General features: G+C 68.3%; 108 protein-coding genes and 2 tRNA genes (2 of these 110 cut by a window edge). 60 read left to right on the forward strand and 50 right to left on the reverse strand.

The annotated features are described in order from the left end of the window. On the reverse strand, window positions 1-186 hold the 5' portion of the coding sequence (locus BLT64_RS06410; protein WP_011750133.1) for a DUF1285 domain-containing protein. 360 nt of this gene lie to the left of the window's left edge; 186 of the gene's 546 nt are visible here — the first part of the coding sequence; it begins with the start codon at window positions 184-186; its stop codon lies off the left edge, out of view. A 61-nt stretch (window positions 187-247) separates the two neighbouring features. On the opposite strand from BLT64_RS06410, the gene BLT64_RS06415 reads away from it, so the two are divergent. The 9 genes from BLT64_RS06415 (at window position 248) to lpxB (ending at window position 10,426) form a co-directional block, all read left to right on the forward strand. Continuing rightward, complete coding sequence (locus tag BLT64_RS06415; RefSeq protein WP_011750134.1) at window positions 248-1,249, forward strand: AAA family ATPase; 1,002 nt, start codon at window positions 248-250, stop codon at window positions 1,247-1,249. After that, window positions 1,246-2,115 carry a DUF58 domain-containing protein gene (locus BLT64_RS06420; protein ID WP_011750135.1) on the forward strand — a complete coding sequence of 290 codons (870 nt, stop codon included), beginning with the start codon at window positions 1,246-1,248 and terminating at the stop codon, window positions 2,113-2,115. Before BLT64_RS06415 ends, BLT64_RS06420 begins: the two co-directional genes overlap by 4 nt. After that, on the forward strand, window positions 2,115-4,034 hold the full coding sequence (locus BLT64_RS06425) for a BatA domain-containing protein (RefSeq protein WP_011750136.1): 1,920 nt from the start codon (window positions 2,115-2,117) through the stop codon (window positions 4,032-4,034). Before BLT64_RS06420 ends, BLT64_RS06425 begins: the two co-directional genes overlap by 1 nt. After that, a complete protein-coding gene (locus tag BLT64_RS27725; protein WP_011750137.1) occupies window positions 4,031-4,870 on the forward strand; it encodes a DUF4159 domain-containing protein in 840 nt (279 codons plus the stop codon). The genes BLT64_RS06425 and BLT64_RS27725 overlap by 4 nt, the downstream gene beginning before the upstream one ends. Further along, window positions 4,867-6,969, forward strand: a complete 2,103-nt coding sequence (locus BLT64_RS06430) for a membrane protein (protein ID WP_011750138.1) — start codon at window positions 4,867-4,869, stop codon at window positions 6,967-6,969. Before BLT64_RS27725 ends, BLT64_RS06430 begins: the two co-directional genes overlap by 4 nt. A 65-nt stretch (window positions 6,970-7,034) precedes the next feature. After that, a complete protein-coding gene (gene fabZ, locus BLT64_RS06435; RefSeq protein WP_049792409.1) occupies window positions 7,035-7,526 on the forward strand; it encodes a 3-hydroxyacyl-ACP dehydratase FabZ in 492 nt (163 codons plus the stop codon). Further along, window positions 7,519-8,304, forward strand: coding sequence for an acyl-ACP--UDP-N-acetylglucosamine O-acyltransferase (gene lpxA / locus BLT64_RS06440; RefSeq protein ID WP_011750140.1), 786 nt, complete (start codon window positions 7,519-7,521; stop codon window positions 8,302-8,304). Before fabZ ends, lpxA begins: the two co-directional genes overlap by 8 nt. Next, on the forward strand, window positions 8,301-9,098 hold the full coding sequence (locus BLT64_RS06445; RefSeq protein ID WP_011750141.1) for an LpxI family protein: 798 nt from the start codon (window positions 8,301-8,303) through the stop codon (window positions 9,096-9,098). The genes lpxA and BLT64_RS06445 overlap by 4 nt, the downstream gene beginning before the upstream one ends. A gap of 164 nt (window positions 9,099-9,262) precedes the next feature. Further along, window positions 9,263-10,426, forward strand: coding sequence for a lipid-A-disaccharide synthase (lpxB, locus tag BLT64_RS06450; RefSeq protein WP_011750142.1), 1,164 nt, complete (start codon window positions 9,263-9,265; stop codon window positions 10,424-10,426). Here lpxB and BLT64_RS06455 read toward each other — a convergent pair. Beyond that, window positions 10,401-10,751, reverse strand: coding sequence for a RidA family protein (locus BLT64_RS06455; protein WP_011750143.1), 351 nt, complete (start codon window positions 10,749-10,751; stop codon window positions 10,401-10,403). The genes lpxB and BLT64_RS06455 overlap by 26 nt on opposite strands. 27 nt (window positions 10,752-10,778) lie before the next feature. Next, the gene (locus BLT64_RS06460; RefSeq protein ID WP_011750144.1) at window positions 10,779-11,525 is read right to left on the reverse strand and encodes a sulfite exporter TauE/SafE family protein; all 747 of its coding nucleotides are present in this window, start codon (window positions 11,523-11,525) and stop codon (window positions 10,779-10,781) included. Between the two features lie 383 nt (window positions 11,526-11,908). Here BLT64_RS06460 and BLT64_RS26255 point away from each other — a divergent pair, with 383 nt between their 5' ends. Next, complete coding sequence (locus BLT64_RS26255; RefSeq protein ID WP_041530429.1) at window positions 11,909-12,208, forward strand: hypothetical protein; 300 nt, start codon at window positions 11,909-11,911, stop codon at window positions 12,206-12,208. Between the two features lie 160 nt (window positions 12,209-12,368). Here the strand turns inward: BLT64_RS26255 and BLT64_RS06470 are convergent, their stop codons facing one another. The 9 genes from BLT64_RS06470 to bhcA form a co-directional block, all read right to left on the reverse strand. After that, complete coding sequence (locus tag BLT64_RS06470) at window positions 12,369-13,067, reverse strand: class I SAM-dependent methyltransferase (RefSeq protein WP_011750146.1); 699 nt, start codon at window positions 13,065-13,067, stop codon at window positions 12,369-12,371. A 63-nt stretch (window positions 13,068-13,130) separates the two neighbouring features. Next, window positions 13,131-14,378 carry a urate hydroxylase PuuD gene (locus tag BLT64_RS06475; RefSeq protein WP_011750147.1) on the reverse strand — a complete coding sequence of 416 codons (1,248 nt, stop codon included), beginning with the start codon at window positions 14,376-14,378 and terminating at the stop codon, window positions 13,131-13,133. 201 nt (window positions 14,379-14,579) lie between these two features. After that, window positions 14,580-14,930, reverse strand: coding sequence for a hydroxyisourate hydrolase (uraH, locus tag BLT64_RS06480; RefSeq protein WP_011750148.1), 351 nt, complete (start codon window positions 14,928-14,930; stop codon window positions 14,580-14,582). 16 nt (window positions 14,931-14,946) lie between these two features. Beyond that, window positions 14,947-16,290, reverse strand: a complete 1,344-nt coding sequence (locus BLT64_RS06485; protein WP_011750149.1) for an 8-oxoguanine deaminase — start codon at window positions 16,288-16,290, stop codon at window positions 14,947-14,949. Next, complete coding sequence (locus BLT64_RS06490) at window positions 16,290-17,771, reverse strand: nucleobase:cation symporter-2 family protein (RefSeq protein WP_011750150.1); 1,482 nt, start codon at window positions 17,769-17,771, stop codon at window positions 16,290-16,292. Before BLT64_RS06490 ends, BLT64_RS06485 begins: the two co-directional genes overlap by 1 nt. A 41-nt stretch (window positions 17,772-17,812) precedes the next feature. Then, entirely contained in the window at window positions 17,813-18,775 is a 963-nt protein-coding gene (bhcD, locus tag BLT64_RS06495) for an iminosuccinate reductase BhcD (protein ID WP_011750151.1), read from the reverse strand. Continuing rightward, the gene (gene bhcC, locus BLT64_RS06500; protein WP_011750152.1) at window positions 18,775-19,938 is read right to left on the reverse strand and encodes a 3-hydroxy-D-aspartate aldolase BhcC; all 1,164 of its coding nucleotides are present in this window, start codon (window positions 19,936-19,938) and stop codon (window positions 18,775-18,777) included. The genes bhcD and bhcC overlap by 1 nt, the downstream gene beginning before the upstream one ends. A gap of 21 nt (window positions 19,939-19,959) precedes the next feature. After that, window positions 19,960-20,919, reverse strand: a complete 960-nt coding sequence (gene bhcB / locus BLT64_RS06505; RefSeq protein WP_041530430.1) for a beta-hydroxyaspartate dehydratase BhcB — start codon at window positions 20,917-20,919, stop codon at window positions 19,960-19,962. A 2-nt stretch (window positions 20,920-20,921) separates the two neighbouring features. Then, a complete protein-coding gene (gene bhcA / locus BLT64_RS06510; RefSeq protein WP_011750154.1) occupies window positions 20,922-22,112 on the reverse strand; it encodes an L-aspartate--glyoxylate aminotransferase BhcA in 1,191 nt (396 codons plus the stop codon). Window positions 22,113-22,296: 184 nt separating this feature from the next. On the opposite strand from bhcA, the gene bhcR reads away from it, so the two are divergent. The 3 genes from bhcR to BLT64_RS06525 all read left to right on the forward strand — a co-directional run bounded on the left by bhcR (window position 22,297) and on the right by BLT64_RS06525 (window position 25,823). Continuing rightward, entirely contained in the window at window positions 22,297-23,136 is an 840-nt protein-coding gene (bhcR, locus tag BLT64_RS06515; protein ID WP_011750155.1) for an HTH-type transcriptional regulator BhcR, read from the forward strand. Between the two features lie 190 nt (window positions 23,137-23,326). Continuing rightward, window positions 23,327-25,018, forward strand: coding sequence for a DUF6345 domain-containing protein (locus BLT64_RS06520; protein WP_128493061.1), 1,692 nt, complete (start codon window positions 23,327-23,329; stop codon window positions 25,016-25,018). 88 nt (window positions 25,019-25,106) lie between these two features. Then, window positions 25,107-25,823 (forward strand): pentapeptide repeat-containing protein, encoded by a 717-nt coding sequence (locus BLT64_RS06525; RefSeq protein ID WP_011750157.1) that lies wholly within the window; start codon window positions 25,107-25,109, stop codon window positions 25,821-25,823. A 12-nt stretch (window positions 25,824-25,835) separates the two neighbouring features. On the opposite strand, the gene BLT64_RS06530 is transcribed toward BLT64_RS06525, so the two are convergent. Continuing rightward, on the reverse strand, window positions 25,836-27,401 hold the full coding sequence (locus tag BLT64_RS06530; RefSeq protein WP_241663490.1) for an SARP family transcriptional regulator: 1,566 nt from the start codon (window positions 27,399-27,401) through the stop codon (window positions 25,836-25,838). A gap of 208 nt (window positions 27,402-27,609) precedes the next feature. On the opposite strand from BLT64_RS06530, the gene purM reads away from it, so the two are divergent. After that, a complete protein-coding gene (purM, locus tag BLT64_RS06535; RefSeq protein ID WP_011750159.1) occupies window positions 27,610-28,656 on the forward strand; it encodes a phosphoribosylformylglycinamidine cyclo-ligase in 1,047 nt (348 codons plus the stop codon). Further along, window positions 28,653-29,249, forward strand: a complete 597-nt coding sequence (gene purN / locus BLT64_RS06540; protein WP_011750160.1) for a phosphoribosylglycinamide formyltransferase — start codon at window positions 28,653-28,655, stop codon at window positions 29,247-29,249. The genes purM and purN overlap by 4 nt, the downstream gene beginning before the upstream one ends. Before the next feature lie 81 nt (window positions 29,250-29,330). On the opposite strand, the gene BLT64_RS06545 is transcribed toward purN, so the two are convergent. From BLT64_RS06545 to BLT64_RS06570, 6 genes are all read right to left on the reverse strand, one after another. After that, entirely contained in the window at window positions 29,331-30,671 is a 1,341-nt protein-coding gene (locus BLT64_RS06545) for a branched-chain amino acid ABC transporter permease (RefSeq protein ID WP_011750161.1), read from the reverse strand. Window positions 30,672-30,686: 15 nt separating this feature from the next. After that, window positions 30,687-31,688: a branched-chain amino acid ABC transporter permease gene (locus tag BLT64_RS06550; RefSeq protein ID WP_011750162.1), complete on the reverse strand. Its 1,002-nt coding sequence runs from the start codon at window positions 31,686-31,688 to the stop codon at window positions 30,687-30,689. A 2-nt stretch (window positions 31,689-31,690) separates the two neighbouring features. Continuing rightward, on the reverse strand, window positions 31,691-32,401 hold the full coding sequence (locus BLT64_RS06555; protein WP_011750163.1) for an ABC transporter ATP-binding protein: 711 nt from the start codon (window positions 32,399-32,401) through the stop codon (window positions 31,691-31,693). Next, the gene (locus tag BLT64_RS06560; protein WP_041530431.1) at window positions 32,401-33,279 is read right to left on the reverse strand and encodes an ABC transporter ATP-binding protein; all 879 of its coding nucleotides are present in this window, start codon (window positions 33,277-33,279) and stop codon (window positions 32,401-32,403) included. The genes BLT64_RS06555 and BLT64_RS06560 overlap by 1 nt, the downstream gene beginning before the upstream one ends. A 105-nt stretch (window positions 33,280-33,384) precedes the next feature. Continuing rightward, a complete protein-coding gene (locus tag BLT64_RS06565) occupies window positions 33,385-34,569 on the reverse strand; it encodes an ABC transporter substrate-binding protein (RefSeq protein WP_011750165.1) in 1,185 nt (394 codons plus the stop codon). A 123-nt stretch (window positions 34,570-34,692) separates the two neighbouring features. Then, window positions 34,693-35,706, reverse strand: coding sequence for a GlxA family transcriptional regulator (locus BLT64_RS06570; RefSeq protein WP_011750166.1), 1,014 nt, complete (start codon window positions 35,704-35,706; stop codon window positions 34,693-34,695). A gap of 118 nt (window positions 35,707-35,824) precedes the next feature. On the opposite strand from BLT64_RS06570, the gene BLT64_RS06575 reads away from it, so the two are divergent. Then, entirely contained in the window at window positions 35,825-37,234 is a 1,410-nt protein-coding gene (locus BLT64_RS06575) for a class II 3-deoxy-7-phosphoheptulonate synthase (RefSeq protein WP_041530635.1), read from the forward strand. 109 nt (window positions 37,235-37,343) lie between these two features. On the opposite strand, the gene BLT64_RS06580 is transcribed toward BLT64_RS06575, so the two are convergent. After that, entirely contained in the window at window positions 37,344-37,997 is a 654-nt protein-coding gene (locus BLT64_RS06580; protein ID WP_232290542.1) for a PAS domain-containing protein, read from the reverse strand. Between the two features lie 293 nt (window positions 37,998-38,290). Here BLT64_RS06580 and gmk point away from each other — a divergent pair, with 293 nt between their 5' ends. The 3 genes from gmk to BLT64_RS06595 are packed head-to-tail and all read left to right on the forward strand — an operon-like array spanning window position 38,291 to window position 40,496. Further along, entirely contained in the window at window positions 38,291-38,923 is a 633-nt protein-coding gene (gene gmk / locus BLT64_RS06585; RefSeq protein ID WP_041530636.1) for a guanylate kinase, read from the forward strand. After that, window positions 38,920-39,447, forward strand: a complete 528-nt coding sequence (locus BLT64_RS06590) for a gamma carbonic anhydrase family protein (protein WP_011750170.1) — start codon at window positions 38,920-38,922, stop codon at window positions 39,445-39,447. The genes gmk and BLT64_RS06590 overlap by 4 nt, the downstream gene beginning before the upstream one ends. Further along, window positions 39,444-40,496 (forward strand): ATP-binding protein, encoded by a 1,053-nt coding sequence (locus tag BLT64_RS06595; protein WP_011750171.1) that lies wholly within the window; start codon window positions 39,444-39,446, stop codon window positions 40,494-40,496. Before BLT64_RS06590 ends, BLT64_RS06595 begins: the two co-directional genes overlap by 4 nt. Window positions 40,497-40,586: 90 nt before the next feature. Here BLT64_RS06595 and purF read toward each other — a convergent pair whose 3' ends face one another. The 6 genes from purF to BLT64_RS06625 form a co-directional block, all read right to left on the reverse strand. Beyond that, complete coding sequence (gene purF / locus BLT64_RS06600) at window positions 40,587-42,083, reverse strand: amidophosphoribosyltransferase (protein WP_086000175.1); 1,497 nt, start codon at window positions 42,081-42,083, stop codon at window positions 40,587-40,589. A 133-nt stretch (window positions 42,084-42,216) separates the two neighbouring features. Then, on the reverse strand, window positions 42,217-42,828 hold the full coding sequence (locus tag BLT64_RS06605) for a CvpA family protein (protein ID WP_011750173.1): 612 nt from the start codon (window positions 42,826-42,828) through the stop codon (window positions 42,217-42,219). Window positions 42,829-42,871: 43 nt separating this feature from the next. Then, window positions 42,872-44,236 carry a DNA repair protein RadA gene (radA, locus tag BLT64_RS06610; RefSeq protein ID WP_011750174.1) on the reverse strand — a complete coding sequence of 455 codons (1,365 nt, stop codon included), beginning with the start codon at window positions 44,234-44,236 and terminating at the stop codon, window positions 42,872-42,874. Between the two features lie 148 nt (window positions 44,237-44,384). Further along, window positions 44,385-45,575, reverse strand: a complete 1,191-nt coding sequence (locus tag BLT64_RS06615) for a UbiH/UbiF family hydroxylase (RefSeq protein ID WP_011750175.1) — start codon at window positions 45,573-45,575, stop codon at window positions 44,385-44,387. A gap of 17 nt (window positions 45,576-45,592) precedes the next feature. Next, window positions 45,593-45,790: a hypothetical protein gene (locus tag BLT64_RS06620; RefSeq protein ID WP_041530432.1), complete on the reverse strand. Its 198-nt coding sequence runs from the start codon at window positions 45,788-45,790 to the stop codon at window positions 45,593-45,595. Between the two features lie 38 nt (window positions 45,791-45,828). Next, window positions 45,829-46,515 (reverse strand): pyrimidine 5'-nucleotidase, encoded by a 687-nt coding sequence (locus tag BLT64_RS06625; protein ID WP_011750176.1) that lies wholly within the window; start codon window positions 46,513-46,515, stop codon window positions 45,829-45,831. Between the two features lie 65 nt (window positions 46,516-46,580). Between BLT64_RS06625 and BLT64_RS06630 the strand changes: the two genes are divergently transcribed. From BLT64_RS06630 to BLT64_RS06640, 3 genes are read left to right on the forward strand one after another with little or no spacing between them, the layout of a single operon-like run. Beyond that, entirely contained in the window at window positions 46,581-47,216 is a 636-nt protein-coding gene (locus tag BLT64_RS06630; protein WP_011750177.1) for a GntR family transcriptional regulator, read from the forward strand. Continuing rightward, window positions 47,216-47,839, forward strand: a complete 624-nt coding sequence (locus BLT64_RS06635) for a DNA-3-methyladenine glycosylase family protein (RefSeq protein WP_011750178.1) — start codon at window positions 47,216-47,218, stop codon at window positions 47,837-47,839. Before BLT64_RS06630 ends, BLT64_RS06635 begins: the two co-directional genes overlap by 1 nt. 10 nt (window positions 47,840-47,849) lie before the next feature. Next, window positions 47,850-48,509, forward strand: a complete 660-nt coding sequence (locus BLT64_RS06640; protein ID WP_011750179.1) for an alpha/beta hydrolase — start codon at window positions 47,850-47,852, stop codon at window positions 48,507-48,509. Between the two features lie 202 nt (window positions 48,510-48,711). On the opposite strand, the gene BLT64_RS06645 is transcribed toward BLT64_RS06640, so the two are convergent. Further along, entirely contained in the window at window positions 48,712-49,131 is a 420-nt protein-coding gene (locus BLT64_RS06645; RefSeq protein WP_041530433.1) for a VOC family protein, read from the reverse strand. A gap of 96 nt (window positions 49,132-49,227) precedes the next feature. Between BLT64_RS06645 and BLT64_RS06650 the strand changes: the two genes are divergently transcribed. The 3 genes from BLT64_RS06650 to BLT64_RS27300 all read left to right on the forward strand — a co-directional run bounded on the left by BLT64_RS06650 (window position 49,228) and on the right by BLT64_RS27300 (window position 50,779). After that, window positions 49,228-49,548: a DMT family transporter gene (locus tag BLT64_RS06650; protein WP_011750181.1), complete on the forward strand. Its 321-nt coding sequence runs from the start codon at window positions 49,228-49,230 to the stop codon at window positions 49,546-49,548. Between the two features lie 135 nt (window positions 49,549-49,683). Further along, a complete protein-coding gene (locus tag BLT64_RS06655) occupies window positions 49,684-50,280 on the forward strand; it encodes an HNH endonuclease (RefSeq protein ID WP_011750182.1) in 597 nt (198 codons plus the stop codon). A 130-nt stretch (window positions 50,281-50,410) separates the two neighbouring features. Continuing rightward, a complete protein-coding gene (locus BLT64_RS27300; protein WP_011750183.1) occupies window positions 50,411-50,779 on the forward strand; it encodes a hypothetical protein in 369 nt (122 codons plus the stop codon). Between the two features lie 93 nt (window positions 50,780-50,872). Here the strand turns inward: BLT64_RS27300 and BLT64_RS26765 are convergent, their stop codons facing one another. Further along, window positions 50,873-51,037, reverse strand: coding sequence for a hypothetical protein (locus BLT64_RS26765; RefSeq protein WP_164901622.1), 165 nt, complete (start codon window positions 51,035-51,037; stop codon window positions 50,873-50,875). 133 nt (window positions 51,038-51,170) lie between these two features. Here BLT64_RS26765 and BLT64_RS06665 point away from each other — a divergent pair, with 133 nt between their 5' ends. After that, complete coding sequence (locus tag BLT64_RS06665; RefSeq protein ID WP_011750184.1) at window positions 51,171-52,253, forward strand: PA0069 family radical SAM protein; 1,083 nt, start codon at window positions 51,171-51,173, stop codon at window positions 52,251-52,253. On the opposite strand, the gene bmt is transcribed toward BLT64_RS06665, so the two are convergent. Beyond that, the gene (gene bmt, locus BLT64_RS06670) at window positions 52,254-53,213 is read right to left on the reverse strand and encodes a betaine--homocysteine S-methyltransferase (protein ID WP_011750185.1); all 960 of its coding nucleotides are present in this window, start codon (window positions 53,211-53,213) and stop codon (window positions 52,254-52,256) included. It lies immediately after the preceding gene. Window positions 53,214-53,301: 88 nt separating this feature from the next. Further along, complete coding sequence (gene trpS, locus BLT64_RS06675; RefSeq protein ID WP_011750186.1) at window positions 53,302-54,321, reverse strand: tryptophan--tRNA ligase; 1,020 nt, start codon at window positions 54,319-54,321, stop codon at window positions 53,302-53,304. Between the two features lie 110 nt (window positions 54,322-54,431). Between trpS and BLT64_RS06680 the strand changes: the two genes are divergently transcribed. Continuing rightward, complete coding sequence (locus BLT64_RS06680; RefSeq protein WP_011750187.1) at window positions 54,432-55,145, forward strand: rhomboid family intramembrane serine protease; 714 nt, start codon at window positions 54,432-54,434, stop codon at window positions 55,143-55,145. Here BLT64_RS06680 and murJ read toward each other — a convergent pair. Genes murJ through BLT64_RS06695 form a run of 3 tightly spaced genes read right to left on the reverse strand, consistent with a single transcriptional unit; the run spans window position 55,136 to window position 60,706 of the window. Then, a complete protein-coding gene (gene murJ, locus BLT64_RS06685; protein WP_011750188.1) occupies window positions 55,136-56,680 on the reverse strand; it encodes a murein biosynthesis integral membrane protein MurJ in 1,545 nt (514 codons plus the stop codon). The genes BLT64_RS06680 and murJ overlap by 10 nt on opposite strands. 10 nt (window positions 56,681-56,690) lie before the next feature. Continuing rightward, a complete protein-coding gene (locus tag BLT64_RS06690) occupies window positions 56,691-59,501 on the reverse strand; it encodes a [protein-PII] uridylyltransferase (protein WP_011750189.1) in 2,811 nt (936 codons plus the stop codon). A gap of 2 nt (window positions 59,502-59,503) precedes the next feature. After that, the gene (locus BLT64_RS06695) at window positions 59,504-60,706 is read right to left on the reverse strand and encodes a penicillin-binding protein activator (protein ID WP_011750190.1); all 1,203 of its coding nucleotides are present in this window, start codon (window positions 60,704-60,706) and stop codon (window positions 59,504-59,506) included. A 104-nt stretch (window positions 60,707-60,810) separates the two neighbouring features. On the opposite strand from BLT64_RS06695, the gene rsmI reads away from it, so the two are divergent. The 3 genes from rsmI (at window position 60,811) to gshB (ending at window position 63,268) form a co-directional block, all read left to right on the forward strand. After that, entirely contained in the window at window positions 60,811-61,719 is a 909-nt protein-coding gene (rsmI, locus tag BLT64_RS06700; RefSeq protein WP_011750191.1) for a 16S rRNA (cytidine(1402)-2'-O)-methyltransferase, read from the forward strand. Next, on the forward strand, window positions 61,716-62,129 hold the full coding sequence (locus tag BLT64_RS06705; RefSeq protein WP_011750192.1) for a YraN family protein: 414 nt from the start codon (window positions 61,716-61,718) through the stop codon (window positions 62,127-62,129). The genes rsmI and BLT64_RS06705 overlap by 4 nt, the downstream gene beginning before the upstream one ends. Window positions 62,130-62,317: 188 nt before the next feature. Beyond that, window positions 62,318-63,268, forward strand: coding sequence for a glutathione synthase (gshB, locus tag BLT64_RS06710; RefSeq protein ID WP_011750193.1), 951 nt, complete (start codon window positions 62,318-62,320; stop codon window positions 63,266-63,268). A 124-nt stretch (window positions 63,269-63,392) separates the two neighbouring features. Here gshB and BLT64_RS06715 read toward each other — a convergent pair whose 3' ends face one another. After that, window positions 63,393-64,907, reverse strand: coding sequence for a YifB family Mg chelatase-like AAA ATPase (locus BLT64_RS06715; protein ID WP_041530639.1), 1,515 nt, complete (start codon window positions 64,905-64,907; stop codon window positions 63,393-63,395). A 133-nt stretch (window positions 64,908-65,040) separates the two neighbouring features. On the opposite strand from BLT64_RS06715, the gene coaBC reads away from it, so the two are divergent. From coaBC to BLT64_RS06765, 10 genes are all read left to right on the forward strand, one after another. After that, on the forward strand, window positions 65,041-66,315 hold the full coding sequence (coaBC, locus tag BLT64_RS06720; RefSeq protein WP_041530435.1) for a bifunctional phosphopantothenoylcysteine decarboxylase/phosphopantothenate--cysteine ligase CoaBC: 1,275 nt from the start codon (window positions 65,041-65,043) through the stop codon (window positions 66,313-66,315). Beyond that, window positions 66,312-67,379, forward strand: a complete 1,068-nt coding sequence (locus tag BLT64_RS06725; protein ID WP_011750197.1) for a cysteine desulfurase family protein — start codon at window positions 66,312-66,314, stop codon at window positions 67,377-67,379. Before coaBC ends, BLT64_RS06725 begins: the two co-directional genes overlap by 4 nt. A gap of 1 nt (window position 67,380) precedes the next feature. Next, window positions 67,381-68,907, forward strand: coding sequence for a Fe-S cluster assembly protein SufB (sufB, locus tag BLT64_RS06730; protein WP_074810396.1), 1,527 nt, complete (start codon window positions 67,381-67,383; stop codon window positions 68,905-68,907). Beyond that, window positions 68,904-69,215: a heavy metal-binding domain-containing protein gene (locus tag BLT64_RS06735; protein ID WP_011750199.1), complete on the forward strand. Its 312-nt coding sequence runs from the start codon at window positions 68,904-68,906 to the stop codon at window positions 69,213-69,215. Before sufB ends, BLT64_RS06735 begins: the two co-directional genes overlap by 4 nt. 9 nt (window positions 69,216-69,224) lie before the next feature. Beyond that, window positions 69,225-69,980, forward strand: coding sequence for a Fe-S cluster assembly ATPase SufC (gene sufC / locus BLT64_RS06740; protein WP_074810400.1), 756 nt, complete (start codon window positions 69,225-69,227; stop codon window positions 69,978-69,980). After that, a complete protein-coding gene (locus BLT64_RS06745) occupies window positions 69,980-71,326 on the forward strand; it encodes a SufB/SufD family protein (protein WP_011750201.1) in 1,347 nt (448 codons plus the stop codon). Before sufC ends, BLT64_RS06745 begins: the two co-directional genes overlap by 1 nt. Then, on the forward strand, window positions 71,323-71,811 hold the full coding sequence (locus BLT64_RS06750) for a hypothetical protein (protein ID WP_011750202.1): 489 nt from the start codon (window positions 71,323-71,325) through the stop codon (window positions 71,809-71,811). Before BLT64_RS06745 ends, BLT64_RS06750 begins: the two co-directional genes overlap by 4 nt. Beyond that, window positions 71,808-72,395 (forward strand): YIP1 family protein, encoded by a 588-nt coding sequence (locus tag BLT64_RS06755; RefSeq protein WP_011750203.1) that lies wholly within the window; start codon window positions 71,808-71,810, stop codon window positions 72,393-72,395. Before BLT64_RS06750 ends, BLT64_RS06755 begins: the two co-directional genes overlap by 4 nt. Next, entirely contained in the window at window positions 72,392-73,603 is a 1,212-nt protein-coding gene (locus BLT64_RS06760) for a cysteine desulfurase (RefSeq protein WP_011750204.1), read from the forward strand. Before BLT64_RS06755 ends, BLT64_RS06760 begins: the two co-directional genes overlap by 4 nt. Before the next feature lie 46 nt (window positions 73,604-73,649). Continuing rightward, window positions 73,650-73,726: transfer RNA gene (locus BLT64_RS06765), tRNA-Arg, on the forward strand. 302 nt (window positions 73,727-74,028) lie between these two features. Here BLT64_RS06765 and purL read toward each other — a convergent pair. Both purL and BLT64_RS06775 read right to left on the reverse strand, forming a co-directional pair. After that, window positions 74,029-76,200: a phosphoribosylformylglycinamidine synthase subunit PurL gene (gene purL, locus BLT64_RS06770; RefSeq protein WP_011750205.1), complete on the reverse strand. Its 2,172-nt coding sequence runs from the start codon at window positions 76,198-76,200 to the stop codon at window positions 74,029-74,031. 305 nt (window positions 76,201-76,505) lie between these two features. Further along, on the reverse strand, window positions 76,506-77,426 hold the full coding sequence (locus BLT64_RS06775) for a LysR family transcriptional regulator (protein ID WP_041530436.1): 921 nt from the start codon (window positions 77,424-77,426) through the stop codon (window positions 76,506-76,508). Window positions 77,427-77,930: 504 nt separating this feature from the next. On the opposite strand from BLT64_RS06775, the gene BLT64_RS06780 reads away from it, so the two are divergent. The 7 genes from BLT64_RS06780 (at window position 77,931) to BLT64_RS06810 (ending at window position 83,759) form a co-directional block, all read left to right on the forward strand. Further along, window positions 77,931-78,743 (forward strand): glutamate racemase, encoded by an 813-nt coding sequence (locus BLT64_RS06780; protein WP_011750207.1) that lies wholly within the window; start codon window positions 77,931-77,933, stop codon window positions 78,741-78,743. Window positions 78,744-78,761: 18 nt separating this feature from the next. Next, on the forward strand, window positions 78,762-79,205 hold the full coding sequence (ccmE, locus tag BLT64_RS06785; RefSeq protein WP_011750208.1) for a cytochrome c maturation protein CcmE: 444 nt from the start codon (window positions 78,762-78,764) through the stop codon (window positions 79,203-79,205). Window positions 79,206-79,280: 75 nt separating this feature from the next. Further along, window positions 79,281-79,892: a holin-associated N-acetylmuramidase gene (locus tag BLT64_RS06790; RefSeq protein WP_011750209.1), complete on the forward strand. Its 612-nt coding sequence runs from the start codon at window positions 79,281-79,283 to the stop codon at window positions 79,890-79,892. After that, a complete protein-coding gene (locus BLT64_RS06795) occupies window positions 79,883-80,413 on the forward strand; it encodes a holin family protein (RefSeq protein WP_011750210.1) in 531 nt (176 codons plus the stop codon). Before BLT64_RS06790 ends, BLT64_RS06795 begins: the two co-directional genes overlap by 10 nt. 88 nt (window positions 80,414-80,501) lie before the next feature. Next, the gene (locus BLT64_RS06800; protein WP_011750211.1) at window positions 80,502-82,463 is read left to right on the forward strand and encodes a heme lyase CcmF/NrfE family subunit; all 1,962 of its coding nucleotides are present in this window, start codon (window positions 80,502-80,504) and stop codon (window positions 82,461-82,463) included. A 3-nt stretch (window positions 82,464-82,466) separates the two neighbouring features. Continuing rightward, window positions 82,467-82,919: a cytochrome c-type biogenesis protein gene (locus BLT64_RS06805; protein ID WP_011750212.1), complete on the forward strand. Its 453-nt coding sequence runs from the start codon at window positions 82,467-82,469 to the stop codon at window positions 82,917-82,919. Window positions 82,920-82,988: 69 nt separating this feature from the next. Next, window positions 82,989-83,759, forward strand: coding sequence for an enoyl-CoA hydratase-related protein (locus BLT64_RS06810; protein WP_011750213.1), 771 nt, complete (start codon window positions 82,989-82,991; stop codon window positions 83,757-83,759). Between the two features lie 34 nt (window positions 83,760-83,793). Here BLT64_RS06810 and BLT64_RS06815 read toward each other — a convergent pair whose 3' ends face one another. The 3 genes from BLT64_RS06815 to BLT64_RS06825 form a co-directional block, all read right to left on the reverse strand. Beyond that, window positions 83,794-84,513, reverse strand: a complete 720-nt coding sequence (locus tag BLT64_RS06815) for an NUDIX hydrolase (RefSeq protein ID WP_011750214.1) — start codon at window positions 84,511-84,513, stop codon at window positions 83,794-83,796. A 2-nt stretch (window positions 84,514-84,515) separates the two neighbouring features. Then, window positions 84,516-84,935: a DUF983 domain-containing protein gene (locus BLT64_RS06820; protein ID WP_011750215.1), complete on the reverse strand. Its 420-nt coding sequence runs from the start codon at window positions 84,933-84,935 to the stop codon at window positions 84,516-84,518. A 104-nt stretch (window positions 84,936-85,039) separates the two neighbouring features. After that, complete coding sequence (locus BLT64_RS06825) at window positions 85,040-86,428, reverse strand: diguanylate cyclase domain-containing protein (protein ID WP_041530437.1); 1,389 nt, start codon at window positions 86,426-86,428, stop codon at window positions 85,040-85,042. A 114-nt stretch (window positions 86,429-86,542) separates the two neighbouring features. Between BLT64_RS06825 and BLT64_RS06830 the strand changes: the two genes are divergently transcribed. Next, the gene (locus tag BLT64_RS06830; RefSeq protein WP_011750217.1) at window positions 86,543-86,812 is read left to right on the forward strand and encodes a DUF3572 domain-containing protein; all 270 of its coding nucleotides are present in this window, start codon (window positions 86,543-86,545) and stop codon (window positions 86,810-86,812) included. An 18-nt stretch (window positions 86,813-86,830) separates the two neighbouring features. On the opposite strand, the gene BLT64_RS06835 is transcribed toward BLT64_RS06830, so the two are convergent. From BLT64_RS06835 to BLT64_RS26770, 6 genes are all read right to left on the reverse strand, one after another. After that, entirely contained in the window at window positions 86,831-88,192 is a 1,362-nt protein-coding gene (locus BLT64_RS06835) for an aminotransferase (RefSeq protein ID WP_011750218.1), read from the reverse strand. 237 nt (window positions 88,193-88,429) lie between these two features. Then, window positions 88,430-89,779, reverse strand: coding sequence for a cytochrome P450 (locus BLT64_RS06840; RefSeq protein ID WP_011750219.1), 1,350 nt, complete (start codon window positions 89,777-89,779; stop codon window positions 88,430-88,432). Beyond that, window positions 89,776-90,975, reverse strand: coding sequence for a hypothetical protein (locus tag BLT64_RS06845; protein WP_011750220.1), 1,200 nt, complete (start codon window positions 90,973-90,975; stop codon window positions 89,776-89,778). The genes BLT64_RS06840 and BLT64_RS06845 overlap by 4 nt, the downstream gene beginning before the upstream one ends. Window positions 90,976-91,028: 53 nt before the next feature. Further along, window positions 91,029-91,715, reverse strand: coding sequence for a M48 family metallopeptidase (locus BLT64_RS06850; protein ID WP_011750221.1), 687 nt, complete (start codon window positions 91,713-91,715; stop codon window positions 91,029-91,031). A 27-nt stretch (window positions 91,716-91,742) separates the two neighbouring features. Beyond that, the gene (locus BLT64_RS06855) at window positions 91,743-92,924 is read right to left on the reverse strand and encodes a vWA domain-containing protein (RefSeq protein ID WP_011750222.1); all 1,182 of its coding nucleotides are present in this window, start codon (window positions 92,922-92,924) and stop codon (window positions 91,743-91,745) included. Beyond that, entirely contained in the window at window positions 92,924-93,100 is a 177-nt protein-coding gene (locus BLT64_RS26770) for a hypothetical protein (RefSeq protein ID WP_157137457.1), read from the reverse strand. Before BLT64_RS26770 ends, BLT64_RS06855 begins: the two co-directional genes overlap by 1 nt. Window positions 93,101-93,208: 108 nt before the next feature. On the opposite strand from BLT64_RS26770, the gene BLT64_RS06860 reads away from it, so the two are divergent. Beyond that, window positions 93,209-94,333, forward strand: coding sequence for a Ppx/GppA phosphatase family protein (locus tag BLT64_RS06860; RefSeq protein ID WP_011750223.1), 1,125 nt, complete (start codon window positions 93,209-93,211; stop codon window positions 94,331-94,333). 1 nt (window position 94,334) lies between these two features. Next, window positions 94,335-95,105, forward strand: a complete 771-nt coding sequence (locus BLT64_RS06865) for an RlmE family RNA methyltransferase (protein WP_011750224.1) — start codon at window positions 94,335-94,337, stop codon at window positions 95,103-95,105. Window positions 95,106-95,241: 136 nt separating this feature from the next. Here BLT64_RS06865 and BLT64_RS06870 read toward each other — a convergent pair whose 3' ends face one another. After that, window positions 95,242-96,348: a helix-turn-helix transcriptional regulator gene (locus tag BLT64_RS06870; RefSeq protein WP_011750225.1), complete on the reverse strand. Its 1,107-nt coding sequence runs from the start codon at window positions 96,346-96,348 to the stop codon at window positions 95,242-95,244. Window positions 96,349-96,475: 127 nt separating this feature from the next. Continuing rightward, the gene (gene miaA / locus BLT64_RS06875) at window positions 96,476-97,384 is read right to left on the reverse strand and encodes a tRNA (adenosine(37)-N6)-dimethylallyltransferase MiaA (protein ID WP_011750226.1); all 909 of its coding nucleotides are present in this window, start codon (window positions 97,382-97,384) and stop codon (window positions 96,476-96,478) included. A gap of 85 nt (window positions 97,385-97,469) precedes the next feature. Between miaA and pyrH the strand changes: the two genes are divergently transcribed. From pyrH to BLT64_RS06915, 8 genes are all read left to right on the forward strand, one after another. Beyond that, on the forward strand, window positions 97,470-98,204 hold the full coding sequence (gene pyrH, locus BLT64_RS06880; RefSeq protein ID WP_011750227.1) for a UMP kinase: 735 nt from the start codon (window positions 97,470-97,472) through the stop codon (window positions 98,202-98,204). A gap of 80 nt (window positions 98,205-98,284) precedes the next feature. Next, a complete protein-coding gene (gene frr, locus BLT64_RS06885; protein WP_011750228.1) occupies window positions 98,285-98,848 on the forward strand; it encodes a ribosome recycling factor in 564 nt (187 codons plus the stop codon). Between the two features lie 3 nt (window positions 98,849-98,851). Beyond that, a complete protein-coding gene (uppS, locus tag BLT64_RS06890) occupies window positions 98,852-99,586 on the forward strand; it encodes a polyprenyl diphosphate synthase (RefSeq protein WP_011750229.1) in 735 nt (244 codons plus the stop codon). Beyond that, on the forward strand, window positions 99,583-100,437 hold the full coding sequence (locus BLT64_RS06895) for a phosphatidate cytidylyltransferase (RefSeq protein ID WP_011750230.1): 855 nt from the start codon (window positions 99,583-99,585) through the stop codon (window positions 100,435-100,437). The genes uppS and BLT64_RS06895 overlap by 4 nt, the downstream gene beginning before the upstream one ends. Before the next feature lie 4 nt (window positions 100,438-100,441). Continuing rightward, window positions 100,442-101,614 carry a 1-deoxy-D-xylulose-5-phosphate reductoisomerase gene (gene dxr, locus BLT64_RS06900; RefSeq protein WP_011750231.1) on the forward strand — a complete coding sequence of 391 codons (1,173 nt, stop codon included), beginning with the start codon at window positions 100,442-100,444 and terminating at the stop codon, window positions 101,612-101,614. Then, entirely contained in the window at window positions 101,611-102,936 is a 1,326-nt protein-coding gene (rseP, locus tag BLT64_RS06905) for an RIP metalloprotease RseP (protein ID WP_011750232.1), read from the forward strand. Before dxr ends, rseP begins: the two co-directional genes overlap by 4 nt. Before the next feature lie 103 nt (window positions 102,937-103,039). Next, entirely contained in the window at window positions 103,040-105,388 is a 2,349-nt protein-coding gene (bamA, locus tag BLT64_RS06910) for an outer membrane protein assembly factor BamA (protein WP_011750233.1), read from the forward strand. Beyond that, window positions 105,388-106,167: an OmpH/Skp family outer membrane protein gene (locus tag BLT64_RS06915; protein WP_011750234.1), complete on the forward strand. Its 780-nt coding sequence runs from the start codon at window positions 105,388-105,390 to the stop codon at window positions 106,165-106,167. Before bamA ends, BLT64_RS06915 begins: the two co-directional genes overlap by 1 nt. Window positions 106,168-106,188: 21 nt before the next feature. Here BLT64_RS06915 and BLT64_RS06920 read toward each other — a convergent pair whose 3' ends face one another. Both BLT64_RS06920 and BLT64_RS06925 read right to left on the reverse strand, forming a co-directional pair. Continuing rightward, on the reverse strand, window positions 106,189-107,136 hold the full coding sequence (locus tag BLT64_RS06920) for a nucleoside hydrolase (protein ID WP_011750235.1): 948 nt from the start codon (window positions 107,134-107,136) through the stop codon (window positions 106,189-106,191). Between the two features lie 60 nt (window positions 107,137-107,196). Next, complete coding sequence (locus BLT64_RS06925; protein ID WP_011750236.1) at window positions 107,197-109,653, reverse strand: penicillin acylase family protein; 2,457 nt, start codon at window positions 109,651-109,653, stop codon at window positions 107,197-107,199. 129 nt (window positions 109,654-109,782) lie between these two features. On the opposite strand from BLT64_RS06925, the gene BLT64_RS06930 reads away from it, so the two are divergent. Both BLT64_RS06930 and BLT64_RS06935 read left to right on the forward strand, forming a co-directional pair. Further along, window positions 109,783-110,649: an NAD(P)-dependent oxidoreductase gene (locus tag BLT64_RS06930; protein WP_011750237.1), complete on the forward strand. Its 867-nt coding sequence runs from the start codon at window positions 109,783-109,785 to the stop codon at window positions 110,647-110,649. Between the two features lie 47 nt (window positions 110,650-110,696). Then, a tRNA-Val gene (locus tag BLT64_RS06935) sits at window positions 110,697-110,771 on the forward strand. Between the two features lie 183 nt (window positions 110,772-110,954). Here the strand turns inward: BLT64_RS06935 and BLT64_RS06940 are convergent. Beyond that, window positions 110,955-111,095 carry the 3' end of a DUF488 domain-containing protein gene (locus BLT64_RS06940; RefSeq protein ID WP_011750238.1) on the reverse strand. 408 nt of this gene lie beyond the right edge of the window, so 141 of the gene's 549 nt are visible here — the last part of the coding sequence; the start codon falls outside the window, past its right edge — the gene reads right to left on this strand; the stop codon is at window positions 110,955-110,957.

Raw genomic sequence — 111,095 nt, forward strand, 5'->3', positions numbered from 1 at the left:
CTCGGGCCGGCCGATGGGCGTGCCGTTGTAGAACCAACTGCCGTCGGCGCGGATCTCCATGTCCAGGTCGCCGCAAAAGGGCGGGTTCCACAGATGCACAGGCGGCGGCCCCTTCTTCGAGGCGCGGCTGGCGGCAGCGGCGATTCCGGCCGCATCGCTCACGGCATTGTCAGTCTTTTCCTCCATTCCCTGTGGACCCCGTCACACCTGCCTTTATGTTGTCCTAGAACAGAAACGGGGCATTGTCATGGCTGAGAATGAGAAACTGGTTTCCGAAGTCTTGACGCTGACCGATCGCCTTGCGCAGGCCCGCGCCAGCGTCGAGCACCGCTTCGTCGGCCAGCATGCCGTGGTCGAGCAGGTGCTGGCCGCGATCCTGTCGGGCGGGCATGCGCTGCTGGTCGGCCAGCCGGGGCTGGGCAAGACCATGCTGGTCGATACGCTGGCCACCGTGCTGGGCCTCGACACCGCGCGCATCCAGTTCACCCCCGACCTGATGCCGGCCGACATCCTGGGCTCCGAGGTGCTGGACATCCGGCCCGACGGCACCCGCGCCTTTCGCTTCATCGAGGGGCCGGTCTTTACCCAGCTCCTGATGGCCGACGAGATCAACCGGGCCAGCCCGCGCACGCAATCCGCGCTGCTCCAGGCCATGCAGGAGGGCGAGGTCACTATCGGCGGCGAGCATCGGCCGCTGGGCCGGCCCTTCCACGTCCTCGCCACCCAGAACCCGATCGAGCAGGAGGGCACCTATCCCTTGCCCGAGGCGCAGCTCGACCGTTTCCTTTTGCAGGTCGACGTGGACTATCCCGACCGCGACACCGAACGCGCCATCCTGCTGGCCACCACCGGGGTCGAGGAGGGCCGGGCGCATGCGGTCTTCGACGCGGCCGGGCTGGTTGCGGCGCAGGCGCTGATCCGGCGCATGCCGGTGGGCGAGACGGTGCTGAATGCAATTCTCGATCTGGTGCGCGCGGCCCGTCCCGGCGCGCCCGAGGCGCCGGGCTGGATGGCCGATACGCTGGTCTGGGGGCCGGGGCCGCGTGCCGCGCAGGCGCTGACGCTGGTCACGCGCGCCCGTGCGGCGCTGAACGGCCGCTTTGCGCCGACGCTCGACGATGTCGAGGCCATGGCGGCCCCGGTGCTGCGCCATCGCATGGCGTTGAGCTTTGCCGCCCGTGCCCGCGGCGAGACCATCGAGGGCGTGATCGCGCGCCTGCTCGACGACCGGATGCGGGCGGCGGCGTGAGACCCTCGGCCGATCAGCTTCGCGCCCGGGCCGAGGCCGCCTCGGCGGCGTTGCCGGCGCTGATGCTGTCGGCCGAGCGGCTGGCGGCGGCGCTGGTGCCGGGCGCGCATGGCCAGCGCCGCGCCGGCATGGGCGAGGATTTCTGGCAATACCGTCCCGCCACCACGGGCGACACGGCGCGCAGCATCGACTGGCGCCGCTCGGCCCGCTCGGATGCGCAATTCGTCCGCGACCGCGAGGCGCAGGTGGCGCAATCGGCGGCGATCTGGGTCTCGGCCGCGGCGGGCATGGACTATACCGGCGGCACGGACCGGCCCGGCAAGCGCGACCGTGCCGACCTGCTGGCGCTGGCGTTGGCCATGGCGCTGCTGGCCGGGGGCGAGCGCGTGGCGCTGGCCGGCCAGCCGCCGCGCCCTGGCCGCCTGCAGGCCGAGCGCATGGCCCAGGCGCTGGTCGCCCGCCCGGCGCTGGACCGCGACGAGGATGCGCCGCCGGCCGAGGCCTTGCGTCCCGGCCAGCGGGTGATCCTGTTCGACGATTTCCTGGGCGATCCGCAGCCGGTGCTGGACTACCTTTCCCGCGCCGCCGGCCTGGGCGTGCAGGGCGTGCTGATGCAGGTCCTGGACCCGGACGAGGACGGCTTTCCCTGGCGGGGCGCGGTGTTGTTCCGCTCGGCCTCGGGCGCTCTGCGCCACGACACGCGCGACGCGGCCGGGCTGCGCACGGCCTATCTGGCGCGGCTGGCCGAGCGGCGCGAGGTGCTGTCGCGCGCCGCCGCGACCGCGGGCTGGCATTTCGGCATGCATGACACCGGGGCGCCGCCGTCGCAGGCGCTGCTCTGGCTCTGGTCGGTGCTGGAGGGCTGATGCTGCTCATTGGTCCCCTCGGCTTCCTGACGCCCTGGATCCTCGCGGCGCTGGCCGCGCTGCCGGTGCTGTGGCTGATCCTGCGCGCCATGCCGCCTTCGCCAAAGCTGGTGCGCTTTCCCGGCACGCGGTTGCTGCTGGGGCTCAGGGACCCGCATCCGGTGGCGCGTCACACGCCCTGGTGGCTGCTGCTCTTGCGGGTGCTGGCGATCGCGGCCTTGATCCTGGGCTTTGCCGGGCCGGTCTGGAAGCCGGCGCCGGATCAGGTCGGGCAGGGGCCTTTGCTGATCGTGATGGATGCCGGCTGGGCCGCGGCGCCCGACTGGCCGCAGCGTCAGGCCCGCGCCCTGCGCGCTCTGGATCGCGCGGCGGCGGCGGGACAGCCGGCGGCGCTGCTGGTCGCCGACGGCCGGGCCGAGGGCGTGCTGCCCTTCCTGCCCGCGACCGAGCTTGCCGCGCAGTTGCGGGCCCTGCGCCCCGCGGCATGGGAGACGCGCTATCCCCCCGATCCCCAGGCGGTGCTGGCCGAGGCGCCGGCGGGTCTTTCGGTGCTGTGGCTCAGCGATGGGCTGGACCATCCGGGGCGGGCGGAATGGCTGGCTGCGCTTTCGGGGCGCGGCAACGTGACCGTGGTGCCGCCGGAAGGCCCGCGCCAAGCGCTGGAACTGGTGCCGGGCGACCAGCCGGCGCTGCGAATGCGCTCGACCGGGACCGCGGTCGCCGAGGTGCTGGCCATCGGCCTCGACCCGCAGGGCACGCCGCGAGAGCTGGCGCGGCTGAAGCCCGGCGAGGGTTCTGCCGATGCGGGCGTGACCAGTTGGCCGGTTCCCATCGACCTGCCCTCCGAATTGCGCAACCGCATCACGCGCTTCGAGATCGAGGGCCATGCCTCGGCCGGCGCGGTGATGCTGGCCGATGACAGCCTGCGCCGGCGCAAGGTCGCGCTGGTCGGCGACGACCGCGCCAGCGAGGGCCAGCGGCTGCTCTCGCCGCTGCATTACCTGCGCCGGGCGCTGGCGCCTTCGACCGACCTGATCGAGGGGGGGTTGGGCGATGTGCTGCAAGCCTCGCCCGACGTGGTCGTGCTGGCCGACCAGTTCGGACTGGCCGATGAGCCGGCCCTGCGCGAATGGGTCGAGGGCGGCGGGCTGCTGATCCGCTTTGCCGGGCCGCGCATGGCCGCGTCGGAGCGGCTGGCCGAGGAGCCGCTCTTGCCCGTGCGGCTGCGCGCCGGCGGGCGCGACATCGGCGGGGCGCTTGCCTGGGGCGAGCCGCGCGGCATCTCGGCCTTTGCCCCCGACGGGCCCTTCGCGGGGCTCTTGGTACCGGACGATACGACCGTGCGCGCGCAACTCCTGGCCGAGCCGGCGCCGGACCTGGCCGACCGCAGCATCGCCCGGCTTTCGGACGGCACGCCGCTGGTGACGCGCGCGGCCCTGGGGCAGGGGCAACTGGTGCTGTTTCACACCACGGCCAACGCGGAATGGTCGAACCTGGCGATCTCGGGCCTGTTCGTCGAGATGCTGGACCGGCTGGTGCGCAGCGCCCGGGTCGGCGCCGGGGCGCCCGAGGCGGATCGCGCCGAACAGCCCTTCTGGCTGCCCGAACTGGTGCTGGACGGCTTTGGCCGCACCACCGAGCCTCAGGACACCGCCCCGGTCGCCGCCGCCGATTTCGCGCGCGGCCCGGCCCCGGGCGCTCCGGCCGGGCTTTATCGCGGCGGCGAGCGGGTGGCGGCCCTGAATGCGGGCGGGCCGATCGCGACGGCCGATTGGCCCGGCGCCCATATTGAGCGCGGGGCGCAGGCGCCGGGCTTCGACCTGCGCGGCTGGTTGATTGCGCTGGCCGCAGCGCTTCTGGCGCTGGACGCGCTCGGCAGCGCCTGGCTGGCTCGCGGCAGGCAGAGGGCGATGGCATGATGAGAAGATGGCTTGCCCCCCTTGCCCTGCTGTTCTGGGCCACGGCCCTTTCGGCGCAGGACGAGCCCGACCCCCGGCTGGTGCGCGCGGCCGACGAGGTGGCGCTGGCCTATGTCGTCACCGGCGATTCCGAGGTCGATGCCGCCTCGGAAGCCGGGCTGCGCGGCCTGTCCCAGGTCCTGACCGCCCGCACCACCGTCGAGCCGGGCGAGCCCATCGGCATCGACCCCGAACAGGACGACCTGTCGCTGCTGGCCTTCCTTTACTGGCCGGTGACCGAGGCGCAGGCGCCGCCCTCGCCGCAAGCCTATGTCCGGCTGAACCATTTCCTGCGCTCGGGCGGGATGATCCTTTTCGATACCCGCGACGGCGATATCGCCGGTCTGGGCGGGCCGGATGGCGCGGCGGCGCTGCAGGCGCTGGCCGCGCCGCTGGACATCCCGCCGCTGGCGCCGGTCCCGGCCGACCATGTGCTGACCCGCAGCTTCTACCTGCTCAGGGATTTCCCCGGCCGCTACCAGGGCCGCGAGATCTGGGCCGAGGCGCCCCCGGCCGATGCCCAGGCGGCCGAGGGCGTGCCGTTTCGCAATCTCAACGACGGCGTCTCTCCGGTCATCATCGGCGGCAATGCCTGGGCCGAGGCCTGGGCGGTGGATGAGAACGGCCTGCCCATGTTCAGCATCGGCTCGGGCTTCGAGGGCGAGCGCCAGCGCGAGATGACCTATCGTTTCGGCGTCAACCTGATCATGTATGTGCTGACCGGGAACTACAAATCCGACCAGGTGCATGTGCCGGCCCTGCTGGAGCGGCTGCGGCAGGAGGAGGTCGTGCAATGAGCGGCCTGACCTTCGATCCGCTGCTGTCCTGGCCGCTGGTCGGCGCCCTGGCCTTGCTCGGCGTGCTGGTGGCGCTGTGGTCGCTGTGGCGCGGCTTGCGCGGCTGGGCTTGGCGCGGCATCGCCGGGCTGGCCGCGGCGGCGGCCCTTGCCGGGCCTGCGCTGGAATCGGGCATCCGCCACAAGCTGTCGGATATCGTGATCCTGCTCGACGACCGCAGCGCCAGCCAGTCCCTGCCGGGGCGGGCGGAGCAAACCGATGCCGCGGTCGAGGAACTGACCCGCCAGCTCTCCGCATTGCCCGATACCGAGATTCGCCGCGTGACCGTTGCCGACGACCCGGACGGCACCCAGATCGGCACGGCGCTGACCCGGGCGCTGGCCGCCGAGCCGCAGGCCCGCGTCGCAGGCGTCATCGCCGTGACCGACGGGCTGGCCCATGATGCGCCGATGCTGCCCGCCTCGGCGCCCGCGCCGGTGCATGTGCTGCTGACCGGGCAGGCGCAGGACTGGGACCGCCGGCTGGTGATCGAGGAGGCCCCGGCCTATGGGCTGATCGGCAAGCCCGTCACCATCCGCCTGCGCGTCGAGGATCAGGGCGCCGTCCCCGCGCAGGTGGCGCAGACCCCCGCCCGGCTTCGCATCCTGCTGGACGGAGAGGAGATGCGCAGCCTGGACCTGCCGCCGGGGGTGACGCTGGACCTGCCGGTGGTGCCGGAACATGCCGGGCAGAACGTGGTCTCGATCGGGTTCGACGCGCCTCAGGCCGAGGTGCCGGAACTGACCGACCGCAACAACTCGGCCGCCGTGCAGATCCAGGGCGTGCGCGACCGGCTGCGGGTGCTGCTGGTCTCGGGCGCGCCGCACGCGGGCGAAAGAACCTGGCGCAACCTGTTGAAATCGGATGCAAACGTGGACCTGATCCACTTCACCATCCTGCGGCCGCCGGACAAGATGGATGCGGTTCCCGTCGATGAGATGTCGCTGATCGCCTTTCCGACCCAGGAACTGTTCATGGAGCGGATCCGGGATTTCGACCTGATCATCTTCGACCGCTACCGGGTGCGCGGCATCCTGCTGCCGCAATATTACGACAACATCCGGCGCTATGTCGAAGAGGGCGGCGCGATCCTGGTCTCGGCGGGGCCCGAGATGTCCACGGTGGAAAGCCTGAACCTGTCGCCCCTGGGGGCGATCCTGCCCGCGCGGCCCACCGGCCGGGTCTATGCCGAGCCCTTCCTGCCGCGCCTGACCGAGGACGGCGAGCGTCATCCGGTCACCGCAGGTCTGCCCGGCGCCCCGGCAGAGGATGCGGCAAGCCATTGGGGCCGCTGGCTGCGCATGTCGCAGGTGATCCCCGATCCCGATGCCCAGGTGGTGCTGAGCGGCGCGCGCGACGAGCCGCTTTTGCTGTTCAGCCGCGTGGGCGAGGGGCGGGTGGCGATGCTGACCTCGGACCAGGTCTGGCTCTGGGGTCGCGGCTTCGAGGGCGGCGGGCCGCAGCTGGAACTGCTGCGCCGCATCGCGCATTGGTCGATGCAGGAGCCCGAACTTGAGGAAGAGGCGCTGCTGGCCGATGTCAGCGGCGAACTGGCGGTCACGATCACCCGCCGCACGATGAAGGTGACCGCCGGCCCGGTGCGCATCACGCGCCCCGATGGCCAGACCGAGGAGGTCGCGCTGACCGAAGCCGGGCCGGGCCGCTTCACCGCACGCTGGACGGCGCCCGGGCCGGGGCTCTACCGGCTGGAAGAGGGCGATATCGGCCGCGTGCTGGCGCTCGGCCCCGCGGCGCCGCGCGAATTCGAGCAGACCGTCGCCTCGGGCGCCGTGCTGGGTCCGCTGGCCGAGGCAACGCAGGGCGCGGTGCTGCGGCTTTCCGAAGGCATGCCCGGCCTGCGCACCGTGCGCGAGGGACGGCCGGCGCATGGCCAGGGTGTCGGCGGGCCGTGGATCGCCATCACCCCGCGCGAGGCGGCCTCGGTCAGCGGCATGACGCATCGTCCGCTGCTGCCGGGTTGGGCCTGGCTCGCGCTGATCGCCGGGCTGGCGGTGGCGGGCTGGCTGGCCGAGGGCCGCGGTCGGCTGCGCAGCACCTGACACGGCGAAACTTGCCAAGTCCGCGCCCCGTTGCTAGGCAAATGAAAACATTCCAAGAGGACCGCATGGCCGCCGCCCCCAACGATGACCAGACCGCCTATATCCCGCCGACCGAAGTCGATCTGGCGATGATCAAGCGCATCCTGCCGCATCGCTATCCCTTCCTGCTGGTGGACCGCGTTCGCGACATCGTCCCGGCCGAAAGCTGCGTCGGCGTCAAGAACGTGACCTCGAACGAGCCGCATTTCGAAGGGCATTTCCCGCAGGAGCCGGTCATGCCCGGCGTGCTGATCATCGAGGCCATGGCGCAATCGGCGGCGGTGCTGGTCGGCGTCAGCCTGAATCTCGCCGACAAGGGCATGGGCACCTATTTCATGTCCATCGACAAATGCCGCTTCCGCCAGAAGGTGGTGCCGGGCGACGTGCTGGAGCTGCACATGAAGACCCTGCGCGGCGGCGGCAAGATCTGGAAGTTCGAGGGCCGCGCCATCGTCAACGGCCAGTTGGCCGCCGAGGCCGAGGTCATGGCCATGCTGAACCGTGGCGACAATGGCTGAAACCCGCATCCACCCCTCGGCCGTCGTGGACCCCGCCGCGCAGGTCGGCGAGGGATGCGAGATCGGCCCGTTCTGCGTGATCGGTCCCGAGGTCGGCCTCGGCCGGGGCGTGGTGCTGAAATCCCATGTCGTCGTGGCGGGCGAGACCCTGATCGGCGATGAGACCGTGGTCTTCCCCTTTGCCTCGCTGGGCGAGGTGCCGCAGGACCTGAAGTTCCGGGGCGAGCGCACGCGGCTGGAAATCGGCGCCCGCAACCGCATCCGCGAATATGTCACCATGAACCCGGGCACCGAGGGCGGCGGCGGCGTCACCCGGATCGGCGACGACGGCCTTTTCATGGCGGGCAGCCATGTCGCGCATGACTGCCAGATCGGCAACCGGGTGATCCTGGTCAACAACGCTTCGGTCGCCGGCCATTGCGTGCTCGAGGACGACGTGATCGTCGGCGGGCTGTCGGGCGTGCACCAGTTCGTGCGCATCGGCCGCGGCGCGATGATCGGGGCGGTGACCATGGTGACGGCGGATGTGATCCCCTTCGGCCTGGTGCAGGGGCCGCGCGGCCATCTGGACGGGCTGAACCTGGTGGGGCTGAAGCGCCGCGGCGCCTCGCGCGAGGAAATCCATGCGCTGCGCGACATGCTGGCGCAACTGGGCCAGGGCAGCTTTCGCGATACCGCCCGGCACCTGGCCGAGGCCGAGAATGGCCCGATGGTGCGCGAGGTGCTGGACTTCATCCTCGGTCCCTCGGACCGCAGCTTCCTGGCGCCCCATCCATGAGCCGCATCGCCCTGATCGCCGGCGAGGGCAGCCTTGCCCCCGCAATCGCCGCCGCGCTGGACCAGCCGCTGGTCTATGCGCTGGACAACCTGAAACCGCAGGTCGAGGCCAAGCCTTTCCGCCTGGAACGCCTGGTGCCCTTTCTGGACGAGTTGGCCGACCAGGGCGTGACGCAGGCGGTCTTTGCCGGTGCCATCCGCCGCCCGAAGATCGAGCCGGAACTTTTCGACGCGCGCACCCTGACCATCGTGCCGCGCATCCTGATGGGGATGCAGTCGGGCGACGACGCGGCGCTGCGCGCAGTTCTCGACGTTTTCGAGGAAGCCGGAATATCCATCTGTTCTGTCGATCAGATCCTGCCGGAACTGGTGCCCGGAGAAGGTGTGCTGTCGGGTGAGCCAAGCCAGCGCGACCAGAAGGACGCCGCCCGCGCCGCCGAGATCGTCGCCGGCCTTGGCGCGCTGGATATCGGCCAGGGCGCGGTGGTTGCGCAGGGGCTCTGCCTCGCCGTGGAAGCGCTGCCGGGCACCCAGGCCATGCTGGAATTCGCCAAGCTGCATGCGGGTCTGAAACCCGACCCCAAGGGAGCGGGCGGCGTGCTCTACAAGGCGCCGAAACCCGGCCAGGATCGCCGCATCGACCTGCCGACCATCGGCCCCGACACCGTGACCCAGGCTGCCGAGGCCGGGCTGGCCGGCATCGCCTGGGAGGCGGGCAGCGTCATCCTGCTGGACCGGGCCGAGGCGCTGCGCCGCGCCCAGGCGGCGGGGCTGTTTCTCTGGGCGCGCGGTTGAACGGGTATTTGGAAAACGGAAAAGAGGCTTGCTTCGCCGTTTCCCAAATACTCAAGTGACGGTGCCGCGAGAGTGGCAGCAGGGTATTTGACCGACGAAGAATGCCGGGGTGCTTCTCTGTTCTTCAAATACTCATGTCGGGGCATGGCAAGCGGAGCGGCGCGATGAAATTCTTCCTGATCGCGGGCGAGCCTTCGGGCGACAATCTGGGCGGCGCCCTGATGGCCGGCTTGAAGCAGCTTGATCCGGATGCCGCGTTCCTGGGTGTCGGCGGTCCGGCCATGGCGGCCCAGGGGCTGGAGAGCCGCTTTCCCATGGAAGAGCTGAGCCTGATGGGCATCTGGGAGGTGCTGCCGAAATACCGCGCGCTCAAGGCCCGGATCGCCGAGACTGCCCGCGCCGTCGCCGAGGCCCGACCCGATGCGCTGATCACCATCGACAGCCCGGATTTCTGCCTGCGCGTGGCGCGCCAGGCCCGGGCGTTGAACCCCGATTTGCGCACCATCCATTACGTCGCGCCCTCGGTCTGGGCCTGGCGGCCGGGGCGGGCCAGGAAGATGGCCGAGGTGATCGATCATGTGCTGGCGATCCTGCCCTTCGAGCCGCCGCTGATGCAGGCCGCCGGCATGAGTTGCGATTTCGTCGGCCATCCCATCGTCGCCGAGCCGGTGGCGGGCGAGGCCGAGGCAGCGGCGTTTCGTGCCGCGAACGGCATCGTGCCGGATGCGCCGCTGGTCTTGTGCCTGCCGGGTTCGCGCCGGACCGAGGTGGGCCGGCTCGGCCCGCGCTTCGACGAGGCGTTGATCCGGCTGCGCGACCGGGTGCCCGAGATTCGCGTGGTGATTCCGACCGTGCGGGGCGTTTCGGGGCTGGTGCGCGACATGGCTCGGCGCTGGCCCACCGCCCCGGTCGTGGTCGAGAGCCCCGAGGAAAGGCGCGCCGCCTTTGCCGCCGCCGACCTGGCGCTGGCGGCCTCGGGCACGGTCAGCCTGGATCTGGCCGCGAACGACGTGCCCATGGTCATCGGCTATGACGTGGCGCCGCTCAGCCGGCTGATCATCGGGTTGCTGCTCAGGACCGATACGGTGACGCTGGTCAACCTGGTCAGCGAGACCCGCGCCGTGCCGGAATATCTGGGCCGCAACTGCCAGCCCGGCCCCATGTCGCAGGCGCTTTACCGGCTGATCGAAAACGGCGAGGAACGGAGCGAGCAACTGGCCGCCATGGCGCTGACCATGCAGCGGCTGGGGCGCGGCGGCGAGCCTCCCGGCCTGCGCGCCGCGCGTTCGGTCATGGCGGCGATCAGTTCTGCGCCGCGACCACGATGATCTCGACCTTGTAGTCGGGAGTCGCCAGGGCCGATTCGCCGGTGGCGCGGGCCGGGGCGTGGCCGGGGGCGACCCAACCGTCCCAGACTGCGTTCATCTCGGCGAAATCGGCCATGTCGGCCAGCCAGACCTGCGCCGACAGGATGCGGGTCTTGTCCGAGCCGCATTCCGCCAGCAGCCGGTCGATCTGGGCCAGCACCTCGCGGGTTTGCTGGGTCACCGTTTCGCCGGGTTTGCCGACCTGGCCGGCCAGGTAGATGGTGCCGTTATGGACGACCGCCTGGCTCATGCGGGGGCCGGTCTCGATGCGCTTGATCTCGGACATGGAAAATCCTTTCGGGTTGGGCCGGCGTCAGAAAAGCCGCCAGAGGAACAGCGCCGTCATGCCAAAGCCGATGGCCGCGATCAATGCCCGCAACACCGGGATCGGGATTCGCCGCGCCACTGGCGCGCCCAGATAGCCGCCGAGGACAGTGCCCAGGCTCATTACCGCCGCGGGCCACCAGGCGACCTGCCCGCCCGCCGCGAAGATCGCGAAGGAGATCACCGACAGCGCGAAGGACAGCCAGTTCTTCAGCCCGTTCATCTGGTTCAGCTGCGTCATGCCCCAAAGCGCGAAGAGCGCCAGCAGCACGATCCCCAGCCCGCCGTTGAAATAGCCGCCGTAGATTGCCACCGGCACCATGGTCCCGGCGCCGAAGGGTGCCGCGGCGTTGCGATGCTGCGCCGCCCATTCCCGCACCTGCGCGCCCCAGATGAAGACCGAGGTCGCCGCCAGCAGCAGGAAGGGCACCAGCACCGCGAAGGCCTGGTTCGACGAGACCAGCAGCAGGCAGGAGCCGACGATGCCGCCGGCCAGCGTCCAGAAGGTCAGCCGCAGCACCAATGCACGCTCGATCTGCGCGATCTCGTGGCGAAACCCCAGCGCGGCGGACAGGTAGCCCGGCAGGGCGGCGACCGTGCTGGTGGCATTGGCCGAGACCACCGGCACGCCGCTGGCGACGAGGGCGGGGAAGGTGATGAAGGTGCCGCCCCCGGCGACGGCGTTCAGCATCCCGCCCAGGAATCCGGCGGCGAGCATCAGCAGGGTGTCGGTCATGCGGGGCGGCTCCGGATCGTGGCAGGGCGCCCATGCTTAGCCTTGCGGCTCGGGGGCGTCCAGCCTTGCATGGGCCGGACATGGATGCGCCCGGAGGCGGCCCCCGGGCGCATGGCTTGCAATCGAATTCCGGTCAGAAGATGCCGGTCAGATAAAGCAGGATGATCACGAAGATCGGAACGCCCAGGAGCCAGGCGACGATACCCTTCATCGTTGTTCTCTCCCTTTCTGGTCGTCAGCGGAACGCGACCCGGCCGGGTTGGTTCCCGTGCCGCCACCGCCCGCCTAGGATGGAGTTCCCGAAAATCGCAAATCGGCGGGAATAAACCGCGCGGCGTTCCGTAACCCCCTTGCAACCTTCTGGCGTTGCCTTGGATCAAAGGATGAAGCGCATGGCACCTTTTCGCATGATTCTGACGGCCGCGACCTTCTCGACGGCAATCCTTCCGGGTGCGGCCCTGGCCGATGACGACGATTTCCCCCGTTATTTCCATCGCGGCGGGATCGAGCGGCTGCTGCTGCCTGGCCTGGACGGCTGGACCTATCGCGGCTGGCGCGGGGATGACGACGACCGCCGGTCCGTCCGCTATCGCTCCTGGGGCGACGATGACGACGACCGCCCCCGGCGCCGCCGCCGTCGTGGTCGCGACGATGATGACGACGACGACGATGACGACGATTGACGGATTCAGCGATTAGGCAGGCGAGACCGGCCCCTGAACCGGGCCGGCTTCACCGGTGGGATTGCCGACCGGATGCGCAAGGGACGGATCGGGACGGCAAAGCCAGCCTCGCCGCGGGCGAGGCGCTTCGGAAAGCCGCCGTTCGGGGACGGAGGGGCCGTCAGCCCCGAACCCATTCCATGACATGCAGATAGGGCGCGCGGCGATAGCGCGCGGCCTGCCGGGGATCGCCGCCTTGCGGTGCCGGCTCGTCGAAATGCACCAGCCGCAGCCCATGTTCCAGCAGCGGCTGCATATAGGCGTGGAAGGGGCGGTGCCAGTTGCGGATCAGGATGCCGCGCCAGCTGACCCATTCCGCACGCTCGTCCAGGTAGTTGTCGATCAGGTAGCCCGAGCCGGGATCGCCCTTCCAGCCGCCCGCCGTGCTGAACGAGTTCAGGTTGGCGACGAGCAGGCTGCCGCCGGGACGCAGGACGCGCACCATCTCGGCGATGGCGGCCCGGATGTCGTCGATGTCGATGAGCGTCAGGTAGCTGACCACCAGGTCGAAACCGGCATCGGGCAGGGGCAGGGCCTCGGCGCGCGCCTGCACGTAGCTGCCCTTGTCGTCGCGGCTGCGGGCGGTTTCGATCAGCTTCTGTGTGGGATCGATGCCGGTCGCGGCGATGCCTTCGGCGGCAAGCATCCGGCAGAAGCGTCCCTCGCCGCAGCCCACGTCCAGCGCATTGCGGAAGCCGCGGCCGCGGATGCGGGCCAGCATCGGGGCGTCGAGCACATGGCGGCGCGAGAAATCGCCTTCCTCGCCCATGTCGGCGATCCAGGCCTCGGCGGAATCGTCCCAGCCATTCCCGCGATCCATGCTTGCCTCCCCCGATGGTGCCGGGCGGTTTGCTAGCCTATCCGGCGGGCGGGGGCAAATCGGTCAGTTCAGGGCAAAGGTCCTGGGCAGGCTGCGATACCAGTCGATGATCGCCTGCCGTTCCTGCGGCTCCATGAAGCTGACATTGGCGGGCGGCATGGCGTCGGTCACGCCGGCCTGGATATAGATTTCGCGCGCGGCGCGGGTGATGTCGTCGGGGGTCTCCAGCAGGACGCCCTTGGGCGCGGTGTGGATGCCCTCGTAAGAGGGCTCCCTGGCATGGCACATCGAGCAGCGGCCCATGACGGCGTTGTAGGCGTCGTCCCAGCCGGCCACGTCGACCATGGCCTGCTGCGTGGGCGTCAGGACGCGCGCCTCGGCCTCCTCCAGCGTCTGGCGGAACATCGGCGCGGTCGAGAGCCACATGACGATGACGAACAGGATGGTGGTCACGGCCCAGGTCCACCTGCGCATCCCGCCGCCGGCATGCATGGTGTTGAAGAAATGCCGGATGGTCACGCCCATCAGGAAGATCAGCCCGGCGATCACCCAGTTGTATTCCGTCGCGAAGGCCAGCGGATAGTGGTTCGACAGCATCAGGAACACGACCGGCAGGGTCAGGTAGTTGTTATGCGTCGAGCGCAGCTTGGCGATCTTGCCGTATTTCGGATCGGCGGGACGCCCGGCCTTGAGGTCGGCGACGACGATGCGCTGGTTCGGCATGATGACGAAGAACACGTTCGCCGTCATGATCGTAGCGGTGAAGGCGCCCAGGTGCAGCATGACCGCGCGGCCGGTGAAGACCTGGTTATAGGCCCAGCCCATGACCATCAGCAGCCCGAACAGGATCAGCATCAGCAGGGTCGGGGTCTCGCCCAGCTTCGACTTGCACAGGTTGGTATAGATCAGCCAGCCGATCGACAGCGAGCCGGCCGAGATCAGGATCGCCTGCCAAGGCGCCAGATCCATCTTGGCGGGGTCGATCAGGAACAGTTCGGAGCCGACCCAATAGGTGACCATCAGGAGCGCCGCCCCCGAGATCCAGGTCATGTAGCTTTCCCATTTGAACCAGATCAGGTGCTCGGGCATCCGCTCGGGCGCGACCAGGTATTTCTGGATATGGTAGAAGCCGCCGCCATGGACCTGCCATTCCTCGCCATGCGCGCCGGGGGGCAGGCCGGGCACCTTGCGCAACCCGAGGTCGAGGGCGACGAAATAGAAGGACGAACCGATCCAGCAGATGGCGGTGACGACATGCGTCCATCGGATGGCAAAGGCGAGCCAATCCCAGATGACGGCGAAATCGGACATACTTTGTCTCCTGTCTAGCTGGGGAAAGACTAGCCGCTTCGCGGGGTTGCGAGTATTCACGCATTTCCCCTTGCTGTCTTAACGATGCGTTGAAAATCTTTCGCCAAGCCTTGCAGGAATGAAAAAGAGGGGGCCTTGCCCCCTCAGGCCCCAGGGGCCTTTCACCCCCAGGGTATTTGGAAAACGGAAAAAAGCCGGGGCTCAGCTGCCGCGATAGGTCGAGAAGCCGTAGGGCGAGATCAGCAGCGGCACATGGTAATGGTCCTGTTCCGACATGCCGAAGCGCAAGGGCACCTGGTCGAGAAAGCGGGGCTTCGCGGCCTGGTGTCCCTGGGCGTCCAGCCATGCGCCGACATGGAAGACGAGCTCGTATTCGCCGGTCTGGAACGCGGCCTCGGGCAGGATGTGGCTGTCGGTGCGGCCGTCGTGGTTGGTGACGGTCTCGGCGATCAGCCGGCGTTCGGGGTCGAGGCGGTAGAGCTCGATCCGCATGCCCTGCGCGGGCGTGCCATTGGCGGTGTCGAGCACATGGGTGGTGAGATAACCGGGCATTTTCGTCCTTTCCTTGTCAATCCGCGAGCCGGGCGATGGCGGCGCGGGCCTGTTCGTTCAGGCGATTCGCATCGGCGGTCAGCAGGCGATGATCCTGCACCACGGCGCGGCCTTCCACATAGACTGCCCGCGGGCGGATCGGCGCGCAGAAGACCAGCGCCGCGACCGGGTCCCATTGGCCGGCAGCCGGCAGTTCCGAGACGTCCCAGAGCACCAGGTCGGCGCGTTTGCCGGGTTCCAGCGCGCCGATGTCGCTGCGGCCCAGCACGCGGGCGCCGCCGAGCGTGGCGATCTCCAGCGCTTCGCGGGCACCCATGGCGGCGGGGCCGTCCTTGAGGCGGGCGACCAGCATGGCCTGCCGCGCCTCGAGCCCCAGATGGCTGCAATCGTTGCTGGCCGAGCCGTCGACGCCCAGGCCGACCGGCACGCCCGCGTCGCGCATCCGGCGCACCGGGGCGATGCCCGAGGCGAGGCGCGCGTTCGAGCAGGGGCAATGCGCGACCCCGGTGCCGGTGCGGGCGAAGAGGTCGATCTCCTTGTCCGACAGCTTCACGCAATGCGCGTGCCAGACATCGTCCCCGGTCCAGCCCAGGCTTTCGGCGTAATCGCCGGGCAGCATGCCGAAGTTTTCCAGCGAATAGGCGATGTCCTCGTCGTTTTCCGCCAGGTGGGTGTGCAGCCGCACGCCCTTTTCGCGGGCGAGGATGGCGGCGTCGCGCATGAGTTCCCGGCTGACCGAGAAGGGCGAGCAGGGGGCGAGGCCGACCTGCACCATGGCGCCGGGGTTCGGGTCGTGGAAGGCCGCTACCAAGCGCTCGCTGTCCTTCAGGATCGCGGCCTCGTCCTCGACCAGCGCGTCGGGGGGCAGGCCGCCCTTGCTTTCGCCGATCGACATGGCGCCGCGGGTGGCGGTGAAGCGGATGCCGATTTCCGAGGCTGCCTCGATGCTGTCGTCAAGCCGGGCGCCGTTCGGGAACAGGTAGAGGTGATCCGAAGAGCAGGTGCAGCCCGACAGCGCCAGTTCGGCCAGGCCGATCTGCGTGGACAGCCGGATATCCTCGGGACCCATGCGGCCCCAGATCGGATAGAGGGTGCGCAGCCAGCCGAACAACGCCGCATCCTGCGCGGCAGGCACGGCGCGGGTGAGCGTCTGGAACAGGTGGTGGTGGGTGTTGACGAAGCCGGGGGTGACGACGCAGCCCCCGGCCTCGACGATCTCGGCGCCTTCGGCGGAAAGACCCGGACCGACGGCGGAGATGACCCCGCCGTCGATCAGGATGTCGCCGCCTGCGATCTCGCGCCGGGCGCCGTCCATGGTGACCACCACCTCGGCGCCCCTGATGAGCAGGCGTTTCGTCATCAATGCGCCTCGGCTGCGTGGGCTGCTGCGGCGATTTCCTCGTCGCTCGCATGCGGGGCGCCGTTGAAGAACCAGTTCAGCAGAACGGCGGCGACCGCGGCCAGCAGGATGCCCGAATGGATCAGCGTATGCAGCGAATGCGGCAGCCACTGGTTGAAGTCGGGCGCGATCATCGGGACCATGCCGAGGCCCAGCGAGACGGCGACGATGAACAGGTTGTGCTTGTTGCCCTTGAAGTCCACCGTCGAGAGGATGCGGATGCCCGTCGCGGCGACCATGCCGAACATCACCAGCCCCGCGCCGCCCAGCACCGTGGTCGGCAGCGATTCGACCAGCGCGCCCATCTTGGGGATCAGGCCGAGCACGATCATGATCGCGCCGCCCGCCACGCAGACGAAGCGCGAGCGCACGCCGGTCACACCCACCAGGCCGACGTTCTGGCTGAAGGACGTATAGGGGAAGGTGTTGAAGAGCCCGCCGATGGCAGTGCCCAGGCCGTCCACGCGCAACCCGGCGCTGAGCGCCTTGGGCGTCATCCTGCGGCCGCAGATGTCGCTGAGCGCCAGGAACATGCCGGTGGACTCGATCATGGTCACGAACATGACCAGCAGCATGGTCAGGATCATCACCGGGTCAAAGATCGGCATGCCGAAATGCAGGGGCTTGATCGGTGCGAACCAGGCAGCCTCGGCGATGCCGTCGAAATGCATCATGCCCATGACCGCGGCCAGCAGCCCGCCGATGACGATGCCCAGAAGCACCGCGATATTGGCGACGAAGCCCCTGGCATAGCGTGCGATCACCAGGATCGCCGCCAGCACGGTGATACCGATCAGGATGCGCGACAGCGAGGCATATTCGGGGTTGGCCACGGTGGGCATCAGCTTGACGCTCTCGGGGACGTCGCCGGTGGCGCGTGCAGCCTCCAGCCAGGCCTGGGCGGCGGGGTCGACCAGTTGCGGCGCCGTGGGGCCGACCGGCAGGCCGAAGATCCAGTTGATGCCCACTGGCATCAGGCTGACGCCGATCACCAGGATCACCGTGCCGGTGACCACGCTGGGGAAAAAGCGCAGGAGCCGGCTGACCAGCGGTGCGAAGAAGATCGAGATGATCCCCGCCGCCATGATGGCGCCGAACATCATCCGCGCGCCTTCCTGGCCGGGGTTCGACGAGGCGATGGCGACCATGGGGCCGACGGCGGCGAAGGTCACGCCCATCATGACCGGCAGCTTGATGCCGAACCATTGCGTGGCGCCGAAGGACTGGATGATGGTGACGATCCCGCAGACGAAAAGGTCGGCGGAAATCAAAAAGGCCACGTCTTGCGGCGAAAGCTGCAGGGCGCGGCCGACGATCAGCGGCACCGCGATGGCGCCGGCATACATGACCAGAACATGCTGGAAACCCAGGGCGAGCAGTCGAGGGGCGGCGATGCGCTCCTCGACCGGATCGAAGCCGGGGTTGGTATCTACTGCTTGCATACGTCCTTATCCTCCCTTGTTCAGGACGCGAGCGGCACGGGTCAGATCTCGACCTCTTGCGCCACCCCCTTGTGTTTGGCGAGTTCGACGACCGCTTGCGCGACCGCCAGGTCCTGCAACCCGACGCCGGTGCCGTCGAAGATCGTGACCTCGGCATCCCCGCGGCCCGGGTCGTCGCCCGCGACCACCGCGCCAAGCTCGCCGACCTGATCCTCGCGGATCAGACCCGCCGCGATGGCGTGCTGGCATTCGCCGATGCTGACCGACTGCGCGACCTCGTCGGTGAAGATCCGTGCGCGCGCGACCAGCGCCGGATCCAGCTCTTGCTTGCCCTTGGTGTCGGTGCCCATGGCCGCGATATGCGTCGGGCCCTTGACATGCTCGTTCATCAGCAGAGGCGAGAAGGACGAGGTGATCGAGACGATCACGTCGGCCTCGGCCCCAAGCCGGTCCAGTTCGACCGCCTCGAAGGGCAGGCCCAGCTCGGCCGCGGTATCGGCAAGGCGCGACAGCATCTCGGGATGCGGGTTCCAGCCGATGACCTTTTCGAACCGATGCACATTGGCCGCCGCCCGCATCTGGAACGCGGACTGGTGGCCGGCGCCGATCATGCCCAGCACCTTGGCGCCCTTGGGCGCCAGATACTTGATCGACACCGCCGAGGCCGCCGCGGTGCGCAGCGCCGTCAGCAGGTTGCCGCCTACCGCCGCCGAGACCCGGCCGGTATCCGGGTCGAACAGGAACACGGTGGACTGGTGGTTGATCAGGTTGTGCTTCTGGTTGTTGGGCCAGTAGCCGCCGGCCTTCAGCCCCAGCACCAGCGCCGAGGCGTCGAAGCCGCCCTTGAAGCCGTAGAGCGCGTCCTCATGGCCGATGGCCTCGCGCACCACGGGAAAATTGTATGCCTTGCGCCGGGCCATCGAGGCGAAGACCGCCTCGATGGCCTCGAAGGCCGCCTCGGGGGTCATCAGACCCGCGATTTCCTTTTCGGCGACGACGAGCATCAGTAGCCCTTTCCGCGCGCCGAGACCGGCCAGACCGTCTCGACCTTGCCGTTCCGCACGCCGACATACCAGTCGTGGACGTTGCAGGTCGGGTCGCAATGGCCCGGCACCAGCCGCAGCTTGTCGTTGACCTTGAGCACGCCGTCCTTGTCCTCGACCACGCCATGCTCGTCGCTGCACTTGATGTATTTCACATCGTCGCGGCCATAGACGAAGGGCAGGCCGCTATCGACCGACTGTGCCTTGAGGCCGGCATCGACCACCGCCAGGTGCGGCTTGGCATGCGACATGACCGAGGTCAGGATGAACAGCGCGTTTTCCCATTCGCCCTGGTCGATGCGCTTGCCCTCGGCATCGTGGATGCGGCCGTAATCGGCATCCATGAAGGCATAGGAGCCGCATTGCAATTCGTTGTAAATACCAGAATTGCTTTCGAAATAATAGGAACCCGTGCCGCCGCCCGAGACGAATTCGGGGGCCAGGCCCTCGGCCTCCAGCGCGTCCACGGCCTCTTTCACCTGGGCAATGGCGGCGTCCAGCTTGGCCTTGCGGTCCTCGAAGCTGTCCATGTGCTGCATCGCGCCCTGATAGGCCTGGATGCCCTTGAAGGTCAGGTTCGGGGCAGCCGCGGCGGCCTTGGCGATCTCGACCACGGCTTCCTTGGTGGTCACGCCGCAGCGGCCGGCGCCGCAATCGATCTCGACGAAGATGCCCAGCTCGGTGCCGTGCTTCTGCGCGGCGGCCGACAGGTCGGCGATGTTCTGCACGTCGTCGACGCAGACCGTCACCGTGGCGCCGGTCTTGGGCAGCCGGGCCAGGCGGTCGATCTTGGCCGGCTCGCGCACCTCGTTGGTGACCAGCACGTCCTTGATGCCGCCGCGGGCAAAGGCCTCGGCCTCGCTGACCTTCTGGCAGCAGACGCCGACCGAGCCGCCCAGCGACTCCTGCAGCTTCTGCACGTCGACCGACTTGTGCATCTTGCCGTGGCTGCGGTGGCGCATGCCGTGGGCCTTGGCGTAGTCGCCCATCTTCCTGATGTTGCGCTCCAGCGCGTCCAGGTCGAGGATCAGGCAAGGCGTCTGGATCTCGCTCTCGTCCATGCCGGGCAGGGCGGGGATGTCATAGCCGACCTCGTAGCCGGAGAAATCCGTTTTCGCGTTCATGGGGCTCTCCTCAATTCTGGTTCAGTTCCACGGCAGCTTGTCGAGATCGACATTGCCGCCGGTGACGATGACGCCGACGCGCTTGCCGGCAAAGGCTTCGGGGTTCTTCAGGATGGTGGCCAGCGGCACGGCGCTGGAGGGCTCCATCACGATGCGCAGATGCTTCCAGATCAGCTTCATCGCGTCCACGATCTCGGCGTCCGAGGCGGTGTAGATCTCGCTGACGTGGTTCTTGACGAAATGCCAGGTCAGATCCTTCAGCGGCACCAGCAGCCCGTCGGCGACGGTCTTGGGCGCGTCGTCGGCGATGATGTAGCCGGCCTTGAAGCTGCGATAGGCGTCGTCGGCCTGCTCGGGCTCGGCCGCGATCACCCTGGTCTCGGGCGCCAGCGTCGAGAGCGTCAGGCAGGTGCCCGAGATCATGCCGCCGCCGCCGATGGGGGCCACGACCGCGTCGAGCCCGTCCACCTGCTCGACCAGTTCCTTGGCGCAGGTGCCCTGGCCGGCGATCACGCGCGGGTCGTTATAGGGGTGGACGAAATCGCCGCCGGTCTCGGCCTGCACCTTGGCGAAGGTCTCTTCGCGCGAGCTGGTCGAGGGCTCGCATTCGGTGATGACACCGCCATAGCGGCGCACCGTGTCCTTCTTGGCCTGCGGCGCGGTGCGCGGCATGACCACGTTGCAGGGAATGCCGCGCAGCATGGCGGCGTAGCTGAGGCACGAGGCATGGTTGCCCGAGCTGTGCGTCGCGACGCCCTTGGCCGCCTGCGCATCGTCGAGGCCGAAGACCGCGTTGGTGGCGCCGCGGACCTTGAAGGCCCCCGGCTCCTGGAAGTTCTCGCATTTGAAGAACAGCTGCGCGCCGGTCAACTCGTTCAGATAGTCCGAGGTGCGGATCGGCGTGCGGCGGATATGCGGCTTGATCCGCTCATGCGCGGCCAGCATGTCCTCATAGGTCGGGATATACATGGCGTCCTTCATCCTCAGGCGGCTTTCTTCTGCGCGGCGGCAGTGGTCTGGCGGTAATGTTCCTGCGCGGCGGCGACGCCCGAGCCCAGCTGGATCGGCAGGCCCAGATCGGCCATCACCATCTCGGCGGTGGCGATGCCGGACAGCGCCATGGCGTCGGTCAGGCTGCCCAGGTGGCCGATGCGGAACACCTTGCCCGCGACCTGGCCCAGGCCGGTGCCGAAGGCCATGTCATAGGTCTCCAGCGCGTGGCTGACGATCAGGTTGGCGTCGAAGCCCTCGGGCACGCGGATGGCGCTGACGCTGTCCGAGTAAAGCTCGGGGCGGACGGCGCAGAGCTTCAGCCCCCAGGCATCGACCGCGGCGCGCACGCCGCTGGCGATGCGGTGGTGGCGGGCAAAGACATTCTCCAGCCCCTCGGCCAGGATGCGCTCGCAGCTGGCGTTCAGGCCGTTGATCAGCCCGACCGGCGGCGTATAGGGATAGCCGTTGCGGGCATAGCCGGTCGCCATGTCGCGGATGTCGAAGAAGGTGCGCGGCAGGCGCGCGGTCTCGACCGCCTCCATCGCCTTGGGCGAGAAGCCGACGATGGCCAGGCCCGGCGGCAACATGAAGCCCTTTTGCGACCCGGTGACGGCGATGTCGACGCCCCATTCGTCCATGCGGAAATCCATCGAACCGATGGAGGAGACCCCGTCCACGAACAGCAGCGCCGGGTGTTTCGCGGCGTCCAGCGCGCGGCGGACGGCGGCGATGTCCGATTTGACCCCGGTCGCGGTCTCGTTATGCGTGGCCAGGACGACGCGGATCTCGTGGCCCTTGTCGGCGGTCAGGATCTCTTCGAAGCGGTCGGCCGGGACGCCCTCGCCCCAGGGGGTCTCGACGAAGGTCACGTCAAGGCCGTGGCGCTGGCACATGTCGATCCAGCGATGGCTGAACATGCCGTTACGGGCTGCCAGCACCTTGTCGCCGGGCGACAGCGTGTTGGTGATCGCCGTTTCCCAGCCGCCGGTGCCGGTCGAGGGGAACAGGAAGACCTGCGCCTGCGTGGTCTTGAGGACTTTCTTCACGCCCTCGAGCGCCGGGTGCAGCATACGCCCGAACACCGGCGAGCGGTGGTCGATGGTGGGCATGTCGACGGCCTTGCGCATCTCCTCGGGGATGTTGGTCGGGCCGGGAATGAAGATCGGGTTCTGGCTGGTCATGGCAATTCCTCCTGCGCTTGTGGACCAAGCTACGTTTTGCTGTCCATTGATGCAATTTTTCTGAAAAATATTTCGCAATCGCGGAAAAATGACCTAAAGTGTCGTGGAATCAGATCGTTGCTCTTTTCCAAAGCCAAAGAGTGATTTTCAACAAACTCAGAAAGTTGTCGAAAGGAAAAATTGAATGTCGGTTCAAATCCGCAAAAGGGGCCGTCCGAGGGGACGTGCCGGCGGCCTTGGCGCCGAGGATTCGGGCGGCATCCGGGCGCTGGACCGGGCGCTGGACATCCTTGACCTGATCGCGGTCTCCAGCGGGTTGACCCTGACCGAGATCGCGCAGCGGCTGGACATGGCGCCTTCGACCGTGCACCGGGTGCTGGTGACGCTGGCGGCGCGCGGGGTGGCGGAAAGCGACAGCCAGACGCAGGCATGGCATGTCGGGCCGACGGCGTTCCGGCACGGCTCGGCCTTCATGCGCCGCTCGGGCCTGGTCGAGCGGGCGCGGCCGCTTCTGCGCCGGCTGATGGAGGTGACGGGCGAGACGGCGAACCTGGGCATCCTGAACGGCGATGCGGTCCTGTTCCTAAGCCAGGCCGAGACGCATGAGACGATCCGCGCCTTCTTTCCGCCCGGCACGCGCTCGGCGCTGCATGCCTCGGGGATCGGCAAGGCGTTGCTGGCCCATGCCCGGCCCCTGGACCTGAAGCGGATGCTGCGCGAGATGCGGCTGGAGCGGTTCACCGACATGACCCTGACCGATCCCGCAGCACTGGTCGAGGATCTCGTGCAGATCCGCGCCCGCGGCTATGCGCTGGACAACGAGGAGCGCACGCCCGGCATGCGCTGCATCGCCGCGCCGATCTTCGACCTTGCCGGCGAGGCGGCGGCGGGGATCTCGGTTTCGGGGCCGACATTGCGCATGTCGGATGCCCGGCTTTCCGCCATGTCCGATGCGGTGATCGAGGCCGCGCGGGAGCTGTCCTTCGGCATGGCGCCGCGCAAGGATGCCGGCGAAAGAGCCTGATTCGTCTAAACTTGACCAGGACATGCCCGGCTATTCAGGGGAGATTGCCGGGATTCGCGGGTGATTTGTATATTAACCGCAGATTCACGTTCAGTTCACGCGGCCCATCCTAGCTTCGGTGCAGCATATGACCGCATCCGCCTGCCTGGCCCCAGAAGGCCCGGCGCGTGTCCTGCAAGGAGCCGACGGCATGGAAGACTTCGTTCCCAGACTGGATCCCGGACTGGACGCGGCGCGGCAGGTCCGCGCCGGGCAGGCCCTGGAAACCGAAGCACCGCTGGACCCTGCCGAGGCGGTAATCGGCGACACGGCGGATGGCACCGGCCGGGGCCGCCGCATCTATGGCGCATGCAGCGTCGAGACCTATCGTGCCGCCGGGGCGCTGCATGCCGCCCATCGCGATGCCGGCGGTTTTCTGGATGCGGTGGATCGTTTCGCCACGCCGGATTTCTGGCGCCGGGACGGGGCGGTGAAATCCTGGATCTATGACCGGCAGGCGGTGGAGCATGCGCCGGGCCGGGACATGGATTCGGTGCGGGTGTTCTATCATGCCGGGCATGGCCGGATGGACGAGGACGGGATCTTCCACCTGCCGATGGGGGCGCTGTGGACCGGGGCGGATGCCTGCCTGACCTCCGACCGGATGCGGCTTGGCTCGGGTGCGCTGCGCTACCTGTTCTGGTCCACCAGCCAGTCGCTGCGGATCGGGCCCGGCTACAGCCCGCTGCACAGTTGGGTGCGGGCCAACCAGGGCTTGCGCATGCTGTTCGGCTTCGACTCGATCTGCTGGGATTCCGGCCGCTATGGCGCGAATTTCTGGCACCATTGGCAGATGGGCAAGCCCTTCGCGCAGGCATGGCTGGACGGGGCCTGGGACATCGCACCCGATCAGAGCCCGGTCGCCTGCGCCTGCGCGCCGGATCGCGACGTGGCGCTGGCCATGCTTTTTGGCGAACGGCAATTCCGGGCGCAGCGCGGTGCGGCGCAATATTGGGCCTGGCGCTGGCACGCGCCCGTGGCGCTTTACAGGCGCGAGGCGGCGCTGACCGAGCCGCCGGCCGAGTTCGCGGCGGTGCGGCTGGTCCCGGCGGCCGAGGATCGCGCGCTGGCCAGGGCGGTGCTGTCGCGCCTGGGACTGGACCCGGCCTTGGTTGCGGCCGATGCGCAGGGCGCGATCTCGGTCAGCCACGGCCCCGTCCGCTTCCAACGCCGGCCCGACGGGCGCATCCTGCTGGAGTTCGAGCCCGGTGCGCCGGGGCGGGGCCTGCGCGAGATGCCGCCGCGCCGCACGCTTGTCAGCCGGGCCCAGAATGCGTTGCGCAGCCATGGCTTCCTGCTGCCGGGGACCGAGTTGGTCTTCGACCGCGTCTCGCTGGCCATGTCCGCGACGGCCAGCCTGCGCCGGCTGGACGAGCCTCCTGCGGAAAGCCTGGACGAAATCATCGTGCAATTCCGCCAGTCCATCGACGGTATCCCGGTGCTGACCCCGGATGCCGGCAGCCTGCGGCTGGCGATGCGGCCGGACGGCAGCGTGCTGCGCATCGAATCGACCCTGCGCCGGGTGGCTGAGCGCATGCCGGCCCGCGCCCATCCCCATGGCATGCCCGACGATCCGCCGGCACCCCTGCGGCCCGAGGGCCCGCCCACGCCCGAGCCGCAGACGATCGCCCGCATCCTGGCGCAGCATTCGGCGCGGCTGATGCGCGATCTGGCGGCGCGCGGGGCGGCGCCGCTCAGCCTGCGCATCCTGCCGGGCACGACGGAAATCGGATACGGAATCCGCAGCAACACGGCGCGTCTCGTCGCCCGCCAGGGCATCGAGATCGAATGCGTGCGCGGCTTTCGCAAGCGTTACTGGATCCAGTCTGACCTGGGTGACTGACGATCCGGTAGCCCGGGGGCGGAGGCAGCCGCCTCCGGGCACTTGACTGGCGGCAAGGCCATGGGGAGGAATTCCCGAGAGGGGGAGCATGGCGAAATACACCCGCGCCGAAATCGTCCGGCGCATCGCGACGATGGGACGCCTGCACCTGGCCGGGTCCGACCTGGCCGGGCTGGATCTGTCCGGCATGACGCTGGTGGGGGCCGATCTGTCCTATGCCGACCTGACCGAGACCGACCTGACCGATGCGCAGCTTTCAGATGCCAGCCTCTGGTCGGCATGCGCGGCGCGGGCGCGGTTTCGCAACGCCAACCTGTCGCGGGCGAGCCTTGGGCTGGCCGACCTGTCGGATGCCGACCTGCGGGGCGCGGTGCTGGAGCGTGCCGACCTGACCGGCGCCCGGCTGGACCGTGCCGACCTGACGGCGGCGCTGCTGCGCGGGGCCTGGCTCGACAGCATGCAGCGGGCGATGGCGACCGGGGCACCGCCGCTACGTTATCCGGCACGGCACCGGCCCACCACCTGCATCCTGCACGAAGAACATGTCTCCGAACCCGTGGCCCTGCGCTGCGGCGACCGGCTGGAGATGCACCTGAACAGCCTGTCCGAAGCGGTCCCGCATCCGTCCGGGTTGGCCCGGCTCGTAGGCGCGCCGATCCTTTCCGGCCCCGAACGGCCGGCACAGGTCGCGGGTCCACCCTGCGTGCTGGTCTTTTGCGCCATCGCCCCGGGCCGTGCGCGGCTGGTGCTGGAGCCGGGCGAGGGCAGGGCGCCCGTCGTGCTGGAGGTGCTGGTTTCGCCGTGACGGCCGCCGGGCTTACAGCCCCGAGCGCGTGATCCCCATCAACCTGGCCATGCGCAGTGGCGCAACCGGATAATCCGGGTCGGCCATCAGCTCCAGCGAGAAATCTGGCTCGATCCGGCGCAGATGGCGCAGCGCATCGGCCGCCGCGGCCACATCGCCCCGATGATAGCGCAGCGCCGCCAGGAAACGCAGCGAGGGCCGGTTGTCCGGGGCGAAGGCAAAGGCCGCGGCGGCCGAGTTCTCGGCATCGCCCAGGCGACCCAGCCGCAACTGCACGACGGCGCGGCGCATCAGCCACGAGGCGGGACCAAGCTCGGCCAGGGCGCCACGCGCGCCGCGTTCGGTCGCCTCGAGCGCCTCGAGATCGCGACCGACATCGGTCAGCGCCTGCGACAGTGCATGGCAGGCCAGTTCGTTGTCGGGATCGTTGCGGCAGGCGGCCTGCGCCAGTTCCAGCGCCCCCACCGCATCCCGCCGCCACGAGGCCGAAAGCGAGGCCACCGCCAGCACCGCCGGATTGGCGGGCGCCAGGTCGCGGGCCAGCTGCGCAAAGGCTTCGGCCTCGTCCGAGCAGCGCGCCGGATCCTCGGTCAGCCGCTCGCTGATCAGCGTGTTGCGCAGGTAGGAACGCAGCGCCAGCGCGACGCCGCTCTGTCGCTCCTGCGGCAGCGAGGCAAGGATGCGGTCGGCGGATTCCAGGCGGTCGCGGGAATAGCTGAACACGTCCCAGACCGGGAAGGTCAGCCCCTGCGCCGGCGGCGCGGTCCGCCGCGCCCGGTCGAGCAGCGCCACCGCGATCTGTGCCACGGCATGGCGCATGGTCGCGGTTTCGTCGGCGGCGCGGATGGTGAAGCGCCGCGTCCAGCCGCGCGCGCCCGTGGCGATGTCGCGCATCACCACCATCAGCGAGCAGTCGATCCCCGCCGAATAGCAGATCGCGCTGACCTGCGTGCCGGTCGGCGGCGCCTGTGCGTCCGGCCGGTCGGCCAGCACCGCCGGGATCATCTCGCAGGCGCGGGCGGCGGCCTCGTTCACGATCATCTCGCCGATGACATGGGCGCGGCTGTCGTTGCTTTCGACCGGACGCAAGGCCACGACATAGTCGCCGGGCGCGGGGCTGGTGTCATACCAGGCTGCGGCCACTGGCGCCAAGGGCCGTTGCAGGGCGCTGGGGCCGTCGCTTTCCGGCGTCAGCCGCAGGCGCATGTCGCGCAGCCATGTCTCGAACTCGGGGTCGGGAATGTCGATATCGGCGGCGAACTCGATCGGCACGCCGCCGGCGTCATAGACCGGCGTCAGGTCGATGCGCAGCCGCTCGGGGTCCAGCCCCACCCAGCCCACGCCGGCCAGCAGGATGTCCTTTTCCGCGCCCAGGGCCGCGCGCAGCTCGCGCAGCATCTGCCGCAGGCTGTCCGAACCGCGCTGCCGGCCCCGTTCGCTCCACAACAGGTCTTGCAGCCGGGCGCGGCTCAGGCGCAGGTCGGGCGCCGTGCCCAGCAGTGCCAGCGCGCCACGCGCCTTCTGGCTGCGGGGGGTCAGATCCGCCCCGCCGGCGCCGCGCAGGCGCACGGATCCCATCAGACTCAGCGTGGCAGGCATTTGATTCGCCGCATGGCTTCGTTATGGTCGCATATTGATCTTAATGCGCCAGGGTGCGGGCGAACAGCCGCCGCCGTGCAGGGGCGCGGTGCTGGAGCGGCTGGAATCGGATCCCGCCTGCAGCCGATACATTGCCTGCGCGCCGCGCCTGCGCTATCGGAGCGTCAAAGCAAAGGGGATCCCGAAGATGACCGAGCGCAAGAGCGGCCTGTCCTATGCCGAGGCCGGAGTGGATATCGACGCGGGCAATGCGCTGGTCGAGCGGATCAAGCCCGCCGCCGCCGCCACCCGCCGCCCGGGCGTGATGGAGGGGCTCGGCGGTTTCGGCGCGCTGTTCGATCCGCGGGCCGCGGGTTACCGCGATCCGGTGCTGGTGGCCGCGACCGACGGTGTCGGCACCAAGCTGCGCATCGGCATCGATACGGGCGAGCTTGACGGGCTGGGCATCGACCTTGTCGCCATGTGCGTGAACGACCTGGTCTGCCAGGGCGCCGAGCCCCTGTTCTTCCTCGACTATTTCGCCACCGGCAAGCTGTCGGTCGATGAGGCGGCGCGAGTCATCAACGGCATTGCCGAAGGCTGCCACCGTTCCGGTTGCGCACTGATCGGCGGCGAGACGGCCGAGATGCCCGGCATGTATGCCCGCGGCGACTTCGACCTTGCCGGCTTTGCCGTCGGCGCGATGGAGCGCGGCACGGCCCTGCCGGCGGGCGTCGCGGACGGCGACGTCCTGCTGGGCCTTGCCTCGGACGGGGTGCATTCCAACGGATTCTCGCTGGTGCGCAGGGTGGCCGACCATGCCGGGCTCGACTGGAACGCGCCTGCGCCCTTCGGCATGGGCACGCTGGGCCAGGCGCTTCTGGTCCCGACCCGGCTTTATGTGCGTCCGGTGCTGGCTGCGATCCGTGCCGGCGGCGTGCATGCGGCGGCCCATATCACCGGCGGCGGCATCACGGAAAACCTGCCGCGCGTCCTGCCCGAGGGGCTGGGGGCCCAGGTCGACCTCGACAGCTTCAGCCTGCCACCGGTATTCGACTGGCTGGCCGAGGCCGGCGGGATCGCCGAGGCCGAGATGCTCAAGACCTTCAACTGCGGCATCGGCATGATCCTGGCCGTCGCCGCCGATCGTGCCGCCGCAATCGAGGCGCTGCTGAAGGCCGAGGGCGAGACCGTGTTCCGCCTCGGCCAGGTCAGCCCCGGCGCAGGCGTGGGCTACAGCGGCCGGCTGCGGTGAAACGCGTCGCCATCCTGATCTCGGGCGGCGGCTCGAACATGGTCAAGCTGGTCGAATCCATGACCGGCACGCATCCCGCGCGGCCGGTCGTCGTCGGCTCGAACGATCCGCAGGCAGCGGGCCTTGCCCGGGCGCAAGCCATGGGCGTGCCGAGCTTCGCCATCGACCACCGGGCCTATCCCGGCGACCGCGCGGGCTTCGAGGCAGCGCTGCTGGAACCCCTGCTGGCCGCGCAGCCCGACATCCTGTGCCTTGCCGGCTTCATGCGTATCCTGACCCCGGACTTCGTGCAGCGGTTCGAGGGCCGGATGCTGAACATCCACCCCTCGCTCCTGCCGAAATATCCGGGCTTGCATACGCATCAGCGCGCCATCGACGCCGGCGATGCCGAGGCCGGGGCCAGCGTGCACCTGGTCACGCCGGAACTCGACGCCGGCCCGATCCTCGGCCAGGCCCGCGTGCCGGTCCTGCCCGGCGATACGGCCGAGACGCTGGCCGCCCGCGTGCTGACCCAGGAACACCGGCTCTATCCCCAGGTGCTGCGCCGTTTCGCGCAGGGCGACCTGACGCCGATCACCCTCACCGCGGCGTGAAAAAAGGCGCGGACATGCGCCTTTCTCCGTTTTCCAAATACTCTGGGGGTGCGGGGGCAAAGCCCCCGCGACTTCGCCTGGCTATTTCTCGGGCACCAGCCCGCGTGGCGCGAATCGCAGCATCAGAAGCAACACCACCCCAAGCGCGATAAAGCGCATATGCGGTGCGCTGCCCAGCAGATGGTCGCGCAATGCGCCTGCGGGCAATGGCCCGGTGACCAGCCGCATGAACTCGGGGCCCCAGACTTCGGCCTTGATCCACAGGAACCAGATCAGGATCGCCCCCAACGCCGCGCCCCAGTTGTTGCCCGAGCCGCCGACGATCACCATGACCCAGATCAGGAAGGTATAGCGCAGGGGGTTGAAGCTGTTCGGCGACAGAAGCCCGTCCAGCGTGACCATCATCGCGCCGGCAAGGCCGATCACCGCACTGCCGATGACGAAGATCTGCAAATGCCGGCGGGTGACGTCCTTGCCCATGGCCTCGGCGGCGGTCTCGTTGTCGCGGATCGCGCGCATCATCCGGCCCCAGGGCGATTTCAGCGCCAGTTCGGCCAGCAGGATCAACCCCAGCAGCACGGCACCGAACAGGCCCGCGTAAAGCAGCTTGACCCAGATCCCCGAGGCGACGGCGGGGCTCAGCCCCCATTCGGCGGCCCGCGCCACGAAATCGGGACTGCTCTGCAATTCCAGCTCATAAGGCACCGGACGCGGGATGCCCGAGACGTTCTTGACCCCCCGCGACAGCCATTCCTCGTTGCGCATCACCGCGACGATGATCTCGCCGATGCCCAGCGTGGCGATGGCCAGGTAGTCCGAGCGCAGCCCCAGCGCCACCTTGCCCACGCCCCAAGCCGCCGCCGCGGCAAAGAGCGCACCGACCGGCCAGGACAGCAGCACCGGCCAGCCCAGGCCGCCGATATTGCCGGCGCGCGCGGAATTGTTCGCCTCGATCGCCATGACCGCCGGATCGAACAGCCAGCGGTAGAGCACGAATCCCAGCACCAGCACCGCGATCAGCGCCGGCACCCGCATCAGGCCCGAGACCCGCTTCCAGACCTGCGCTGCCAGCACCAGCGTGCCAAGGCCCACCAGAAGGGCCAGGATCACCCGCGGCCCGCCCGCCGCCCAGGCACCCTGCACCGGCGCGGTCGAGACCAGCACCGGCGCCAGCCCGCCAAGCGCCAGGAAACCCACGACGCCGGCATTGAAAAGCCCGGCATAGCCCCATTGCATGTTGACGCCCAGGGCCATGACGGCCGAGATCAGCCCCATGTTCAGGATGGCCAGCGCCGTGTTCCAGCTGCCCGAGAACAGCGCGTTGCGAAAGCTGCCCTCGGCCAGGAACAGCGCGGCCAGGATCAGGAACAGGATCGGGGCGCGCCAGGGGCTGACCGCTTCGGCTTGACGTGTATTCGACATGGATAAACGCCCTCCTCAGACGGATTTGCCGCGGAACAGGCCGGTCGGCCGGAACAGCAGGACCACGATCAGGATCACGAAGCTGACTGCGAACTTGTATTCGGTGGACAGCAGTTGCAGCAGCCCGTCGGGCTGAAAGCCCAGATAGGTGGCGATCTTGCGCCAGGGATAGGTGACGGCCACCTCGGAGAAGGCGACGATGAAGCCGCCCGCCACCGCGCCCAGGGGATTGCCCAGCCCGCCGACGATGGCAGCGGCAAAGATCGGCAGCAGGATCTGGAAGTAGTTGAAGACCTTGAAGGACTTGTCCAGCCCGTAAAGCGTGCCCGCCGTCACCGCCAGCGCGGTGGCGATGATCCAGGTCAGGCGCACCACACGTTCGGGGTCGATGCCCGAGAGCAGCGCCAGATCCTCGTTGTCGGAATAGGCCCGCATCGCCTTGCCGGCGCGCGAGCGGTTCAGGAAGCGGAACAGCGCCCAGCAGGCCAGCGCCGTCACCACCAGCGTCAGCGCCTGGCTGACGCGCAGCGACAGGCCCTCGGACAGCCCGGTCCAGGCGCGGAACTGCTGCACGGTGATCAGGAAGCGCGCGCCGTCGTCGAAGCGGATCTCGTCGACGCCGATGATCAGCCGGGTCAGCCCGTTCATGATGAACATGACCCCGACCGAGGCCATGACCAGGATGATCGGCGCCGAGCGCTTGCTGCGATAGAAGCGATAGACCACGCGGTCGGTGCCCAGGATGAAGACCGCGGTCAGCGCGATGCCGAAGGGCAGGGCGAGCAGGGCGGTCGGCAGCGGGCCCAGACTGACGCCGATGGATTGCAGCCCCCAGGTGATCAGGATCACCAGCGCGGCGCCGAAGGCCATGGTGTCGCCATGGGCGAAGTTGGAAAAGCGCAGGATGCCATAGATCAGCGTCACCCCCAGCGCGCCAAGCGCCAACTGCGCGCCGTAGGAGGCGGCGGGGATCACCACGAAGTTCAGGATGGCCACAAGGGCGTTCAGGATATCCATCTTCAGCCCCCCAGGAAGGTGCGGCGGACTTCGGGATCGGCCAGCAACGCCTGCCCGCTGTCGGTGTAACGGTTGGCGCCCTGCACCAGGACATAGCCGATATCGGCGATCTCCAGCGCCTGCCGGGCGTTCTGCTCGACCATCAGGATGGAAATCCCGGTGCGGGCGACCTCGATGATGCGGTCGAAAAGCTCGTCCATGACGATGGGGCTGACCCCGGCGGTCGGCTCGTCCAGCATCAAGAGGCTGGGCTTGGTCATCAGCGCCCGGCCGACGGCGACCTGCTGGCGCTGGCCGCCCGAGAGCTCGCCGGCGTTCTGCTTGCGCTTGTCGGCCACGGCGGGGAACAGTTCATAGACCTGGGCCATGGTGTCGCGGTAGTCGTCCTCGCGGATGAAGGCGCCCATTTCCAGGTTTTCCTCGACCGTCATGGTCGGGAAGATGTTGTGGGTCTGCGGCACGAAGCCCATGCCCTTGCGCACCCGCTCCTGCGGGCTGAGATGGGTGATGTCCTCGCCCGCCAGCGCCACCTGGCCTTCGCGCAGGTGCAGCATGCCGAAGACGGCCTTCATCGCCGTGGACTTGCCGGCGCCGTTCGGGCCGACGATCACGGCGATCTGGCCACGCTCGACCGTCAGGGTGCAGCCGTTCAGGATGTCGGCCTTGCCATAGCCGCCGCGCATGGCGGTGGCGGAAAGATAGGGCCCTGCCATCACATATCCCCCGCTGGCTTGCCGTCGCCGCCGCGCCCGGCCTCGGCGCCAAGACCGGGCTGGGCGCCGTGGCTTTCGCCGAATGCGGCTTCCTCGGCCACTTCGGCGGCGACCTTGTTCTTGAGCCCGGTGCCCAGATAGGCTTCGATCACCGCCTCGTTCTTCATGATGCTGTCGGCCGAGCCCTGGGCCAGCACCTTGCCTGCCGCCATGACGATCACCGGGTCGCAAAGCCGGCCGATGAAGTCCATGTCGTGCTCGATCACGCAGAAGGTATAGCCGCGCTCCTTGTTCAGCCGCACGATGGCATCGCCGATGGTGCCCAGAAGCGTGCGGTTCACCCCGGCGCCGACCTCGTCCAGAAAGACGATCCTGGCATCCACCATCATGGTGCGGCCCAGTTCCAGAAGCTTCTTCTGGCCACCGGACAGGTTGCCGGCCTTTTCGTCGGCGACATGGGAAATGGTCAGGAACTCAAGGACTTCGTCGGCTTTCTTGCGAAGCGCGCGCTCTTCCTCGCGGATGCGGCCGCGGCGGAACCAGGTATTGACCAGAGTCTCGCCACACTGCGCGCCCGGCACCATCATCAGGTTCTCGCGCACGGTCATCGACGAAAACTCGTGCGCCAACTGGAAGGTGCGCAGGAGCCCCTTGTGGAACAGCTCATGCGGCGGCAGGCCGGTGATATCCTCGCCCGCCATGGTGACGTGGCCGGAAGTCGGTTTCAGAACCCCGGCGATCACGTTGAAAAGAGTAGATTTCCCGGCTCCGTTCGGACCGATCAACCCGGTGATCGAGCCTTTCTCGATCGTCAGGCTGGCGCCATCGACGGCGCGGAAGCCTCCGAAATGCTTGTGCAGGTCGTGGACCTGGATCATAGCGCTCCCCTGCTTCATGCGTTGCATGAAGAATTTCCCTTTCGGGATTGTTTTTAATTATGAAAAGGGCCCGAAAAATCGGACCCTTTCCCCGGCTTGCGGGCTTCAGCGATAGCCCACCACGTTCAGCGTGCCGCCCTTGAAATCGACCTCGCGATAGACACCGGCGCTTTCGCCGGGCTCGATCAGCTCGACCGAGGTGGCGCCGACATAGTCGATGTCCTGGCCTGCGGCCAGAAGCTCCAGCCCCTTGGCCAGTTCACCGGGATAGATCTTCTCGCCCGGCTCGTTGGCGACTTCCATCACTTTGTCCTTGTAGACCGTGGGATCCGAGGACTTGGCGGCCTGCATGGCCAGCAGCATCAGCGCGGACGCATCATAGGATTCGCCGGCATAGGCCGAGGTGCCGTCGAAGCCGGCTTCCTTGGCGAGCGCGTCGAACTTCTCCTGCCCTTCGCCCTCGGCCGAGGGGTTCTGGCCGAACGAGGTTTCCAACTGCGCGCCGAACTTTCCGACCAGCGTCTGGTTCACCATGCCGTCGGGCAGCACGAAGGTTTCGAAGGCGCCGGTATCCAGCGAGCCCTGGATGATGCCCGAGCCGCCCTGGTCGGCATAGCCCGCCACCACCAGCGCATCGCCACCGGCGGCGGCCAGCGCGGCGACCTCGGCCGAATAGTCGGCCTTGCCGTCGTCATGGGCCGAAACCACGGTCACGGCGCCACCCTTCTGCTTGTAGGCATCGGCGAAGCTGTCGGCCAGGCCCTTGCCGTAATCGTTGTTGGTATAGGTGACGGCGACGCTGTTGATGCCGCGCTCCAGCACGATATCGGCCATCACTTCGCCCTGGCGCGCATCCGAAGGCGAGGTGCGGAAGAAGAAGCCCTTGTCGTCGATGGTCGAAAGCGCCGGCGAGGTGGCCGAGGGCGAGATCATCACGACGCCCTGCGGCACGCCGACCTGTTCGAGCGAGGCGATGGTTTCGCCCGAGCACATGCCCCCCATGACGCCCTTGACGCCCTCGGCCGTGACCAGGCGGGTGACTGCGGCGACCGAGGCGGCCGCATCAATGCAGGTGTTGTCGGCGACCACGGGGGTCACGGTCGAGCCGTCCAGTAGCTTGCCGCTGTCCGAGACCTCCTTCATCGCCAGTTCCGCGCCTTTCTGCATGGCCGGCGCAATGGATTCCAAGGGGCCGGTCAGGCCCAGCGAAATACCCATCTTGATTTCCTCGGCTCCGGCGGCACCGGCAAGCAAGGCTCCGGCGGCGCTGGCCAGAAGAAGCTTTTTCATCAGTCGTCTCCCTGAGTGGAACATTGTCCTGTCTGACAGGTTATAAGCGCGCGATTGAAAAGAAAAGCGTGTTGGCGACCGGAGAAGGCGTCGGATCCGCCGCTTGCCGCAGCGGAAGATGCCTTAGCCGGCGCCCGCCGCGCCGCGTTCGCGATACGGGGTGCAGCCATAGGTCGCACGGTAGCATTTCGAGAAATGCGCGGTCGAGGCGAAGCCGCAGGCCAGCGCGATCTCCATCACGCTCATCCCGGTCTGCAAGAGCAGGTGGCGGGCGCGTTCCAGCCGCAGTTCCATATAGTAGCGCTTGGGCGAGCGGCCGAGATAGCGCGCGAACAGCCGTTCGAGCTGGCGCGGCGACAGGCCCGCCTCGGCGGCCAGCCGCGCCGGGCTGACCGGCTCTTCGATATTGGCCTCCATCCGGGCCAGGACCTGCGCCAGCCGGGGATGGCGCGCGCCCATGCGGGTCGGGCTGGACAGGCGCTGCTGGTCCTCTTCCGAGCGGATCGCGGTATGGATCATCTGGTCGGCCACCCGCCCCGCCAGTTCGGCGCCGTGGTCGCGGGCGATCTGGCGCAGCATCAGGTCGATGGCGGCGGTGCCCCCGGCGGCGGTCAGCCGGCTGCCGTCCTCGACGAAGACGGTGCGGATCAGGGTGACATCGGGGAATTTCTCGGCGAAACCGTCCTGGTTTTCCCAATGGATGGTGGCGCGGCGCCCGTCGAGCAGCCCGGCCTCGGCCAGCACCCAGGCGCCGGTGCACAGCGCGCCGATCCGGGTGCCGCGCCGCGCCTCGCGCCGCAGCCAGGCCAGAACCGGCCTCGTCGCGGCCCGCGCCACGTCGAGCCCGCCGCAGACCAGCACCGTGTCGTCGCGCCGGGTTTCAAACAGCGGGCCGTCCAGCAGGATGCGCGCACCGTTCGAGCAAAGCGCGGTCTCGCCCTGTTCGCCGATCAGCCGCCACTGGTAAAGTTCGCGCCCGGCCAGCCGGTTCGCCAGCCGCAAAGGCTCGATGGCGGCGGCAAAGGAAACCATGGTGAAACGGTCCAGCAACAGGAAGACATAGCGCAGCGCCTGGGCCCCGGAAGGCGCCGTGATCTGCCCCGGGACGGGGGGCGTTGCTGGATCGAGGTCTGGCATGTCGGTCGCGCGTCTGGAATCCGCGGCAGATCAGCAGGCAATCGCGGCGCGCGCAAGGCTTTTCCTTTGGGCATACAACCTCTATATGGCAGGCACAGATTGCATGAAGGATAGGATCATGGCACCGACGAATTCCAGTTCCGCGACCCCGGCACAGGCATGGGACAAGCGTGGCTGGCGCGCCTATCCGCGCGTCCAGATGCCTGACTATCCCGACCAGCCCGGCGTCGCCGCCGTCGAGGCGCAGCTGGCCAAATACCCGCCGCTGGTCTTTGCCGGCGAGGCGCGCCGCCTGAAAGCCTCGCTGGGCGAGGTCGCGGCCGGCCGCGCCTTCCTGCTGCAGGGCGGCGATTGCGCGGAAAGCTTTGCCGAATTCTCGGCCGACAACATCCGCGACACGTTCAAGGTCATGCTGCAAATGGCCGTCGTGCTGACCTGGGGCGCGCAGCTTCCGGTGGTCAAGGTCGGCCGCATGGCGGGCCAGTTCGCCAAGCCGCGCTCGGCCCCGACCGAGAAGATGGGCGAGCAGGAACTGCCCAGCTATCGCGGCGACATCATCAACGGCTTCGATTTCACGCCCGAGGCGCGCATCCCCGATCCGCAGCGCATGCTTGCGGCCTATACCCAGGCGGCGGCCTCGCTGAACCTGCTGCGCGCCTTCTCGACCGGGGGCTATGCCGACATCCACCGGGTGCAAAGCTGGATCAGCGATTTCACCGGCGGCGAGGAGGCGGCGCGCTATCGCGATATCGCCGAGCGCATCAGCGACGCGATGGCCTTCATGGCGGCGGCGGGCGTGACCTCGGAAACCGCGCATGACCTCGGCAAGGTCGATTTCTACACCAGCCACGAGGCCCTGCTGCTGGAATACGAAGAGGCTCTGGCACGGATCGATTCGACCACCGGCCTGCCGGTCGCGGGCTCGGGCCACATGATCTGGATCGGCGACCGCACCCGCCAGGTGGACGGTGCCCATGTCGAGTTCTGCCGCGGCGTGCAGAACCCGATCGGGCTGAAATGCGGCCCCTCGATCAGCGACAGCGACCTCAAGGCGCTGATCGCCAAGCTGAACCCGGAAAACGAGCCGGGCCGGCTGACGCTGATCGCGCGCTTCGGCGCCGGTTCGGTCGGCGACCATCTGCCGCGGCTGATCCGTGCCGTGCGCGAAGAGGGCGCGAATGTCGTGTGGTCCTGCGATCCGATGCATGGCAACACCATCAAGTCGGCCTCGGGCTACAAGACCCGGCCCTTCGATTCGGTGCTGCGCGAGGTGCGCGAATTCTTTGCCGTCCACCGCGCCGAGGGCACCATCCCAGGTGGCGTGCATTTCGAGATGACCGGCCAGGACGTGACCGAATGCATCGGCGGCGTGCGCGCCGTCACCGACGAGGATCTGTCGAACCGCTATCACACGGCCTGCGATCCGCGGCTGAACGCCAGCCAGTCGCTGGAACTGGCCTTCCTGGTGGCCGAGGAGTTGCGCAATCGCCGCGTCAACGGCGCGAGCAAGCAGGCCAAGGCGGGCTGACCGCCTGCAAGCCGGAGAATTGGGCGGCTGGGCTTGGACCCCGCCGCCCTTTTTCATGCCCGCCGGCCGGGGAAGGTCGGCGATCCGGCGCGCGCCTTGCCGCGCCGGATCAGAAGCCGATGCCAGGCGGCTTGTCGCTGCTGACGACATGAAAGCGGGCACGGCGTTCCTCGGGGCTTGCGTCCTTGGACGGCGGTTCGGCCGGCGGGGTGCCGCCCCAGCGCGGCGGAGGCTCGGCGAATCCCGGCGACGAAGGCGAAGGCTCCAGCACCCTGGCGCCGGGAATGACCGGGAACTCCGCATCCGAGCGCAGGTCGAAGCGCCGCGGGGCTTCGCCGATCCGGCCCTCGGCGATCAGGCAGCCAAGCGCCCGCGTCACGTCCCCCAGGTCCGAGCGCAGCGGCAAGAGCAGCATCCGGCCGCTCAGCGCCGGCCGGCCATAACCAGCGGGGGAATCGAGCACGATCTCGGCGATCTGCGGGCCGCGAAACACGCTTTCCAGCACATCCGACAACCGGCCACGCGAACTGGTGTGCAGCAGGGCGCAAAGCGGCATGCCGCGCACCTCCATCCCCATCAGGTCGACCAGATGGCGTCCGGCCAGGCGGAGCCGGGCCGCGCCGGGGGCGATGCGCTCCAGGATAAAGGCGTAATCCAGCGCCCGACGGATGCCGCGCGGCTCGACATCGGCGCGGTCGGGAATGGCGCGGCCATGGCGCAACCCCTCCCAGTAACCGCGCAATTCGCCCAGTATTCGGTCCATCTGTACGGGCTCATAATCGGCAAGATGCAGCAGTTTTCCCGGCCGGTTCCGGGGAAAATCGGGCCTGCGCGGGGAATCCCCGTCCTGTCCGTGATCGTCCGACATCCGTCCCGGCCTTACCTGTCACTCGCGAAGCAAACCCCTGGCGGAAACCTAGACCTTTCCTTTCCGGCTGCCGAGCGATTTCTTGACCAATGGTTAAAACCCCGCCCGCCGCCGGGCGGGGCTTGACCCTGCTGGCGGGCAGGGCCATTCAGGCGGCGCTGGAACGGCAGGGGACAAGGCGGATGGAGATGGAGCGCAGCGGACTTCTGGTGATCCTGTCCTCGCCCTCGGGGGCGGGCAAATCGACGCTGGCGCGGCAGCTGATGGACTGGGATCCGGGCCTGCGCTTTTCCGTCTCGGCCACCACCCGCAGGCCGCGCCCCGGCGAGGTCGAGGGCGAGCATTACTATTTCCGCACCGCCGAGCAGTTCCGCGCCATGGTCGCGGCGGGCGAGATGCTGGAACATGCCGAGGTCTTCGGCAATTTCTACGGCACCCCGCGCGGCCCGGTCGAGGAGGCGATGCGCGCCGGCCGCGACACTCTGTTCGACGTGGACTGGCAGGGCGGCCAGCAGATCCGCGCGTCTAGCCTTGGCGGACATGTCATCTCGATCTTCGTGCTGCCGCCCAGCCTGGCCGAGCTGGAGCGCCGGCTGATCTCGCGCCAGCAGGACGCGCCGGAGGTGATCGCCGGCCGCATGCGCAAAAGCCGGGACGAAATCAGCCATTGGGCGGAGTACGATTATGTCATCGTCAACGACGACCTGGACCGCAGCGCCGAGGCGCTGAAGACCATCCTGCGGGCCGAGCGGATGCGCCGCGCCCGGCAGGTGGGGCTTGGCCCCTTCGTTCGGGCGCTCATGGAGGAGGAAAGCGCATGATCTGGGAACTGGACGGTATCGCGCCGCAAATCGCCGAGGACGCCTGGGTGGCGCCGGATGCGCAGCTGATGGGCAAGGTCGTGCTGGAGCCGGGCGCCAGCGTCTGGTTCGGCGCCGTGCTGCGCGGCGACAACGAGGAAATCCGCGTCGGCCGGAATGCGAACGTGCAGGACCTGGCGATCTGCCATACCGATATCGGCTATCCGCTGAGCATCGGCGCGAACTGCACCATCGGCCATCGCGCCATCCTGCACGGCTGCACCATCGAGGAAGGCGCGCTGATCGGCATGGGCGCGATCATCCTGAACGGGGCAAGGATCGGAGCCGGCTCGCTGATCGGCGCCGGGGCCCTGATTGCCGAGAACAAGGTGATCCCGCCCGGCTCTTTGGTCATGGGCGCACCCGGAAAGATCGTGCGCGAGTTGGACGAGGCGGCGCGGGCGCAACTGCTGAAATCGGCCGAAGGCTATAACCGCAACGCCGCCCGCTTTCGGCAGGGGCTGGTGCAGGCCGGCCGGGGATGATCGAGGCGCGGCTGCATGCGCTTTTGCGGGCCGTGCCGGTGGCGATGCTGGTCGTCGACCGGCAGGCGCGCATCCTGGGCGCCAACGAACCGGCCGAGGCGCTTCTGGGTGCGGTACCGGGCGGGCGACCCTTCGTCACCGTGCTGCGCCACCCCGAGGTCAATGCCGCGCTGGATGCCGTGCTGGCCGGGCAGGAACGGGCGCGGCTGAACGTCACCTTGGGCGCGGCCGACCGACGGGTGTTTTGCGAGGTGACGGTGACGGCCTTGCAGGCGCCGGGGCTGCTGGGTGCGGCCGTGGTGATCGAGGACCGCTCGCGCGATGAGGAAACCGAGCAGATGCGCCGCGACTTCGTCGCCAATGTCAGCCATGAATTGCGCACGCCGCTGACCGCACTGATGGGCTTTATCGAGACCTTGCGCGGTCCGGCCCGCAACGACCCCGCCGCGCGCGCGCGCTTTCTCGACATCATGGAGCGCGAAGCGGGGCGGATGAACCGGCTGGTTGCCGACCTCTTGTCGCTGAGCCGCGTCGAGCAGGACGAGCGCCGCCGCCCGGCGCAGAACCTGGACCTGGCCGGGCTGCTGCGCAGCGTCGTGGCAACGCTGACGCCCGCCGCCGCCGCGGCCGGGGTGCGGCTGGAACTGCAGGGCGCAGCCGGCAAGGTGCCGGTGCCGGGCGACGCCGACCAACTGGTTCAGGTGTTTCACAACCTGGTCGAGAACGCGCTGAAATACGGCGGCGGTGGCGGCGTGGCGACGGTGACGCTGGAACGGCTGGCGCATGAGCCGGTGCTGCGCGGCCCGGCCTGGGCGGTTTCCGTCGCCGACCAGGGCGAGGGCATCGATCAGCAGCACCTGCCGCGCCTGACCGAGCGGTTCTATCGCGTCGACACGCATCGCTCGCGCGAGCAGGGCGGCACCGGGCTGGGCCTGGCCATCGTCAAGCATATCGTGAACCGGCATCGCGGCCGCCTGCGCATCGAAAGCGAGCGCGGAAAGGGCAGCCGCTTCACCGTCATCCTGCCCGAACAGATCGGCCGCATCTGAACCGGCAGGCCGCAGGTCGCGAAAGCGAAAAAAGCCGGGAGCATCGAGCCCCCGGCTTTTTTATGGCCCCGCGTCCCGGCCGCGGACGGATCACTCTGCCGCGTGGTCGGTGACCGGATGCGCGGCGCAGTCGGATTTCATGCGGAAGCCGCGTTCAAGCTGGTCGAAGGGCGCCACCGGATATTCGCCCGAGAAACAGGCATCGCAATATTGCGGGCAGGCGCTGTTGCGGCCCCGCGCCTCGCCCACGGCGCGATAAAGCCCGTCAAGCGACACGAAGGCCAAGCTGTCGACGCCGATCCATTCGCGCATCTCTTCCTCGGACATCTGCGCGGCCAGCAGCTTTTCGCGGTCGGGCGTGTCCACGCCGTAGAAGCAGGGCCAGGCAGTCGGCGGCGAGGCGATGCGGAAATGCACCTCGGCCGCGCCGGCATCCAGGATCATGTCCTTGATCTTGCGCGAGGTCGTTCCGCGCACCACCGAATCGTCCACCAGCACCACGCGCTTGCCCTTGACCAGCGCGCGGTTGACGTTGAGCTTCAGCCGCACGCCCATGTTGCGGATCTGCTCGGTCGGTTCAATGAAGGTCCGGCCCATATACTGGTTGCGGATGATGCCCATGCCAAAGGGGATGCCGCTTTCATGCGCATAACCGATGGCGGCCGGCGTGCCGCTGTCGGGCACCGGGCAGACCAGATCGGCTTCGACCGGCGCCTCGCGGGCCAGTTCCACGCCGATCTGGCGCCGGGTCTCATAGACGGAACGGCCGCCGATGATCGAATCGGGACGCGAGAAATACACATGCTCGAAGATGCAGAAGCGCCCCGTCGAGGGACCGAAGGGGCGCGAGGACTCGATCTCGCCCTTGGAGATCACCACCATTTCGCCCGGCTCGATCTCGCGCAGGAACTCGGCGCCGATGATGTCGAGCGCGCAGGTTTCGGAGGCAAGCACGAAGCCCTCGTCGCCGATGCGGCCCAACACCAGCGGGCGCACGCCCAGCGGGTCGCGCACGCCGATCAGCTTGGTGCGGGTCATGGCGATGACGCTGAAGGCCCCCTCGACCCGGCGCAGCGCGTCCTTCATCCGCTCGGGGATGTTGCGCTGAATGGAACGCGCCATCAGGTGGATGATGCATTCGCTGTCGGAACTGGACTGGAAGATCGAGCCGCGCTCGATCAGTTCGCGACGCAGCGCCATGGCGTTGGTGATGTTGCCGTTATGGGCGAGCGCGCAGCCGCCCATGGCGAATTCGCCGAAGAAGGGCTGCACGTCGCGGATCGCCGTCGCCGCCTTGGTGCCGGCGGTGGAATAGCGCACATGGCCGATGGCGAGCGAGCCGGGCAGGGTCTCCATCAGGCTTTGCTTGGTGAAGTTGTCGCGCACATAGCCGAAGCGATGGGCGCTGTTGAAGCCCTGCTCGGCATCATGGGCGACGATGCCGCCGGCCTCCTGCCCGCGGTGCTGCAAGGCATGCAGCCCCAATGCGACGAAATTGGCGGCATCCGTCACTCCGATCACGCCGAACACGCCGCATTCTTCATGCAGGCGGTCGGAATCGAAGGGATGGGCAAGGAATGGCTGCATCATCACCGACTCTTGGGGCTATTCCGGGGCTGGGTATGGGACGCTTGACGCCAATCTAGGGTGTCAGGCGGACGAAGTCACGCCCCACGGCCATCGCGGGGCGCTTTTTATGTCACAAATTGGCCATATCGGCTCAATTCGCCGGTGCGGCGGGCGTGGGGGCGGGCGTTTGGGCGTCGACCGGCTGGCCCGAGGGCACGCAACTGCGCACCAGTTGTTCATAGCGGCTGACCACCCAACCCGGCGCGTCCTGCGGGATCTGCTGGTCCATCTGGCCGCGCATGCGCTCGAACACCTGCGCCGAGCGGGAGTTCTCGACCACCGCCACGGGCTGCGTCGCCATCACCCGGTCATAGACGATGAAGGCGATGGCGACGAGCAGGATGCCGCGCGCCACCCCGAAGAGGAACCCCATGCCCTGATCCACGCCGCCGAGCGCCGAACGCTGCACGACCGAGGAAAACAGCGGCGTGATGATCGAGAACAGCACCAGCGCCAGCGCGAAGACCGCGGCGAAGCCGGCGATGGTGGCAAGTTCGCAGCTGTCGGCCAGGAACTTGTTCAGCCCCGGAACCTGCGCCACCATCGGCCGCACCGTCGGCGCGAAGATGAAGGCCAGCACCGCCGCGCCGATCCAGCCGAGAATCGCCAGCGATTCGCGCACGAAGCCCCGCGCATAGGCCAGGATCGCCGAGAGGATGATCACGGCGGCGACAATGCCGTCGATGATGGTGAATCCGTCCATTTTCACGCCCTTTCGCGGCATTCCCCGCGTCTTTGGGACGAGTTCATCCGGCGCCGAATGTCTCGCCCACGAAACTTGTCAGATCCGCGATGCGGTCGATTCGCATCCCGGCCACGCCCTCGACCTTGGTGGCCGAAGGCAGGATCGCTCGTGAAAAACCAAGTTTCTGCGCCTCTTTCAACCTGTTTTCCGCCTGCGCGACGGGCCGCAGTGCGCCCGAGAGGCTGATTTCGCCGAAAAGCACCGCCTCGGGCGGCAGCGCCACGTCCTCGCGCGCGCTGAGCAGCGCGGCGGCGATCGCAAGGTCTGCGGCGGGCTCGCTGACGCGCATCCCCCCGGCAACATTGAGGAAAACGTCGAGACCCGCGAAGGGGACGGCGCAGCGCGCCTCGAGCACGGCGAGGATGGTCGAGACCCGTCCGCCATCCAGCCCGACCACGGTTCGGCGGGGACTTGCCAATGTCGAGGGGGCGACCAGCGCCTGCACCTCGGTCAGCACCGGGCGCGTGCCCTCGATCCCGGCAAAGACCGCCGAGCCGGCGCTGGCCTCGCCGCGTTCGGACAGGAACAGCGCCGAGGGGTTGGCGACCTCGGCAAGCCCGCCCCCGGTCATCTCGAAGACGCCGATCTCGTCGGCGGGGCCGAAACGGTTCTTGTGGGCGCGCAGGATGCGGAACTGGTGGCCGCGCTCGCCCTCGAAATACAGCACGGTGTCGACCATGTGCTCGACCACGCGGGGGCCGGCGATCTGGCCCTCCTTGGTGACATGGCCGACCAAGATGACCGAGGTGCCGCGCCGCTTGGCGAAGATGACGAGTTCATGCGCGCTGGCGCGGACCTGCGCCACCGAGCCGGGCGCGGCCTCGATCCGGTCGGACCAGAGCGTCTGGATCGAGTCGATCACCGCCACGTCGGGGCGCTCGGCGTCGAGCGTGGTCAGGATGTCGCGCAGCGCGGTCTCGGCACCCAGGCGGACGGGCGCGTCGCCCAGGCCCAGGCGCTGTGCGCGCAACCGGACCTGGGCGCTGGCTTCCTCGCCCGAGACATAGATCGCCTGCTGACCGGCGCGGGCAAAGGCGGCGGCGGCCTGCAGCAGCAGGGTGGACTTGCCGATGCCCGGATCGCCGCCGACGAGAATGGCCGAGCCGGGGACCAGCCCGCCGCCCAGCACCCGGTCGAGCTCGGCGATGCCGGAGGTGGCGCGCCTGGGCGGCGCATCCTGCGTGGCGAGGCCCGAAAGCGGGATAGGCTTGCCCTTGAGCGTGCCGAGGCCGCGGCCGGGGCCCTGGCTGAGCGGCGCTTCCTCGATGACGGTGTTCCAGGCGCCGCAGGCGTCGCAGCGGCCGGCCCATTTGCGATGGCTGGCGCCGCAGGCGGTGCAGGTGAAGGCGGTGATCGGTTTGGCCATGCTCGCTATCTGGCAGATTGCGCGGACGGGCGCCACCGGGAAGGGCGGCGCCGGTGGCGCGGTCCCATGAGTATTTGGGGAACGAAGAAGTCCGGGGCCGTGCCTGATGGGCCGGCGCAATGAGTATTTGGGAAACGGTGAAGGCGGATCAGGTCACGCCCAGGCCGGCGCGCATCATGATCCGGCGCACGGGCGCCACGGCGTAGAGGCCGCCCAGGGCGGCGGCGCGCAGGTCGCGCAGGGGGCGGGCCGAGATCATGCTGGCGCGGTTCAGCGCGTCGATGCCGATAAGACGCGCGAGCGCCTCGGGGCGGCGGCGGCGCTCATAGGCGGCGAGCGATCTCGCACTGCCGGGATCGCCGGTCGAGAGGGCGATGAGCGAGGCCAGATCGGCGAGGCTCATGTTCAGCCCCTGCGCGCCGATGGGCGGGACGACATGCGCGGCTTCGGCGATCAGCGCCGTGCGCGGGCCGGTGAAGCGGTCGGCGATCTGGCTGATGATCGGCCATTCCGTCAGCCGGGTCGCCTGGGTCAGATGGCCCAGCACGCCGGCCGAGCGGCGGTTCAGCTCGGCCTCGAATTCCGCGGGCGGCAGGGCGCGCAGCCGGGCGGTCTCGGGGCCGCGTTCCATCCAGACCACGGCCGAGGAGGGTTTTCCGTCCCGGTCGGGCAAGGGCACCAGCGTGAAGGGGCCGCCCGAGCGGTGGACCTCGGTCGAGACGTTCTCGTGCGGGCGTTCATGGGTGACGGCGAAGGCCAGCGCCTTTTGTCCGTAGCGCAGCGTGCGGGTGCCGATGCCGAGCGCCTGGCGCACCGGCGAGTTGCGGCCGTCGGCGCCGATCACCAGCCTTGCCCGGATGCGGCTGCCGTCGGTCAGCGTGGCCAGCGCCTCGCTGTCGCGGACCACCAGTCCCGCCGTGCCGGTGCCGGGCAGGAAGCGGACGTTTTGCAGGCCGGCGAGCCGCGCCGAGATCTCGCGCTTCAGAAGCCAGTTGGGCAGGTTCCAGCCGAAGGGCTGGTCCGAAATCTCGGAAGCGTCGAAATCGCGGGTCAACCGCGCTTGCGACAGTTTCCCGCCGGCATCGATGATGCGCATGGTTTGCAGCGCGGTGGCATGGGGGGCGAGGCGCTCCCACAAGCCGGCCGCCTGCAGCACCGCGATCGAGGGGTGCAGGAAGGCGGTGCTGCGCAGGTCCGATCCCTGGGCCGCCTCTTCGGTCACCGGCGGGGCGGGGTCGACGCAGATCACGGAATGTCCCGCGCTGCCGAAGGCGGCGGCCGCGATGAGCCCGGCGATGCCGCCGCCGGAGACGAGGATCTCGGTATCGTCGATCTGCATGTCTGGTTCCGGCCTGCCTAGAACCCGGCCGCATAGGCGGCGAGCATGCCGAAGACCAGCACGGTCGCGGCCAGCGCGATCAGGCTGAGCGCCGGCAGGCCCCAGAGCACGAGGGCCAGCACCGAAAGCACGACGACCAGCAGGGCGAAGGTGAAAAGGGCGGTGGCGGTGCGGGCCTCGGCCTTGGCTTCGGCGGGGGTGAGTGGCTCGGACATGCGCGTTCCCTAGTTATCTGTTTCCTGTCGGCGGAACGTCAGATCTTACCCGGACCGCCGCTTGCGGCAAGCCCGCGCAGGAATTCGCCCAGATCCTGGGTGCGATAGTGGACATGCGGGCCGTGGTCCTGGCCTTCGGCCAGATCGTCCGGGCCATGACGGCCGGTTCCGACGAGAATCGTCCGCATTCCAAGCCGATGCGGGATGGCAAGGTTGCGGGGGTCGTCCTCGAACATGGCGGCGCGGGACGGCTCGAAGCCTTCGGCGGCCAGAACTGCGGCATAAGCGCGCGGGTCCGGCTTGGGGTAGAAACCCACCTCCTCGACGCCGTGGATTGCATCGAACACCATCAGCCCGCGGTGCTCCAGCACCCGCGTCGCATAGGCGCTGTCGCCATTGGTATGCACGATCTTGCGGCCGGGCAGGGCCGAGATCAACCCGGCCAGTTCCGGGTCGGGCGTCAGAACGGTGAAGTCGATGTCGTGGACATCGCGCAGATAGGGCAGCGGGGCGATGCCGTGTTCGGCCATCAGCCCGGCCAGCGTGGTGCCGTGCTCGCGCCAGTAATGGCTGCGCAGCCGGTTCGCCACGGCCTCGGTCACGCGCAGCTCGCGCATGACATAGGCGGTCATGCGCTGCTCGATCTGGGCAAAAAGCCTGACCTCGGGCGCATAAAGCGTGTTGTCCAGATCGAAGATCCAGGTGGTGACATGCCGAAAATCCATGTTCCCTGCCTAAACCCGCGGCATGGCGCTTGCAATCGCCGTTCCGAGCGCGGATCGTGCGTGCCATGAAAGACGCCTATTCCCTGATCCTCTCCGCCATCGACAACGGCAGCTATCGCCCCGGCGACAGGCTGGTCGAATCCGAACTGGCCGAACGCTTCGGCGTTTCCCGCACCCCGGTCCGCGAGGCGCTGCAGCGGCTGGAAACCCAGTCCATGCTGAAACGCGACGGGCGCAGCCTGATCGTCGCCACGCTGGACCACAACCAACTGGCCGAGCTTTACACGGTGCGCGCCGAACTCGAGGCGCTGGCGGCGCGGCTGGCCGCCCGCCACGCCACGCCCGAGGAGGTGCGCGTTCTGGCCGGCATGGTCGAGGACGACCGCGCCATCCTGGGCGACCCGCAGGCCCTGGCACGGGCGAACCGCCGCTTTCACCACCAGATCCACCTGGCCTCGCACAACCGCTATCTGGTGCAGCAGCTGGACCTGGTGCATCGCAGCATGGCCCTGATGGCGCGCACCAGCCTGGCGGCACAGGGCCGCGACGTCGTCACCCTGGACGAGCACCAGGCCATCGTCGATGCCATCGCCGCCCATGACGGGGCGGCGGCGGAACAGGCGCTGCGCCATCACATCTCGATGGCCTTCGAGACCCGGCTGAAGGAAGAAGCGCGGCTGGCCGACGAGGAAGAGGATTGATGCGCGAAATCCGCGCCCCGGCCGATCTGGAGGAGGGCGCGGCGCATCTGATGCGGGTCTGTCCGGTCTGGGCGCGCGAGTTGCCGGCGCTGATGCCGCTGCCGCTGCGGCGCTGGCCCGAAGGGTTCCCGGCAATCCGCGATGCGGTGGTTTCGCAGCAGATCTCGACCCAGGCTGCCAATGCCATCGCCGCGCGCATGGCTGCGGCGGGGCTGGCCGATGAGGCGGGAATCGCCGCCGCGGATGACGAGGCGCTGCGCGCCGCCGGCCTGTCGCGGCCCAAGATCCGCTATCTGCGCGGCATTGCCGGGGCAGGGGTGGACTGGGCGGGCTTGCGCGACCTGCCCGACGAGGCGGTGATCGCCCGGCTGACCGCCTTGCCGGGAATCGGGCGCTGGACCGCCGACATCTATCTGAAATTCGCGCTTGGCCGGGCGGATGCCTTTGCTGCGGGTGATCTGGCGCTGGCCGAGGCGGCCCGGCTGCTCCATGGCCTGCCGGAACGCCCCCGTCCGGCCGCCCTGACCGAGCTGGCCGAGCCGTGGCGGCCCTGGCGGGCGGTTGCGGCCCGGGCGCTCTGGGCCTATTACCGGGCCGCAAAAGGGCGCGAGGGCGTCCGCTGAGGGGGACGAGATGCTGCGCGAGTTGAAATCCGAACGCAAGGGGCCGCGCCAGGCCGATTCCGTGGTGGTCTTTCTGCACGGCTACGGCGCCGACGGGGCCGACCTGCTGGGACTGGCCGATCCGCTGGCGCCGCATCTGCCCGGCACCGCCTTCTATGCCCCGAACGCACCCGAGCCCTGCGTGAACAATCCGATGGGCTATCAGTGGTTTCCCATCCCCTGGATGGACGGCTCGTCCGAGACGCAGGCCAAGGAATCGGCGGCGCAATCCTTCAAGGACATCAATGCCTTCCTGGACAATGTTCTGGCGAATGAAGGGCTGGCCGCGGACAGGCTGGCGCTGGTCGGCTTTTCGCAGGGCACGATGATGGCGCTGGCCGTCGCTCCGCAGCGCCAAGAAGAGATCGCCGGGGTGGTGGGGTTCTCGGGCCGCTTGCTGGACCCCGAGAACGTGGGCCAGGCGCGGGTCAAGCCGCCGGTCCTGCTGATCCATGGCGACCAGGACCCGGTCGTGCCCTTCGAAAGCATGGGGATCGCCGGCGAGGCGCTGCAGGCGGCCGGCTTCACCGTCTACGGCCATGTGATGAAGAATACCGGCCACGGCATCTCGCCCGACGGGCTGTCCGTGGCCCTGGCCTTCCTGAAGGAGCGGTTTGCCGCCGGGTCGTAAGGTCTTTGGGCGATTTCGCACTTGCGAAAGGAAATGCAGTCCCTACCTTCTTAAAGAGGAAGAGACGAGGAGAGTGCACATGACCCTGATCTGGATGACCGTGATCGCCCTGATTCCGGCCGGCATGGTTTCGCTGCGTCTTCTGGCGCCGCAGCCTGCAGCGGTGCGCGCCCGCCGCTGATCCTTTCGGCCGGCCCGTCGGTCACGCCCAGATCGCGGGATCGGCAATCTCGATGGAGTTCCCGGCAGGATCGCGGAAATACAGCGACCTGCCGCCTTGCGGCCAGATGAAATCGGCCTCGATCTCGATGCCCGACGCCTCCAGATGCGCGCGCCAGGCGTCGAACGTGTCCGGCTTGGCGCCCATGCAGAAATGCCCCGGCCCCTCGCTGCCATGCGGCGGCACAGGCAGGCGGGCATCGGGCTTGGGCGGGATGCGGGTCGCGTCGGCACGAAACACCAGCAGCACCTGCGCGCCGCAGCGAAAGAACACATGCCGGCCGGGCACCCGGGCGATCTCGGGCAGGCCGATGATTCCGGTCCAGAAACGGGCAGCCTCGTCCAGATCCTCGGCGTAAAGCGCGGATTCCAGCGTGCCGATCAGCTTGGGCGGTATCGTCATGCCGCCATCTTGCCAGCAATCCTTCGGTGGGGCCAGCCCGGCTTGACCTTGCCCCATGCGCCGCCACAACCTGCCCGGCAGGACAGGAGGCAAGGCATGGCGTGGATCTATCTGGGTGTGGCGGGGTTGTACGAGGTGATCTGGGCCTTTGCCATGAAGCAGTCCGACGGCTTCACCCGGCCCTGGGCGACCGCGACCACCCTTGTCGCCATGGCGGCCAGCGTCTGGTTCCTGTCGCTGTCGATGAAGGTGCTGCCCCTGGGCACCGCCTATGTCATCTGGACGGGCATCGGCGCGGTCGGCACCTTCGTTCTGGGGGTGCTGCTGCTGGGCGAATCGGCCGATTCGCTGCGCCTTCTCGCGGCGGTGCTGATCGTTGCGGGCCTGGTGCTGATGAAGATCGCCTCGCCGCATTGAGCCTTGTCACGCCGCTGTCACGCCGCAGGGCTATTTGTGTGCCAGGCATATATTCAGGGACTTGTCAGCCCGGAACCGCGATATATAGTCGGTGCCATGTTCTGACCCGTCCCGGACAAGGCGAAGCGAGGGCCGATGCTGGACGACCATGGCGAATTCCGAACCCAATTCGTGCGCGAGCCATCCTTCTTGCGCCACCATCCCGCACTGGTCCTAAACGCCGATTTCAGACCGCTCAGCTATTATCCGCTGTCGCTCTGGCCCTGGCAGGAGGCGGTGAAGGCGGTGTTCCTGGACCGTGTCCAGATCATCGCCGAATATGACGAGGTGGTGCGCAGCCAGCATCACGCGATACGCATCCCCTCGGTCGTCGTGCTGAAAGACTTCGTCAAACCCCAGAAGCGCGTGGCATTCACGCGCTTCAATCTTTTTCTGCGGGACGAATTCTGCTGCCAGTATTGCGGTGCGAAGGGCGAGTTGACCTTTGACCATGTCCTGCCGCGCTCGCGCGGAGGGATCACCAGTTGGGAGAATGTTGTCGCCGCCTGTTCGCCCTGCAACCTGAGGAAGGCCAACAAACTGCTGAAGAATTCGGGACTTAGGCTGCGTCGCCCGCCTCGCCGGCCCACGCCGGAGGAGATGCACGCCATCGGCCGGCGCTTCCCGCCCAACCATCTGCACGACAGCTGGATGGATTTTCTCTACTGGGATACGGAGCTGATTGCGGAGTAGAATGTCTCGGTAATCAGTTGTTATATCTGGTATTTTCTCTGCATCCTGACAGTTTTTCGGACAGAGTCGGCTTGGGACGCAGCGGATTTATTGCAGCGACGGGCAATGCCGGTTAAAGAAATCGTCAGGTTTGCGTGATGACATCAAGCCTGCTTACGCGCCGATTCGCATTCGTCCGGCGCTGCGACCGTCGCCCGCGCGCATGGCGCCCGCATCTGCGGCCATGCAGGGCGATCAACGAAAAGACAAGAAAGGATCTCGCATGTGGACACGTATTCAGACCGTGGTGGATGGTAAACCCGTTTCTGGTGACTGGACGATTTGCCGCAACGAGGTGCCGGTGGGGCGCATCTGTCACGATCCGAAACAGCCGGGCATCGCCTCCTGGGCATGGTCCGTGCTGCACGATCCGAATGCCAACGGACGAGCATGGACGGAAGAGGCCGCGCTTTCGGCGATCAAGGACGGTGCCGAGAAACCGGGCAACGCGGCCGCGTAACACCATGGCGAAGGGGCGGCGATTCGCGCCGCCTGCGCCTTTTCTTCCGGCTGGTTCGGGTTTCCGCCCGGTTTTCGGGCAGCGGCCGGAAAGCTAGCTTCGGTGATCGCGTGTCGTCAGATGCGCGATCGCGGCCGCCAGCAGCGCCACAAGACCCAGCGCGAACAGCGGAATGCCCACGGCGTTCGCCGCCCAGATCGTCAGCCCGGCGGCCAGGATCACGGCAAGGATCAGGAACAGGAAATGCGGCAGCGGCATGTCATCCTCCGTTGCCCTCAATATGCCCCCGCGCGCCTCCGACGAAAAGGCCCGCGGGCGATTAATCCGGCCTGCGCCGCCGGGTTTCCTGCGCGCGCTGGAAAATGTTCTCTAAATGTTCTAACGTGGCGGTATGAGCCTGCCACCCCGGAACCCCGACGAGATCCTGCGCGCCCGCGGCGCCGACTCGCGCCCCGCCGCGCGGTTCGAGCCCTACCGGACCGAGCGCGAGGACGACGGCTGGGACATACCCGAGGACCAAGCTCTGCTGCGCACCGAAATCACGCAGGAGCGGGCGCGCTCGATCATTACCCGCAACACGTCGCCCGACATCCCCTTCGACCGCTCGCTCAACCCGTATCGCGGCTGCGAGCATGGCTGCATCTATTGCTTCGCCCGACCGAGCCATGCCTATCTGGGCCTGTCGCCCGGGCTGGATTTCGAGACGCGAATCGTGGCCAAGCCCAACGCCCCCGAACTGCTCGCGGCCGAGATCGGCAGGCGGGGCTATGCCGTCGCGCCCATCGCCTTTGGCACCAATACCGACCCCTACCAGCCCATCGAGGCCAAGCTGGGCATCATGCGCGGCTGCCTGCAGGTGTTGCATGACTGGAACCACCCGCTGAGCCTGGTGACGCGGGGCGCCACGGTGATGCGCGACGCGGACCTGCTCGGGGCGATGGCGGCCAAGGGGCAGGCGATGGTCTGCATTTCCCTGACCACGCTGGACGCGGAACTGGCGCGGCAGATGGAGCCGCGCGCGCCGGCGCCCGCGACCCGGCTGCGGATGATCCGGGTGCTTTCGGATGTCGGCGTGCCGGTGCGGGTCATGGTCGCGCCGATCATCCCGGTTCTGACCGAGCATGAGCTGGAGCGCATCATGCAGGCCGCCCGCGACGCCGGGGCAAGTGCCGCCGGCATGATCCCGATCCGCCTGCCGCTGGAGGTGGCGCCGCTGTTCCGCGACTGGCTGGAGCGCCACCACCCCGGCAAGGCGGCGCATGTGATGGCGCGTATCCAGGCCATGCGCGGCGGGCGCGACAACGACCCGCGCTTTGGCAAGCGCATGCGTGGCGAAGGGCACGAGGCCGACCTGCTGCACCAGCGTTTCCGCCTGGCCCGCAAGCGGCTGGGGCTGGTGCGCGAGGCCGAGGTGCTGGATTGCAGCCGCTTCAGTCCTCCGCCGCGGGCTGGGGACCAATTGACGCTGTTCTGACTATTCCCCCGGTCCCATGACCTCGGCGATGCGGGCCGAGATGCGCTCGGGCGAGGGGCGCGGCCCGCGCGGCGCGGCGACCAGCGCGTCGCGCATCGCGGCCAGATGCTCGGGCGTAGTGCCGCAGCAGCCGCCGACGATGCGCACGCCCAGGTCGCGGGCCAGCACGGCGAATTCGGCCATGACCTCGGGCGTCGCATCATAGATCAGCCCGCCGTCCTGATAGCGGGGCACGCCGGCATTCGGCTTGGCGATCAGCGGACGCTCGTTGCCCGAGGCGGCGAAACCGGCCACCGCCAGCAGCAGCTCGGCCGGGCCGGTGCCGCAATTCGCGCCATAGGCGATGGGCGGGTGCGACAGCCGGTCGATCAGCGAGGCAAGCTGCGGCGGCGTCACCCCCATCATGCTGCGTCCGCCCGGCTCGAAGCTCATCATGCCGCACCAGGGCATGCCGACGGCCTGCGCGGCCTTGGCGGCGGCGCGCATCTCCTCGACGGCGCTGATGGTCTCGACCCACAGCAGATCGGCGCCGCCTTCCTTCAGCGCCTGTGCCTGTTCGGTGAACATGGCGGCGGCCTCGGCCTCGGTCAGCCGGCCCATCGGGGCCATGATCTCGCCGATCGGGCCGATCGAGCCGGCGACGACCACGGCGCGGCCGACCTCGGCCGCCGCCTCGCGCGCCAGACGGGCGGCGGCGCGGTTCAGCTGGGCCACCTTGTCCTGCGCCTTGGCCAGCCGCAACCGACTGGCATTGGCGCCGAAGCTGTTGGTCAGGATGATGTCGGCGCCCGAGGCGATCATCTGCCGGTGCAGTTCGCGCACCTTTTCGGGATGGGTTTCGCACCACAGGTCGGGCGCCTGACCCGGCGCCAGCCCCATGTTGTAGAGATTGGTCCCGGTCGCCCCGTCGGCCAGAAGCCAGGGGCGTTCGCCGAGCATCCTCGACAGCTGATCAGGCATGGCTTTTCCCGTTTTGCGGCAGGATCGGGGAATCATAGCCCATCCTGCCGGGAAGTCATTGAAACATTCGTGAGTCCGCTCGCGGCGCTCAGCGCGAGCGGATCATGCCCATGATGTCCTTGGTGCGCTCGACGATGGGTCCGGCGATGGCGGCGGCCTGGCCGGCGCCGCGGCCCAGGATGCGGTCGATCTCGGCCGGGTCGGCCATGAACTCGGTCATCCGCCGGGTGATCGGGGCCAGCGCCTCGACCGCCACCTCGGCCAGCGCCGGCTTGAAGGCGCCGAAGCCCTGGCCCTCGAACCGCGCCAGCACCTGGTCGCCATTCTCGCCGGTCAGCGCGGCATAGATGTTGACGAGGTTCTTCGCCTCGGGCCGGTCCTTCAGCCCCTCCATCGATCCCGGCAGCGGATCGGCATCGGTGCGCGCCTTGCGGATCTTTTGCGCGATGGCATCGGCATCGTCGGTCAGGTTGATGCGGCTGGCATCCGAGGGATCGGATTTCGACATCTTCTTGGATCCGTCGCGCAGGGACATGACGCGGGTGGCCGTGCCCTCGATCATCGGCTCGGTGATCGGGAAGAAGTCGACGCCATAATCGTGGTTGAACTTGGCGGCGATGTCGCGGGTCAGTTCCAGATGCTGCTTCTGGTCCTCGCCCACCGGGACGGCAGTGGCGTGATAGGCCAGGATGTCGGCGGCCATCAGCGACGGGTAGGCCAGAAGGCCCAGGCTGGAATTCTCGCTGTTCTTGCCGGCCTTGTCCTTGAACTGGGTCATGCGATACATCCAGCCGACCCGCGCCACGGTGTTGAAAAGCCAGGCGAGTTCGGCATGCTGCGAAACCTGGCTCTGGTTGAACAGGATCGAGACCTCGGGGTCCACGCCCGAGGCCATGAAGGCCGCCGCGACCTCGCGGGTGTTGTGGCGCAGCTTCTCGGGCTCCTGCCAGACGGTGATCGCATGCAGGTCCACGACGCAATAGATCGTCTCGGCACCCTTGCCCTGATAGTCCGCAAAGCGTTTCAGCGCGCCCAGATAGTTCCCCAGCGTCAGCCCGCCCGAGGGCTGGATGCCGGAGAAGATGCGCTTGGCGAAGCTCGTGGTCATGGCACTACCTGCTTGGAAAATCCCGGTGGCTGGCTTACCTCTTGCCCCGCGCGGGCGCAACCGCCCGCAGATAGGACAGGGGCGCAGGAGCCCGCTGGAAAGGAGCCTCGATGCGTCCCGGTTACGATGAATCGCCGCTGAACCCCGTGCCCGCCGTGGTCTGGATGATCGCGCTGCCGATGATCGCCTGCGAGGCGGTGTTCGGCCTTGCCCAGATGGGCTTTATCGGTGGGGGCGGGCAGGGCGCCGGCCTCGCCATGCGCCAGATCGCGGTCGAGCGCACCGCCTATATCCCCGAATTCGTGCTGCGGCTGTGGCAGATGCGGACCTTTCTGTTCGACCAGAGCTGGCGCATTGTCACCTATCCCTTCGTGCACCTGTCGCTGACCCATGCACTTTTCGTGATCGTCTTCACGCTGGCGCTGGGGAACTTGATCGCGCATCAGTTCCGCGCCTGGGCGGTCGCCGCGCTGTTCTTCGGCTCGGCCATCGGCGGCGCGCTGGTCTATACGCTGGCCGCCGGGCTCTTGCCGCAATTCCGCTTTCAGGCGCTGATCGGCGGCTATCCGGCGGTCTACGGCTTCGTCGGCGCCTTTACCTTCCTGCTCTGGACCCGGCTCGGACAGGAGAACGCGAACCGGCTGCGCGCCTTTGTCCTGATCGGCATGCTGCTGGCTTTCCAATTGGTCTTCGCCATCCTGTTCCAGGACGGCAGCCTGACCTGGATCGCCGAGATCGCCGGATTCTGCTGCGGCTTCCTTTTGTCCTTCGTGCTGATCCCGGGCGGGGTCGGGCGCGTGATGCGCCAGATCCGTCAGCGCTGACGCCGCAAGCCCGCGCGCAGGTCCGAGGGGCGGAAGGCGCCAAGAACCAGCGCCGCCGCGCCATAGGCCGCGATCCCGCCAAGGACCAGCGCGGCCAGCGCCAGATAGCGCGTCCCCGGCTGCTCCAGCGCATCGCCCAGTGCCAGCATCAGCCCCCATATCACCGCGCCCATAAGGGCGGATGCGGCGCAGATGCGGGGCAGGCGGTGGCGGAACCGCTCGTCAAGCTCGGCCGCCTCGCCAAAGGCGCGGGTGCCGCGCCAGAGCTGCGCGGCCATGGTCCAGCCGGCAACGGTGGTGCCCCAGGCGGCGGCGGAAAAGCCGATGAAGGGCGCAAGCCCCAGCGCCACCACCGCATTGACCACCATCGACCAGACGGCGAAGCGGAAGGGGGTGCGCGTGTCCTCGCGCGCGAAATACAGCGGTTGCAGCACCTTTTGCAGCACGAATGCCGGCAGGCCCAGGCCATAGATCGCCAGCGCCAGCGCGGTCGGGCCGACATCGGCGGTCAGGAAGGCGCCGCGCCGGAACAGCACCGAGATCAGCGGATAGGCCGCGATCACCAGCGCCACGGCGGCAGGCACGGTCAGGAACAGCGCGAATTCGGCGGCGCGGCTATAGGCATGGCGGCCGCCGCCGGTATCGCCGTTCCTCAGCCGGCGCGAGATGTCGGGCAAGAGCACGATGCCGATGGCGATGCCGACCACCCCCAGCGGCAGTTGATAAAGCCGGTCGGCATTGGTCAGCCAGGCGATGGCACCGTCGAAGAACGAGCCGACCTGCCGCCCGACCAGCAGGTTGACCTGCACCACGCCGCCGGCCAGCACGGCGGGCGCCGCCACGGCCAGAAGCCGCCGCATGTCCGGCGACAGCTTGGGCCGGCGCAGGTGCAGGGCAAAGCCCATGCGCTTCGCCGCCCACCAGACGGTGAAAAGCTGCGCGATGCCCGAGACCGGCGTGGACCATGCCATGGCCAGCCCCATGTCCCAGCCCCGCCAGTCCGCCAGCAGCATGGCGGCGATCAGCACGAAGTTCATCAGCACCGGGGCGGCGGCCGCCGCCATGAACCGCCCGCCGGCGTTCAGAAGCCCCGAGAGCAGCGCTGTCAGCGAGATGAACAGGATATAGGGAAAGCAGATGCGGCCATAGATCACCGCAAGCTCGAAACGCTCGTCCCCCTTGAAACCCGCCGCCTGCATCAGCACCAACCAGGGCATGGCGAGATGCGCGATCAGCGAAACGACCAGCACCACCGAGAACAGGCCGGAGAACGCCTCTTCGGCAAAGCCGCGCGGGTTCTCGCCGCTCTCCAGCCGCTTGGCGAACATCGGCACGAAAGCGGTGTTGAAGGCGCCCTCGGCAAAGAAGCGGCGGAACATGTTGGGCAGGGTGAAGGCGACGATATAGGCCTGCGCCACCGGGCCGGTGCCCAGATAGGCGGCGATCATCACGTCGCGGACAAAGCCCACCACGCGGCTGGCCAGCGTCCAGGCCCCCACCGAGAGAAAGCCCCGGATCAGTCGTATCGGTTGCATCTTCTGTCCCTCAGAACGTCCCGCCCGACGGGCGCTCGGCCCGCTCGGCCCGCTCGACCCCTTCCTTGATCGCCTGCCGCAGCCTTTTTTCCAGCGCCTCACGGCGTTGTGGCTGGTGCAGCTTCAGCCCGAACATGTCCTTGACATAGAAGGTGTCCACCACCTGCGCACCAAAGGTGGCGATCACGGCGCTGGCGATCTGGATGTGGTTGTCGGCCAGGGTCCGGGTCAGGTCGTAGAGCAGGCCCGGACGGTCGCGGGTATCGACCTCGATCACCGTGTAGACGTCGGATGCCTCGTTGTCGAAGGTGACATGGGTGGGGAAGCGGAAGGCCGCCTCGCGCTTCTTCGGCTTGTCGCGGCCGGCCAGCGCCTCGCGCGCGACGATCTCGCCCTTCAGGGTGCGCTGGATCATGGTGCGCAGGCGGGGCAGGCGGTCGGCGGCATAGGGATGGCCGTCCGCATCCTGCAACCAGAACACGGCGGTGGCGAAGCCGTCCTTGGTGGTATAGGTGCGCGCGTCGACGATATTCGCGCCCACCAGCGCCAGGGCGCCGGCCATGCGCGAGAAGATGCCGGGATGGTCGGCCAGCACGAAGGCGGCCCGCGTCGCATCGCGGTCGGTATCGGGATGCAGGTCGGTGCGGATCTCGTGATCGCCCAGGTCCTTCAGCATCTGGGCAAAGACATATTGCGTCTCGGTCGGCAGGCCCGGCCAGTAATTGTCGTAATGCCGGCCCAGTTCGGCCTTGATGGCCCTGGGCTCCCAGCCCTTGGCCGTCAGCAGGTGGCGCAGCGAACGCTTGGCCTCGCCGATGCGCTTGTCGCGGTTCAGCTCCTCCAGCCCGTTCTCCAGCGCAAGCTTGGTTTCCTGGTGCAGCTTGCGCAGCAGCATCGCCTTCCAGTTGTTCCAGGTGCCGGGGCCGACGCCGCGGATGTCGCAGACGGTCAGCACCAGAAGCATGTCCAGCCGCTTGGTCGTCTTGACCGCCTTGGCGAAGTCGCGAAGCGTGCGCGCATCGGCAATGTCGCGTTTCTGCGCCACATCCGACATCAGCAGGTGGTTGCGGATCAGCCATTCGATGGTCTCGATCTCATCCGCAGGCAGGCCGAAGCGGGTGCAGATGCGCCGCGCCAGCCGCGCGCCCAGGATCGAATGGTCCTCGGCCCGGCCCTTGCCGATGTCGTGGAGCAGCACGGCAAGATAGATGACCCGCCGGTTCACCTTGCCCTTCATGATCTTGCTGACCACGGGCAGATCCTCGGCATCCTCGCCGCGCTCGATGGCGGCCAGGGCTGCCACGCATTGGATCAGGTGCTCGTCCACAGTGTAATGGTGATAGACGTTGAACTGCATCATCGCCACGACCGGCGCGAATTCGGGGATGAAGGCGGCCAGCACCCCCAATTCGTTCATCCGGCGCAGCGAACGTTCCGGGTTGCCGTGCTTCAGGAGCAGGTCGAGGAAGATGCGCACCGCCTCGGGGTCCGAACGCATGCGGTCGTCGATCATCTCCAGATTGGCGGTGACGACGCGCATGGCGTCGGGATGGATCAGGATGCCGGTCCGAAGCGCCTCTTCGAAAAGCCGCAGGATGTTCAGCGGGTCGGACAGGAATTGCCGCTCGTCGCCATAGGTCAGCCGGCCCCGGTCCATCCGGAAGCCCGAGCGGACCCGGCGGCGGCGCTGGAACAGCAGGTTCATGATCGGTGCACGGTAGAGGTGCCTTGCCTCCAGCGCGACCAGGAACACCCGCGTCAGCTCGCCCACCCTGGTGGCGTGCAGGAAATAATCCTGCATGAATATCTCGACCGCGCGGCGCCCGCCCAGGTCGCGATAGCCCATGCGCCTGGCGACCTCGACCTGCATGTCGAAGGTCAGCTTGTCGGCCGGCCGTCCCGCGATCAGGTGCAGGTGGCAGCGCACCGCCCAGAGAAAGTCCTCGGCCTGCCAGAAGGTCAGGTGCTCTTCGCGGGTGAAGAAGCCCAGGTCGACCAGTTCCACGGCGCGGTCGACGCGATGGATGTATTTTGCGATCCAGTAGAGGGTCTGCAGGTCGCGCAGGCCCCCCTTGCCCTCCTTGACGTTAGGCTCCAGCACATAGCGCTGACCGCCCTGGCGGCGGTGGCGCTCGGCCCGCTCGGCCAGCTTCGCCTCGATGAATTCGGGGACGGTCTTGTCGAAAAGCTCGGACCACAGCCGGTCGCGCAGGACTTCGGCGGCGGTGGCATGGCCGCAGATCAGCCGGTGCTCCAGCAGGCTGGTGCGGATGGTGATGTCGCCCGCGCCCAGCCGCAGGCAGTCGTCGATCGAGCGCGTGGACTGGCCGACCTTCAGCTTCAGGTCCCACAGCATGTAGAGCATCGATTCCACGACGCTCTCGGCCCAGCCGCTGACCTTCCACGGCGTCAGGAACAGCAGGTCCACGTCGGATTGCGGCGCCATCTCGGCCCGGCCATAGCCGCCGATGGCCAGCACCGCCAGCCGCTCGGCATCCGTAGGGTTGAGCAGCGGGTGCAGGATGGTGGTCGCGACGTGGTGGATTGCCGTCACCGTGGCGTCGGTAAGGCTGGCGATGGCGCGCACCGTCTCGCGCGCGGCGCGGGGGTGGGACATGAAGCCCGCGGCGATGTCGCCCATGGCGGCATTGCGGGCCTGGGTCAGGATCGCGACGGTGCGCGCCCGGATCTCGCGCGGCTCGGCGATGTCGCGCAGCGCCTCGGTCAGCGCCGGCAGGAAGCTTTCGGGGCTGAACAGCGAATGCGCCCCGGGCAGGGCCGGGGCGCTTTGCGGCAGGCTGTCGGTATCCTTGGCGCTCAAGATCAGAACCCGAAGCCGCCGAAGCTGCGCGGCGCCGGATCCAGCACCACCACCTGGCCCGCCCGCACGGTGGCCACGGCCAGCGCACGCTCGTTGGTGCCGTCGCGCTTGAGGCGGAAGGCGCCCGAGACCCCGGCGAAGCCCGCGCTCTGCGTCAGCCCCGAGGTGGTCAGCGCATTGCGCTTGCCGGCACGCACCAGCGCCGCGATCGCGGCCACGCCGTCATAGGCCAGCGATCCCAGCTCATGCGGCGTCTCGCCATAGGCGGCACGGTAGCGCTGGTCGAACTGTGCCTTCATCGTGGTGTCGGGAATGGCGAACCAGCCGCCCTGCACGCCGCGCAGCTGCAGCCGGGCCGAGGGCTGGTCCCAGCGCGTCAGCCCCATCATCTGCACCGAGGCCGAGCTGACGCCGGCATCGGCCAGCTTGTCGGTCAGATAGGGCAGAACCGCACCCTGGTTCGCGGTCAGGAAGACCGCATCGACATTGCCCGACAGAGCCGCCTGCGCGACATTCGGCACGATGCCGTCGATGCCGGTCTTGGACAGCGGATGCACGGCGGTCCCGGCCAGGGTGGCACCGTTTCGCTGGATCGCACGCTGGATGGCGCGGGCACCGACCTGGCCGGCGGTGTCGTCCTCGGCCACCATCATGATGCGGCGCTTGCCGTTCCTGACGCCGTATTTCACCAGCCTGTCGGCCACGTTGTCGAAGGTATTGCCCAGCACGAAGACATTGCCGCCCGCGATGTCGGTATTGTTCGAGAAGGACAGCACGTTGACGCCCTGCGGCGCCATGGCGTTGCCGACCGCATTGGCGCTGTCGGCGAAAAGCGGGCCCAGGATGATCTTGGCGCCGTCGGCCACGGCGCGGTTGGCCATGGCGACGGCGGTCCCGGGCTCGGAGCCCGAATCATAGATGCGCAGGTCGATGGTGGCGCCGCGCGCATCGGCCGCCGCCATCTTCGCGGAATTGCTGAGCGAGCGCGCCAGCCAGTCCAGATCCGCGCTGCCCGTGCCGCCGGGCACCAGAAGCGCCACCGGCACCGGCTGCGAGGGATCGATGCTCTGGCCGGTCTGCGGGCCCGAGGCTCCCATCTCGATCGGTTGGCAGGCGGCAAGCGCCAGGACGGAAAGGACAGCTCCGACGCGCGCGAGCGGGCGGCGCAGGTCGAAGGCGCCGCGGATCGTTTTCAGGACGGTCATGGCGTGATTCCCTGTTTGGATCGAGGCTGGGGGTTTGATGGGGGCAGGTTATTGGCATATTCGGGACATGGCAACTTGCCCCGGCAGCATGAAAGGAACCCGCGATGGAGGATGGCGCCAGCACAACCGGGACGGGCGCGCGGACGCTTTCCCTGACCGTATCGGCATCCGCGCCCGAACCGGGGCTCTATCTGGTGGCGACCCCCATCGGCGCGGCGCGGGACATCACCCTGCGGGCGCTCGACGTGCTGAACACGGCCGATATGCTGGCCGCCGAGGATACCCGCAACCTGCGGCATCTCATGGATATTCACGGCATCCCGGTCCGGGGCCGGCGCATCGTCGCCTATCACGACCACAATGCCGACCGGCAGCGCCCGGCGATCCTTGCCGCCCTGGGCGAGGGACGGTCGGTCGCCTATGCCTCGGATGCAGGCACGCCGCTGGTCGCCGATCCCGGCTACCGGCTTGCGCGGGATGCCGCCGAAGCGGGCTTTGCCGTCCGGGCGCTGCCCGGGCCCTCGGCGGCGCTGGCGGCGCTGTCCGTCTCGGGCTTGCCCAGCGACAGGTTCCTGTTCGTGGGCTTCCCGCCGGCCGCCGCCGGTGCGCGGCGGACATGGATCGAAAGCTGGCGCAAGGTCGATGCCACGGTGATCGCCTTCGAAAGCCCCAGGCGCGTTAAGCAATTGTTGGAGAATCTGTGCGAACTTGAGGCGAATCGGCTTACGGTGATCTGCAGGGAACTGACGAAGAAATTCGAAGAGGTGCTGCGTGGCACGGCGACGGAACTGCTGGAACAAATCCCCGGAGAGGGACTGCGCGGCGAGATCGTGGTGCTGTTCGGCCGCCCCGAACCGGCTGCTGCGGATGAAGGCAGCCTGCGCGAAGCGCTGAGCGAACTGCTGGACGGATCGCCGGTGAAGGAAGCAGCCGCAGAAGTCGCGGCTCGGTTTGGCCGGCCACGACGCGAAATCTATGCGCTGGCTCTTGAGATGAAGAAGGAACGGGAATGAAGTTCGAAAGGATTTCGGACGGGACGCCGGTCGCGGCCGTCGACAGGAAGGCTCTGCAAGGTGCCGTCGCCTATTCCGCGGGTCGCCTCGCCGAGGAATCGGCGGCGCGGGAATATCGCCGGCGCGGTTACGAGGTCATGGCCGAACGCTGGCGCGGGCGCGGCGGCGAAATCGACCTGATCCTTTGCAGGGATGACGAATACACCTTTGTCGAGGTCAAGAAATCGCGCTTTCACGACCGGGCGGCGGAGCGGATCGGTGCGCGGCAGATCGCGCGAATCTGCAATGCTGCGCTGGAATATTGCGGGCGCCTGCCCGCCGGGCTGCTGACCGCAATGCGCTTCGACGCAGCCTTGGTCGATCAGTTCGGGCGGGTCGAGATCATCGAGAATGCATTTGGCGTGAACTAGGCCCTGGGCCAGCTCGCAGGGCGCATGAGCGTGCGGCCCGCGCTGCCAGATCTTGCTCGGCGCCGTCTTGGAAGCCGGTGCCGGACAGTGGGCAGAAACACGAATCTCGGCGCCGATCCGGCGCTGCCGCTTGCAAAGCCCGTCCATGCGCGCGAGAACTTCGGCCGAAACAGGCTGGGGATGATGGTATGAGTCTTTACGTGGCCCTGCAGATGGACCCGATCGAGCAGGTCTCGATCGACGGCGACAGCACGTTCCGGCTGGGGCTTGAGGCCGAAGCCCGCGGCCACCGGCTGTTCCAGTATACAGCCGACCGCCTGAGCTATTGCGAAGGGCGGGTCATGGCGCGCGGCCGGCCGATCACCCTGCGCCGCGAACAGGGCAACCATGTGAGTTTCGGCGACTGGACCGATGCCGATCTGTCGGAGTTCGACGTGGTCTGGCTGCGGCAGGATCCGCCCTTCGACATGGGCTACATCACCACCACGCACCTGCTGGACCGGGTGCAGCCCTCGACCTATGTCGTCAACGATCCGTTCTGGGTGCGCAACAGTCCCGAGAAGCTGCTGGTGCTCGATTTCCCAGAGCTTACACCGCCCACGCTGATCACCCGCGATCTGGCACAGATACGTGCCTTTCGCGAGCGGCATGGCGACTTCATCCTCAAGCCGCTCTACGGCAATGGCGGGGTCGGCATCTTCCATATGCGACCCGACGACCCGAATCTGTCCTCGCTGGTCGAGACTTTCCTGGCCAATAGTCGCGAGCCGATCATCGCCCAGAAATACCTGCCCGCCGTGGTCAAGGGCGACAAGCGCATCATCCTGGTCGATGGCGAGCCGGTCGGCGCGATCAACCGGGTTCCGGCCGAGGGCGAGGCACGGTCGAACATGCATGTCGGCGGCCGTCCCGAAAAGATCGGCCTGACCGAGCGCGAATACGAGATCTGCGCCCATATCGGTCCGGTCCTGCGCGAAAAGGGCCTGCTTTTCACTGGCATAGATGTGATCGACGGCTGGCTGACCGAGATCAACGTGACCTCGCCGACCGGCATTCAGGAACTCGAGCGCTTCGATGGCATCAATGCGGCTGCGCTGATCTGGGACGCGATCGAGCGCCGGCTGGCCGAGCGAAGCTGATACCGCACCGGAAGGCGAAGCCGAAGGCAGGGCTCCGGGGATCCAATGATCCGCTGCTGCGGGTTCATGGAGGGCCAGCCTTGCCGCGACCTCGGCCGCAACCGTGCCGACCACCCGTCGCCTTTCAATCCGGCCGGCCGAAGGGCAGGCGATAGGACAGCGCCTCTGCCAGATGCGGCTGGCGGATGGCGGGCGAGCCGTCCAGATCGGCGATGGTGCGTGCGCTGCGCAGGATGCGATGATAGCCGCGCGGGGTCAGCCCCAGCCGCTCGGCTGCCAGCGCCAGCAGCGACCGGCATTCGCCGTCGAGCGGCGCGACCTCTTCCAGCAGCCGGCCCGAGGCGTCGGCGTTCACCCGCGCCGTCGGATGGCCGGCAAAGCGGGCGGCTTGCAGCGCGCGGGCTGAGGCGACACGCGCGGCGACGCTGGCCGAGCTTTCCCCCGTCGCCGGCAGGCCCAGATCCTCGATCGCGACCTGCGGCACTTCGATGCGCAGGTCGAAGCGGTCCATCATCGGACCCGAGATGCGGCCCAGGTAGTCCGACCCGCAGCGCGGCGCCTTGGAACAGGCCCGCGCGGCATCGGCGATCTCGCCGCAGCGGCAGGGATTGGCTGCTGCGACCAGCAGGAAACGCGCCGGATAGCGGATATGGGCATTGGCACGCGAGACGTGGATCTCGCCGGTCTCGATCGGCTCGCGCAATGCGTCGATGACGCGGCGTTCGAATTCGGGCAGTTCGTCCAGGAACAGCACGCCGTTATGGGCCAGGCTGGCCTGGCCCGGCCGGGCATTGCGGCCACCGCCCACCATCGCGGCCATCGAGGCGGTATGATGCGGCTGACAAAAGGGGGCCATGCGCGAGATACCGCCCCCGTCGAGCAGGCCGGCGACGGAATGGATCACCGAGGTTTCCAGCGCCTCCTGCGGGTTGAGCGGCGGCAGGATGCCGGGCAGGCGGGTCGCAAGCATGGATTTGCTGGCACCGGGCGGACCGACCATCAGCAGATGGTGCCGGCCGGCCGCGGCGATCTCCAGCGCGCGGCGGGCGCGTTCCTGGCCCTTCACCTCGGAGAGGTCGGCTTCGAACACGGTCTCGGCCAGTTCGCCGGGCGCGGCGCGGGCCAGGGGGGCGCGGTCGGTCAGGTGGTCGACCGCCTCGCGCAGGGTGCGCGGCGCAAGGACCGGCACGGCGCCGACCCAGGCGGCCTCGGCCCCGCAGGCGCGCGGCAGCAGCAGCGCGCGGCTTTCCTCGGCCGCGGCCATGGCGGCGGGCAGGGCGCCCGCGACCGGCGAAAGCCGCCCGTCCAGTGCCAGTTCCCCCAGCGCCACCACGCGCTCCAGCGCCTCGGCCGGGACGATTTCCAGCGCGGCCAGCACGGCAAGCGCGATGGGCAGGTCGAAATGCGAGCCCTCCTTGGGCAGGTCGGCGGGCGAAAGATTCACCGTCACCCGCCGCGAGGGCATGGCGATGGACAAGGCCCCGAAGGCGGCCTTGACCCGTTCGCGCGCCTCGCTGACCGATTTGTCGGGCAAGCCGACGATACCGAAGCCCGGCAGGCCCGGCGAGACCGAACATTGCACCTCGACCAGCCGCGCCTCGACCCCGTCGAAGGCCACGGTATAGGCAATCGCCGCCATCGGCTCTCCCCGCATCATCCGCGGCCGGGTTAACCCGAAAGGGCTTAAAGATCGGTTAACGGGCGCGGCTTGCTTGTTCCGCGGCCCGCTTCGGCCTATGTGCAGGGCGAATGACACGGCAGAGGACAGGCCCATGCAAGGCAGCCGCATATTGCTGATCGTCGGCGGGGGCATCGCCGCGTTCAAGATACCCGAGCTGATCCGCATGATCCGGCGCGACGGCGGCTCGGTCGTGCCGGTGCTGACACGGGCGGGGGCGGAGTTCGTCACGCCGCTGACGCTGTCGGCGCTGGCCGAGGCGCCCTGCCATACCGAGCTGTTCGACCTGACCCGCGAATCCGAAATGGGCCATATCCAGTTGTCGCGGGCCGCCGATCTGGTGGTGGTCGCGCCGGCGACCGCCAACCTGCTGGGGCGGATGGCGGCAGGGATGGCGGACGACCTGGCCACCACCCTGCTTTTGGCGACCGACAAGCCGGTCCTGGCCGCGCCGGCGATGAACGTGCGCATGTGGCAGCATCCGGCGACACAGCGCAACATCGACACGCTGGAGAACGACGGCATCCGGCTCATTGGCCCGGACGAGGGCGACATGGCCTGCGGCGAATACGGCCCCGGCCGCATGGCCGAGCCCGAGGCGATCCTGGGGGCGATTCGCGCGGCCCTCGGTCGCGAGCGGCCGTTGCGCCTGCCGCCCGAAGCGGTGGTCTCGCTGCCCTCGCGGCGGCTGAGCGGCCGGCATGTCATCGTGACCTCGGGGCCGACGCATGAGCCCATCGACCCGGTGCGCTATATCGCCAACCGCTCCAGCGGGGCGCAGGGCACGGCCATCGCCGCCGCGTTGCGCGACCTGGGTGCGCGGGTCAGCTTCGTCACCGGCCCTGCCGAGGTGCCGCCGCCCGAAGGGGTCGAGGTGATCGCGGTCGAGACCGCACGCGCGATGCGCGACGCCGTCGAGGCCGCCTTGCCGGCCGATGCCGCGGTGATGGCCGCCGCCGTCGCCGATTGGCATGTCGCCAATGCCAGGGCGGGCAAGATCAAGAAGGATGGCTCGGGCCGGTTGCCCGAACTGCAATTCGCGGAAAACCCCGACATCCTGGCATGGATCAGCCAGCTTGGCCGTGATCGTCCGTCGCTGGTGGTGGGCTTTGCGGCCGAGACCGACGACGTGCTGGAAAACGCCACCCGCAAGCGCAAGCGCAAGGGTTGCGACTGGATCGTCGCCAACGACGTCAGCCCCGCCACCGGAATCATGGGCGGGACCGAGAATGCCGTCACGCTGATTTCCGAGGCCGGGGCGGAAAGCTGGCCGCGCCTTTCCAAGCAGGAGGTCGCGCTACGGCTTGCCGAGCGCATCGCCGGGGCGTTGGACCATGCCCAGGACGGCATGCCGGAGGAGCGCATATGAACCGGGTCTATCTGGACTGGAACGCTACCGCGCCGCTGCGCCCCCAGGCGCGCGAGGCGATGCTGGCCGCGACCGGGATCGTCGGCAACCCGTCCTCGGTCCACGCCGAGGGCAGGGCGGCGAAATCCGCGCTGGAACGGGCGCGCGAGGACGTCGCCACGGCGCTTGGCGCCGAGGGGGCGGATGTGATCTTCACCTCGGGCGCGACCGAGGCGGCGGCACTGGCGCTTCAGGGCCGGGGGCTGGCCTGTTCGCCGGTCGAGCATGCCGCCGTGCTGGCCTGGTGCAATGCCTCGCTGCGGACGGATCAGGCGGGGCGGGTCGCGGTTCCCGATCCGGGCCGCGCGACGCTGCAACTCGCCAATGCCGAGACCGGCGTGATCCAGGACCTGCCGCAAGGGCTGGCGGTCAGCGACCTGACGCAGGCCTTCGGAAAGATCCCCTTCGCCTTCAACTGGCTGGGTATCGAGGCCGGCTTCGTCAGCGCCCACAAGCTGGGCGGGCCGCGCGGCATCGGCGCGCTGGTGGTGAAGCGCGGCACCGAGGTCGAGGCGCGGATCAAGGGCGGCGGGCAGGAACAGGGCCGCCGTGCCGGGACCGAGAACCTGATCGGCATCATGGGCTTTGCAGCGGCCGCAAAAGCGGCGCAGAATGATCTGGATCAAGGAATCGGGGAAAAAGTGTCGCAACTGCGCGATTCCCTGATGGCTGCTCTGGAATCCGGGGCGGAAATGGTTACATTCCCGGGGCGCGAGGCCCGCCGCCTGCCCAATACATTGTCGATCCTGACGCCGGGATGGCGCGGAGAGACGCAGGTGATGCAGATGGACCTGGCCGGATTTGCCGTCTCGGCAGGCTCGGCCTGTTCTTCGGGCAAGGTTCGGCCAAGTTCGGTTCTGACGGCCATGGGAATCGCGCCGGAATGGGCGGGCGATGCGATCCGCGTCTCGATCGGACCGACGACGGAGCCTGGAGACGTGATGCGTTTTGCGGATGCCTGGCTCGCGGCCCATGGCCGCTGGCGGCAAAGGAATGATGGGCGGGCGACCGCGGGAAGGGTTTGAGATGACTGTAGAGATCGGCGAGGCAATCGAAATCCGCGAGGGCGTAGACCGCGAGACCGTCGAGACCGTCCAGAACATGGGGTCCTACAAATACGGCTGGGATACCGAGATCGAGATGGAATATGCCCCCAGGGGCATCAACGAGGATATCGTCCGGCTGATCTCGAAGAAGAACGAGGAACCGGAATGGATGACCGAGTGGCGGCTGCAGGCCTTTCGCCGCTGGCAGACCATGACCGAGCCGAAATGGGCGATGCTGAACTATCCCGAGATCGACTATCAGGACCAGTATTACTACGCCCGCCCGAAAAGCATGCAGGTCAAGCCCAAGTCGCTGGACGAGGTCGACCCCAAGCTGCTGGCCACCTATGAAAAGCTGGGCATCCCGCTGAAGGAGCAGATGATCCTGGCCGGGATCGAGGGCGCCGAGGGCGCACCGGCCGAAGGGCGCAAGGTCGCGGTCGATGCTGTCTTCGACAGCGTCAGCGTCGGCACCACCTTCAAGGACGAACTGGCCAAGGCCGGGGTGATCTTCTGCTCGATCTCGGAAGCCATCCGCGAACATCCCGAACTGGTGAAGAAATACCTGGGCTCGGTCGTGCCGCAGTCGGACAATTTCTTCGCCACGCTGAACTCGGCGGTCTTTTCGGACGGCAGCTTCGTCTATGTGCCGCCGGGGGTGCGCTGCCCGATGGAGCTTTCGACCTATTTCCGCATCAATGCCGAGAATACCGGCCAGTTCGAGCGCACGCTGATCATCGCCGACAAGGGCTCTTACGTCAGCTACCTGGAGGGCTGCACCGCGCCCAAGCGCGACGTGGCGCAGCTGCATGCCGCGGTGGTCGAGATCGTCGTGCTGGAGGATGCCGAGGTCAAGTATTCGACCGTCCAGAACTGGTTCCCCGGCGACGAGGAAGGCAAGGGCGGCATCTACAACTTCGTCACCAAGCGCGCGGATTGCCGCGAGGCACGGGCCAAGGTGATGTGGACCCAGGTCGAGACCGGCTCGGCCATCACCTGGAAATACCCGTCCTGCATCCTGCGCGGCGACGAGTCGCAGGGCGAGTTCTATTCCATCGCCATCGCCAACAACCACCAGCAGGCCGACACCGGCACCAAGATGATCCACCTTGGCAAGAACACCCGCTCGCGCATTGTTTCCAAAGGGATTTCCGCCGGACAGGCGCAGAATACCTATCGCGGCCTCGTGTCCATGCACCCGCGCGCCAAGAACAGCCGCAACTATACGCAATGCGACAGCCTGCTGATCGGCGACAAATGCGGCGCCCATACCGTGCCCTATATCGAGGTGAAAAATACCTCGTCCCGTGTGGAGCATGAGGCGACAACCTCGAAAGTGGATGACGACCAGCTGTTCTATTGCCGCCAGCGCGGCATGGACGAGGAAGAGGCCGTCGCGCTGGTTGTGAACGGCTTCTGCCGCGAGGTCCTGCAGGCCCTGCCGATGGAATTCGCCATGGAGGCGCAGTCGCTGGTCGCGATCAGCCTGGAGGGGTCGGTCGGATGATCGTCACCACCACCCCCGGCATCGAGGGTCGCCGCATCAGCGCCTATCACGGCGTGGTGACGGGCGAGACCATCATCGGGGCCAACATCTTTCGCGATATCTTCGCCGGGATTCGCGACATCGTGGGCGGCCGTGCTGGGGCTTACGAATCCGCGCTGGCCTCGGCCCGCGAAACCGCCTTGTCCGAGATGCAGGACCGCGCCCGCCAATTGGGCGGCAATGCCGTGGTCGGCGTCGATCTGGATTATGAAGTCATCAACAACATGCTGATGGTGTCCGCCTCGGGCACCGCCGTAAGTGTCGAATAGGAACGAACCATGCTGGAAATCAAGAATCTGCACGTCAAGCTTGAGGATGAGGACAAGCAGATCCTCAAAGGCGTCGATCTGACCGTCCCCGCTGGCGAGGTCCATGCCATCATGGGGCCGAACGGCTCGGGCAAGTCGACGCTGTCCTATGTGCTTTCGGGCCGCGACGGCTACGAGGTGACCGGGGGCGAGGCGACGCTGGACGGCGAAAGCCTGCTGGAGATGGAACCCGAGGAGCGTGCGGCCGCTGGCCTGTTCCTGGCCTTCCAGTATCCGGTCGAGATCCCGGGCGTCGGCAACATGACCTTCCTGCGCACCGCCGTGAACGCGCAGCGCAAGGCGCGCGGCGAGGAAGAGCTTTCCTCGGCCGATTTCCTCAAGCTGATCCGCCAGAAGGCCGCGACGCTGAAGATCGACAGCGAGGTGCTGAAGCGCCCGGTCAATGTCGGCTTCTCGGGTGGCGAGAAAAAGCGCAACGAGATCTTGCAGATGGCCATGCTGGAGCCGAGCATGTGCATCCTGGACGAGACCGATTCCGGCCTTGACGTGGACGCGATGCGGCTGGTGGCCGAGGGCGTGAACGCGCTGCGTTCGCCCGACCGCGCCTTTCTGGTGATCACACATTACCAGCGGCTTCTGGACCATATCAAGCCGGACGTGGTGCATATCATGGCCGATGGCCGCATCGTGCGCACCGGCGGCCCCGAACTGGCGCTGGAGGTCGAGCAGAACGGCTACGGCGATCTGCTGGCGGAGGTCGGATGATGGCGGATACGGCTGTTCTTGCCGCGCAAGTGCCTGCGGTCGAGGGCAAGGTCCGCCCCGGAGATGCGGCGCTGGCCGCACGCCTGGATGCCCTGGACCTGCCGCGCGGCGGCTTTACCCGCGCCGCGCGCGAGGATGCGGCGCAGCGGCTGCAAGCCATGGGCCTGCCCGGTGCACGTGACGAATACTGGCGCTATACCGATCCGGCGCCCTTCAACGCCGCCCGGCCCGAGCCGGTCGAATTCGGCGCCGATGCCTCGACCCTGTTCACCGGGATCGAGCGGCTGAACCTGGTCTTCGTGGACGGCCGTTTCGACGCCGCCGCCTCGGATGTGCTGGATGTCGAGGGCGTGGAGATCGAAAGCCTCGCCGCTGCCGAAGCCGCCGCAGACCATTGGGCGGCCGGGCTTTACGGCCGGCTGGAAACCGCCGGGCAGGTGCCGGTCAAGCGTCCCTTTGCCGTGCTGAATACCCTGGCCGCGGCCGAGGGCGTGCTGATCCGCGTCACCGGCAAGGTCGAGCGGCCGGTCCATATCACCTATCGCCGCTCGGCGCCCGATGCAGACGTGTATCTGCATCACGTCGTCAAGCTGGAGGAGGGGGCCGAGCTGACGCTGCTGGAAAGTGGCGCAATCGGTGCGCGGTCGAACGTGGTGATCGAGGCCGACCTGGGCCGCGGCGCCCGCTTCCACCATATCAGCGCCAAGCGCGCCAACGATCCCAAGCTGGGGCTGGGCCATATCTTCGCCCGCGTCGCGGCCGAGGCGTTGTTCAAGTCCTTCTCGCTGTCGGTCAACGGCTCGATGATGCGCAACGAAGCGGTGATCGAGATCGCCGGCGACGATGCCGTGGCCCATATCGCCGCCGCGGTGCTGGGCGATGGCGACACCGGCCGCTTCCACCACGACGACACCGTTTTCGTCACCCATGCCGCCGAGCGTTGCGAAAGCCGGCAGGTGTTCAAGAAGGTGCTGAAGAACGGGGCCGAGGGCATCTTCCAGGGCAAGATCCTGGTCAAGCCCGGCGCGCAAAAGACCGACGGCTACCAGATCAGCCAGGGGCTGCTTCTGGACGAGGGCAGCCAGTTCCTCGCCAAGCCCGAGCTGGAGATCTATGCCGACGACGTGAAATGCTCGCATGGCTCGACGACCGGCGCGCTGGACGAGACTGCGCTGTTCTACCTGCGCTCGCGCGGGGTGCCGAAGGAACGCGCCATCGTGCTTCTGGTGCTGTCCTTCCTGGCCGATGCGCTGGACGAGATCGAGGACCAGCGGCTGCGCGACGACATCCTCGGCCGGCTGGAAGACTGGCTGACCGCGCGCGCGGGCAATTCGGCCACCGCATGAGCCGGGCCGGCATCGCCCCGCGCATCCTTGAAAGCTGGTGGGCGCCGGGCAGGGTGGTCAGATCCCTGCGCGGCATGCCCGACCGGGCGCTGATCGTCGTGCTGATGGCGGCGATGCTGATCTTTCTGGTGGCGCAGGCGCCGGGCCATGCCCGGGATGCGCAATTGCAGCCCGAGGTGCCCCTTGGCGCGCGCATGGGCGGGGCGTTGCTGGCGGTGATGTTCATGATGCCGCTCCTGGCCTATGCGGTGGCGGCGCTGGTTTCGGCGCTGTCGCGGCTGACACCTTGGCCCGTGGCGCCTCAGGATTCGCGGCTGGCATTGTTCTGGGCCTTGCTGGCGATCGCACCGGCGATGCTGCTGGCGGGCCTGACCGCCGGGCTGGTCGGCCCCGGTCCGGCGCTTGGCGTGACGCGGGCGGTGGCGGGCCTCGGCTTTCTCGTGATATGGGGCGCGGGATTGCGCGCATTGGCGGGGAACAGATGAAACTGGGCGATCTTGGCGATCTGATGGTCCTGACCTTGCGGGACCCGGATACGGCAGTGCGCGTACTGCGCGGGCTGGAACTGCCGATGGCGGTGCGCTGGATGGTGCTCTTGCTGGCCGTGACGCTGTCCACGCTGCTTGCCGGGCTGTCGCTGCTGCTGTTCCCGATCGAAGTGGACAATCCCGTCTCGCGCATGCTGTCCGAGCCGATGTCGCTGGCCGGCATCCAGTTTGGCGCCATGGTGCTGTCGGCACTGTTCGTGGCCCAGATCGGGCGACTGTTCGGCGGGCATGGCACCTTTCCGGACGCGCTGCTGATCGTCGGCTGGGTCGAGCTGATGCTGGTCGGGCTGCAGGCGGTGCAGGTGGTGATGATGATGCTGTTTCCGGCCACCGCCACGCTGCTTTCCATGCTGGCCTTCGGCCTTTTCCTTTATCTTGCCGTGACCATGACCAAGGCGCTGCACGGCTTCACCAGCACCGGCAAGGTGGTGGTGGGGCTGATCGGCAGCGTCTTCCTGCTTGGCTTCGTGCTGTCGCTGATCGCGGCGGCATTCGGCATCGTCCCCGAGGTGACACCATGAACTTCGACGTCGAAAAGGTCCGCGCCGATTTCCCGATCCTGTCGCGGCAGGTGAACGGCCGGCCGCTGGTCTATCTGGACAACGGCGCCTCGGCGCAGAAACCGCGCGTGGTGATCGACGCCATCACCCGCGCCTATGAGGCGGAATATGCCAATGTCCATCGCGGGCTGCATTTCCTGTCCAACCTCGCGACCGAGAATTACGAGCGCGTGCGCGCCATCATCGCCCGCTTCCTGAACGCCCCGCGCGAGAACGAGGTGATCTTCACCTCGGGCGCGACCGAAGGAATCAACCTCGTCTCCTATGGCTGGGCCGCGCCCCGCCTGCAGGCCGGCGACGAGATCGTGCTGTCGGTGCTGGAGCATCACGCCAATATCGTGCCCTGGCATTTCCTGCGCGAGCGCCAGGGCGTGGTGCTGAAATGGGTCGAGCCCGAGCCCGACGGCTCGCTGCCGCCCGAAAAGGTGCTGGCGGCGGTGGGCCCGCGCACCCGGCTGATCGCCGTCACGCATATGTCGAACGTGACCGGCACCGTGGTCGATGTCGGCGCCATCGCACGCGGCACCTCGGTGCCGGTTCTGGCCGACGGGTCGCAGGCCGCCGTGCATATGCCGGTGGACCTGTCCGCGCTCGGCGTCGATTTCTACTGCATTACCGGGCACAAGCTCTATGGCCCTTCGGGCTCGGGTGCGATCTGGATCCGGGCCGAGCGCCAGGCCGAGATGCGCCCCTTCATGGGCGGCGGCGACATGATCCGCACCGTCACCCGCGAAAGCATCGACTATGCCGACCCGCCGCTGCGCTTCGAGGCCGGCACGCCCGGCATCGCCAACCAGATCGGGCTGGGTGCGGCGCTGGAATACCTGATGGCGCTTGGCATGGAGAATGTCGCCGCGCATGAACGCGACCTACGCGACTATGCCCGCGACCGGCTGCGCAGCCTGAACTGGCTGTCGGTGCAGGGCGACGCGGCGGACAAGGGCGCGATCTTCTCGATGACGATGCAGGGCGCACATGCGCATGACATCTCGACCATCCTCGACAAGCGCGGCATCGCGGTGCGGGCGGGCACGCATTGCGCCATGCCATTGCTGGATTTCTTCGGCGTCAGCGCCACGGCGCGCGCCAGTTTCGCGATGTACAACACCCGCGCCGAAGTCGATGCGCTGATCGACGGGCTGACCTTCTGCCGCGAGCTTTTTGCCTGAACCCCATTGCAGAGCCGCGCATTTGCGGCTATGCAGCCCATGCGTTGCACCCGTAGCTCAGCTGGATAGAGCGTTGCCCTCCGAAGGCAAAGGCCACACGTTCGAATCGTGTCGGGTGCGCCATTTTCCCCTTTATTACCCTTCCTTACCGCGGCGATCCGTTGCCGCGCATCGCGAAGGAATGAAGCCCCGCTCATGGCAGGAGCGGGGCTTGGGTTCGGCTGCGAAGGTTCTCCCGCAGCCTTCGGGTGACTGAACCGGGCACCGGCCCATGCGGCCTCATGTGGGAACGGCCGCGGCAGAGCGGAATGGCGGGATCATCCGTGACGCGGCGTCACCGACGGGTTTTCGCGCTGGCTTTCGGAGCATGGAAAACCCGGCACTCGCGGGTGCGAATGCCGGGTGCGTAAAGATTCAGAAAAGGCTCAGGCCAGTTCCAGATTCAGGCTTTTCTCGAAGGCGCTGCGATAAAGCTGCGACAATTCGGCCAGCGGTGCGGCATCGCCGCCAAACGCCACCGCTTCGCCGCCAAACCGGCCCACGCGCGCCAGCGGCACGCCCGCCGCCTGGGCCGCCTCGACCAGTTGCGCGGCATTCTCCTCGGAGCAGGCCACCAGATAGCGCGCCTGGTCCTCGCCGAAAAGCTGGGCGATCTCGGCGCTGTCCAGCGTGACGCCCAGTCCCGCCGCCTCGGCCAGTTCGAAGGCGGCAAGCGCCAGCCCGCCATCCGACAGGTCGGTTGCGACTGAGACCAGCTTGCCATGCGCGCGCAGGAACTCGCCGTTGCGACGCTCGGCGGTCAAGTCGACATGCGGCGCATCGCCCGCCTCGATGCCGAAAGCCTCGGCGACCAGCGCCGACTGGCCCAGATGGCCGCGGGTTTCGCCGATGACCAGCGCAAGATCGCCCTCGGCCGGCAGGCCCGCGATCAGATCGTCCAGATCGGCGATCAGCCCGACGCCGCCGATGGTGGGGGTGGGCAGGATGCCTTTGCCGTCGGTCTCGTTGTAAAGCGAGACGTTGCCCGAGACGATGGGGAAATCCAGCGCCGCGCAAGCCTCGCCGATGCCCTTGATGGCGCCGACCAGCTGGCCCATGATCTCGGGCTTTTCCGGGTTGCCGAAGTTCAGGTTGTCCGTGGTGGCCAGCGGCAGGGCGCCGCAGGCGGTCAGGTTGCGATAGGCCTCGGCCACCGCCTGCTTGCCGCCCTCATAGGGGTTCGCCTTGACATAGCGGGGGGTCACGTCGCTGGTGAAGGCCAGTGCCTTTTGGGTGCCATGCACGCGCACCACGCCGGCACCAAGGCCGGGGCGGCGGACGGTGTCGGCGCCGACCTGGGTGTCGTATTGCTCCCAGACCCAGCCCTTATGGGCATGGTTCGGGCTGCCGATCAGCGATTTCAGCGCCGCGATGGGGGCGATGGCGGGCAGGGCGGGCATCTCGGCCGCGGCCGGCGTCGGGGTCCACGGGCGGTCGTATTCCGGCGCGCTGGAGCTGAGCTTGGACAGCGGCAGGTCGGCCTTGACCTCGTTGCCGTGGACGATCAGGAAACGGTCCTCGGCGATGGTCTCGCCGACGATGGCGAAGTCCAGATCCCATTTCTCGAAGATCGCCCGCGCCTCGGCCTCTTTTTCGGGCTTCAGCACCATGAGCATGCGTTCCTGCGACTCGGAAAGCATCATCTCATAGGCGGTCATGTTGGTTTCGCGCTGCGGCACGGCGTCCAGCACCAGCTTGATGCCCAAGCCACCCTTGTCGCCCATCTCGACCGCCGAGCAGGTCAGGCCGGCCGCACCCATGTCCTGGATCGAGATGACGGAATCCGTCTGCATCAGTTCCAGGCAGGCTTCCAACAGGCATTTCTCGGTAAAAGGGTCGCCGACCTGCACGGTGGGGCGCTTTTCCTCGATGGTGTCGTCGAACTCGGCCGAGGCCATGGTGGCGCCGCCGACACCGTCGCGGCCGGTCTTGGCGCCCAGATAGACCACCGGCATGCCGACGCCCGAGGCGGCGGAATAGAAGATCTTGTCGCTGTCCGCGAGACCCGCCGCAAAGGCGTTCACCAGGCAGTTGCCGTCATAGCTGCGATGAAAGCGCACCTCGCCGCCCACGTTCGGCACGCCGAAGGCATTGCCATAGGCGCCGATCCCCTCGACCACGCCCTTGACCAGATGCGCGGTCTTGGGATGCTCGGGCCGGCCGAAGGACAGCGCATCCATGGCGGCGATGGGGCGGGCGCCCATGGTAAAGACATCGCGCAGGATGCCGCCGACGCCGGTCGCGGCGCCCTGGTGCGGCTCGATATAGCTGGGGTGGTTGTGGCTTTCCATCTTGAAGACCACGGCCTGGCCGTCGCCGATGTCGACGACGCCCGCATTCTCGCCCGGGCCGCAGATCACCTGCGGGCCCGTGGTCGGCAGGGTGCGCAGCCATTTCTTGGACGACTTGTAGGAGCAGTGCTCGTTCCACATGGCCGAAAAGATGCCGAGTTCGGTAAAGCTCGGCTCGCGCCCGATGATCTCGAGGATGCGCTGGTATTCGTCGGGCTTGAGCCCGTGCGCGGCGATCAGTTCCTCGGTGATCTGCGGTTCGTTCATGTCTGGCGCCCTTTTCCCCGGATTTGCGGCCTTTTAAGCGGCGGCGAAGGGTTAGGAAAGAGGCCGCGCGCGGCGGAGGGGAAAACCCGGGCCGCAATGGGTAAAAAAAAGCCGGGCACGAAGCCCGGCTCAAGTCCAACAGGGAGGTGAAGGTGATGAGAGTTTCCTCAAACCATCGCCTTCGAGACTGGAAATATGTGCAGTCGGCGAACGGTTCAAGGACCATTTCCGCGTTGCAGCACATGGCCGATATGCGTTGTGCGAATGCCTCGGGCAGAGGCCGGCGGCATCTGCCCGTTTGGCGCTCACTTAGCGGAGGGGTCGGTAACCTGTTCCTCGGTCTGCTGGCGGCGCAGCGACTGGATTTCCTCGAGCACGAAATCGCGGAATGCGGCAACGCGGCGCGAGGCGCGCAATTCCTCTGGGAAGGCCAGGAAGACCGGCACCTCGCCCGACTGAATATCGGGCAGGACGCGGGTCAGGCTGGGGAAATCCGCCGACAGGTAATCCGGCAGCACGCCGATCCCGACATGGTTCAGCACGCCTTGCAGCACGCCGAAATAATTGTTCACCATCAGGGTCGAACTGATGTTGCGCCCCAGCAGCATCTGCGACAGCACGGCACCCGAACTGACCTGCGGTGTCTGCGGGTTCTGGCAGATCAGCCGGTGCGGCCCCAGATCCTCGAGCGTCTGCGGCATGCCGGCCTTGGCCAGATATTCCGGCGTTGCGTAAAGCCGCATGCGGATGTTGAGCAACCGGCGACGGATCAGGTCCTGCTGGTTCGGCTCTTTCATGCGGATGGCGACATCGGCCTCGCGCATGGGCAGGTCCAGCACGCGCTCTTCCAGCATCAGGTCGATCTTGAGGTCCGGATAGCGGTCGTAAAGCTTGGCCAGCCGCGGCACCAGCCACATGGTGCCGAAGCCGGTGGTCGTGGTTACCTTGAGCTCGCCGAAGACGCTTTCCTCGCTGTCGCGGATGCGGGCAGCGGTCGTGTCGAGCTTGCGGACCATGGACGAGGTTGCCTCGAACAGCAACTCGCCCTGCTCGGTCAGGATCAGCCCGCGGGCATGGCGGTGAAAAAGGGTGGTGCCCAGCGAATCCTCCAGCGCGCGGATCTGGCGGCTGACGGCGGACTGGGACAGGTGCAAAACATCGCCCGCGTGGGTCAGGCTGCCCGCGTCGGCGACGGCGTGAAATATTCTTAACTTATCCCAATCCATAACAGTGCTTTCTTGCGGCATCAGCCATGCAATCCGTGCAACCCTTATCACAGAAGGTTAGCGGAACAAGCCTGCAAAGCGCCACGAATTCCTTTATCCGTCAGTATGGCTTACCTACAACGCCCACCGAGCGGGCATCGGGTGAACGCAGGCTGAACAAGGATGCAGGAATCCGACCTTGCGGGCCGATTCGGCAGGGCAGGGCATCACGCGGTTTTGAGCGGCGCGCAGGCGCGGCCGATGCCGTGACGAGCAGGCGCCGGATACGCTCGGGCACCGAACGCGGCCGTCACGCGACCTTCTGCCGCAAGCCGCACCGATCACGACCGCGCCGGAACGCGGCCATGCCCTGATCAGGCAGGAATCCCCGGGAAACCCGTCCCATGCGGGCCCGCGCCCCCTGTCGCTGCAACGCGTCCGATCCACGTCTGGCCAGGTGACATAAATCATGGCGTTCCGGTCCGGTGCATCCTAAAAAGACCTGTCGCGAGCAGGAGGCAAGTCATGGCGGTGGGCGTATTCGATTCGGGTCTGGGCGGACTGACGGTTCTGTCTGCGATCGCCGCGCGCATGCCCGACCTGCCCCTGGTCTATCTGGGCGACAATGCCCATACCCCCTACGGCGTGCGCGACGCCGACGACATCTTCGATCTGACCTGCGCCGGGGTCGAGCGGCTTTGGGCCGAGGGTTGCGATCTGGTGATCCTGGCCTGCAACACCGCCTCGGCCGCCGCGCTCAAGCGCATGCAGGAAACCTGGCTGCCCAAGGACAAGCGCGTTCTGGGGGTCTTCGTGCCAATGATCGAGGCGCTGACCGAACGGCGCTGGGGCGACAATTCGCCGCCGCGCGAGGTGGCAGTAAAGCATGTGGCGCTGTTCGCCACGCCCGCGACCGTCGCCAGCCGCGCCTTCCAGCGGGAACTGGCCTTTCGCGCCATCGGCGTCGATGTCGAGGCCCAGCCTTGCGGCGGCGTCGTCGATGCCATCGAGATGGGCGACGAGATCCTGGCCGAGGCGCTGGTGACATCCCATGTCGAGGCGCTGCTGCGCCGCATGCCGCATCCCGAAGCGGCGATCCTGGGCTGCACCCATTACCCGCTGGTGCAGGCCGCCTTCCAGAAGGCGCTGGGGCCGCAGGTCACGGTCTATTCCCAGCCCAACCTCGTGGCGGAAAGCCTTGAGGACTATCTTGGGCGCCATCCCGAAATGCTGGGCGCGGGCAATGTCTCGCGCTTCCTGACCACCGGCGATCCTGAGCGGGTCTCGGGCAAGGCCACTCAATTCCTCCGCCATCCGATCAGGTTCGAAAGCGCCTGAAGCAGGAAAGCTTGCACCATGAAGTCTTTGAAGAAAAAGCGCCGTATCCAGATCCTCGTCGCCGCTGCCGTGGCCCTTGTCCTGGCCGTCGGGCTGATCGGCTATGGATTTCGCGACGGCATCAACCTGTATCGCTCGCCCAGCCAGATGGCCGAGAACCCGCCCGAGGCCGGCGAGGTCTTTCGCCTTGGCGGGCTGGTCGAGGATGGCAGCCTGGTGCGCGGCGCCAGCGAGACGGTGACTTTTCGCGTGACCGACGGCGGCGCCACCGTCCCGGTGCGCTTTACCGGCGTGCTGCCCGACCTTTTCTCCGAGGGCCAGGGCATGATCGGCACCGGGCGGATGGAGGGCGAAACCTTCGTTGCCTCCGAGATCCTGGCCAAGCACGACGAGAATTACATGCCGCGCGAGGTCATGGATTCGCTCAAGGAGCAGGGCGTCTATCAGGAGCCGAATTCCTGACGCAACGCACGCCCGGTTAACGGCCGGTTAACCGGATTTCTCCAGCCTCGGTCCGCTTCAGGATTGGGGGCTGGAATGAAGACAGTGACGCAGATCGCGGCCGAGATCGTCGCGCGTGAGGGGGGCTACGTCAACGACCCCGACGACCCGGGCGGGGCGACGAATTACGGCGTGACGCTGGCGACCTTGCAGCGGCTGGGCATCGACAAGACCGGCGACGGGCGCGTCGATGTTGCGGATGTCAGGGCGCTGACCCGCGCCGACGCCGAGCGCATCTTCGTCGAGCATTACTTTCGCCGGCCGCGCCTGGCGGAACTGCCCGCCTCGGTGCAGGCGTCGGTATTCGACATGTATGTCAATGCCGGCAGCAATGCGGTGAAGATCCTGCAACGGCTGGTGACGCGGATGGGCTTTGCCGCGGCCGACGACGGCCTGGTCGGGCCGCGCACCATCCTGGCGGCGCAGCAGGCCGACGCGGCGGCACCGGGCTATTTCGCCGACGCCTACGGGATCGCACGGCGCAACTACGATTATTCGCTGGGCGATGCGCGGCCGGCCAGCCGCAAATACGCCCGCACGCAATCGGGGGGCAAGGGCGGCTGGATCCTGCGGGCCGAGGAGTTCATCTCGGCCAGATATCACCTCACGTTGGCCGAGCACCGGGCAAGGGTGGCGAAATGGGGCTGATGGACCGCTTTCTGGGTGCCGGCGCCGCCGTCACCACCGTCGCCCATGCCGCGACCGGCATGGCCGAGCTGTTGCGCGAGAACGCGACGCGGCGCATGGAACTGGACGAAGAGGCCCATGCCCGCGCCATCGCCCAGCTTTCCAGCGAGTTCGCCGCCCGGCCATGCGGCTGGTTCGACGGCATGATGAACGGGCTGAACCGCCTGCCGCGTCCGCTGATGACGTTGGGGACGGTGGGGCTGTTCGCCTATGCCATGGCCGACCCCGAGGGCTTCGGGTTGCGGATGCAGAACCTGGACCTCGTGCCCGAGCCGCTCTGGTGGCTGCTGGGCGCCATCATCAGCTTTTATTTCGGCGCGCGCGAGGCGCATTACTTTCGCCGCCGACCCATTCCACCCGGCCCCTCGCGGATCGCGGAAGCGGATCCCGGGCAAGCGGCACCCTTCGCGCCGATGACGGCAGAACCCTTCGAGGACAACGCCGCCTTGCGGGATTGGGCTGCGGCAAAGGCTGCGCGCTAGCAATGCTGTGACAATCTGGCAGGCGCGGGGGGCTGGCTTGCCGCCCGCGCCGCGGTTATCCTGCGGGGCAGCCACCCGGAGGGAGCCCATGATCGCTGAACTTGGCCATTTCGCACTGATCCTTGCCTTTGCCGTGGCCATCTTCCAGATGATCGTGCCGATGATCGGCGCCGGCAAGGGCTGGGGCGGCTGGATCGACTCCGCGCGCCCCGCCGCGCTGGCGCAATTCGGGCTGGTCGGCATTTCCTTCGTCGCGCTGACCATGGCCTTCGTGACCTCGGACTTCTCGGTCGCGCTGGTCTACCAGAACTCGCATACCGCCAAGCCGATGATCTACAAGATCAGCGGCGTCTGGGGCAACCACGAGGGCTCGATGCTGCTCTGGGTGCTGATCGTGGCGCTGTTCGGCGCGATGGCGGCGATATTCGACGCGAACCTGCCGCCCAAGCTGCGGGCGCGGGTTCTGGCGGTGCAGGGCTCGATCGGCGCGGCGTTCCTGGGCTTCATCCTGTTCACCTCGAACCCCTTCCTGCGCATGGCGAGCCCGCCTTTCGACGGGCGCGACCTGAACCCGCTCTTGCAGGACCCGGGCCTCGCCTTCCATCCGCCCTTCCTCTACCTCGGCTATGTCGGGCTCAGCATGGCCTTCAGCTTTGCCGTGGCCGCGCTGATCGAGGGGCGGGTCGACGCCGCCTGGGCGCGCTGGGTCAGGCCATGGACGCTGGCGGCCTGGGTCTTCCTGACCATCGGCATCGCGCTGGGTTCGTGGTGGGCCTATTACGAGCTGGGCTGGGGCGGCTTCTGGTTCTGGGATCCGGTGGAAAACGCCAGCTTCATGCCCTGGCTGATCGCCGCCGCGCTCCTGCATTCCGCCATCGTGGTGGAAAAGCGCGAGGTGCTGAAAAGCTGGACCATCCTGCTGGCGATCATGGCTTTCGGCTTTTCGCTGATCGGCACCTTCATCGTGCGCTCGGGGGTCATCACCTCGGTCCACAGCTTTGCCAGCGACCCCAAGCGCGGGGTGTTCATCCTGGCGATCCTGGCGTTCTTCGTCGGCGGCGCGCTGCTGCTTTACACCTTCCGCGCCGCCTCGATGCAGGCGCGAGGCGCCTTCACCCCAGTCTCGCGCGAGGGGGCGCTGGTGCTCAACAACATCCTGCTGGCGGTCTCGACCTTCGTGGTCTTCATCGGCACCGTCTGGCCCCTGGTGGCCGAGATGCTGTGGGACCGCAGGCTGTCGGTGGGCGCCCCCTTCTTCGAGCAGGCCTTCACGCCCTTCATGGTGGCGCTGGCGATCATCCTGCCCGTGGGCGCGATCCTGCCGTGGAAGCGCGGCAAGCTCAAACGCGTGCTGTATCCGCTGCGCGGCGCGCTGGTCTTTGCCGGGGCGGTGATGGCGCTGGTCTTTGCCGTCTCGACCGGCCATTCGGCGCTGGCGGTGATCGGCGCCGGGCTGGGTGCCTGGCTGGTTGCGGGCGCGGTCGTGGACCTGTGGCTGCGCACCGGCAACTCCGGCCTGTCCCGCCTGCGCCGGCTGCCGCGCGCTGATTGGGGCAAGGCCGTGGCCCATGCCGGGCTGGGCGTCACCTTCATCGGCATCAGCCTGCTGATGGCCTGGCAGGTCGAGGACATCCGCGTGGCCCGCATCGGCGAGACCTTCACCGTCGCCGGCTACGACATCACCCTGGAAAGCGTGGAAGAGCGCCCCGGCCCGAACTACAACTCGATCACGGCCGCGATGACGGTGGATCGCAACGGGCAGCAGGTTGCGCTGCTGCATCCCGAAAAGCGGGTCTATCCGGTGCAATCCATGCCCACGACCGAGGCGGCGATCCAGAGCGGCCCGTTCCGCGACCTCTACCTGGTCATCGGCGACGAACAGCAGGGCGGCGGCTGGGCGGTGCGCGTCTATATCAAGCCCTTCGCCAGCTGGATCTGGCTGGGCTCGGCGCTGATGGCGCTTGGCGGCTTCATCAGCCTGTCGGACCGGCGCTATCGCGTCGCCGCCGGCGCCCGCCATGCCCGCACCGCACCCCAGCCGGCGGAGTAGCCCATGCGCGCGCTGATCCTTTGCCTGTCGCTGCTGCTTGCGCTGCCCGCCTTCGCCGTCCAGCCCGACGAGGTGCTGTCCGATCCGGCGCTGGAGGCGCGGGCGCGCGAGATTTCCAAGACCCTGCGCTGCCCGGTCTGCCAGGGCGAGACCATCGACGAATCGAATGCGGCGATCAGCCGCGACCTGCGGCTCTACCTGCGCGAACGCCTGGTTGCCGGCGACAGCGATACCGAGGCGGTGCAGGCCATCGCCGACCGTTTCGGCGAATATGTCCTGTTCGAGCCCCCGGCGCGCGGCGCGAACTGGCTGCTCTACCTGGCCGGGCCGGTCATGGCGTTGCTGGCGCTGCTGGTGGGCTGGCGCTTCGTCCGCTCGCGCAACCTGGCCGAAGAGGGGCCGGCCAAGCTCAGCGACGAGGAAAAGGCCAGGCTGGAAAGGATCTTGCGCGACTGACGCAGGGTCGGGGCTTTCCTGTCCCGCAGCACCCCGGCAGGATGGCCGAAAGCAGGGGAAGAGGCAGGGATGAGCTTTCAGACCATCGAAGTCACGCATCGGGACGGCATCGCAAGGCTGGCTCTGAACCGGCCCGACGTGGTCAACGCGCTCAATCGCACCATGCGCGCCGAGATCGTCGCGGCACTGACGAACTTGCCGCAGGAGACGCGCTGCGTGGTGCTGACCGGCAACGGGCGCGGCTTCTGTTCGGGCCAGGATCTGACCGATGCCGGCGGCGGGTTCGACGTCGAAACCATCCTGCGCGAGGAATACGAGCCGATGCTGGCCGCCATCGCCGAGGCGCCGGTGCCTGTGATCGCCGCGGTGAACGGCATCGCGGCCGGGGCGGGGGCCAATCTGGCGCTGGCCGCCGATGTGGTCATCGCTACGGAAAGCGCCAGCTTCGTGCAGGCTTTCAGCCGGATCGGGCTGATCCCGGATGCGGGGGGGACGTTCATCGTGCCGCGTTCGGTCGGCGTGCCGCGTGCCATGGGGATGATGCTGTTCGCCGACCGCATCCCCGCGACCCGGGCGGCGGAATGGGGGCTGATCTGGGAGGCGGTGCCGGACGCGGAGTTCGAGACCGTCGTGGCCGCGCGGGCCAAGGCCCTGGCCGAGGGGCCGACGGCGGCTTTCCTGGCGATCCGGCAGGCTTTGCGCGCCTCGGGCAACAACGACATGGCCGGGCAATTGCGGCTGGAGGCCCGGCTGCAAGGCGAGATGGCCCGGACCGAGGATTTCGCCGAAGGTGTCGCGGCCTTCCTGGAAAAGCGCGCGCCCCGGTTCAAGGGACGCTGATCCGGCGCGCCGTGATCGGCCGCGCCGCTCTGGCCTAGCCGATGCGCAGGAAGCGTGGGGTCGCCAGCCGGTTGTCGAAGAAAGGCACGGATTGCGGCAGCGCCAGCGGCCCGTCCCCGGCCGCCGCCAGCAGGCTTGCCACTTCGGCCAGCGCCACCTCGGTGATGAAGGGCAGGTCCAGCGCCCGCGCCTCGGTCAGCGGCACCCAATGCAGATGCGAAAGCTCGTCGCAGGCGGCGCTGAAATCGTTGCGGTCGCCATGCAGCCGCTCGGCATCCAGAAGCAGGAAACGCGCATCGAAACGGCGCGGCCGGCCGGGCGGGGTGATGGCGCGGAACATGTAGATCAGCGCCGAGGGATCGGGCGCCAACCCGGCGCCGGCGTAATGGTCCCAGCCCTCGGGCGCGGGGCCAGGGGGGCCGGTCAGCAGGCCGGTCTCCTCGGCCAGTTCGCGCAGGGCGGCGGCAGCCAGCGCCAGCGGCGTCACCTGCGAGTCGATGCGCGGTTCAGCCGCCAGCAGGGCCGCGCTGCGGGGCGGCAGGTCGCCGGCCAGCCGCGCTTGCGCATCGGCGGCATCCACCGCACCGCCGGGAAAGACGTATTTCGAGGGCATGAACACAGCCGAAGCGCCCCTTTGCCCCATCAGCACCGACGGCCCGTCATGGGCATTGCGGTCCAGCACGATGATGGTGGCGGCATCGCGGATCGGCTGCTCGGCGCCGCCGCGTCCCCCGGGGGTGGCTTCGATCGTCATGGTCACGACGCGGCGGCCTCGATCACGGCGGGTCCGGCACCGAAACCGTGCATGCGCCGCGCCCATTGGAAGCCGACCATACCGCCCTTGATCCGCGGCAAGAGCAGCAACGACAGCACCACCGCGCCAAGGCCGAAGCCGATCAGCATGGACATGGCCGACGGGCGATACATCATGAAGATGGCCAGCAAGAGCGGCGCGCCCAGATGCGAGACCAGCAGGATGGTCAGGTAGGCCGGACCGTCGTCGGCGCGCTGATGGTGCAGTTCCTCGCCGCAATGCGGGCAGGCCGGGCTGACCGAGAGATAGCCCTGGAACAGCCGCCCCTGGCCGCAGGACGGGCAGCGCCCAAGGGCACCGCGCAGCATGGCCGGCTTGAGCGGACGTTCGGGCAGCATCCCGTCTGAATAGGCATGGGGCATGAGCGCGTTCCTTTCCTGTTCCGCTTCTATCTAGTGCAAGCGGCCTGCAAAGAAAAGCGCGGCTTGGGTCCGGGGCGGCCGCGACAAAGGGACGCAGCGGCAATTCATGCCGCGATCACCGTCGAGGCCATGACGATTCGGTTGCGCCCCGAGGACTTGGCATTGAGCAGCGCGCGGTCGGCGCTGGCCAGCAGCGCCTCGGGGTCGACCGGCGGCAGGTGCGGGCCCCCGTGGCCCTGGGCCACCCCGACCGAAATGGTGACGCATAGCTCGGCAGCCGTGCAGCCCTGCGGCAGGGGGATGGGTGCGGCCATCACCGCATGGCGCAGGTTCTCGGCCACGCGGCGGGCGGCGCGGGCCGGGCAATCGGGCAGCACGGCCAGGAACTCCTCGCCGCCGATGCGGGCGAGCAGGGCGCCTTCGGGCAGGGTCGCGGCCAGCCGTGCGGCTATCCCGGCCAGCACGGCATCGCCGGCGGGATGGCCGTGGATGTCGTTCACCTGCTTGAAATGGTCCAGGTCCATCAACATGACCGCCAGGACGCCCTGCCGCTCCTGCGCCTCGGCAGCGAGCTCGGCAAGGCGCGGCAAGGCAAAGCGGCGATTGTGCAGCCCGGTCAGGGGGTCGGTCATCGCCCAGCGCATGTTGCGCTGCGTCTCGTGCCGGCGCCGGTCGGCCTCATGCTTGCGGGCAAGCTGGGCTTGCAGTCGCATCGCCGTTTCGGGAGCGGCATCCGGGCGGGCCAGATCCCAAGGCAGCACGTCCCCGGCACCGAGGTCCAGCGCCACCGGCATCATCTCGCCCCGCCCGGGGCGCAGGGCGATGACGACCGCCGCCTCGCGCGAGCGCGGGCGGGCGCGCAATTCGGAGAGCAGCCGCAACCCGTCGCCCGGCAGCTGGATATCGGCGGCGATCAGATAAAGATCCGCCACCCGGGCCGAGGCAGCCTCGGCCAGCGCATGCTCGGGCTCGCGCACCGAGATGGCGAAATCCACCCGGTCCTGCAAGGCATGCCGCCAGCCCAACGCGGTGGCCGGACGGTCGGCGACGAAGACCGCGTGGGGGCGGCTTTCTGCGGCAAAGCCTGCCGCCGCCTCGGCCATGCCGGGTGCCGGATGCTCAAGCCCGCCGGTTTCGTGCCGCATCAACCCGCGGATGCGCGCAAGCAGCGTCAACTCGTCGCAGCGGGCGTCGATCAACGCGGTCGCCCCCGCCCTCAGCGCCGAGACGCGATTCGCACCGCTGGCCTGGACCAGCACCGGCAGGTCGGCCGCGCAGGGCAGGGCGCGCATTGCGTTGCAAAGGGCAGGGCCGTCCATGTCGGGCAGGTTGGCACCGATCAGCACGATCTGCGGGTGGATCAGCCGCGCCAAGCGCAGCGCCTCGGCCCCCGAACTGGCGGTCGAGACCTCGTAGCAGGCCGAAGCCAGCCGCACCTTCATCGTGATGCGATTCGTCGGCAAGCCGTCAACGACAAGAATGCGCCCAGCCATGATCACGCCTGCTTTACACCCGGAGCCCGGAGTCGCATCTTGCGCGGCAATGGTTAACAAATCCTTTCCGGCCGCGAAGAAAATCGCCCCGGCCTTCACAAGAGCGAGACGCGGATGACACCGAACGAGGCACGCGACATTGCCGATGCGGGCTTTGCCCATATCGCCGGGGATGCGGAACTGGTGGGGGCGCTGCTGGCGCAATCGGGCAGCGACGTGGCCGGCTTGCGCGCCATGGCGGGGCGGCCGGAATTCGCGGTCTTCGTGCTGGATTTCCTGCTGGAGCTCGACCAGCGCGTGCTGGATTTCGCGCAGGCCGCGCAGATCGCGCCGCAGCGGGTGCAGATGGCCCGCGCCGTTCTGGGTGGGGGCGACCCCTGGTAGGGGGCCGCCCGGATCGCGTCAGGCCACCTCGGCAAAGACCTTGTCGAGCGCCTTTTCCAGCTTTTCGAACATCTCGTCCATCTGCGCCTCGGTCAGGATGAAGGGCGGGCACAGCACGATGGACTGGCCCAGCGGCCGGCAGATCAGCCCCAGATCGGTGCAGGTATTGGCGATGCGCTCGCTGACCGAAAGATTGGCGTCGAAGGGGGTCTTGGTCGGCTTGTCCTTGACCGCCTCCAGCGCCCACATGAAGCCGATGCCGCGGTATTCGCCGATGTTCGGGCGGTCGGCGATGCGCTTCAGCCCCGCCTCGAAGCGGGGTGCGAGGCGGCGGACATTCTCGGCCAGCCCCTCGTTCATCACCACGTCGATGGCCTTCAGCGCGATGGCGCAGCCGACCGGATGGCCCGAGGCGGTGAAGCCGTGCGGGAACTCCTCGATCGCCTCGACCGCGGCCTCGACCCGCTTGGCGAGGTCGGGCCCGAGGATGACGGCGCCCATCGGGAAGAAGCCCGCAGTCAGGTTCTTGGACGAGATGATCGCATCGGGCATGAAGTCGTAGGTCAGGCAGCCCCAGGTGTTGCCGGTGCGCCCGAAGCCGCAGATCACCTCGTCCGAGATCATCGGGATGTCATACTTGCGCAAGATCGGCAGGATGGCCTGGAAATAACCCTTCGCCGGCGGGATCACCCCCCCCGCGCCCATCACCGGCTCGGCGAAGAAGCCGGCGATGGTGTCGGCGCCCTCGCGGGTGATGGTATCCTCAAGCTCGCGTGCCAGGCGGGCGACGAATTGCGCCTCGGTCTCGCCTTCCTCGCCATAGCGCCAGTAATGCGGGCAGGTCAGGTGGATGAAGCCGGGCAGCGGCAGGCCGAAGACCGAGTTGTAGGGCTTGCCGGTCATCGAGGCCGAAACCGCGGTCACGCCGTGATAGGCGTTCCAGCGCGTCAGGATCTTGCGCTTTTGCGGCTTGCCCTCGGCGGCATGCAGGAACCACAGCATCTTGACCATGGTGTCGTTCGCCTCGGAGCCGGAATTGGTATAGAAGACCCGGCCGTTGTCGAATGGCGAGACCTCGACCAGCTTTTCCGACAGCATCACGGTCTGGTCGGACATGCGGCCGAAAAAGGCGTGATAGCCGGGAAAGCGGTCGTATTGCGCCTTGGCGGCCTCGATCAGGCCCTTGTGGTCGAAGCCCGCGACCATGTTCCACAGGCCCGAATTGGCATCCAGATAGCGGCGGCCATGGACATCGACGATATAGGGCCCCTCGCCATGGGTCACGACGACCGTGCCCCGCTGATGGACCGAGGGCATGTCGGTGAAACCGTAGAGCGAATAGGTCTCGGCCCGGGCTTCCCAGCTTTGCGGTTGGTTCATGTCGTCAGCCTCCATCTGCTTTGCCGAAAGGCTAGCCGGGCGCCGGGGGCGGTTCAATGGGGGCCGCAGCGGCTTTGGCCAAGTGCCGGGCCGCGGGGCGGCGCATCGGCGAATTGCCGGGCGCGGCGGTGGAAATGCCGGAACGGGACGGCAGGGTTCGTGCCCGTGGCCGGCGTCGGATGAGTATTTGCGGAACAGAGAAGGGCAGGCGGGCGGCGCTTTCGATGCGCCGTAGCGCTAGCCCCTCGGCAAGAGCCGCAGGCGGATGCCGTCCTTGCCCCGCAGCGTCAGCCGCATGATCGGGACCAGGCGCTCGCGGCCGGGTTCAAGGCGATAGGCGCGGACCAGTGCCGCGAGGATCAGTGGTCCCTCGACCATGGCGAAGCCCGCGCCGGGGCAGGCGCGGGCGCCGGCCGAAAAGGGAATGAAGGCCCGGCGCAGGCAGGTCTTGCCGTTCTCGGTTTCCCAGCGCGAGGGGTCGAAGCCGTCGGGGTTCACCCACAGCCGTTCGTGCCGGTGCAGGTGCCAGGGCGAGAGCACCAGTTGCGCCCCCCTGGGTGCCTTGCGGTCGCGCAGGGTCTCGGCCTGCCGGCATTGCCGCACGGTCATGGCAACGGGCGGATAGAGCCGCAGCGCCTCGCGGAAGACGGCGCGGGCCAGCGGCAGGTTGCGAGTCGCGGCGAAATCGGCGGCGAGGTTCAGCCGCGCCTCCTCGGCCAGCCGGTCCTGCCAGTCCGGGTTTTCCGCCAGCAGGTAGAGCGCCCAGGCCAGCGCCGAGGCGCCGGTTTCATGCCCGGCGAGGAAGAAGGTCGCGACCTCGTCGATCATCTCGGCCTCGGTGAACAGATCGCCGGTCTGCGGGTCGGGCGTGGTCATGATCTTGGTCGCCAGATCCTGCGGTGCGGTGCCGGCCCGGATCTGCGCGGCGCGAACCGAGACCAGCTGGCGGATCAGGCCGCGGATGCGGCGCGCAGTCTCGCGCACCCGGCGGGTGTGCAGCCGCGCCCAGCGGGGCAGCGCCATCAGCCCGCCCAGGTTCACCATCGGCTGCGCCTCCTGATGTTCGCGGAAGGCTTGGAAGACCTGGACGGCGATCTCGTCCTCGATCGGGATCGAGAACAGCGTGCGGAAGATCACGTCGGCAGCGATATGGCTGGTCTGCGGCTCGATGTCGATCTCGGCGCCATCGGCCAGCGGTTGCAGCCGGGCAGTGCCGGCCAGGGCTGCCTCCCACATCGCCGGGAAAGCCTCGCGCAGCCTTCCGCCCTCGAAGGCGGGGTCGATGATGCGGCGCTGGTGCAGCCAGGTCTCTCCGTTCGAGATGAAGCTGGAATTGCCCAGCAGCGGCTGCAACCCGGCCGCCATGCGCGGCGATTTCGGGAAATCCATCGGCCGCTCGCGCAGGATCATGTCGACCAGCGCCGGGTCGTTGCAGGTGAAGCTGTGGATGAAGGGGCCGCGGAACTCGGCCATCCAGGCGCGGTAGAGCTTGTCCGATTGCGCTGACAGGATGTCGCGGCGAAAGTCGCGGATGAAGCGCCAGACCGAGCCGCGCCCCTGTCGGGCAGGAGGCTTGGGCGGGATCATGTCGCCACCCAGCGATTGACGGGCCGGGCGATCCGGCCCGGCGAATGCGAGCGCCCGGCGAAACGCCGGCCGAGCGTCAGCGGTCCCGCGGTAATGGCGAAATAGTCGTAGTCGCCCGGCCGGTCGAAAGCGCAGAGATACTGGAAATGCAGCCGAAACCAGCGCCCGCGCAATTTGCGCCGCTTTTCGGGCGACAGCGTTTGGGTGAAGGCGGCGGAAAGGATCAGCGGATGGCGGCGCCCGGGCGGCTCGACCCCCGAGACCGCCACCGGATCGCAAAGCCCGAAGCAGCAGGCATCGCCCGGCGCGGTCACGTCGATCCAGTCGAGCTTCGCGCTGCCCGCGAGATCGCGCAGGTCGGCGCGCAGGCGGTTCGCGCGCGGCAGGAAGGACGCCATCGGCACGACATGGCCCAGCGACAGGTAGGAGAGGCGCGGCCCCTGCGCCGGCACCCGCCCCGAGCGGATCAGCCCGGCCAGCACCGAGACGCCCAGATAGGCGCCCGAACTGTGGCCGACCACCAGCACCTCGTCCCAGTCGCCCGCCAGCACCTCTGCGATGCGGTCGGCGAAAAGGGCCAGCCGCGCCTCCAGCGCCGGGGGATAGGCGCCCAGATCCCGGGCGGTGAAGGCATAGTCATGCATCAGATACCAGGCGAAGATCCTGCCGTCGATGCGCCGCCACAAATGCAGCCCCGCCCAGGTCAGCGCCAGCATGACCGGCCCGCCCAGCCACCAGCCAAGGCCGGTCAGCCGCCCCAAAGCCCAGCCGATGAGCGCCCCGGCCAGCGCCGAGAGCAGAAGCTGCGCCAGCAGCACCGCCACCGGATAAAGCGCCGCGATCACCGGCCCGCGCCGCAGCCGCGCCAGACGCATCAGCGCGCCCGAGCCGATATAGGCCCATGCCGTGCGGAAAAGCTGGCCATAGGTCGCAAGGATACCCTGGCCCATCGAGCCCTGCACGATATCGGCCCAGACCAGCACCTCGAACTCGGCTTCGACGCGCCGGCCGCCGAAATCGCCGCTCACGCCCCAGCCGAAGCCCTTGCGGTCGCGCCGCGGGCCCAATTCCAGCCTGTAGCCCGAGATGCGCGCCTGTTCGGCGCCCTCGCGCCTGTAAAGTTCGCGATAGCGGCGGGGCGGGATCGGGTCATAGCCCGGAATGTAAAGGATGCGGCGACGAAAGGGGCGGGTCATGGAAAATCAACTGCTTGCCGGCGCAGCATAACCCATTCGCGCGCGCAGACAAGTTAGACCAATTCCCAGCGCGCCTCCAGCTTTTCGATGGCGGCGATGCGCGCATCAGCCGGGGGGTGCGACATGAGCCAGGCCGGCGCACCGGCACGGCCCGCGCCCGCCAGCCGGTCGAGCTTGCGAAACAGGCTTTTCTGCGGCCCGGTGCCCAGCCCCGCCTTGACCATCAGCGCGCTGGCGAAGGCGTCGGCCTCGAATTCGTCCTGGCGCGACAGGCGGGCGGCGATGGCGCTGGCGGCGATATTGGCGATCCAGACGCCGATGCCGGGCAGAAAGCGGCCCAGCACGCCCGCCAGCACCATCCGCACCACGTTCTGGCCGGCGAAATCCACCATGCGGCGCCGGGTATGGCCATGGGCGACATGGCCCAGCTCATGCGCGATGACCGATGCCAGCTCGGCCTCGGTCACCTCGCCCCGGTCCAGCCGGTCGAGGAAACCGCGGGTCAGGAAGATGCGGCCGTCGGGCGCGGCCAGCCCGTTCACATGGCCGACCTCGTAGACATGCGCCTGCACGCGCGGCAGGTCCATGGCGCGGCCCAGCCGGTCCAGCATCGGCACCAGCCGGGGATGGCGCAGCGGCGTGGACTTGGCGTTCAGCTCGGCCTTCAGCCGCCACGCGGAAAAGAACCACATCGCGGCGGCATAGAGCAGGATCAGCAGGATCGGCGTCAGCTTCAGCATAAGCGCAATATGGGCATGGCGCGGCCGTCAGCCAAGGATGCGCATGGCCTGGGTCAGCCCCTCCAGCGTCAGGGGCTGCATCCGGTCCTCGAAGATGTCCCGAATCATGGCGATCGAGCGGGTATGGTCCCAATGCGCGCGCGGCACCGGGTTCAGCCAGACATGGTCGGGCCAGGTTTCGCGCAGGCGCCGCAGCCATGTCTCGCCCGATTCGGGGTTCCAATGCTCGTTGGCGCCGCCGGGGATCGCAATCTCATAGGGCGACATCGAGGCGTCGCCGACGAAGATCGCCTTGTAGTCGCGGCCGAAGCGGTTGATGACCTCCCATGTGGGCGTGGTCTCGGTCCAGCGGCGGCGATTGTCCTTCCACAGCGCCTCATAGACGCAATTGTGGAAGTAGAAATGCTCCAGGTGCTTGAACTCGGCCCGGGCGGCCGAGAACAGCTCGTCCACCAGCCGGGAATGGTCGTCCATGCTGCCGCCGGCATCCAGGAACAGTAGAACCTTGACCGCATTGTGCCGCTCGGGCCGGGTCTGGACGTCGATATAGCCGTGCTCGGCGCTGGCCCGGATGGTGCCGGGCAGGTCCAGCTCCTCGAGCGCGCCGTGCCGCGCCCATTGCCGCAGCCGCTTCAGCGCCACCTTGATGTTGCGGGTGCCCAGTTCGACCGAATCGTCGAAATCCCGAAACTCGCGCTTGTCCCAGACCTTGGCGGCGCGGCGGTGGCGGCTCTCATGCTGGCCGATGCGCACGCCCTCGGGATTGTAGCCATAGGCGCCGAAGGGCGAGGTGCCGGCGGTGCCGATCCACTTGTTGCCGCCCTGGTGGCGGCCCTGCTGCTCGGCCAGCCGCTCGCGCAGGCGCTTCATCAGCTCCTCGAAGGATCCGGCGCCCTCGACCGCGGCGCGCTCCTCGGGCGTGAGCAGCTTTTCGGCCAGCTTTTCCAGCCATTCGCGCGGAATCGAGACCTCGTTCACCAGCGCCTCGATGGGGATCTCGTCGAGGCCCGAGAAGGCTTCGGCGAAAGCGCGGTCGAATCGGTCGATATGCGCCTCGTTCTTGACCAGCGTGGCGCGGGCGAGGTGATAGAACCCCTCGGGCGTCCAATCCGACAGCCCGGCCTGCAGCCCGGCCAGAAGGTCCAGGTATTCCCGCAGGCTGGCCGGCACCCCGTGCCTGCGCAGACTGTCGAGGAACGGCCGGAACATCAGCCCATCCGGCTGACGAAGACGGTCAGGAATATGCCCAGCACGGTCAGCGCCAGGGCATGGGCGGCGGCATATTGCAGCTTGTCGGCGCGGCTGCCGCCGGCTTTCGCGGCGCGCATCCAGCCGATCGCTGCGCCAAGGATGAATGCGGCGATCACGATCATGGGGCAGGGCATAGCCCGCCCCCGCGGCCCTGTCGAGAGGCACGCCCCCTGAACGCCCCCCTTGAAGGCGTGGCGGGCGCAGGTTATTTTCGGACCAACTTGTTATCGGAGGGCGTGACCATGGCGCCCAGGCGTCCTGCGGGTGCGGACGCGTTCCCGAGAAAAACGGTCGAGCCTTTCGCCACCCGCCCGGCCGAGGACGGGCCGCTCTATGCGGCTTTGGATCTTGGCACGAACAGCTGCCGGATGCTGATTGCCCGCCCCGCGGGCAGCCAGTTCCAGGTGGTCGACAGTTTCTCGAAGCCGGTCCAGCTGGGCCACGGCCTCGAGGCATCAGGCAGGCTGTCGCGTCCCTCGATGGCGCGGACGGTGCATGCCTTGCAGGTGTGCCGGCGCAAGCTCGAGGCACATCAGGTCACGCGCATGCGCCTGGTCGCGACCGAGGCCTGCCGGCGGGCGAGGAACAGCCGCGATTTCCTGCGCATGATCCGGCGCGAGACCGGCCTGCCGGTCGAGATCATCGATGCCGAGGAAGAGGCGCGGCTGGCCGTGATCTCCTGCGCGCCGCTGGTCAGCCAGCGGACCGAGCAATTGCTGGTCGTCGATATCGGCGGCGGCTCGACCGAGCTGGTCTGGATCGACCTGGAGGATGTCGAGCCCAAGGAACGGTCGCGCGCCATCATGCGGCTGGGCGACGGCTTTCGCGATCCGCTGCCGGGCGGCGCCCGGGTGGTGGACTGGATCAGCGTGCCGCTGGGCGTCGCGACGCTGCGCGACCAGTTCGAGGATGTCGAGGACGACCAGGGCCGCTTCGCGCTGATGTCCTGGCATTTCGAGGAGATGCTGGCGGATTTCGCCCCCTATGCCCTGGCGCAGACCATGGAGGAGGGGTTCCAGATCATCGGCACCTCGGGCACGGTGACGACCGTGGCGGCCAGCCATCTGGGCCTGCGCCGCTATGACCGAACCAAGGTGGACGGGCTGATCATGAGCTCGGCCCAGATCGACCGGGTGATCCGCGACTACCTGTCGCTGGGGCCCGAGGGGCGGCGCGCCGACCCCCGCATCGGGCGCGAGCGGCATGCGCTGATCATGTCGGGCGCCGCGATCCTGCAGACGCTGATGCGGGTCTGGCCGACGACGCGGCTGTCGGTCGCCGATCGCGGCCTGCGCGAGGGGTTGCTTTATGCGCAGATGGTCAAGGACGGGGTGCTGGCCCCGGATGGAATGAACGGGGTGGCATGAGATGAGCGAAGGCAAGAAGCCGGGCTCCGGGCGCAAGAGCTCGGGCCGCGGCCAGCGCGACCTGCGGGTGCGGGTCAAATCGGCCAAGGGACGCAAGCTTTCCAGCACGCTCTGGCTGGAGCGGCAGTTGAACGACCCCTATGTCGCGCGGGCGAAGCGCGAGGGCTATCGCGGCCGCGCCGCCTACAAGATCCTGGAACTGGACGACAAGTATCGCTTCCTGGTGCCGGGGGCGCGGGTGGTCGATCTGGGCTGCGCGCCGGGCGGCTGGTGCCAGGTGGCGGTCGCGCGGGTGAACGCCCTGGGCGACAAGTCCGGCAAGAAGGTCGGCCGCGTGCTGGGCGTGGACCTGCAAGAGGTCGATCCGATCCCGGGGGCCGAGATCCATCAGCTGGACTTCCTGTCGGAGGGTGCGGACGAACAGGTCAAGGCATGGCTGGGCGGCCGGGCCGATGTGGTGATGTCGGACATGGCCGCGGCCTCGTCCGGGCACAAGGGCACCGACCACCTGCGCATCGTCGCGCTGGTCGAGGCGGCGGCGCAACTGGCCTTCGACGTGCTGGAGCCGGGCGGCACCTTCGTCGCCAAGGTTCTGGCCGGCGGGGCCGAGAACGAGATGCAGGCCATGCTCAAGCGCAATTTCCGCAAGGTGGCGAATGTGAAGCCCCCGGCAAGCCGCTCCGACTCTTCCGAGAAATTCGTGGTGGCCCAAGGGTTCCGCGGCCGTGGCGACGCGGAGGATGTCGAAAACGGCGAGGACGACGGGGCATGAGGATCGGGAAGGCGCCGGGCCGGGCGGCCCGCTGCCGTTTCCGCCCGCAGAGCCCCCGATAGCGGCCTGCGCCGTGGCGCATGGCGGGATGCGGCTTTGGACGTCCCGTGCCGGCACCGTTAAGCCCGGAATGCGGTCAGCGTCCGTCGGTCGGCCGCTTGCCTTGGAGCTCGCGCATCAGCGTCCGGTAAGCCTGGGGCGTGCGGCCGGTCGCCGCCAGGAAGGTGCGCATGAAGTGCCCGGGCCCGCTATAGCCCAGCATGCCCGCAATCTCGGCCACCGGCCCGTCGCCGTCGCGCAGCGCCCGGATCGCGCATTGCAGCCGCAGGTCGTAAAGCAGTTCCAGCGCGCTGCGCCCCCGGCTTTGCCGGCAGGCACGGTCGAGCTGCGCCAGTGAGCAGTCCAGCCGCCGCGCCATCTCGGCCATGGTCTGGTTCAACGGCAGCTCCGCCCCCGCCAGACGCAGGAACCGTTCGGTCAGCGCCCGCGCCCGGGCGAGGTCGCCGGCCGGCGGCTCGGACCGGGCTGGACTGTCGTCGAGCCGCGACAGCACCGCCGCGATCCGTGCAAGCCCGCCGGCGGTCGCGGCATGGCGTGCCGGGCCGCATGGCGGCTCCGAAGCCAGCGCGAACAGGGCCGGATCGAGCAGGTCCGCATCTTCGGCCGCCGGCTGGCCGTGGCTGAACCCCGAAGGCAACGGCGGGCCCTTGCACAACGCGGGCGGGATCAGCAGTGCCAACCCGCGAACCTCGGGCGGCGGCTTCAGGGAAAAGGCCGTGCCCGCCGGAATGAAGGCGACGCGTCCGGCCGGCAGCGGGTGGTTGTGGCGGGGAAACATGATCGTGACCATGCCCTCGGTCGGGCGGAGCAGCACATGGTCGCCCCGGACCCGAGGGCTGGGCGGAGCGGTCCGGCTCCGCACCGGCCCGCCCCAGTGAAGGCCCGCCAGCGGGATCAGGCGCAACCCATCGCCCGGGCGGCCCCGCGGCAGCGGCTGGGACCGGAGCGCAGGGCCGGACGGCAGCAGGGGTGCCGCCGCCTCGGAGGGGTCGACGACATCGGGGGCCAGGACCGAGGGCCGGCCGCGCGGGTCGGCAGGCGGGGCCGCTGGCGAAACGGCCGCCCGCATCAGCCGCGGATCGGTTTCCGCCGGCTCCAGGATCGCTCCTGCGGTGATGCCGGCCGCGACCAGCCGCGCCACGACCGGATCGGACGGGGCAAGGGCGTGGCGGGCTTCATTCATCAGGCGCGGCTTTCAGCGATTCCATGTCGGAAGGCTATCCCCATGGCGAGAATTCGCGAAGGGCATATTCCGCTCACGGTTGTTATAAGGTCAATATGTCCTAGCAGTGCGGCAAAACCCGCACAAGTCAGCCGCCGATGCCGATCCAGCGCCAGTCGCGCATGCGGCCGCGAAAGAAGCTGCGCTGCGCCTTGGCATATTGCCTCGTGGCGATGACCGCGCGTCGCGCGGCCTCGTCCAGATCGATCCGGCCTTGCAGATGCGCGACAAGTTCCGGCGCCCCGATGGCCTTGGCCCAAAGCGCATCGGGGTTCCAGTGCGGCAGCATCGCGCGCACCTCGTCCAGCGCGCCCTGCTCCAGCATCAGGTGAAAGCGGCGGGCGATGCGTTCGGCCAGCCAGTCGCGATCCGGGTTCAGCACCAGCAGATGCGCGGCCGCGGGGTCGATCAGCGGCGGCGGCGTCTCGGCCTGCCAGGCGGCGATGCCGCGCCCGGTGGTGGTCAGCACTTCCCAGGCACGCTGGACGCGCGCCGGATTTCTCAGGTCGATGCGCGCGCGGGTGGACGAATCGAGATCCTCGATCATGCGGGCCAGCCCGCCGGGCTGGCGCACCAGTTGGTCGGCCTGGGCGCGGATCTCGGGCGGGGTCGGGGGAATCACCGCCAGTCCGCGGCTGAGCGCGTTCAGGTAAAGCCCGGTTCCGCCGGTCACGATCAGCCGGCCGCGGCCCGAATCGCAGCCCTTATCCATGAGAGCGGCGACCTCGGCCAGCCAGGCGCCGACGGAATAGGCGCGATCCGGCGCGACGTGGCCGTAAAGCGCATGCGGGGCGCGGGCCTCGTCCTCGGCCGTGGGCCGGGCGGTCAGCAACCGCCAGCAGGACCAGACCTGCAAGGCATCGGCATTGACGACGGTGCCGCCCTGCGCCTCGGCGATCTCCAGCGCCAGCGCGGATTTGCCGCTGGCGGTCGGCCCGGCGATCAGAATAGGGCGGGCGGGATCCAGCTCGGCCAGGATCGGGTGACGCAGGGTCATTTCGGCTCGGGTCGGCGGCGGTTGAACATGGGGCCTGTTTGCGACATTTTGCCCGGCAATGAAACAGCCGCAAAAAGGTGAACCCATGTCGGAAAGCGCGTCCAAGACCCCCGGAAGCTATTCGCGCGTGATGCTGAAGATTTCGGGCGAGGCGCTCATGGGGGACCAGGGCTACGGCCTGCACCCGCCGACCGTCGCCCGCATCGCGCAAGAGGTCAAATCCGTCCATGACATGGGCATCGAGATCTGCATGGTCATCGGCGGCGGCAATATCTTCCGCGGGCTTCAGGGCAGCGCCCAGGGCATGGAGCGGGCGACCGCCGACTATATGGGGATGCTCGCCACGGTGATGAACGCGCTGGCCATGCAGGCGGCGCTGGAGGCGCTGAAGATCCATACCCGCGTGATCTCGGCCATCCGCATGGACGAGGTGGCCGAGCCCTATATCCGCCGCCGCGCCGTCCGCCACCTGGAAAAGAAGCGCGTCTGCATCTTCGCCGCCGGCACCGGCAACCCCTATTTCACCACCGACACCGCCGCCACGCTGCGCGCCAACGAGATGAACTGCGAGGCGATCTTCAAGGGCACCAAGGTCGACGGCGTCTACGACAAGGACCCGAACAAGTTCCCCGATGCCAAGCGCTACGACGACGTGACCTATGACGAGGTGCTGCAAAAGCACCTGGGCGTCATGGACGCCTCGGCCATCGCGCTGGCCCGCGACAACGACCTGCCGATCATCGTCTTCTCGCTGGACGAACCGGGCGGTTTCCGCGGAATCCTGGCGGGAAGCGGCACATATACGCGCGTCCATGGGTAAAATCCCCGTATAGGCTTTGCCATGCGGGCGTGGCTCGGCTAAAAGCGGCGAAAATCACAGCACAGAGGCCATGACCGAGCATGTCCGACGAGATCGAGATCGACACCGACGACCTGGAGCGCCGCATGAAGGGCGCGATGGAATCCCTGCGCCATGAATTCGCCTCGCTGCGCACCGGCCGCGCCTCGGCCAGCATGGTCGAGCCGATCATGGTCGATGCCTACGGCTCGCCCACGCCGATCAACCAGATCGGCACGGTGAACGTGCCCGAACCGCGCATGGTCACGATCAACATCTGGGACAAGGGCCTGGTCGGCAAGGCCGAGAAGGCGATCCGCGAATCGGGCCTGGGCATCAACCCGCAGCTCAACGGCACCATCATCATGCTGCCGATCCCCGAGCTGAACGAAGAGCGCCGGCGCGAACTGACCCGCGTCGCCGCGCAATATGCCGAACATGCCCGCGTCGCCATCCGCAACGTGCGGCGCGACGGCATGGACCAGATCAAGAAGGCCAAGTCCTCGGGCATGTCCGAGGACGACCAGAAGTTCTGGGAGGGCGCCGTGCAGGAACTGACCGACAAGATGATCGCCTCGGTGGATCAGGCGCTCGAGGCCAAGCAAGCCGAAATCATGCAGGTCTGACGCATGGCCGAGATCGCAGCCAGCCTGTCGAAGCCCGGCGGAGGGGACCAGCGGCCCCGTCATGTCGCCATCATCATGGATGGCAACGGCCGCTGGGCCAAGAACCGGGGCTGGCCGCGACTGGTCGGGCATCGGCGCGGCGCCGAGCGCGTCAAGCAGATCGTCCGCGCCTGTCCCGACCTGGGGGTGAACTGGCTGACGGTCTATGCCTTCTCGACCGAGAACTGGAAGCGCTCGACCGAGGAAGTGCTGGGCCTGATGGGCATCTTCGCCCGCTATATCGAGCGTGAGGCGGACGGGCTTTCCGCCGAGGGCGTACGCATGCGCTTCATCGGCGGGCGCGAGCGGCTGGAACCCAAGCTGCAGCGGCTGATGGCCGGGATCGAGGCGCGCACCGCCGGCAACACCCGGCTGAACCTGACCGTGGCGATCAATTACGGCGGCCGGGACGAGCTGACCCGGGCCGCGGCCCGGCTGGCGGCACGCATCGGCCGGGGCGAGGTCGCCGAGCCGACCGAGGCCGACCTGGCCGACTGCCTGGACACGGCCGGCCATCCCGACCCGGACCTGGTCATCCGCACCAGCGGCGAGACGCGGACCTCGAATTTCCTGCCCTTCCAGGCGGCCTATTCGGAATATGAGTTCACCCAGACGCTCTGGCCGGACTTCACGCCCGAGCATCTGGCCGAGATCCTCGACCGCTACGGGCTGCGCGACCGGCGCTTCGGCGGCGCATGAGCGGGGACGGACCACAGCCGGGCCGGTTGCGCGGCGCCTTGCAGCGCGGACGCGACAAATGGGCCGATCTCTGGCCGCGCCTTCTGTCGGGCGCGGTGCTGGCGGTGCTGGGGCTGTTGCTGCTGCTGTCCTCGGGGCTTTGGATCCGGCTGGGCGTCTCGGCCGTCATCGGGGTGATGATGTGGGAACTGGCGCGGCTGACCGGCTGGCGCCATCCCGAATTCCGCAGCCCGCGCCATCCGGTGCTGATCGCCATCCTGTCGGGGCTGGTGATGCTGGCCATGCTGGTGCTGCCCGGCGACTGGCCGATGGCGCTGGCACTGGTGCCGATGATCGCCGGCTGGCACGGCACGCATGAACACGAACGCCCGGCCTATCTGCTGTTCACCCTGGCGATCCTGGGTGCCGGCTATGCGCTGGTGGTGATCCGCGAGGTGATGGGCCTGCCGACGCTGGCCTGGATCGTCGGCACCGTGGTGCTGTCCGACGTGCTGGGCTATTTCATCGGCCGCAAGCTGGGCGGGCCGCGCTTCTGGCCGGCGATCAGCCCCAAGAAGACCTGGAGCGGCACCATCGCCGGCTGGGCGGGCGCGCTGGTGCTGGCGCTGGTCCTGATGCTGGCCGGGCAGGCGCCCTGGCCGGTCCTGGTGCTCGGCCCGCTGATCGCGCTGGCCGGGCAGTTCGGCGACATCGCGGAAAGCTGGCTCAAGCGCCGGGTCGGGGTCAAGGACAGTTCCGATCTGATCCCCGGCCATGGCGGCGTCCTGGACCGTTTCGACGCCATGTCCGGGGCGTTGCTCATGGCGCTGCTGCTTTTGATCGGCGATCTCTTACCCGTTATCGGAGGCTGAGACGATGCGCAGCATATCCGTGCTGGGCGCGACCGGGTCGGTCGGCGAAAGCGCATTCGATCTGTTGATGGGGGCCGGCGGCCCCGAGCGCTTCCGCACCGTCGCCCTGACCGGCGGCGCCAATGTCGCGCGGCTGGCCCAGATGGCCCGCGCGCTGCGGGCCGAACTCGCCGTCACCGCATGGCCGGAGCGCCTGGCCGATCTGCGCGCGGCACTTGCCGGCAGCGGGATCGAGGCCGCGGCGGGACCGCAGGCCGTGGCCGAGGCCGCCGCCCGCCCGGCCGACTGGACGCTGTCCGCCATCGTCGGCGCCGCCGGCCTGCCGCCGGGGCTTGAGGTGCTGAACCGAGGCGGCACCCTGGCGCTGGCGAACAAGGAAACCCTGGTGGCCGCCGGACCGCTGGTCATGGCCCGCGCCCGGGAGACCGGCGCACGCATCCTGCCGGTTGATTCCGAGCATTCCGCGATCTTTCAGGCACTTCACGGCGAAAACCTCGATTCCGTCGAGCATGTGACCATCACCGCCTCGGGCGGCGCATTCCGCGACTGGCCGCTGGAGCGGCTGGCACGCGCGACGGTGGCCGAGGCCAGCCGGCATCCGAACTGGGACATGGGCCAGCGCATCACCATCGACAGCGCCAGCATGTTCAACAAGGCGCTGGAAGTCATCGAGGCGCATGAATTCTTCGGCCTGGGCGTCGACCGCCTGCGGGTGCTGGTGCATCCGCAATCGATCATCCATGCCATGGTCACGCATCGCGACGGCGGCAGCATCGCGCATCTGGGGGCGCCGGACATGCGCCATGCCATCGGCTATGCGCTGAACTGGCCCGCGCGCGCCGCCCTGCCGGTGCCGGCGCTGGACCTGGCGGCGCTTGGCAGCCTGACCTTTGCCCAGCCGGACGAGGTGCGCTGGCCTGCCCTGCGGCTGGCGCGCGAGGCGATCGGGGCCGGCGGTGCCGCGGGTGCGGTGCTGAACGCCGCCAAGGAGCAGGCGCTGGACGACTTCATCGCCGGGCGCATCCGCTTTACCGACATGGCGCCCGCGGTCGAGCACGCGCTGGCGCTGGCCGCGCGCGAGGCCGGCTTTGCGCAAAGTCCGCGCGACCTTGGCGAAGTGCTGCATTGGGACGATTTCGCGCGGCGGGCGGCAGCGCAATGGCAGGGGGCGGCATGAGCCTGGTTCTGGACATGATGGGCGGGTTCGTGTGGACCGTGGCGGCCTTCATCGTCGCGCTGTCGGTCATCGTCACCGTGCATGAATACGGCCATTACATCATCGGCCGGCTGTGCGGCATCAAGGCCGAGGTGTTTTCGCTGGGCTTCGGGCCGCGGCTGGCGGCGCGGCGCGACCGGCACGGCACGGTCTGGCAGGTGGCGGCGATCCCGCTGGGCGGCTATGTGCGCTTTCTGGGCGATGCCGATGCGGCCAGCGCGGGATCGGTGCCGGTCGATCCGGCCCGCGCGCGCCAAAGCCTGACCGGCGCGCCGCTCTGGGCGCGCTTCGCCACCGTTGCGGCGGGGCCGGTGTTCAACTTCATCCTGTCGATCCTGGTCTTTGCCGGCATGGCGATCTGGCAGGGCCTGCCGGTGGACGAGGTCCGGGTGGGGCAGCTGCACCCGACGCCTCCCGGCGTCGAGATGCAGCTGCAACCGGGCGACCGCGTTTTGGCGCTGGACGGCCGGCCCGTCGCTAACTGGCGCGACCTTGGCGCGGCGGCGGGCGAATTGCCCTCGCGTCCCAGCCACGACTGGACCGTGCTGCGCGACGGCACCGAAATCACCGTGCCGGGCCCCGACCCGATGCCGCCGCTGGTCACCGGCATCGCGCCGCGCAGCCCGGCGGCCACGGCGGGGCTGAAGCCGGGCGACGTGATCCTGGCCATCGACGGCGAGCCGGTCTCGCGCTTCGACGAATTGCGCCGGCATGTGGCCGAGGCCGAGGGCCGGCCGGTGCTGCTGAAGGTCTGGCGCGAGGGCGAGGGCGAGGCCGACTACACCCTGGCTGCCCGCGAACAGGACCTGCCCACCGGCGACGGCTATGCAAGGCGCTGGCTGATCGGCGTGACCGGCGGCGGCACCTATTTCGAGCCTGCGACCCGCCCGGCTGCCATGGGCGAGGCGCTGGGGATCGGCGCCGCGCGCACCTGGGACATCATCGCCTCGTCCGTCTCGGGGCTCTGGGCGATGATCACCGGCCAGATCGGCAGCTGCAACCTGGGCGGCGCGATCTCGATCGCCGAGACCACGGGGCAGGCGGCCTCGGCGGGGGGCGGAAACTTCATCTGGTGGATCGCCGTGCTGTCCGCGGCCATCGGTTTTCTGAACCTGCTGCCGGTGCCGGTGCTCGATGGCGGGCATCTGATGTTCTATCTCTACGAAGCGGTGGCGGGCCGGCGGCCGTCGGACCGGGTGATGGACATCCTGTCGGCGCTGGGGCTGGCGGCGGTGCTGTCGCTGATGGTTCTGGGCCTCACCAACGATCTTTTCTGCCCCTGAGCGGCGCTAGGCTTTTGACAGTGTAGGCCGCTTCGCTGTATCCATCGGGGCAAATATGGCGGGACCAACCCGCCGGGCAACGCATTATTCGCGAGGGGCGGCGATGACGGACAGGAAACTCGGCAAGGGCGCGCTGGCGCTGATCTCGGCGCTGGCAGTGGCCGCGCCGGTCGCGATGGTGGCGACCCCCGCCTCGGCCTATGTCTTCAGCAACGTGCGGATCGAGGGCAACCAGCGCATCGAACCCGCGACGATCCTGTCCTATCTGGATCTGCCGCGCGGCCAGGACGTCTCGGCCGGGGCGCTGAACGACGCCATGCAGCGGCTTCAGAACTCGGGCCTGTTCGAGACGGTCGAACTGGTGCCCTCGGGCGGGACGCTGGTGGTTCGGGTGGCGGAATATCCCACCATCAACACCGTCGCCTTCGAGGGCAACAGGCGGCTCAAGAACGAGAACCTGGCCGAGATCGTCAAGTCGCAGTCGCGCCGGGTCTATTCCCCCGCCCAGGCCGAGGCCGATGCCGCTGCGATCAGCCAGGTCTATGCCTCGCAGGGGCGCCTGGCCGCCCGCGTCGATCCGCGCATCATCCGCCGCGGCAGCAACCAGGTCGATCTGGTCTTCGAGATCCGCGAAGGCGACGTGACCGAGATCGAGCGCATCGGTTTCGTCGGCAACCGCGCCTTTTCCGACCGCCGGTTGCGCAACGTGCTGCAAACCAAGCAGGCCGGCATCCTGCGCACCTTCATCCGCCGCGACACCTTCGCCCCCGAGCGGGTGCCGCTGGACGAGAAGCTGCTGACCGATTTCTACCGCTCGCGCGGCTATGCCGATTTCCGCGTGCAGGCGGTGGCGCCGGAACTGGCTCGGGAACGCGACGCCTTCTACATCACCTTCCAGATCCATGAAGGCCCGCGCTATACCTTCGGTACCATCAACACCGTCAGCGAAATCCCGGGCGTCGATGCGACGGAATTCGCCGCCCAGAACCGGGTCAAGCGCGGCGCGGTCTACAACCCGACCGACATCGACACCACCATCCGCCGGATGGAGGCGCTGGCGCTGCGCAAGGGGCTGAACTTCGTCAATATCGAGCCGCGCGTCACCCGCAACGAGCGCAGCCAGACCCTGGACCTCACCTTTGCCCTGACGCGCGGGCCACGCGTCTTCGTCGAGCGCATCGACATCGAGGGCAACACCACCACGCTGGACGAGGTGATCCGCCGCCAGTTCGCCACGGTCGAGGGCGACCCCTTCAACCCGCGCGAGATCCGCAATTCGGCCGAACGGCTGCGCGCGCTTGGCTTTTTCTCGGATGTGCAGGCGGAAAGCCGTCCGGGCTCGTCGCCCGAGCAGGTCATCGTCGACGTGAACGTCGAGGAACAGCCGACCGGCAGCCTGAACTTCGGCGTCAGCTACGGCGCCGCGACCGGCGTCGGCTTCAACATCTCGCTGTCGGAAAAGAACTTCCTGGGCCGCGGGCAGCAGGTGGACCTGGCCTTTTCGACCGGCACGGATACGCAAAGCTCGGGCCTGACCTTCGTCGAGCCCTATTTCCTGGGACGCAACCTGCGCGCCCGGGCCCAGGCCTGGTACAACACCACCGACCGGCTGAATTCGGACTACAACACCCGCACCGTCGGCTTCCTGACCGGGATCGAGTTCCCGGTCTCGGAAAACGGCCGAGTGGAGCTGCGCTACAAGCTCAGCAAGGACACGCTGTTCGACGTCGAAGAGATCCACATGGATTCGGAAAGCAGCCGGCTGGTCGGCTCGTCGCCGATCCTCTTCGACGAGCAGGGCGGCTTCTTCACCTCGGCAGTCGGCTATACCTACAGCTATGACAGCCGCATCGCCGGGCTGGATCCGGTGACCAGCTACCGGCTGCGCGCCGGCCAGGATTTCGCCGGGCTGGGCGGTGACGTGAAGTCTGTCACCAGCACGCTTTACGCCGGCGTCGAAAGCCGCGCATGGCGCGAAAACGTGACCATGCTGGCCGAGCTGGAGTTTGGCGCGGTGCATATGCTGGACGACCAGAACAGCCGCTTCCTGAACCGCTTTACCGGCAACGGCAAGATTCGCGGCTTTGAGCCGAACGGGCTGGGACCGCGCGACCTGAACGCGCCGAACCAGGACGCGCTTGGCGGCAACTACTTCTGGGCGCTGCGCACCGAGTTGCAGTTCCCGCTGGGCCTGCCCGAGGAATATGGCATCACCGGCGGGCTTTTCGCCGATGCCGGTTCTGTCTGGGGGCTGGACAACACCACCGGCGCGACGCCCGGCGACTATCCGCAAGAGGTCGACGACGGCATGAAGGTCCGTGCCGCGGTCGGCGCCTCGATCTTCTGGACCACGCCGATCGGCCCGTTGCGCTTCAACTTCGCCAAGGCCCTCAAGAAAGAGGACTATGACGAGGAGCAGACCTTCGACCTGACCATCTCGACCCGGTTCTGATGGGCCGGGGGCGCGGCATCGCGGCGCTGGCGCTGGCGACCCTGCTGGCGCTGCCTTCGGGCGCGCTGGCCCAGCAGGCCGCCCCCGTGCCGGTGCCCTCGGAACCGGATGCCGGGCCGGCCAATGATGTGCCGCCCATCGTGGTCGAGACGCCGCCGTCCAATGGCGAGGCGGTGCTGCCGGTGCTGACCCTGGATCAGGAGATGCTTTACCTGCACTCGAAATGGGGACAGCGGGTGCAGGCGGACCTGGAGCAGCGCGGGCGCGAGATCGCGGCCGAGAACGACCGGCTCGCCGACCAGTTCGCCACCGAGGAGCAGGAGCTGACCGCATTGCGCCAGACCCTGCCGCCCGACGAGTTCCGCAAGCGCGCCGACGAGTTCGACAAGCGCGTGGTCGAGGTGCGCCGCGCCCGCGACGCGGCCGCCCGCAGCCTGCAGACCGAGGCCGACGAGGAGCGTCAGGCCTTCTTTCGCGCCGTGCTGCCCGTGCTGGCTGCGCTGATGCGGGAACGGGGCGCGGTGGTGGTGCTGGATCAGCGCGCGATCTTCGTCGCCTCGCAATCCATCGACGTCACCGATGTGCTGATCGAACGCATAGACCGCGAGGTCGGCACCGGCCCGTTGGTCGAACAGCCTGGGCCGGATGCGCCGGGGCAGGACGCCTCTGACGCTGCGACAGGGGACGAGCCGGAGCAGGGGGGGGACGAGCCACCCGTGTCGCCGGCCGACGCCGCGCCAGAGGCGCCGGCCACCGTGCCCGGACCTGTCGACGAATAGCACCGTAACCGCGATCCGGCGTCAGCCGACCCGGCGGTCCAGATCGCCGATCCGTTCCGTAAGCAGCGCGAAGAAGGCATCTGCCTTAACATCGCGGATGAAGGTGGCGTTGGGCGTCCGCCCGCTGACCCGCCACCAGTCGGCGACGGTCATGCCCAGCGTATATTCGCCCCGGGTCTCGATCTCGACATTGATGTAGCGGCCGGTGAACAGTTCGGGCCGAAGCAGCCAGGCGATGGTGCAGGGATCGTGCAGGGGGGCGCCGTGGCTGCCGTATTTCTCGCGGTCGTAGCGTTCGAAGAAATCGGTCCAGCTGGCCACCGCCTGTCCGACCCGGCCCATGGCGCGCATGCCCTCGACCCAGGCGCGGCTGGTCAGCGCGCGATGCGTCACGTCCAGCGGCATCACGGTCAGCGGCGCGCCGCTGGCGAAGACCAGTTCCGCCGCCTCGGGATCGACATAGATGTTGAACTCGGCGGTGGGGGTGATGTTGCCGACCTCGAAATAGGCGCCGCCCATCAGCACGATCTCCTGCACGCGCGGGATGATGTCCGGGGCGCGCTGGAAGGCGGTGGCGATATTGGTCAGCGGGCCGATGGGCACCAGCGTGACGCTGCCCGGTTTCTCGCGGCGCAGGGTCTCGATCAGGAAATCCACGGCATGGCCGGGGGCGAGCGCCATGGCCGGCTCGGGCAGGGTGACGCCGTCGAGCCCGGTCTTGCCATGCACATGCTCGGCCGTGACCAGCTTGCGTTGCAGCGGCGCCTCGCAGCCGGCATGGACCGGCAGGTCCGGGCGGCCGGCCAGTTCGCAGATCATCCGGGCATTGCGCTGGGTGTGGTGCAGCGGCACGTTGCCGGCGACCACGCTGAGGCCCAGCACCTCGATCTCGGGACTGGCCAGCGCCAGCAGGATGGCGACGGCGTCGTCCTGGCCGGGGTCGGTGTCGATGATGATCTTGCGCGCCATGGGCTTCCCTTTGCTGCGTTTCGGGGCAGGGAAGCCCGGCCGGGCGCCGGATGCAAGCCTCTAGTCGCCGGCCGGCCTCAGATGGGTGATGCCCGCCGCCGCGGCGCGGGCCAGCGCCGGGTCCAGCGACATCACCACATATTCCCCGCGCCGCCACAGCCCGGCCATGTCGTCGTAATGGCGCGAGAACGGATGGCCCGACTGGCCGGTCGAGATGATGAAGACCGAGCTGTCGGGATCGGCAAGGTCGTAGACCCCGCGATAGGCGGCGCCGGTCACGTTCAGCCAGGGATTGCGGCCATGGCCCAGGAAACCGGCATGGGCGACGGTCATTTCGCCGCCCGAGGTCGGCTGGATCAGGTTCACGATATACGAGATGCCGCGCATGTCCCCCAGCGCCGGGTGGACATGGCGGGCGCGATGCAGATCGCCCCAGCGCCAGCTGGCAAGGTCCGGTCCGAAACGCGCGCCCAGGTCCAGCAGCGCCGCGTCCAGCGCCTGCCGGGCGATCTGGGTGCAGGTCTCGGCCGGCGCGGATTGCCGGATGTCGCACCAGGCCGAGGCGCCCCCCGTGTCGCGAAAGACGCGGTCGATGAAATCGGGGAAAAGCTCGGTCAACTCGTCGGCGAGCGGGCCGAGGTCGTCGCGCACCAGCCGGTCCTGCAAGGCGCGCATCCAGGCGGCATAGATCAGCGGCTCGGGCAGGTGCTCGCTCATCGAGCCGTCCCAGTTGGCCAGAAGCGCCAGCGCGTCCTGGCGCTGCCGCTCGGGCGTGCCCCGGGCGGCGGGCTCGCCGGTGAACCACAGCTCGGCGCCAACCAGCGGCAGCAGCGCGCGGGCGACCGGGCTGACGATGTCGTTCTGCGCGGCGATGAAACTGTCGCGCGAATGCACCTCGCGCGAGTCGACCAGGTGGCGCAGCCGGTTCTGGCGATAGGCGTCGCCCCAGTCATGGCCAAGCCCGCCCGAACCCGGCAGCGCCGCGCCGGTCGCGGCCACGATGCCGCTTTCGGGGTCCAGCTCGGCCAGTTCGGCGGGGGCGGGGCTGAGCCCCTGCCAGCGGTTCTGCGCCAACCAGCCCGGCGCGGGCATGCGGCCCGCCGTCTGGTGGCCCGAGGGGCGGTGCGGCACGGCGCCGGCCAGGACCTGGCCCACGCCTTGCGCATCGGCCAGCGTCACCACCATGGCCGGGGCGATCATCTCGCGCAGCGTCCCGGCCGCCGCCTGCCGGTCCTGCGCGCGCATCAGCCCGATCAGCGCCGTCATGCTGCGGTCGTTGCCGTAGCCGCCGGTCCAGGACAGCGCCGCGACATGGCCGGCGGGCAGGATGGTCGCAAGGTCCAGATGTGCGGCCGGGACGACCGGGCCGTTCTCGGTCTCGCGCAGGGTGATGGTCTGCGGATCGGCGCCGCGGATGCGCAGGGTCTCGCGCCGGGTGGTGAACTCGGTCCAGCCGTTCGCGCCGCGATAGCGGTTGGGATCGCCGGGCTGGACCTCTTCGATGTAAAGGTCCTGGTCGTCGATCCGGGCCGGGGTGATGCCCCAGGCCAGGCCGGTGTTGCGGCCCGACAGCACGGCCGGGATGCCGGGGATGGTGCCGCCGATCACCCCGCCCGAGCCAAGCTCGATCCGGGCCAGATACCACAGGCCCGGCGCGGTCAGGGCGAATTGCGGGTCGTTGGCCAGCAGCGCGCCGCCCGCCGCCGTGCGCCCGGCCGCGGCGGCGAAACCGTTGGCCGAGGCCCCCGCCGCCGGTGCCAAATAGCCGGCCAGCGTTGCCGTCCAGTCCCGCGGCCCGGCGCCGCGTTCCGGCGCGGCGAAACGGGCGCCCGGAAACAGGCCGGCATAGGCGGGCAAGGGCGGCTCGCCGCGCATGGCGACCAGGTCCTGCCCGCGTTCGGGCGCGGCCAGCGACAGCCGGGCCCGCAGCACCTCGCGGCGCAGTTGCACGGTGGTCGATGCCGCCAGCAACTTCAGGATCGCCAGCGAATCCGCCGGCTCCCAATAGGCGATATCCTCGGGGTAGAGAAAGAATTCCGGCGCCCCGCGCCCGCGCGCGCCCAGGTTGATCTGCTCGATCCAGGCGTTCACGCCCTCGGCATAGGCTTGCAGCGCCTCGATCACCTCGGGGTCCTGGGCCTGGAGCGAGGCGCGGGCATTGCGGTAAAGCCCCAGCCGGCGCGCCAGATCGTCGGCGGGCAGGGCGCCGATGCCATAGATCTCGGCCAGCCGGCCCTGGGCTGCGCGGCGCAGCACGGTCATCTGGAACAGCCGGTCCTGGGCATGGGCAAGGCCCAGCGCAAAGAACACGTCGCGGTCGCTTTCGCCGAAGATATGCGGCACGTCCTCGGTCGTGCGCACGATCTCGACCGGGGCCGAGATGCCGCGCACCGCATAGCTGCCGTCGTAGTCGGGCAGCGAGCGGATGGCGAAATACCAGGCCAGCGTCACCAGCGCCACGGTCAGCAGGATCAGCCCGACCGTCAGGCGCACAAGCCAGCGGAATAGTGTCACCATGAAACGCCACGGTCCCGAGCTTGGGCACGAGAGGTTGACCCCCGCGCCGGGTGATGAAATTCATCGGGGTGAATAGGGCAGGGCGCGGGCCGGATCAACGCGCCTTTACGACATGAGGGAGAGAATCTGATGGCGCGCGTGGCATTTCTGGGACTTGGGGTGATGGGCTTTCCCATGGCGGGGCACCTGGCCGCGGCCGGGCATGAGGTGACGGTCTGGAACCGCAGCCCCGCCAAGGCCGAGGCCTGGGCCGCCCGTCACAAGGGCCGCGTGGCCGCCACCGCGCGCGAAGCGGCCGAGGGTGCCGAGTTCGTCATGGCCTGCGTCGGCAATGACGACGACCTGCGCCAGGTCTGCCTGGGCGAGGCGGGTGCCTTTGCCGGCATGGGCAAGGGCGCGGTCTTCGTCGACCACACCACCGTTTCGGCGGCAGTGACGCGCCAGCTTTCTGCGCTGGCGGTCGAGGCCGGGCTGGGCTTTGTCGATGCCCCGGTCTCGGGCGGGCAGGCGGGGGCCGAGAGCGGCCAGCTTTCCGTGATGTGCGGCGGCACGCAGGACGATTACGCCCGGGCCGAGTCGGTGATCGCCGCCTATGCCAAGATCTGCAAGCTCATGGGGCCCTCGGGTGCCGGGCAACTGGCCAAGATGTGCAACCAGATCGCCATCGCCGGGCTGGTGCAGGGCCTGTCGGAATCGCTGCATTTCGCCGAAAAGGCCGGGCTGTCGATCCCCGAGGTGGTCGAGGTGATCAGCCAGGGCGCCGCCGGCAGCTGGCAGATGCAGAACCGTCACCAGACCATGGCCGAGAACCACTTCGACTTCGGCTTTGCGGTGGACTGGATGCGCAAGGACCTGGGCATCTGCCTGGCCACCGCCGACGAAACCGGCGCCAGCCTGCCGGTGACGGCGCTGGTCGACCAGTTCTACAAGGAAGTGCAGGCCATGGGCGGCGGGCGCTGGGACACCTCCTCGCTGATCGCAAGGCTGCGCCGGTGACGCCCATGCTTGCCAAGGGTGCGGCGATCGCGCTATCAGCCGGCATGGGGGCGGTAGCTCAGCGGTAGAGCGACACGTTTACACCGTGTTGGTCGGGGGTTCGATCCCCTCCCGCCCCACCAGGCTTCACGCACCATTCGAATCGACGACCCGGGGCAGCGCCTTGGCGCATGGTGTTTGCCGAAAATGCCACGCCCTGCGGTCAGGGGGCGGCGACGCCGCGCGCGCCGGAACCACGTCCAACATTCCGCCAACAGGCAACCGATATCCCCCCAGCCGGGCAAGGTCGATTGCCCGATGCCGTCTCATGGCTCGGCCCCGGACAGGCCGGGATAGACGACGGTTCTGTCGGGCCGGATGACGGCACCGGCGGTCAGGCGGGCGGGTTCGACGCGACCCGGACCCATGATGTGAAAAACCGCATGCCCATTTGCAATGAGGTAATC

This window comes from Paracoccus denitrificans (assembly GCF_900100045.1).
Lineage (GTDB): Bacteria > Pseudomonadota > Alphaproteobacteria > Rhodobacterales > Rhodobacteraceae > Paracoccus > Paracoccus denitrificans.

Bases quoted from the DNA above. Each gene is read 5' to 3' on its own strand.
- BLT64_RS06895 (WP_011750230.1), top strand. From the start codon at position 99,583: ATGAGCGGGGACGGACCACAGCCGGGCCGGTTGCGCGGCGCCTTGCAG.
- BLT64_RS06520 (WP_128493061.1), top strand. From the start codon at position 23,327: ATGGAAGACTTCGTTCCCAGACTGGATCCCGGACTGGACGCGGCGCGG.
- coaBC (WP_041530435.1), top strand. From the start codon at position 65,041: ATGCAAGGCAGCCGCATATTGCTGATCGTCGGCGGGGGCATCGCCGCG.
- BLT64_RS06695 (WP_011750190.1), bottom strand. From the start codon at position 60,706: ATGACCGTCCTGAAAACGATCCGCGGCGCCTTCGACCTGCGCCGCCCG.
- ccmE (WP_011750208.1), top strand. From the start codon at position 78,762: ATGAAGTCTTTGAAGAAAAAGCGCCGTATCCAGATCCTCGTCGCCGCT.
- BLT64_RS06705 (WP_011750192.1), top strand. From the start codon at position 61,716: ATGAAGTTCGAAAGGATTTCGGACGGGACGCCGGTCGCGGCCGTCGAC.
- BLT64_RS06430 (WP_011750138.1), top strand. From the start codon at position 4,867: ATGAGCGGCCTGACCTTCGATCCGCTGCTGTCCTGGCCGCTGGTCGGC.
- murJ (WP_011750188.1), bottom strand. From the start codon at position 56,680: ATGCAACCGATACGACTGATCCGGGGCTTTCTCTCGGTGGGGGCCTGG.
- pyrH (WP_011750227.1), top strand. From the start codon at position 97,470: ATGTCGGAAAGCGCGTCCAAGACCCCCGGAAGCTATTCGCGCGTGATG.
- bhcR (WP_011750155.1), top strand. From the start codon at position 22,297: ATGTCGGTTCAAATCCGCAAAAGGGGCCGTCCGAGGGGACGTGCCGGC.
- uraH (WP_011750148.1), bottom strand. From the start codon at position 14,930: ATGCCCGGTTATCTCACCACCCATGTGCTCGACACCGCCAATGGCACG.
- BLT64_RS06445 (WP_011750141.1), top strand. From the start codon at position 8,301: ATGAGCCGCATCGCCCTGATCGCCGGCGAGGGCAGCCTTGCCCCCGCA.
- BLT64_RS06555 (WP_011750163.1), bottom strand. From the start codon at position 32,401: ATGGCAGGGCCCTATCTTTCCGCCACCGCCATGCGCGGCGGCTATGGC.
- BLT64_RS06840 (WP_011750219.1), bottom strand. From the start codon at position 89,779: ATGATCCCGCCCAAGCCTCCTGCCCGACAGGGGCGCGGCTCGGTCTGG.
- BLT64_RS06620 (WP_041530432.1), bottom strand. From the start codon at position 45,790: ATGTCCGAGCCACTCACCCCCGCCGAAGCCAAGGCCGAGGCCCGCACC.
- BLT64_RS06530 (WP_241663490.1), bottom strand. From the start codon at position 27,401: ATGGGATCCGTGCGCCTGCGCGGCGCCGGCGGGGCGGATCTGACCCCC.
- bmt (WP_011750185.1), bottom strand. From the start codon at position 53,213: ATGCCTGATCAGCTGTCGAGGATGCTCGGCGAACGCCCCTGGCTTCTG.
- BLT64_RS06830 (WP_011750217.1), top strand. From the start codon at position 86,543: ATGACACCGAACGAGGCACGCGACATTGCCGATGCGGGCTTTGCCCAT.
- BLT64_RS06810 (WP_011750213.1), top strand. From the start codon at position 82,989: ATGAGCTTTCAGACCATCGAAGTCACGCATCGGGACGGCATCGCAAGG.
- BLT64_RS06460 (WP_011750144.1), bottom strand. From the start codon at position 11,525: ATGACCGACACCCTGCTGATGCTCGCCGCCGGATTCCTGGGCGGGATG.
- BLT64_RS06855 (WP_011750222.1), bottom strand. From the start codon at position 92,924: ATGTTCCGGCCGTTCCTCGACAGTCTGCGCAGGCACGGGGTGCCGGCC.
- BLT64_RS06615 (WP_011750175.1), bottom strand. From the start codon at position 45,575: ATGCAGATCGACGATACCGAGATCCTCGTCTCCGGCGGCGGCATCGCC.
- BLT64_RS06815 (WP_011750214.1), bottom strand. From the start codon at position 84,513: ATGACGATCGAAGCCACCCCCGGGGGACGCGGCGGCGCCGAGCAGCCG.
- bamA (WP_011750233.1), top strand. From the start codon at position 103,040: ATGACGGACAGGAAACTCGGCAAGGGCGCGCTGGCGCTGATCTCGGCG.
- BLT64_RS26770 (WP_157137457.1), bottom strand. From the start codon at position 93,100: ATGCCCTGCCCCATGATCGTGATCGCCGCATTCATCCTTGGCGCAGCG.
- fabZ (WP_049792409.1), top strand. From the start codon at position 7,035: ATGGCCGCCGCCCCCAACGATGACCAGACCGCCTATATCCCGCCGACC.
- BLT64_RS06455 (WP_011750143.1), bottom strand. From the start codon at position 10,751: ATGTCCGAGATCAAGCGCATCGAGACCGGCCCCCGCATGAGCCAGGCG.
- dxr (WP_011750231.1), top strand. From the start codon at position 100,442: ATGCGCAGCATATCCGTGCTGGGCGCGACCGGGTCGGTCGGCGAAAGC.
- BLT64_RS06725 (WP_011750197.1), top strand. From the start codon at position 66,312: ATGAACCGGGTCTATCTGGACTGGAACGCTACCGCGCCGCTGCGCCCC.
- bhcC (WP_011750152.1), bottom strand. From the start codon at position 19,938: ATGAACGCGAAAACGGATTTCTCCGGCTACGAGGTCGGCTATGACATC.
- BLT64_RS26255 (WP_041530429.1), top strand. From the start codon at position 11,909: ATGAAGCGCATGGCACCTTTTCGCATGATTCTGACGGCCGCGACCTTC.
- sufB (WP_074810396.1), top strand. From the start codon at position 67,381: ATGACTGTAGAGATCGGCGAGGCAATCGAAATCCGCGAGGGCGTAGAC.
- BLT64_RS06605 (WP_011750173.1), bottom strand. From the start codon at position 42,828: ATGGACGGATTCACCATCATCGACGGCATTGTCGCCGCCGTGATCATC.
- lpxB (WP_011750142.1), top strand. From the start codon at position 9,263: ATGAAATTCTTCCTGATCGCGGGCGAGCCTTCGGGCGACAATCTGGGC.
- BLT64_RS27725 (WP_011750137.1), top strand. From the start codon at position 4,031: ATGATGAGAAGATGGCTTGCCCCCCTTGCCCTGCTGTTCTGGGCCACG.
- frr (WP_011750228.1), top strand. From the start codon at position 98,285: ATGTCCGACGAGATCGAGATCGACACCGACGACCTGGAGCGCCGCATG.
- BLT64_RS06595 (WP_011750171.1), top strand. From the start codon at position 39,444: ATGATCGAGGCGCGGCTGCATGCGCTTTTGCGGGCCGTGCCGGTGGCG.
- BLT64_RS06715 (WP_041530639.1), bottom strand. From the start codon at position 64,907: ATGGCGGCGATTGCCTATACCGTGGCCTTCGACGGGGTCGAGGCGCGG.
- BLT64_RS06590 (WP_011750170.1), top strand. From the start codon at position 38,920: ATGATCTGGGAACTGGACGGTATCGCGCCGCAAATCGCCGAGGACGCC.
- BLT64_RS06790 (WP_011750209.1), top strand. From the start codon at position 79,281: ATGAAGACAGTGACGCAGATCGCGGCCGAGATCGTCGCGCGTGAGGGG.
- BLT64_RS06655 (WP_011750182.1), top strand. From the start codon at position 49,684: ATGCTGGACGACCATGGCGAATTCCGAACCCAATTCGTGCGCGAGCCA.
- BLT64_RS06850 (WP_011750221.1), bottom strand. From the start codon at position 91,715: ATGCTGAAGCTGACGCCGATCCTGCTGATCCTGCTCTATGCCGCCGCG.
- BLT64_RS06800 (WP_011750211.1), top strand. From the start codon at position 80,502: ATGATCGCTGAACTTGGCCATTTCGCACTGATCCTTGCCTTTGCCGTG.
- trpS (WP_011750186.1), bottom strand. From the start codon at position 54,321: ATGACCACGAGCTTCGCCAAGCGCATCTTCTCCGGCATCCAGCCCTCG.
- BLT64_RS06780 (WP_011750207.1), top strand. From the start codon at position 77,931: ATGGCGGTGGGCGTATTCGATTCGGGTCTGGGCGGACTGACGGTTCTG.
- uppS (WP_011750229.1), top strand. From the start codon at position 98,852: ATGGCCGAGATCGCAGCCAGCCTGTCGAAGCCCGGCGGAGGGGACCAG.
- BLT64_RS06490 (WP_011750150.1), bottom strand. From the start codon at position 17,771: ATGCAAGCAGTAGATACCAACCCCGGCTTCGATCCGGTCGAGGAGCGC.
- purF (WP_086000175.1), bottom strand. From the start codon at position 42,083: ATGCAGCCATTCCTTGCCCATCCCTTCGATTCCGACCGCCTGCATGAA.
- BLT64_RS06775 (WP_041530436.1), bottom strand. From the start codon at position 77,426: ATGGATTGGGATAAGTTAAGAATATTTCACGCCGTCGCCGACGCGGGC.
- rsmI (WP_011750191.1), top strand. From the start codon at position 60,811: ATGGAGGATGGCGCCAGCACAACCGGGACGGGCGCGCGGACGCTTTCC.
- BLT64_RS06735 (WP_011750199.1), top strand. From the start codon at position 68,904: ATGATCGTCACCACCACCCCCGGCATCGAGGGTCGCCGCATCAGCGCC.
- BLT64_RS06925 (WP_011750236.1), bottom strand. From the start codon at position 109,653: ATGGTGACACTATTCCGCTGGCTTGTGCGCCTGACGGTCGGGCTGATC.
- BLT64_RS06665 (WP_011750184.1), top strand. From the start codon at position 51,171: ATGAGCCTGCCACCCCGGAACCCCGACGAGATCCTGCGCGCCCGCGGC.
- BLT64_RS06485 (WP_011750149.1), bottom strand. From the start codon at position 16,290: ATGACGAAACGCCTGCTCATCAGGGGCGCCGAGGTGGTGGTCACCATG.
- BLT64_RS06645 (WP_041530433.1), bottom strand. From the start codon at position 49,131: ATGACGATACCGCCCAAGCTGATCGGCACGCTGGAATCCGCGCTTTAC.
- BLT64_RS06580 (WP_232290542.1), bottom strand. From the start codon at position 37,997: ATGGACCGAATACTGGGCGAATTGCGCGGTTACTGGGAGGGGTTGCGC.
- BLT64_RS06560 (WP_041530431.1), bottom strand. From the start codon at position 33,279: ATGATCCAGGTCCACGACCTGCACAAGCATTTCGGAGGCTTCCGCGCC.
- BLT64_RS06635 (WP_011750178.1), top strand. From the start codon at position 47,216: ATGCGCGAAATCCGCGCCCCGGCCGATCTGGAGGAGGGCGCGGCGCAT.
- BLT64_RS06575 (WP_041530635.1), top strand. From the start codon at position 35,825: ATGGCACCGACGAATTCCAGTTCCGCGACCCCGGCACAGGCATGGGAC.
- bhcA (WP_011750154.1), bottom strand. From the start codon at position 22,112: ATGACCAGCCAGAACCCGATCTTCATTCCCGGCCCGACCAACATCCCC.
- purL (WP_011750205.1), bottom strand. From the start codon at position 76,200: ATGAACGAACCGCAGATCACCGAGGAACTGATCGCCGCGCACGGGCTC.
- BLT64_RS06680 (WP_011750187.1), top strand. From the start codon at position 54,432: ATGCGTCCCGGTTACGATGAATCGCCGCTGAACCCCGTGCCCGCCGTG.
- BLT64_RS06870 (WP_011750225.1), bottom strand. From the start codon at position 96,348: ATGAATGAAGCCCGCCACGCCCTTGCCCCGTCCGATCCGGTCGTGGCG.
- BLT64_RS06860 (WP_011750223.1), top strand. From the start codon at position 93,209: ATGGCGCCCAGGCGTCCTGCGGGTGCGGACGCGTTCCCGAGAAAAACG.
- BLT64_RS06805 (WP_011750212.1), top strand. From the start codon at position 82,467: ATGCGCGCGCTGATCCTTTGCCTGTCGCTGCTGCTTGCGCTGCCCGCC.
- BLT64_RS06525 (WP_011750157.1), top strand. From the start codon at position 25,107: ATGGCGAAATACACCCGCGCCGAAATCGTCCGGCGCATCGCGACGATG.
- BLT64_RS06565 (WP_011750165.1), bottom strand. From the start codon at position 34,569: ATGAAAAAGCTTCTTCTGGCCAGCGCCGCCGGAGCCTTGCTTGCCGGT.
- bhcB (WP_041530430.1), bottom strand. From the start codon at position 20,919: ATGAAGGACGCCATGTATATCCCGACCTATGAGGACATGCTGGCCGCG.
- BLT64_RS06835 (WP_011750218.1), bottom strand. From the start codon at position 88,192: ATGAACCAACCGCAAAGCTGGGAAGCCCGGGCCGAGACCTATTCGCTC.
- lpxA (WP_011750140.1), top strand. From the start codon at position 7,519: ATGGCTGAAACCCGCATCCACCCCTCGGCCGTCGTGGACCCCGCCGCG.
- purM (WP_011750159.1), top strand. From the start codon at position 27,610: ATGACCGAGCGCAAGAGCGGCCTGTCCTATGCCGAGGCCGGAGTGGAT.
- bhcD (WP_011750151.1), bottom strand. From the start codon at position 18,775: ATGCTCGTCGTCGCCGAAAAGGAAATCGCGGGTCTGATGACCCCCGAG.
- rseP (WP_011750232.1), top strand. From the start codon at position 101,611: ATGAGCCTGGTTCTGGACATGATGGGCGGGTTCGTGTGGACCGTGGCG.
- BLT64_RS06795 (WP_011750210.1), top strand. From the start codon at position 79,883: ATGGGGCTGATGGACCGCTTTCTGGGTGCCGGCGCCGCCGTCACCACC.
- BLT64_RS06915 (WP_011750234.1), top strand. From the start codon at position 105,388: ATGGGCCGGGGGCGCGGCATCGCGGCGCTGGCGCTGGCGACCCTGCTG.
- BLT64_RS06845 (WP_011750220.1), bottom strand. From the start codon at position 90,975: ATGACCCGCCCCTTTCGTCGCCGCATCCTTTACATTCCGGGCTATGAC.
- BLT64_RS06865 (WP_011750224.1), top strand. From the start codon at position 94,335: ATGAGCGAAGGCAAGAAGCCGGGCTCCGGGCGCAAGAGCTCGGGCCGC.
- BLT64_RS06470 (WP_011750146.1), bottom strand. From the start codon at position 13,067: ATGGATCGCGGGAATGGCTGGGACGATTCCGCCGAGGCCTGGATCGCC.
- BLT64_RS06625 (WP_011750176.1), bottom strand. From the start codon at position 46,515: ATGGATTTTCGGCATGTCACCACCTGGATCTTCGATCTGGACAACACG.
- gmk (WP_041530636.1), top strand. From the start codon at position 38,291: ATGGAGCGCAGCGGACTTCTGGTGATCCTGTCCTCGCCCTCGGGGGCG.
- BLT64_RS06545 (WP_011750161.1), bottom strand. From the start codon at position 30,671: ATGTCGAATACACGTCAAGCCGAAGCGGTCAGCCCCTGGCGCGCCCCG.
- BLT64_RS06825 (WP_041530437.1), bottom strand. From the start codon at position 86,428: ATGGCTGGGCGCATTCTTGTCGTTGACGGCTTGCCGACGAATCGCATC.
- BLT64_RS06650 (WP_011750181.1), top strand. From the start codon at position 49,228: ATGGCGTGGATCTATCTGGGTGTGGCGGGGTTGTACGAGGTGATCTGG.
- BLT64_RS06415 (WP_011750134.1), top strand. From the start codon at position 248: ATGGCTGAGAATGAGAAACTGGTTTCCGAAGTCTTGACGCTGACCGAT.
- BLT64_RS06760 (WP_011750204.1), top strand. From the start codon at position 72,392: ATGAACTTCGACGTCGAAAAGGTCCGCGCCGATTTCCCGATCCTGTCG.
- BLT64_RS06930 (WP_011750237.1), top strand. From the start codon at position 109,783: ATGGCGCGCGTGGCATTTCTGGGACTTGGGGTGATGGGCTTTCCCATG.
- BLT64_RS06475 (WP_011750147.1), bottom strand. From the start codon at position 14,378: ATGTCCGATTTCGCCGTCATCTGGGATTGGCTCGCCTTTGCCATCCGA.
- BLT64_RS06920 (WP_011750235.1), bottom strand. From the start codon at position 107,136: ATGGCGCGCAAGATCATCATCGACACCGACCCCGGCCAGGACGACGCC.
- miaA (WP_011750226.1), bottom strand. From the start codon at position 97,384: ATGACCCTGCGTCACCCGATCCTGGCCGAGCTGGATCCCGCCCGCCCT.
- BLT64_RS26765 (WP_164901622.1), bottom strand. From the start codon at position 51,037: ATGCCGCTGCCGCATTTCCTGTTCCTGATCCTTGCCGTGATCCTGGCC.
- BLT64_RS06570 (WP_011750166.1), bottom strand. From the start codon at position 35,706: ATGCCAGACCTCGATCCAGCAACGCCCCCCGTCCCGGGGCAGATCACG.
- BLT64_RS06755 (WP_011750203.1), top strand. From the start codon at position 71,808: ATGAAACTGGGCGATCTTGGCGATCTGATGGTCCTGACCTTGCGGGAC.
- BLT64_RS06425 (WP_011750136.1), top strand. From the start codon at position 2,115: ATGCTGCTCATTGGTCCCCTCGGCTTCCTGACGCCCTGGATCCTCGCG.
- gshB (WP_011750193.1), top strand. From the start codon at position 62,318: ATGAGTCTTTACGTGGCCCTGCAGATGGACCCGATCGAGCAGGTCTCG.
- BLT64_RS06630 (WP_011750177.1), top strand. From the start codon at position 46,581: ATGAAAGACGCCTATTCCCTGATCCTCTCCGCCATCGACAACGGCAGC.
- BLT64_RS06820 (WP_011750215.1), bottom strand. From the start codon at position 84,935: ATGCCCCATGCCTATTCAGACGGGATGCTGCCCGAACGTCCGCTCAAG.
- sufC (WP_074810400.1), top strand. From the start codon at position 69,225: ATGCTGGAAATCAAGAATCTGCACGTCAAGCTTGAGGATGAGGACAAG.
- BLT64_RS06550 (WP_011750162.1), bottom strand. From the start codon at position 31,688: ATGGATATCCTGAACGCCCTTGTGGCCATCCTGAACTTCGTGGTGATC.
- radA (WP_011750174.1), bottom strand. From the start codon at position 44,236: ATGGCCAAACCGATCACCGCCTTCACCTGCACCGCCTGCGGCGCCAGC.
- BLT64_RS06745 (WP_011750201.1), top strand. From the start codon at position 69,980: ATGGCGGATACGGCTGTTCTTGCCGCGCAAGTGCCTGCGGTCGAGGGC.
- BLT64_RS06640 (WP_011750179.1), top strand. From the start codon at position 47,850: ATGCTGCGCGAGTTGAAATCCGAACGCAAGGGGCCGCGCCAGGCCGAT.
- BLT64_RS06750 (WP_011750202.1), top strand. From the start codon at position 71,323: ATGAGCCGGGCCGGCATCGCCCCGCGCATCCTTGAAAGCTGGTGGGCG.